Below are 115,343 nucleotides of genomic sequence, written 5' to 3' on the forward strand. Positions count from 1 at the left end.
CCCACATGGGCGGCGTACCTGTTACCAGTACGCTAGTTCCTTTTCACTCACTCTCATGGTTTTACCCAGTGGGAGTGATTGGTTCGCCACTGGAACCTCATACCATGACGTACACAGGAACAAACCCACTACCAGTGGGATGAGCACCGCTCGTACGTTCGATTATACAGCAAATTGGTTGCCCTTACCATCCCCAAAAGGGGATGCCGAGCAACGCCGCCTTTCATCCCACGATTGAAACCGTGGGCTTTCATGCGACTTTTTCTGTAAAGAAAACGAGGCGGCAACACCCGCCGCCCGCTATCGCTTTTCCCTAAGGCACCCGTTATTCAATTCCCAGACCGTCCCACGGAAATGTGAGATAAACCACCGATCGTGAGAAACTGCGATCACGGCACCAGAGTAGTTTTCCAATGCCCGATCCAACTCTTCCAGCAAGTCCGGACTAAAATGGTTGGTCGGTTCATCCAACAACAACACATTGGCTTGGGAATCCATCAGCCGAGCCAATTGCAGTTTGCGATACTCTCCAGGGCTGAGCGCCTCTACTTGCTTTTCCAGCTCATCGTACCGGAAAAGCCGGAAGGACAACAAGCGAGCGATCCGTTCTTCTCGCGTGCCCGTCCGGTCCCGCGAAAAAGCGGATAAGACACTCTCCCCTCGATCGGTGTAGACTTCCTCTTGCCGCAGATATCCCAAGATTGCCCGTGGATGTCGCATCACCATACCAGAAGCGGGGGTTTTTCTCCCCGAGATGACGTCTAACAGTGTCGTCTTGCCGACCCCGTTTGCTCCCGTGATGACGTGCCGATCTCCCGGTCGCAGGATAAAATGAATCCCCTGCAACAAAGAAGTGCCGTCGGGTAGCGAATAGTGAATGTCGGACAGTGTTACCACCGCGTCCGCCTTCAGCAGCTGCGGATCAAAACGGGGACGAAACTGTAACGGGACAGGCGGTCGGGGAACCGGATCGTCCAAGATCCGGCGGAGTTCCTCTTCGGCTTGACGCACGTTACGGGCGATTGCGTTTTCCACCCTCCCGCGAAAGTAATGTTTGGCGAATTTGTCCTTATCCGGCGCTTTCCTGCCGGCGTGCCCCACCTGACGAGCCGATGTGGCGATCCGTTCCCGCAACTCGCGGATGCGCTGTTGTTGGCGGTGGTAAGACGTTTGCCACCGTTCGCGTTCCTTCTCCTTTTCCCGCCGGAACGCCTCGTAATTGCCCGGATAAGAACGCACCTGATGTGTGTGTTCATCGATTTCCCACAACCCCGGTCATGTGAGGCGATCAACACAGTTCCCCGGTATTGCTGCAAAAACACCTCCAACCAGGACAAAGTATCTGCATCCAAATGGTTGGTCGGCTCATCCATGACCAGGAGGTCTGGGGCAGCGATCAGAAGGGCAGCCAATCCAATTCTGGCCTTCTGCCCGCCAGAGAGCGTGCTGATGGGACGATTCAGGTCAAACCCGTTCATTTGCACCCCGGTCAGCACGGTTTGTATCCGCACATCCCGTTCATACCCACCCATGCGCTCAAATCGTGCTGCCAACTCCCCGTATTCCGACAGGATGCGGTCCAACTCCTCCCCCGTCGCCGATGCCATCCCCTGAGCCAACCGCTCCATGCGGATCTCAATGTCCCGCAAGAACGAACTTGCCTGCTCCAACCACTCCCCTAGGGTGTACGAGTTCGCCTCTTCCATGGTTTGGCGGAGATATCCTATCCGTACACCGGGGGCGATTTTCACACTTCCTTGATCAGGCTCCACTTTTCGAACAGCCAGTTTCAGCAGCGTCGACTTTCCCGCTCCGTTGGCACCCACTACTCCCACACGTTCCATCTCGCGGATGGCAATCTCCACATTTTTCAATACGATCCGGTCACCGTAACTTTTCTCCACACCCGAAAATGTCAGGACATGCATACACTTTCCTCCCGTTTCACCCAAATAAAAAACCACAGGTCTCACCTGTGGTCGCAGTGATCGGGATAGAACATAGCAACATCCTGTACATTGGAATAAACCCAAATAGGGTGCCAAATAACATGATTTTTCAGAATGTCGGGTAACCCTTAAAAAGGGCGCACTTCGTCCGATCACTCCGCCACAGGCGGAGACGGTTCGCTCGTATGGAGTTCATCGAGCACAACCTGATTCGGACTCCATTCTGAAAAATCTGCCTCCTCCATGAAGATGTTTCCATTATACAAGGGTAGTACGATCCAAGTAAAGAGGGACGGCCAGGTTTTCATGATCATACCACCACTGTTTCGAGTTCTGAACCGTGTTTCATTTCATCAAAAGCGTAGTATTTGATACTTCCCACGGTGAAAACCGTGGGATTCTTGTATCGTTAGCATGCTCAATCCGGTTCCGTTTGGTGTTGATTTCCGTGAATCAATCACCCGCCGGTAGTTCGATTGTCACTTTTGTCCCTTTCCCCACTTGACTTTCAATAAACAAACGGCCGTGATAGGATTGTACCAACTCGTTCACAATTGCAAGCCCCAATCCCGATCCCCCGGATTTTCGCCCACGGGATTTTTCGACCCGATAAAACCGTTCCACTACATAGGGAAGGTCTTTTTCAGGAATCCCCTTGCCAAAATCGATAATCTCAATGATCACATGTTTGTCCCGAGTCATTACATTGACGATCACCTCGCTGTTTTCCGGCGAATATTTCATCGCGTTATCCAGAACATTGATGAGAATTTGCTTGAAGTGATCAGATGCGATTTTGGCGGTTGAACGAGAATGAATATTGGTTTGTATGGTTATTTTTGGATACAACAGAACCAGCGATTCGATGACTTCTTTTATCGTTTCTGCCACTTGCGCCCTTTCATCTGGTCGGCTCGTATCCACTTCCAAGCTGGCCAGCGTGAGCAGATTGTTGGCGAGATCCCGCAATCGGGCAGATTCGTTTTGAATCACGTGAATGGCTTTGTCCAAGATCTTCGGGTCGTTTTTTCCCCATCTCGCCAATAAGTTGGCATAGCCCTGAATAGTGGTCAGTGGTGTTCGAATTTCATGAGAGGCATCCGCAACAAAACGGCTTTGTTGTTCAAATGACCGCTCCATTCGATCAAGCATATGGTTAAATGTTGTCGCCAGACGGGCAATTTCATCATTCCCTCTTGGTTTGGACAACCGTTCACTCAATCGATTCACTTGAATTCTTTCCACCAACTGAATCATTTGATTGATGGGGCGAACAGCGATGGAGGAAATGATATACCCACCCAACGAAGCCAACAGGACCGCGCCAAATGATCCGATCATCAATATGGTTAACAGCGAATCCATATATTTTGACAGCTTGGTCGTATCTTCGAGCAAGATGATATATCCGAGGATGTGTCCCGATTTCCAAATGGGTAAATAAGTCCATTGGATCGATTTGTGAAACAATACCACCCCTTTCTTTGTTCTATTTTTCATAAATGAAGATAAATTTTTCTTGATATCACGGATCGGGAATTCCCCATTGTATGCCAAAATGCGATACGATGGGCTGACCAAAATAATGGATTGCCCTCCCGTACTGTATTGACCCAGCCAAGTGTTTAGCGTTATGATTTTGCCTCTGAACTCGGATTGTTCGGAGAGATAATCCTGAGCAATCAAATGTGCCTTGTTCTCGAGATTGGACTGCGTGATATTTGCCAATCGATTGGATAAGGTAAAATAAATAAAACTGTCGAGAGCCAGTAAAATGACACACAACACAACAGCGGTCATGAGCGTGATCTTGGATTTCACCCTCATCACGCCTTTAACACATAACCCACACCGCGAACGGTTTGTATTAACGGTTTTTCAAACGGAGCGTCCACTTTATCTCTCAAGTGTTTGATATAAACATCGACGGAATTCGTTTGTACATTGTGATGATAGCCCCATATTTTGTCCAGAATGATTTCTCTGGTCAACACTCTGTTTTTGTTGCGAGCAAGTAACTCCAACAAATCAAATTCCCTCGCACTGAGTTTGATCGGTTTCCCTCCCCGAAAAACCTCCCGCGAAGCCACGTTGATTTTCAGATCGGCCACTACAATCATATCGTTCTGATGATAATTGCGACGGATCAACGCGCGGATTCTGGCGAGCAGTTCCTCTATGGCAAACGGTTTGGTAATATAATCGTCCGCACCAATATCCAATCCGGCTACACGGTCGGGAATCGATTGTTTGGCCGTCAGCATCACGATGGGGACATCACTGACGGAACGCACTCTGCGGCAAATTTCCATCCCGCTGATTTCCGGCAACATGATATCCAACAGGATCATATCCCAGTTTTCGTTTAATGCTCTGTCAAGTCCTTCCTTACCGTCATAAGCGACTTCGATGTCATACCCCTCATGTTGCAGTTCCAGAGAGACAAATTCAGCAATGGGTTCGTCATCTTCCACCAGCAAAATGCGTGGCGAGATTGTCATGGTTCTTCTCCTCCAATCTGTTTGTCTTCCTGGTTCGTTTTGATAAATTATACTGCTTTAAGGTAATTTAACCATTAAAGTTCTTTCATCTGTTTTTAATCAAATTCTCTGCTAACATTCAGCGTATTTCCATTGTGATTACAATCTCTTCAGCTATGATAAACAATCGTTGCAGTACATTCATTCAAAAGACGGAGGTTTTTTTGTTTATGTGCGGAATAGCCGTGGTCTTTTCGAAGTCGAAATTCAATCCGATTGAAGAGGGCCAGTTGCGTCATATGCTTTGTGCCATGGAACACCGCGGCCCTGATAACAAGGGGATTTTTATAGATAAAACGGTCGGCTTGGCCATGAACCGGTTGGCCATCACCGGTGTAGAAACGGGGGATCAACCGATCTGGAATGAAAATGAGACTGTCGTTCTGGTGTGTAATGGAGAAATTTACAATCATCAGGAATTGCGTGACCAATTGCAGAAAGAAGGACATTCTTTTTCAACTGATTCGGACGTTGAAGTGATCGTTCATCTGTATGAACAATACGGAATCAAATGCCTCGAATTATTAAACGGCATCTTCGCGTTCGCGCTTTGGGATCAAGAAAAACAATGCCTGTTGGTCGCACGCGATGCAATGGGGGTGAAACCTTTATATTATGTTGACACAGGAACCCATATCTTCTTTGCATCCGAAACACACCCCTTAATCCGCCATATCCAACAAGACGTTCACTTTGACGTACAAGGATATTCCGATTATCACACATTTCGATTCACACCCGGAAACCGAACGACATTACATGGGTTGAAAAAGTTGCGGCCTGCTCAATTTTTGATTTTAAAGGAAAATAAAATCAATAGAGGCTTTTATTGGGGACCTCAATCGGACAATTTCCATTCAATCCATCACCGGATGGATCCCACACGGAACCAGGTCGAGACGGTGCGAAATCTATTGATCGATGCCGTGAGAAATCAATTTGCCCCAGAAGTCAAATCGGGGATCCTCTTGAGCGGTGGATTGGATTCGTCGGCCATTTTGGCCATTCACCATCAATTTTGCCAAGAACGCCCCAATACGTTTACTGTTTCATTTGAACGTCCGGGAATTCCGATGGAGAGGGACCAGTACTCTGAAATTGATCATGCGGCACGTGTGGCAGAAGCGTTTCATTCCAACCATATTGCCGAGGTCTATTCGGCCCGTGAGGCATTGGAGGCTTTGCCTTCCATCATTGGCTCATTGAGCGAGCCGATCGCTGATCCCACGATCATCCCTCTGTGGTTTGTGTCTCGATTGGCCAGTCAAGAGGGATGTAAGGTGGTTTTCAGCGGAGAAGGATTGGACGAGCTGTTTAATGGCTATAAGGTCTATAAACAGACTTACTGGTTACGGGCGTTGCAATGGATGCCGCGATTTGCACGTCAACTCGCGCACACACTCTCTCAGCGACTGCAACTTCCTGCCCGGGGATTATTGAAGCGAACCCTTTCGCCTCCATGGGAGTGGTACCAAGGGATCGGGAGTGTATTCACTAGCGAGGAACTGAAACAAATGCTCCAGAAAGAGATATGGGAGCTCATTCAAAATGAAAATCCTCAACATCATGTGGAAAAATTGATGCAACCGGTTCGCAACGAAAGCGTGTTGAAACAAATGACGTATTTCGATGTCTTCGCATGGCTACCTGAAAATACCTTTATGAAATCCGATAATGTTACAATGGCGCATTCCCTTGAATTGCGGGTCCCTTTCGTCGATCTCCGGCTGGCAGAGTACGCATTGCAGATGAAAGACAACCTCAAACTCCGTTGGGGGACTGGGAAATGGATCGTCAAAAAGGCCATGAAAGGTCTTTTGCCCGACTGGGTTCTCAAACGGCGCAAGGCCGGGTTTCCCGTCCCCTTAACAGCATGGGTTTTTCACGAATGGAAGGATTTTATCCTTACTACGCTGTTGGACCCCAACGCGTCCACCCGTGGCTTGTACAAAAAAGAGGAGATTGTTAAGCTCTATGAAGCTTCTGATCAAAATCGGGGGCGAGTGGCTCGGCTGATCTGGACCCTTCTCACTTTTGAGCTTTGGTGTCAAGCGAAGAAAGCCGACAATGAAATGCCGTTTTATAAAGAGCGAGCGGGAAAACCCAGCCCTTCAGGGTTGGGATAAAAGCGAGCGAAAACTCGTGAAACGAAAATCATCCAGGCTTGGACAAAACCATCTTGGATGGATGTGGGTTGCCACGCCAAATGAAGTGAAGACCCACAGCGACCAGGGAGTGCCCTTGGTCCTTCAGCCGTGTGGGGTAGTCACCTAAAGAGAGATGTTCAAAATCCTGCCCTGTCTTAGCGATCCGTCTCTTTACTTTTACAGCCGCCTTCCGTCCTAAGATAAAAACCGCAGGCATGGTAGGCGGCTATTCTGTATACAACGTCTTTGCAGTTTTACACCAAACAAGTCAGCAACCGGCCCGGATCTTCCGTATAACGTCCCAGCGTACGCGTAAACCGGATGGCATCAGCCCCATCCAACACGCGGTGGTCAAAGGAGAGCGACACGTTCATCCGCCAGCCGACGGTCAGCTCCCCGTTTTCGACGACTGGCCGTTGCTGGACCGGATGTATCGCCAAAATTGCCACTTCCGGCGGATTGATGATCGGCGTAGCCCATCGTCCGCCCAATGATCCGGCATTGCTGATGGTAAATGTGCTGCCACGCAGATCATCCGGTGACAGCGTCCCTTCCTTGGCTCCCTTCGTCAACGCAGAGACCTCTCTCGCTAACTGCTCGATGCTTTTTTGCTCCACATGCCGGACGACGGGAACGAGCAATCCCCGCGGTGTATCCACAGCGAATCCGATCGCCACCGAAGAATACCGGCGAACGGTGCGCCGTCCCTCGTCAAAATGTGCATTGAAATCGGGATGTTGCAACAGGGTGACAGCCACCAGTTTCATCAAGACGGGTGTATAAGTCAACCGGACATCATCTGGTGTCCACTCCTGCTTTATTTTGTTAAACCATGCCACCAGTCCTTCGGCATTCAGCTCGTCAAAATGGGTGGCATGCGGTTTGTTTGTGACTGAATAGAGCAATCGGTCGGCGATCACCCGGCGCGTCGGCGACAACGGCTCCTCCATAATCGCCAGCGTTTTATCCGCACGCACGGCTTTGACAGGGATAGCGACTTCCTTCCCATATTCCCGAATCGGTACCCATTCTTCCTCATCGCTGCGCACGCCGCTGATCGTGACAGAGGATTTCCCCGCGGCGGCATGATACTGACGCACGTCCTCATCGGTGACGCGTCCGTTCGGCCCCGTTCCTTCCACCAGAGTGATATCAACTCCCAACTCGCGTGCCAGGCGGCGGGTGGAAGGAGCAGCGAGCACACGTTTTCGGTTAGGACTGACAGGTTCGTCTCGATCGGAGAAAGCGACGGCGGTGATCGACGATTCCGATGAGGTAGCCACTTCCGCGGACGTATCCGCGATCACCAGCAGCACATCCCCCACCCGCATCATGTCGCCTTCTTTCCCGTTGATTTGGACCACCCGACCGGCAACGGGTGCGGGCAGTTCCACCACTGCCTTGTCCGTCTGCACCTCCACCACTGGTTGATCGGCTTCGACGAGATCTCCCGGTTTGACCAGCCAGCGAACGATTTCCGCTTCCGCCACCCCTTCACCCACATCAGGCAACGTAAAGGTTACGCTCATCTCTCTCCCTCCTAAAACGCAATCACCTGGCGCACCGCTTCCGATACACGTTGTGCATTGGGACGGAATGCATCCTCCAACGCAAACATCGGTACTGGCACATCATAGCCGGTCACACGGGCGATTGGCGCCTCCAACCAGAGAAACGCCTGCTCCTGCAACAGTGCCGCGAGCTCTGCACCCACCCCAGAAGTACGGGGCGCTTCGTGAACGATGACGGCACGTCCCGTCTTTTTCACAGATGTAACCAGTGTTTCCTCGTCCAGCGGATATAGTGACCGAACATCGATCACCTCGCAGGAGACACCTTTTTGGGCCCATTCTTCTGCTACGGCAGTCGTCACCGGTACCATCGCCCCCCAAGCCAGCAAGGTGACATCTTCCCCTTTGCGCACGACACGCGCTTGCCCGATCGGAACCTCATACGCTTCTTCCGGCACTTCTTCCCTTACAGCACGATACAGTTTCATTGGTTCCAAAAAGAGAACCGGATCGGGATCCGAGATGGCCGCCAACAACAATCCCTTCGCATCATAAGGAGTGGACGGCACCACCACTTTCAACCCGGGCGTGTGGACAAACAGCGCTTCAGTTGAGTCGCTGTGCAGCTCGGGGGCGCGAATGCCTCCGCCATAAGGGGCACGAATCACCATCGTCGCCGGGAACATCCCTTGTGTCCGTGTCCGCAGGCGAGCGGCATGGGAGACGATCTGTTCAAAACCCGGGTAAGCAAAACCGAGAAACTGAATTTCTACGATCGGACGCAAACCGTTGACCGCCATGCCGATCGCCGTACCAACAATGCCCGCTTCCGCCAACGGGGTGTCGATGACCCGATCGTCGCCAAAACGTTCCCACAATCCTTCCGTCGCCCGGAACACACCGCCGTTTTTCCCCACGTCCTCACCAAGAATCACCACGCTCGGGTCCCGTTCCAATGCGACGCGCATGGCATCGTTGATGGCCTGGATCAAAGTGAGCTGTGCCATCGTCATTTCTCCTCCTCTTGACGCAAGAGCGGCTCACGCTGACGTACCAGAGAAGGTGGCAGATCAGCAAATACGTGCGCAAACAGATGGGAGGCTGGCGGCGCTTCCGCCGATTCCGCCGCACGGACCGCTTCCTCAATCTCCTGTTTGCAACAGGCTTCCCAATCCCGTTCCTCCGCTTCCGACCACAAGCCCTCCGCCTCCAGCAATTTACGGTAACGCGTCAGGGGGTCACGCAGTTCGACCCACTCCCGTGCCTCTTCCTGTTCGCGGTACCGTCCCGCATCGTCAGCGGTGGTGTGCGCGCCATGGCGATACGTCACCGCTTCGATCAATGTAGCGCCTTCCCCAGTGCGCGCCCGTTCGACAGCCTCATTCATCACCGTGTAGACGGCCAACACGTCGTTTCCGTCGACACGCACTCCACGAATCGCATAGGCAGCCGCCTTTTCCGCCACCGTCTCCGTCGCCGTCTGTCGGGAAAACGGCACACTGATAGCGTACTGATTGTTTTGACAGAAAAAGATCACCGGCAGGCGAAACACGCCCGCAAAGTTCAATCCCTCATGGAAATCCCCTTCCGAGGTGGCCCCGTCGCCGAAATAGGCCACAGCCACCGACGGTTCCCCCTTCAGCTTGGAGGCCCAGGCCGCTCCTGCCGCATGAGGGATCTGCGTGGCGATGGGAACGGCCGGTGGGAACAACTTGACGCCTTCCGGCGGACGGCATCCTTCGACCCGTCCCATCCAATACAACAAAATTTGTTTCAGCGGCATCCCGGCGATCATGGCAACCCCGTGTTCCCGATAACTCGGGAAAATCCAGTCCTCCCGATTCAGGGCCAAAGCGCTTCCCACCTGAGCTGCTTCTTGCCCCTGCAATGGCGCATACGTACCGATTCGCCCCTGCCGTTGCAAAATGACCGCACGTTGATCAAACAGGCGAATCTTGCGCATCCATTTATAAAACTCAATTTTGAGCGGTCGCTCGATAGGTTTCCATGCTACCTCCCCTTCCGGGGTCAACGTCCCGTCGGGCTGGAGATATTGCAGCCCGACTTTTTCCATCTGTCGCAGCATCGACGATTCCTCCCTGGATGGCCTCAACGCGTAAACCCGAGAAGGATGCGACGCAGATCGGCCACTTGCTCCAACCGTTTGACCACCAAACGGTTAGCGGCGCGATAGGTCGGGATATCCTCCTCCCGGGACAATTGGTAAATCCGCAACAACATCTGATAGATGGAGCGTGTTTTAGCCATCACGCGCTCTTCGTTGTAGCCCTTCAGCTCGTCGGCCACCTGGATTAAGCCGCCGGCGTTAACGAGGTAATCAGGGGCGTACAGAATACCCATTTGATGGAGCATGTCACCATGTCGATCCTCTGCCAGCTGGTTGTTGGCTGACCCGACAATGGCTTGGCACTGAAGTTCTGCGATCGTGCGGTCGTTGATGACACCGCCTTTGGCGCAAGGTGAGAAAATGTCGCAAGCCGTTTGATGAATCGTTTGAATATCCCCGGGCTCCACCTTGTCCGGGTACTGATCACACAGCACCTTCACGCGTGACGCATCGATATCGGCAACGACTACCCTCGCTCCTTCCTCCACCAACAATTGCACCAGACGTGTTCCTACCTTACCCGCACCCTGTACCGCAACCACGCGCCCCTGCAAGCTAGGAGAACCCCACAGATGTTCGGCGGTCGCCCGCATTCCTTGCAATACGCCAAACGCCGTTGGAATGGAAGTATCTCCGCTTCCGCCGTAACTTTTGGGCAACCCGACAAACGAATCGGATTCCCGTGCCGCATGCACAAAGTCTTCAGGGTCCGTTCCCATGTCGGTTCCGGTGAAAAAGCGTCCGTTCAAACCACCGACAAACCGGCCGAACGCCCGAAACAATTCCGGAGTTTTATCCCGACTTGGGTCGCCGATGATCACTGCTTTTCCGCCGCCGAAATCCACATCGACCACACCGCACTTGTATGTCATGCCCCTGGACAGGCGCATCACATCCTCCAGTGCTTCATCCGTTGTGGCGTACGGCGCCATCCGGCACCCTCCCAACGCCGGACCCATCGTGGTGTTGTGAATGGCGATGATCGCTTTCAGTCCGGATTGCGGATGGCGACAGAAGATCACTTGTTCGTGTCCGAATTGGTCCATCAGTTCAAAAATATCTCGCATCGTGGCTCCCTCCATGTTGGCAGCATCTTTCACCAACTGCAGGGTCTGTGCCTGTTGATTTTTCATCGGGCACCATTCCGTTTCCTCACAGATGTAAGAATTCTCATCCGCCATGCCGTTTTTCCTCATGACTAATGATATGCCTGATCAAATCCGGGTGTTCGCCCGACGGCTACGGTTCATTTTCCTTGGAACTGGGGCTTTCTCTTTTCCGCAAATGCCGTCACGCCTTCACGAAAATCCTCCGTTTTTCCCGCGATTTCCTGCATCTGCGCTTCATATTCCAGCGCTTCCTCCAATGAATGCTCCATCCCGTAAAACAGCGCCCGTTTGGTCAGGCTGTACGCCTTGGTCGGTCCCTGTGCGAGCTGTCTCGCCCATCGGAACGCCTCTTCCTCCAACTGATCGTGTGGCACAATCCGGTTAGCCAGCCCGATCTGTACGGCCTCCTGCGCCTCTACATCGCGGCCGGTCAGTGCAATCTCCATCGCCCTGCCGAAACCGACCAGGCGCGGAAGGAAATAGCTGGCGCCACTGTCAGGAGCCAAGCCGATCCGCGCAAACGCCACGATGAATTTCGCCCGGTCGGAGATGATGCGCAAATCGCAGGCCAATGCAAGGCTGCAACCCGCACCGGCTGCCACTCCGTTCACCGACGCAATTACCGGTTTTTCCATTTGTACGATGGTGCGAACGATCGGGTTGTACCGTGTCCGCACACTGTTGCCGAGAGATAGAGTTTCCAGGTTGGCATCACTGCGGTCGCGCAAATCCTGCCCAGAACAAAACGCCCTGCCCGCACCGGTCAACAACACTGCGCGCACTTCGGCATCCTTTGCGGCTTCCTTGAGTACTTGCACCAATTCGTCATTCATCTGCTGGTTAAATGCGTTGTACACTTCCGGGCGGTTGAGCGTGATAAGGCCTACGCCCGATTCTTTCGTAAATTGCACCGTTTCCGACATAAACACTCCTCCTTCAGATGTCTGATTCACTCGATTTGCCTTAGCTTTGTGATCCCTGTTCTATTTACCTTGAAACCGTGGTTTCCGTTTCTCGATAAACGCGCGCATTCCTTCTTTTTGATCTTCAGTGGAAAACAGGAAATAAAACAGCTTTTGCTCGTAATCCAGTCCGTTTTCCAACGTCGTGTCCATCGCCTTGAGTACCGCCTGCTTGGCTAACCGTACAGCGACCGGTGGTTGTTGGGCGATCTTTTTGGCGAGATTCATCGCTTCCGCTTCCAACAATTCAGGCGGAACCACCCGGTTGATCAGACCGGCCTGAAGTGCTTCCCGCGCGGTCATCGATCGGCCGGTCAATATCATTTCCATCGCCCGCACCTTCCCGACGGCACGCGTCAACCGCTGGGTGCCGCCCGCTCCCGGCATAACGCCGAGCAGGATTTCCGGTTGGCCGAACACAGCCGTCTCGGAAGCGACGATCAAATCACAAGCCATAGCTAATTCGCAACCGCCTCCCAACGCATACCCACTGACCGCCGCGATCAACGGCTTAGTCAACTTTCGGATGCGGTCCCATTCGGCGAGCTGATCCTGAATGAGCATCTCCACGGACGACGCTTCCGCCATCTCCGGGATATCCGCCCCGGCTGCGAATGCTTTCTCATTGCCTGTAATGACCATACAACGGACATTTTCGTCGCGGTCCATTTCCGTCAACACAGTCACCAGTTCCGAAACCAGCTGTGAGTTCAATGCATTCAACACTTCCGGCCGGTTCAAGCGGATCCAACCCACGTTTTCCTGAATCGAAGCAACAATGTAGCGATAATCAGGGTTTCCCACTGGCCCACCCCCTGCAACGACTCGGATTTAAAGCGCTTACATTTCCGGTTATTAAGAAAAAAACGTGTATATATAATCGTTTGTATATTCTATTCTACCAATCTCCCGGCAGATTGTCAGTGTCACGCTGTACAGCACAAAAGAGGAAATGTTTCCCCACCAAAAACAAAAAAAGAGCCCTTGCGGGCCGATCCGGTCAGGAGACGTATTTTCTCGTTTCCTCAAGACAAGTTTCGCACAAGATTTTGCCTTTGAAATACAACAGTTTTTCCATTCCGCCGCAAAACACGCAGGACGGATTGTATTTCTGCAGGACTATGCAGTCGTCATTGACAAAAATCTCCACACCGTCATGCGGTTGAATGTTCATCATGTCCCGCAACTCTTTGGGCAACACAATCCGTCCGAGATGATCTACTTTGCGCACAATGCCAATCCCGTTCATCACATTCCCCTCACTACGCAGATAGTAGTATTTTCGGGGAGGGTCGATACAATACCAGTAGCTAGGGGAGTGGGATCGGAGCGACAAAACCCATTGCCGGTAAGGACTGGGAATCGGCGGAAGAAGACGGTGCTCCCTCCGCTTGGTCGGCGTGCGCCCCTTCATCCTGATCGGTATCATTTTCGGAGTCAGCAGGCTGATTCGGTTTCGCCTGCTGATCTTTTTGATCCTGACCTCCATCACCGCCGCTGCTCTCTTGACCCCCCTGGTTATCAGCCGCACCGGTGTTGTTTTGATTTGGCGGTGACGATTCCGGGTCGCCCGCGGGAGCCGTGGTCTGCCCATTGTCCGCTGCACTGTTGGACGGGTTTTCCACATCCGAAGTCTGTGGCGAATCGGTAGCAGATCCATCCGAAGGGGGCGATTCCGTCCCCGCAGGGGCCAGATTTTCTTCCGACTGTGCGGGTGGTTCGTCGGTGTTGCCCGAATTTTGAGGAGCATGGTCACCCGGTTGTGTAGCCGGGGTCGGTTCCTGCAGCCAATCTTTCCACTGTTTCTCCGGTGGTGGATCGGTCAATACCGGTTCCACGGTTTTCAGCTGATTCATCAACTGGGAGATTGAGGCATTGGCCACGACAGTCGTCGAGATGGGAGCTCCTTCCCGTTTCGCCAACAACCAGACGGCGTATTTGCCGAGCGACAACCCGGTGCCCTCCGCTTTGTCGCGCAGTTCCTTGGGCAGCGGCAAAGTGTACACATTCAATGCAGTGGCCAGATGAGGCTGATGTCGGATCTCTCGTCGGATCTGTTCCAACAAAGGTTTCACTGATCCCTTGTCAGTGACGCCAGACAACACAATTCCCTCTTTGCCCCGGATGTATCCGCGATCACGCGCCCGTTCGATAAACGAGACCACAAACTTCCGGATATTTTGTCGTTGCCAATCCATCCCTCGCATCAACTGTCGGGCGGACTGATTGAGCGGCCGTACCATGACCACTTCCTGCCGACCATTGATGCCCAGCTCCAAGCTGGGATTCATGTCGATGTATACGTACGTTTCCGCTTTTGTGTCCGAAGGGATCATCCACGGCAACAAAAGGAATATCCCAGCAATGAGAGCCGCCATGGCAAAGGCGATGGAACCCCATCTCCAAACCGGATTCATGTGGGTGTCGGGCACGATCACTTCGTCTCCGGGTTGGGCGTGGTGATGCTGTTTGGGAACGTGCAAAAATTCGCCGTCCGACGTCATCACAACCCAATTGCACGAACCGACCTCCATTATGATTCCCTTTCGCACAGCAACAACCCCCCCTTCTTGCCGGACGACAGGCCGAGATATTCCCGCATCAAAGGCAAGTCCTCGACCAATACCACCGTCAGTGCAACCAGGTATTTGCGATGCCTTTGCAAGGTCCTTCGGTGCAACCCGATCCGGCTCGCCAGCTCTTTACCCGGCTTGACCTGCTCATAGAAATCATGCAACAGTTCTTTGTCAGCCACAATGCGGCTGGCGATCTCCAGCAAATGCTCGCGTGTATCCCGGTGTTTGGGGGAGGCTTTCACCAAATCGGACATCTTGATGCCAAACCGTTCCAGACATTGCGAAAAATGTTTCACTTCCAATCGGCGTGCCCGCGCCAACTCTTCCTCCTGATACTGCACAAAGGATCGGGACACCACTTCTGAATAATGAGGCTCATTCTCCTTGGCGTTTGGCGGCACCAACGGTACCTGATTTGCATGTTTTTTTTCATGACGATAATAATCGATGAGGCGTCGATGGATCACCATGTACGCGAAGGACAGGAACGAACTCGATTGTTCCGGTTCGTAGCGGCTGATAGCCTCGTTCAACCCGACCAACGCTATGGTGAACTCGTCATCCTGTTTGCTGATCTGCCGTTTACAAATCTTGGAGGCCACGCGAAGTATGTAGGGTTCAAGGTCTCTTAACAAATCATCGCGGGTCTCGCCGGATTTGGCAGCTTGGGCTTCCCTTACGCGTGCTTCAATCTCGGGTTTTTGCTCCAAAAGATCCCCGCTACCCGGCACTTGCAATACCGACACCTCTCCCTACTCTATGTATTCGTAAACGCATCCGTTTTTCTGTCCTTCATTATGCTTCCTAATTGTACCACGTTTTCGACCGATCGTCCGCAAAATTCAAGGATTTCATCACATAAGATAAGGAATAATAGCGAAAGATATAGAAAAAGGAGGTAAAATTGAGATGGAAAAGGAAGATAAGAGACCCCATCCTCCCCGTTTTGCTCCGGGAATGACGGATGAGCAACTGGAGGAAAACGCTACACCAGAGGAGATCGCCCGGGGCAACTCGACCAGTGTGACCCGGTTGGAACAAGATCGATATGTGGACGAATAGGGTATTCGGACAACCAAGCGGCAGAAGTATGCAGCAATAAGCTGGACTCATTGTTACAATCGAGATTGATCTACACAACAGAGAAGAGGGAACCCATTAGCGGGTTCCCCGAGACTGCTGCAAAGAGATTTAGCCATTTGATTTCGGGGAGCGGGTCCGAATTTCTCGACGAACGAATCTCATTGTTGCTACGGAGCGGAGACGGGAAATCGGAGCACACGACCTTTGTCAAATCCTGAGAGAACCGATTACGGGCTCCGCCTGCTTCAAAAGATCCCAACTTGATCACACACGGTTAGCTTCCGCCGTGCCGAGCGCTCGAATAGCCGCCACCGCATCCGGATTTTCCAGCGAAGAGAGATCTCCCGCCTCTTTTCCAAGGTAAGCGGCCCGGATCACCCGGCGCAAGATTTTCCCGTTTCGGGTTTTGGGCAGTTCCTGCACAAAATGAACGCGCTTGGGTCGCAGTGCTTTGCCCATTTTTTCCTCTACCAAACGGATCAGATCCGATTCCAGTGTTTCCCCAGGTTCATAACCGTGTGCCAATACTGCAAAACAGACGGCCTGCTCTCCTTTAGTCTCATCCGGCACGCCCACTGTTGCCGATTCAACGACAGCCGGATGATCCACGAGTACCGATTCCATCTCAGCCGGCCCCAACCGTTTCCCCGCGATTTTCAATGTATCATCGGATCTTCCCGTAATGTACCAAAATCCTTCTGCGTCCACTTCCACCCAATCACCGTGCACCCATGTTTTGGGCCATCGGCTCCAATACGTTTCTTCATAGCGTTTCGGATCGTTCCAAAATCCTTTGGTCATACCGACCCACGGTTGTCGCAGGACTAACTCGCCCACTTCTCCGCGCACAGTTAGACCGTTTTCATCCCATACATCGGCGTCCATACCCGGCATGGGACCGCTGAATGAGCATGGGGCGATCGGTTTCAACAGGTTCCCGCCCAAAATACCGCCGGAAATCTCCGTTCCGCCGGAATAGTTGAAAATAGGGACACGACCACCGCCCACCTGTTCGAACAGCCACTGCCACGGCTCCGGATTCCACGGTTCCCCCGTCGACCCAAACACGCGCAGGGAGCTGAGGTCATGCCGTTTAACCCAGGAAACGCCGTGTTTCATCAATGACCGGATGACAGTGGGAGAGATCCCCAAGTGACTCACCCCGTGCGAGGCGACGATCTTCCACAAACGGTCCGGTTCTGGATAGTCCGGTGTTCCCTCAAACAACAGCATGGCGGCACCGGTCATCAACGCACCGAACACCATCCACGGTCCCATCATCCATCCCATGTCGGTCACCCAAAACAGGATATCCCCCGGCCCCACATCCATGCCGTATCCCGCATCAAACGCCGCTTTGATCGGAAAGCCGGTATGGACGTGCACCGTTCCTTTGGGTTTGCCGGTGGTCCCCGACGTGTAGATGATCATGAACGGGTCCTCCGATGCCGTCGCCTCAGGAGAAAGCGGTTTCATTTCTGTCGCCAAATGATCCCATTCCACATCACGCTCTTCGTTCCACGGCACGTCCCGTTTCAGCCGGCGAACGACCAACACTTTTTCCACTGAAGGGGACAAGTCCACCGCTCGGTCGGCCTCTTCCTTCATGGGCACCACTTTTCCCCGCCGCAGGAACCCGTCCGCCGTAATCAGGAGTTTTGCTCCGCAATCATTTAGCCTGGAAGCGACAGCCTGCGCACCGTATCCGGAGAAACACGGCGTGAAAATGGCGCCGATGCGGGCAATCGCCAGCATGGCAATGACATTTTCCGGAATCATCGGCAAATAAATGCCGATCCGATCCCCTTTTTGGATGCCCAGCCGAATCAGTCCCCGGGCCAATCGGTTGACCTCGGACCACAAGTCCCGGTACGTGTATTTGCGGACGGCCCCGTCGTCCCCTTCCCAGACCAGCGCCAGCCGGTGGCGGGATTCATTTCGATTCACCCATCGATCCAGACAATTGTGCGAAACGTTGAAACGCCCGTCGACAAACCACCGTGTCCATTGGATCCCGTCGGAAGCGTCCATCACTTGGCGGTATGGGCGAATCCACTCCAAATCCAGATCATGAACCACCGCTTCCCAAAACCAAGCGATATTTTGGATGGACCGTTCATAAAACTGGTCATAATCGGAGATCCCAAACCGTTGCATCAACCGATACAACCGTGTTTGCCGTGCTTGTTCCTCATCGGGAAACCAGACCGCTTTTGCCATACCCACACGCCTCCTTTTCAGGACTTCATCCTTTATTGTACTGGTCGGCAGACAGATGGTCAAAAGAATACTCTGAATCATATGTTAACCAAAATCAGAATGAATTTAATTAAATTTGTTAATATATTGGAAGTCCATTTTATAGCGAAGGATGACCTGCCCTGATCGAAAGGGAACTTGTTTTTTTTTGAAAACCCGAGCAAACCGGGAAAAAATCGGGTACAATAGAAAGCACAACGTCAATTTTAAAGTGAAGTGATGACCAATGAATCCCCAATATTTGAAACGAACCATCATCAAAAAAGAGATTCGCAGCCATTATCTGGACGAAGTCAAAGAAATACAGGTGTACCTGCCTCCTCAATATGACGAAACCGTCACCTATCCGGTGTTGTATCTGCAGGACGGAGACGACTATTTTAATCTGGGTCGTATCGCCACCCAAGCCAACCAAATGATCTACGAGAAGGACATCCGACCTGTCATTATGGTGGCCATCCCCGTCGACAAAAGCAAGCGTACGGCCGAATATTCTCCGATCGGTGAACGTAACCGACTGTACATGCAATTTTTTACGGAGGAACTCTTGCCGGAGATCGAAAGCGAATTTCCGGTGGATCGAACACCTGATGGACGGGTCGTCGGTGGTTCCTCCCTGGGAGGAACCGTTTCGCTTCACTTGGCACTGGAGTACCCGGAGGATTTCCGTCAGGTGCTGTCGCAATCGGGCGCTTTCCTAGAAGCAACCATCGACCGGATTCGCCAAACGACTTCACTTGACGATCTGCTGGTGTACCAATCCATCGGAAAAGCAGAAACCGCCGTGCCCACCCATATGGGCAAATTGGATTTATTGGCCCGTAATCGGGAAGTGTACCGCCACCTGCAGGACAAACAGGCTCAGGTGCATTATGTGGAAAAAGAAGGCGACCACACGTGGGGATTGTGGCAGAAAGACATTCCCGACGCCCTGAGAACCTTTTTCGGAAGCTGAGGATAAAAAAGGGAGCCGTTCGCCGATCCACTCCGAACCAGTCGAAGTGGGGCAAAAACGGCTCCCTGTTCCAGGGTGTGTCATCTCATCGATCATACGCTTAATCCAATCTCTCCTCCAGCCAATGGCGGAAAGCTTCCACCTCGAAAAAAACGGCATCCGGTTCCGGTTGGAAGGAACAGGTCTTTTCTTCTGCAAACCAACAAACCCCCACTGTGGATACTCCGGCGGCCTTTCCGGCCATCACGTCGACAGACGTATCCCCTACATATACCGTTTCTTCCGAACGTGCCCCAAAATGACGCATCGCCAATCGGATGCCATCCGGTTCCGGTTTATAACGGTTGATTTCCGTGCCGGTCACCCACCAGTCGACCAATCCGTCCATACCCAGCAGTTCGGCCGAAATGGCTGCACTTCTGCGACCTTTTCCCGTCACCACACCGACATGAACTCCCCGTTCCTTCAACCAGCGCAGCAGTTCCAAAATGGCCTCGTCGGATCGGACAAATCGAGTATGGTGCTCCCGATACAGTTGGAAATAGGCATCGTGGGCCTGCTGCAGGCATTGGCGGGGAAGATAGCGTTCCAAAATCACTTCCTCCGGCGGCCCGAACCGCGCGGCAATTCCCGCGTCTTCCAGTTCCTCTTCACCGAATCGGCGAAATACTTCGCGAAAAGACCGATAAATCAGCGGTAGTGTATCCGCCAGTGTCCCGTCGAAATCAAACAGAACCGTCTTTAGCACGCATTCACCCCCGCCGCTTGCTTTGATGATCGTGATATCTACATCCACCGAAAATATCAGTGACTTACTCAACACGACTCAAGCACCAGAGGCCCTCCCATTGGTCGCCGTGGGCTGCTCGTTGCATCTGGTGTGGCAACTCACATCCATCCACGATAGCTTCGCCCAAGCCTATTTCTGTCTCGTTTCACGAGTTTTCGCCCGTATAGTAGTTTATGTGTCGGGCTGGTTTTTCCTGCTCACTCTATATAAAAATAATTAATCTCGGTCCTCTGATTCTCCACTCTTTTTTTCGATTGCTCGTGTCATCTGCTGCCACACGGTACCGCTCGCTTCTTCGCCTTTTTCGATACGCTCCAGCGCCATCCGCACTTGTAGACGCACCTCGAATTCGGGATCATTCTCTGCTTCACGCAAGGCCGGCAGTGCTGATTCGTCCCCCACTTCGTAGAGAAAACGGGCGGCCCGCCACCGCACTAGTTTATTGGGATCTTTGAGCGCTTCCGCCATCGGTCCGATCGCACGGGGATCACCGAGGTCGGACAAAGTATCGCCCGCGGTACGTCGAACGATGGGGGAGGGGTCTTTCAAGACTTTCAACAATAATGGCAATACATCGGCATCATCCACTTCCCCCAGATAGGCCACGGCCAACCTTCGAACGGATACATGGGGATCGGACAACGCCTTTTGCAATACGGATAATGCTTCCCGATCCGGTTGTTTCATGCGGGACAATGCGGCATATCGCGTTTCCCAATTAGGTTCGTCCAATCGGCGGGCCACTTCATCCGCATCCAATCGTTCCTCATGAACCGTTTCACCCGCCTGCAACCGGAACGCCTCCTCCACCATCCGGTTCAACCGGGTGGCATCATACGCCGCGGCGATTTCCTTCACTACTTCTTCCCCTACTCGGTTCACGTCTCCGTAACGAACCCCGCGCTCTTCCCATTTCCTTTCCATAATAATATTGGGAGAGGCCATTTTCAGCTTCATCGTCGCCTCCATGAAACGATCGGGCAGGCCGAACCGGGTTTCTTCCCCGTTTTTCACCACTTTTACCTGTATGGGGATGCCTCGGAACGTCTGAACGAACACCTGCACTTCGCCAAATCCGTCCTGTGTCGCTTCCTTCTGATCATCCGAGGTTTGAACATCCCCTTCACCGCCCAGCACTTCCCGAGCGGCAGACAGGATCGCCTGCCAATCCGCTTTGGGATGGCGTTCCAGCGCGATGAAGTCCGATACCTGAAACACACCCTTGACCCCCGGAATCTGCAACAGGCGGCGTATATACTCCGGTGCCCCCTCGACCTGTTCACGGGTGACGTTGATGCTCATCCCTTCAGGCAATCGCTCATCCATGTTTAATTTCATGGTGTTGGGACTTGGTGTGGGTTCGATCGAAATGATTTTCATCGGTTTTGTCCCCTTCCGTTCACATGATCGTCTGGACGTATTGTATCATATCCCTTTACATGCACTCCAACTGGGGAAGCCATGCAATAACGGATATATTCCCGTTCAAAGGCGTGATAAAATAAAAAAGGTTGATTCCAATACAGCAGGACAGGAGCAAACCGATTTGATCAAAGGAGTATGGACTGATGAGGAACGCACACAAGGGTGAATGGATTCGAAATACATATGAAGTGTTGCAAGTATTCCCCCTTCAACTGGGAACGCTGTTTTTCACCCGGTTCCACCCTGATCCGACAAATGCGGATGTCACCCAAACAGGTACTCGCTTTATTCTTGCCGTTCCGGCCGCTTCTCTGGCCGCACCCCTGACGGCGCTTTTGGAGCGGGACGGGTCCCGGTTCGTATCTGCGGAGGCTGTGTTTGTCGAAAAGGAGACACTGTACTGGGTGTATCGCCGCATGCCGGACACCTGGCTTGCGCATCGGCTGCTGTCCCGCCATCGTGTGCCGGAGAGAGAGATTCCCTTGCTGTTACAACAGGTGGCCCGGACGTGGATGCAGATTGAACGGAATGGAGAATGGACCTTTATCCATCCCGAGAACCTCTTCCTGGAAGACAGCGGACAGATACGCTTTCTATACGGTGGTCCCACTTGGCTGACACGCCCTCCCCTTTTCCCACCGGATGAAAGAGTTCGTCTGGGTTTGCTTGCGTATTCCCTTTTGACCGGTCGACGGATGCCATTAAACGTTCCAATGGAAACCATTCGTTCCCTGCCTGAAGATCCTGTTGTTCCAAATGTATGGCAGTCCTTTCTTCGTCGGATATGTCAAGCATCGTCAACAAATCTCCCTTCTTGGGACGAAACATTGGAACTGTTGGAGCAAACCACACGCACTCTCTCAAGGCCGGAAGCGCTGGGAAGGGAACATACCGCATCCGAACAGACCACCGGCACCGAAATTAAAGCATCCATTGTGTCTGAACGGACTGCCCCATCACCACATGTCCCAACCGCCTCCAGTCCTTGGTGGAAGCGCAGAGCCGTTCGTCTGGGTGCGGCCGCGATCGGCGGATTGATTCTACTAACCACTGCCGGATGGGGTATCACGCAAATGATCATGTCCAATACGGACTCTGCAGCACTGAGCCCGTCCCTATCCAAACAGGCGGCGATCTGGTACAACCAATCCTTGGCGGCGTATCAAGCGAAACAATACGAGCGGGCATTGGACTTGGGCAAAAAAGCATTGGCGGCCGATCCGAGCAAACAGGGATACTACCTGCATGTCGCTAAATTGTACCAAATTGAGGGAGACTTCCAAAACGGCGTGAAAGTGATGAAACAGGCGGTGAAACGCTTCCCACAAGACCCTGCCATGCAAGACGGTTTGGCCATGCAGGCGTATTATGCCAAGGATTTTATGGCTGCCAAAACCGCCAGCGACAAAGCTGTGCAAATGAACCCATCCAATCCAGCCTACTTCTATCACAACGGAAAGATTCTCGGTGCACTGGGAGATTTCGCTCATGCCTCGGAGATGTTGAAAAAAGCGATCGCCTTGGACAGTCGTCAACCTTACTATTACTATGACCTATCCGTATATCAATACCGGTTGGGACAAATCGATCCCGCCATCCAATCCGCCAAGACCGCATCCGGCATGGATGAGGATAATCCCCGTTACAAGTTGATGTTGGGCATCCTGTATCTAAAAAAGCGGGAACTTGCTAACGAAAATCCGTCGCTCTTGCCGGAAGAGAAAGAGGCGCAAAAACGAAAATGGGCACAAGAAGCGGTGAAAGTATTCGACCCTTTGATGAAGAAACAAGCACTGAATGAGGGAGGGTATTATTACGCGTCCGTCGCTTTCTACTACGCGGGGCGACTTTCCGAAGCGACAAACGCCATTCAGCAAGCATTGAAAGCGAACAGTCGAAATGCCTTGTATCACTACCATTACGGTGTCGTACTCGCCGCTTCAGGCAAGCGTAATGAAGCAATTTCCCAATTTCAACAGGCGGTCCGTTTGGAGCCGAATCATCCTTTATACAAAAAGGCACTCGACCAATTACAGAAGTGAATGACAACTTTTGACATGATTTTTAAAGTTGGGACTACCGATTTTCACTGATTATGCTAATATAGAAAAATAGGGAAGATGGGCAAAATTTGAATAAGGTGGGGAGTGGAACTGTTGCGGACGCTTATTTTGACATTGGCTCTCCTACTTGTCTCTTTCCCGGTCGCAAACGCCGCACCAGTCGACATCCATGTGGGTGTTGACCCGCAACCGATCACCGATGAAGTGAACCAGACTGCCGGCAATGTGACCGATTTGGTCCGTGACGTGGTCCCGCCGGTAGTAGAACCGCCGGTGGAAGAACCTCCGGTGGATCAACCGCCGGTGGACCAACCTCCGGTGGATCAACCGCCGGTGGATCAACCGCCGGTGGATGAACCTCCGGTGGATCAGCCACCTGTGGACCAACCTCCGGTGGATCAGCCGCCGGTGGATCAACCGCCGGTGGACCAACCTCCGGTGGATCAGCCGCCGGTGGATCAACCGCCGGTGGACCAACCTCCGGTGGATGAACAACCGGTGGATCAGCCGGGAAATGAACAGCCTGCAGAGCAACCGGCCTACCCAACACCGGTGGATCAACCGGTCAGTGGAGGGCAACATGACGGCGGACGTCAGGTGACGATGGACAAGCCTTCCTACAGCGCACCCACCGTTGTGCAACCGGAAGAAATCAAACAACAGTCGTTCTCAGGCGCTTCCGCACCGCAGCCGGAAGCCCAAGAACTGCCGAAAACGGCAACGCCGTACCCCAATCTGGCATTGGCGGGCGGATTGTTGCTCGTCTGCGGGGCAGTATTATATCGGTTCCGTCCGCAAAAAGGCTGATCGGCTTTGATGCGCAAGTTGGGGCTTCTGTTGATGGCTGTGGGTGCCTTACTGGTGTGCTGGAGCGGATACCAGTGGTGGAAGGAAAGCCGTACAGCGGTGTACGACCCGAAAACGGCGCTGGCGTATACGCCACGAACCCATCCCAACGATCCCGCGCTGTCCAGGGGGATCCCACCCTATCCTGCTCCCCGAACGGGAGAGACATTCGGGCAGTTGGTCATCCCTCGCATCGGTGCCATTTTGCCCATCGTGGAAGGGACCGATGAGGACCAGTTGGCCAAAGGAGTGGGACACCTTCGTGGCAGCGCCCTTCCGGGCGTCACCGGCAATGCGGTGCTGTCCGGGCATCGGGATACGGTTTTCCGCCGGATGGGTGAAGTGAAAAAAGGCGATTTGTTGGTGGTGAGAACCGAAGCGGGCACCTTTACCTATCGAGTGCAAAAGATGTGGGTAACCAAGCCCACGGACCTGTCGGTTCTCGCTTCTAAACCGACACCGACACTGACATTGACCACCTGCTATCCTTTCGGTTATATCGGAAGCGCACCAGATCGCTACATCGTAGAAGCAGTACTGATTCGGATCGATTCGAAAAAAAATAAAGCGGAATCCCATCTTCCCACTTTTCAAATCCGGGCCTTTGCGCCCGTTTTTTTGTGGAATTTGCCCGCGATGGGATTTCCGCGCTTTCTGCTGCTTCGCTCAAGTTGAACTAGGTCAGTAGTCGATCACTTCCACTATTACACCTCGCAATAATACACAGGCTCGTCATACAGACGCAAGGAGTCCGACCACTTTCGGCAAAGCTTTTCCCATTCATCCGAAATCACTTGTTGGGTCAACAAATGTAACGGAATGCGGAGGTTTAACAACCTACCGCTGACAACAAATCGGGTAACACCTGCCGGCATCACTTTTCCGCTCAAAACGATCTGTTCCAACTCTTCCAGCCTGCAAACTGGATAGCGAAGAACCACCTTCCCCTCACCCGGCAGTTGTCCACACCCTTGTGGCAAGCGCTGAACTATGCAATCCCTGCTGTAGGCACCCACCACCTCATGCCATAGATCGAGACGGGATAGGGCGTGAGTCCCCCCTTCCACCGGCAACAGGAAGAAACTCCGTCCATCCTGCTCCACCACTTCGGCCACGGAATTCGTCTCTTCAACCCGTTCCTCCCAACGCAGCCAAGGATGATGCCGCAAACGGTCCAACCACGAACCGACCGGCACCATATGCTCCCAGGATTCCAACATCACCTCTTCTTTTGTCACCACTTGCAACGGAATTCGGAGACACCCCAGTTTTTTCAGGGCACACGTGCGGTGTGCCCCGTAAATGATCAGGTACCGACCATCCCGCATCCGGATGCCGAGCGGCGGGTGTCGAAGAACCCCCTCACGCTTGATCCCTTCACAGATTCGGTGCAGTCGGGAAGGTTCATGGGCCTCATGCAGGCAGATTTGGTCCGTGTCAATCAACTGGAGTGTGGACAATAGATTCGCCATGTGTGGAATCACCTCCGTATGCCGCTTCGTTCCCCTTCTCTCCCAGATAGATGTGCTGCGGGTGTGGATGACTGAGAAAATCATGATGGGAAATCGCCCATCCATAAGCGCCCGCATGGGAAAAGAGAATCATATCTCCGATTCGCACGCGTGAAACGTACACGTCCCTCGCCAGTACATCCTTCGGTGTACACAGCTGCCCGACTACCGTAATGTGGGCATCGGTCAGCTCCTTTCTCGGAAACGGATAATCCCACTGCTCAACGGATAGAACGCGAAACGGGTGGTTGTGTTGCCAGGAAACAGGTAAGCGAAATTGATGTGTCCCCCCACGGACGATGACAAAATGCTTCCCATGATTTTTTTTGATATCCAGCACTTCCACCGCATAAAAACCGCAAGCGGCGGTCAAAAATCGGCCGCACTCAAAAAGGACGGTGACACCGGGCGGACAGTTGGTTGCCAACATGGAATCCAACCAGCTAACAAACAGATCCCAGTCGAATTGTTTTTCCAGCTCGGTATAATTGATCCGATCCCGCCGCCCGCATTCAGATAGGAAATGTCCAATATCACCCGTAATAGTCTGGCTTCTCCCGACTTGCTCGGCATCAGCGCCGGTGCCGGTTTGGGAGCAGTCATCCTGATTCTGCTGGCTCCGTCCTCCCCGCCGGGACTATTGCCCTTGTTCGCTTTTGCGGGTGGTCTATTAACCGCTGTGATCATCTATCTGCTGGCTTGGCAAAAAGGAGTGGAATCCACCACTGATCTTGATTGGAATTGCGGTATCCGCGGTGTGCTTGGCTGCCAGAGATGTCGTCGTATTGAAAGCTCCAGATGAACTGGATTCCGCATTGTTTTGGCTGACAGGCTCTGTTTGGGGAAAAGGATCGGAACAATTGTCGGGGGTATGGATCTGGGCCATCGCATTGCTGGGACTCGGGTGGTGGACAGCACGCCCTTTGAACGTACTGCAAATGGGGGACGAAACGGCGAAGGGACTGGGAATCCATTTGGAAAGAACCCGCCTTCTCATTACAGCCGTCGGTGTCGGATTGGCCGGTTGCGCTGTTTCGGTAGCCGGGAATATCGGGTTTGTAGGGTTGATCGCTCCTCATATGGCCCGATTGCTGGTTGGTTCCGATATGAGAAAAATATTACCCGCCTCCGCCATCCTCGGGGCTTTGTTGACGGTCGCCGCGGACACTGTGGGACGTGTATTGATCGCACCGTCAGAAATTCCGGCCAGGATCTTTACCTCCCTGATCGGATGCCCATATTTCCTCTGGCTGTTACGTCTGGAACGACGATAAGGTGTTATACTGCAAGCGTACCCTGAGCGTCTCAAATTCACATCTCCACGTCTGGCCTATCAATCGGGACGCAACGTCTCCCAGGATAGCGAATGACCAATCCATACCGAGCTTCGATTTGATAGCGCAGGCAGTCCTTCGTGGGCAATTTCCTTTTAAGCAAAGCGTACTTGCCCGCGTCCTGTGCTTCCCGGTTCGGAGCGCCTTGCTCATCCTCCCAAGAGGGCGCTGGTAGAGCGGATCCGGGAAGCGACCGGACCGACTCATCAGATACGATCGCGGCCACTTTGTCAGCAGTTTCGTGGGCACATCGTGCCCCTTCTTTTTTTCAGGGAACATTCCCCCTTGTTTTTGTGCTCAAACGTGTTAACATAGTGGGAAATCGCATATTCATCTGATTCTTTTAACAGGAGATGTCGAAAGTAATGAAACGCGTGCATCCACCTTTTACCCAGCTGATCAACCAGTTACCGGCCACAGTGCCGTTCGTCCCGCCCGAAGCGCTGGAGCGTCAAACGGGGCAACCCATCCGGTTGCGCCTCGGTGCCAACGAAAGCGACTTCGGAGTCTCACCCTTGGCGCAGGAAGCGATGCGCCGGGCGCTGGAGGAAGTATCCTGGTACGGGGATTCGGAAAACGATGCACTTCGCACAGCGTTGGCACACATCCACGGTGTTCGTAAAGAAGAGATCGTAATCGGCTCCGGCATTGATGATCTCCTTGAACTTGCGGTGCGCACCTTTGTCGAGCCGGGCGTTCCGGTCGTCACCTCGTTGGGCTCCTACCCCACCTTTCAATTCCATGTGACCGGATTCGGTGGACAGCTTCATTTCGTACCCTACCACGATTGGAAAAACGATTTGGAGGCTTTGGTGGAAAAAGCCCGCGAAGTGGATGCCCGACTGCTGTATCTGGCCAACCCGGACAATCCAACGGGCACTTGGCATTCAGCCGACGACGTGGCTCGCCTCATCGATGCACTGCCTCCGAGGTGCGTGCTGATCTTGGATGAAGCCTATATCGAATTCGCACCGCCATCTGCTCACCTGCCCATACAGGGCGATCATCCGCAAGTCATTCGTATGCGTACCTTTTCCAAAGCGTACGGTATGGCGGGGGCGCGAATCGGTTATGCCATTGCATGTGAAGAAACCATTTCCGCCTTCGACAAAGTGCGTCTGCATTTCGGCGTCAACCGAATTGCGCAAGCCGGTGCGTTGGCATCGCTCCAAGATCCCGATTTCGTCCGCGACGTTGTCAATGCCGTCAACAAAGGGAAAAAGGAGTACGAAGCAACGGCCGAAGAGCTGGGTTGGCGTGCCATTCCTTCTGCCACCAATTTCGTCGCCATCGACGTGGGGGACGCAGAACGCGCACGGTGCATCGTGGACGACTTGCTTCGAATCGGCGTATTCATCCGCACACCGGGTGTTCCCCCGCTGAATCGCTTAATCCGTATAACCGTGGGCAAGAAAGAGCATCGAGAGCAATTGTTGGAAGCGCTCAAAACAGTAGCCAACCGGGTTGACTGATCGAAAATAAACAAGCCCCGCAAGAAATCTTGCGGGGCTTGGGTGTGTATTCAATATTCGATCAGCAATACTTTTCAAAAGCAGCTTTGAGACTGGCGGCGATTTCTTCCAGGCTCCGGTTTTCGATCTGTTCCCGCGGAATCATGTGGACGATTTGGCCGTCCTTTAAAATGGCGAAGGACGGGGAAGACGGCGGATAGTCACCGAAATATTCCCGTGCCTTGGCGGTCGCTTCCCGATCTTGACCGGCAAACACGGTATACAGGTGGTCTGGCGTTTTTTCGTGCTTCAGCGCTTCGGCCACCGCAGGGCGAGCCAGTCCGGCCGCACATCCGCATACCGAGTTGACGACGACCAGCGTGGTGCCGTTTTTGGCTTCCCCTTCCAATGCTTCCACCACTTCTTCCGGCGTCCGCAATTCCCGAATGCCGAGACGGGTCAGTTCATCCCGCATCGGCTGAACCATCATTTGCAGTTGTTGAAAATAAAAATCCTGGGCCATCCTCAATCCCTCCTTATGGTTATTCTATCCCATCTTTTAACCAAACGTCCATAAACGTGACCAGCCACGGTTTTCCCCGCACATATGTGTGGTATAACGGAAATGAATCCGTTTGAAAAGGGGAAAAAGGATGGACGTACAAACGTACCTCTCCCGAATTGGGATCGTGGCAACCAGTCAACCCGACGTTTCCTTTCTGCGTCACTTGCAAAAACGCCATTTGCTCAGCGTTCCGTTTGAAAATCTGGACATCTCCCTGGGACGGCCGATTCGTCTGTTCCTTCCCGACATGTATGACAAATTGGTCAACCGGAGGCGGGGCGGCTTTTGTTACGAATTGAACGCGCTGTTCGATTGGCTCCTTCGTGAGTGCGGATATTCCACAACTTTGATCTCCGCCCGTGTTCGCAAGCCGGACGGCCGTTTCAATCCGGAGTTCGACCACTTGGCTTTGCTCGTTCATTTGGACCAGCCGTATTTAGTAGACGTGGGATTTGGGGACAGCTGCAGAGAACCGTTGCCTCTGGACGGTACGGAAGTGGAAGACATCAGCGGCAGGTACAGAGTAATAGCCGACGGGGAAAAGCCGGGAGGATATCTTTTTCAAAAAGAACTGGAAAACGAATGGTTGACCCAATATCAGTTCACGACCATCCCGCGCGAGCTGCACCAGTTTGCTTCGATGTGCGAATACCACCAAACTTCGCCGGAGTCGACGTTTACTCAAAAAACCGTGTGTACGATCGCCACGCCGACCGGTCGAATCACCCTCACAAAAGAACATTTGACCGTTACAAAAAACGGTCATCAACAGAAAGTCCCCATTGTATCCGAGGAACAATTTCATGATCAACTTCGGCGGCATTTTGACATCCACCTGTGACAATGAATCGGACGGTTTTTCCGGTTCTTTTGCCGTCATTGGCAAAAACGACAAGGTCGTGACCGGAAAATCCGTCCTTTTTCTATTGATCCCCATTGAGTGATCTTTTTATTCACTTACCGGATCATTTCCGCAACATTTTTCCCATCCGTTCAGCGGCAGCCGTGATCAGCGGAGCGAATTGCGTCATGCGATCCGGCGTCCATCGTCCCACCGGACCCGATACGGCCAAGGCTGCGACGATCCGACCCTCCCGGTTGAAGATCGGCACGGCAATTGCCGACGTACCGGCCTCTCGCTCCTCGACGCTTATGGCATAACCCGTCTTCCGAATCTCTTCTAATTGTTTCTGATATCGCTCACGATCCACTGTCGGCGGCCAATGGGGATCGGCCAACACTTCTTTCTGCACGATCGGATCGGCATAGGCGACCAACACTTTGCTGGAAGCGCCAACCGACAGCGGCATACGGGCACCGATCGGCGCTACCCGACGAATGGTCTGCCTGCTTTCCACCGCTTGTACCCGGATTCGCTCCAACCCGTCTCTTATGTACAAACTGACCGTTTCATCCACCTGGTCGCGTAACCGCTCCATCTCTGGCAAAAATAATACTGCGGGATCATCCGAGTGATCCATGTTGGCCGCCAGCTCCCACACGCGAAACCCCAATTTGTATTTTTCCGTATCGGGATTGCGGACCACAAAGCCCTTGCTCTCCAACGTGGCCAACAGACGGAATACTGTACTTTTGTTGATCGAGGTGCGATGGGCGATCTCGGTCAACCCCAGCTCCGGTTGATCCACAAAACACAACAGAATATCCAGGGCACGCTCCGCCGCACGCACCGTCATTTTTTTGTCCTCCGCCAAGGGCAAGCCCTCCGTGTTTCACGGTTTGAAAACGATTTTCCTTTTATTATACGTCGGAACTGATCACAAGAAAAGGGCGAGAGGATAAGCGATTAAGGGGTATACAATTCCGAAGCTCCATAGTATAATGATATCGAAAAAAGAAACTTGGTTTCATTAGATGAAACATAATGGCTTTTTTATTGCATATTCCATCAAAGGAGGGACTCAACATGCCCAACGACGTGTTTGGCGTGCGTTCCCAGCTCGAATCGGGCGGTAAATCGTACACATACTACCGCTTGCAAGGGCTGGAGGAACAAGGGCTGGGCAAGGTTTCCCGCCTGCCTTTCTCCATCAAAGTGTTGTTGGAAGCGGCCGTTCGTCAGTGTGACGGAAAAGCCGTGACAGAAGAGCATGTGAAACAATTGGCCCGGTGGGCGGAAGAACGTTCGGACAAAGAAGTAGCCTTCAAACCGGCCCGGATTGTGTTGCAGGACTTTACCGGCGTACCGGCCGTCGTTGACTTGGCCGCGCTTCGTTCCGCGATGAAACGGGTGGGTGGAGATCCGTCCCGAATCAATCCCTTGATCCCGGTGGATCTCGTGATCGACCACTCCGTCATGGTGGACAAATACGGCACCAAAGATGCCCTGGAATACAACATGAACGTGGAATTCGAACGGAACGAGGAACGCTACCGTCTGCTCCGCTGGGCGCAGGAAGCGTTTGACAACTTCCGTGCGGTTCCGCCGGCGACCGGGATTGTGCACCAAGTCAACCTGGAATACCTGGCAACGGTGGTGGCCACCCGCGAAGTGGATGGCCGTATTGAAGTGTTCCCGGATTCGCTTGTCGGTACCGACTCCCACACCACAATGATCAACGGTTTGGGCGTTGTCGGCTGGGGTGTTGGCGGCATCGAGGCGGAAGCGGGCATGTTGGGTCAACCGCTGTACTTCGTGACGCCTGAAGTGGTTGGCTTTAAGTTGACCGGCAAATTGCCGGAAGGCGCCACTGCGACCGACCTGGCCTTGACCGTGACCGAAATGCTGCGGAAAAAAGGCGTCGTCGGCAAATTCGTAGAATTCTACGGACCGGGACTGTCCAACATCAGCTTGGCCGACCGGGCAACCGTGGCCAACATGGCGCCGGAATACGGAGCGACGATGGGCTTCTTCCCGGTGGACGAAGAATCGCTCAACTATCTGCGCAACACCGGCCGCGACGAAAAGCTGGTCCAACTGGTGGAAGACTACTGCAAAGCGCAAGGCCTGTTCCGTACCGACGATACGCCGGACCCGATCTTCAGCGACACCATCGAACTGGATCTGTCCACAGTCGTTCCCAGCCTGGCCGGTCCGAAGCGTCCGCAAGACCGGATCGAATTGAAAGACATGAAAAAAGCCTGGAACGACACCTTGCGCAAACCGGTGGAAGAGCGCGGTTTCGGACTGTCCGAGGAGGAAATCGCCAAAAAAGCAGAAGTTACAGCGGACGGCGAATCCTTCACGTTGAAAAACGGTTCCGTCGTGATCGCTGCCATCACCAGCTGTACCAACACATCCAACCCGTCGGTGATGCTGGGTGCCGGCTTGGTGGCGAAAAAAGCGGTGGAAAAAGGATTGAAAGTGCCGGCCTATGTCAAAACCAGTCTGACGCCCGGTTCTAAGGTCGTCACCGACTACCTGAAAGAAGCGGGTCTGATCGAACCGTTGGCTCAACTCGGCTTTACCGTGGCCGGTTACGGATGCGCCACCTGTATCGGGAACAGCGGTCCGCTACCGGAAGCGGTGGCCAAAGCGATCGAAGAGAACGATCTGACCGTCGCTTCTGTTCTGAGCGGCAACCGGAACTTCGAAGGTCGGATTCACCCGCTGGTAAAAGCCAACTATCTCGCATCCCCGCCGCTGGTTATCGTCTACGCGCTTGCCGGTACAGTGGACATCGATCTGCTGAACGAACCGATCGGTTACGGCCACGACAATCAGCCGGTCTACCTGAAAGACATCTGGCCGAGCGCGCAGGAAATCCGCGACGTAATGAACCAAGCGATGAATCCGGAACAGTTCAAGAAGCAATACAGCCGTGTCTTCGACGCGAACGAACGGTGGAACAATCTAACCACGCCCAAAGGCGAACTGTACGATTGGGATCCCGAGTCCACGTACATTCAAGAACCGCCGTTCTTCGTCAACCTGTCCCCGGATGTGGAGCCGATTAAGGAAATCTGTGGCGCGCGGGCGTTGGCCGTATTGGGCGACTCTGTCACGACCGACCACATTTCTCCGGCCGGTGCGATCGCCCCGGACAGCCCGGCAGGCAAATACCTGCGTGAACACGGTGTGGAACCAAAAGACTTCAACTCGTACGGTTCCCGTCGCGGCAACGACCGCGTCATGACCCGCGGCACCTTTGCCAACATCCGCATCCGCAACCAAATGGTCCCGGGTACGGAAGGCGGTTACACCAAGTTCCTGCCGACCGGCGAAGTGATGCCCATTTACGACGCAGCTATGAAGTATAAGGAGCAAAACACGCCGCTGGTGGTTCTGGCCGGCAAGGAGTACGGCACTGGAAGCTCCCGCGACTGGGCGGCCAAAGGCACCAACCTGCTCGGTGTGAAAGCCGTCATCGCGGAAAGCTTCGAACGGATCCACCGGAGCAACTTGGTCGGCATGGGCGTGCTGCCGCTCCAGTTCGTCGAGGGTCAAAACGCCAAAACGCTGAACCTGACCGGCGAAGAAACCTTCGACATCATCGGTTTGAGCGACGACATGCAACCCAATCAAACGCTGAAAGTGCGTGCCACCAAAGCGGACGGAACCACGGTCGAATTCGACGTGATCTCCCGTCTGGACAGCGTGGTGGACATCGAATACTACCGCAACGGTGGTATTCTGCAAACGGTATTGCGTCAAATCCTGAACAACACCGAGGAAGTGAACGCCTGATTTCCTATTTCCCTGAACCCCTTTATGCGTGGTACTATGTGGTACCACGCTTTTTTGTTCAATAAAAAACTGTTCCCCTTCATCGGGGAACAGTGAGACTACAGAGAGTTCCGTTCGTATATGGTTCCGATCCGGTTTTCAGAAGAAGTTTCGTTACTTATTTTAATTTTTTATGAATGGCTTTGATTTAAATACTGAGAAAATATTTGCATCCAATCATACCACGCTTTTACCGTGCCCTGTGGCACACCGGCAGTCAGCCAGCGTTTTCGCCCATATCGCCGGCAGGAGCCCCCTTCCATCAGCAACAAATCCGATGCCCATTCGGCCAGGTCCATATCCTGGGTGGCCAACATCGTGATGCGATGTTTCGGTTGGCTTGCCAGCGCCTTCTCCAACAGCACCCTTCCCATCTCATCCAAACCGATTTCCGGTTCGTCCAGCAACCAGATCACCGGGTCGGACAACAGACTTTTCGCCAAAAAGAAACGTTTCAGTTCACCCGGCTTTAACTCATGGAGCGGGACGCGACGAACGGAACCAAGTCCCCATTGTGCGATCAGTTCCATGGCCCGCCTTTTGGGATTGGGTACCCGACGTGTTTGCGCCAGATACATCAGAGAATGTTCGACCGAAATGGTGTGATCCATTTTTCGAAGCGGCGGCACATAACCGATGCGCTGTTTCACCTGCGCCAGCATCGGATCATCTGCCATCGCCGCACCGGATTTTGACCACATGCAGAACGAGCCGTCATCGCTGCGATACGTCACGCTTCCGTCATCCGGTACCAACTGCATCGCCGTCAGGCGCAACAATGTGCTTTTGCCCGAACCTTTTGGACCCAGAACAGCGGTGATGCCGGGCCGAACGGTCGCGGAAAAATCGAGCAAACCAATCGAAGGCGTCGGTATCCGGGATGAGATACGACCTTTCTGCTTCGGCTTCATACGGAATATTTTACTGACATGGGACCACTCGATCCGCAACGGAACTCCATCCTTTCGATCCACATCTATTCCGAATGTCGTACTTTTCCGCTGGTTTTCATCATCTCGTGAATCCGTCACGCACCACAATTCGACATGTTCGCCAAAAAGTACGCGGAATCCTTTTTTCGACTACGACTTTCGTAGTAGCAAAAAGGGTGGTTCACTTGTACCTATATAGACGGAAGCCTCTTCAAGGATGTTTCACTAAACATGCAATTTTTCCTTCGTCACCGAAGAGGAGACAACCGATGTCTCGTGTGGAAACTGACGTGAGCGGTTTTGATAAACACGCATCCCCATCCAATAAAAGTAAATCGCACAGACCACCACCAACCCAATCACGGCAAATCCCCAGTGTCCGCCCAACCGCTGAACAAGCCCCCCGCCCAGAGACGGCCCCAAAAAAAATCCCAATCCCTGAAAGCCGTTGGCACCGAAGTATGTCCCCCGCAAATGATCGGGTGCCAGCCGATCGATGAACAAGCTGTTGGTGGGGAAGATCAGGATTTCCCCCACGGTCAGTATCACCATGCCGACGACAAACCAAGCCCCATGTTGCCCGACAGCGAAACAACCCATTCCGGCAGCGAACAGGAGCGTACCGATCAGCAGGCTTTGCAGAATGGGGCGTTTCTCAGTCCACCGGGTCAAGAGCATCTGTAAAATAACGACCAACCCGGCATTGATCGCCAACAGTATGGAAAACAACAATTCCCCATTTACCACGTTTTGCTTCAAGTACAACGAAAGCGTTGTTTCGATTTGGGCGTATCCGATATTGGCCAAGATCGCCCCGGCCAAAAAGAACCTCAATGCCGCATCGTTCCGCACCACCTGAAATGCGGCCCGCATCCCGACGCGTTCCCGCTTCGTATGTGCGACATGGGACGTCAAATCATGGCGGTAACGGTTCAACATCAACAACAAGAGCCACGCGTAAACGAAGTAGACGGATCCCGTGATCAGAAACGCTGTCTTTCCGGCCAGAATTCCCGTCACTGCGCCAATCAGAGGACCGATGACAGCTCCCAAGTTGATCGCCAGGTAACGAAATCCAAATACCCGGATTCTCCGTTCCGGAGGAGTGATATCTGCCATCAACGCTTGCGAAGTCGGCTCAAAGAAGGAACGGCACACACCGTTCAGCAGGTTGAGCAACATAAAAAGAACAATTTGTTCGGCAACGGCAAACCCTATGTACACCCCTGCCCATAGGAACATGGCCGTTACCATCACCGTACGCCTGCCGAACTGATCCGAAAGATTCCCGCCGATAAAGCCGCAAAGTGTCCCCGCCAAGGGTCCCAAGCCCACCGTCAGCCCCGCCAGCGCCGGATCTATCTCCGTATGTTGCGCGAGATAAATGGTCAAAAATGGCAGGCTCATAAACATAGCCGCCCGCGAAAAGATTGTTCCTCCCACCAAGACCCACACCAAGGGATGATATTGACTCCAACTCCTCCCCCAACCCCCCATGTCCATCCATCCCTCTTTCTTTCTCTCTGATCTTGATCTTCCACCCGCACCACATTTCTCCGCTTCCAAGAATTATACCTGATGAGTCTGAATTCGGGAATCCCTGTCTCGATTTCGTTTCAATCGTCTTTTCGATTTTGGGATAATCATTTTTTCCTGTGGCAGGCAATCCCATCATCTGCAAAGAATAGGATATAGGAGCTCATAGAGGGAGTGCTGGGGATGTTCGCACCGCTTGTCTTGTGCGTCTATTTTTTGATCGGTTATGCTTACTGGAGAAAGATGGAGGATGGGATCCAGGAGTGGATGTCAACCGGGGACGAGGGGACCGAATCCCTTGCCGAGGAGTATCAGCAAGTTGTCGACATGGTAGGAGAGAATAAAGCGTATTTTCTCTTTTCATTTGTCGTGACCGTCTTTTGGCTACCGTTGGAAATCACTATGCTCGTCAGAAGATGGATACGAGTCGAACATGATTGACTTCCGCATTGACCTCGTAGGTAACCTGTGTTAAGTTCAAGATAGGCAACTGCATATCAACGGGAGCTTGGAGAAGCCAGGCTGAGAGGGCGGGGAACTCTACCGCCGACCGTTTAACCTGATCTGGGTAATGCCAGCGTAGGGAACTGCATTCGATCCTTTGTTTTGAAGGGGAGAGGACTGTACGTTGGCGTATGGTCCTTTTTTTATACCCGTACGCGACGGAATCGGATGCACCTGAACCTGGGGACAGCTTGTGTTGATGTGTGGGTTGCAAAACCAACATCACAGGAGGTTCATGATGTCGAAAACTTTTACGTTCCCCAATAGCAAAAAGGTGTACATCCAAGGTTCTCGCCCGGACATTCGCGTCCCCATGCGGGAAATCACCCTTTCTCCCACGACGGGGCGGAACGGCGAAGAGGTACCAAACGAACCGGTTCGCGTCTATGACACGAGCGGGCCCTACACGGACCCGAATGTGGAAACCAACATTCGTAAAGGGCTTCCCCCCTTGCGCCGTCCCTGGATTTTAGAGCGGGGCGACGTGGAGGAGTATGAAGGCCGGGAAGTGAAACCGGTCGATGACGGCTATCGCTCCAAAGATCCGCTGGAAAACGAGGATTTGAAACGTCTGAAACGTCGCCCGCTCCGGGCGAAAAAAGGTAAAATCGTCACGCAGATGCATTATGCCAAAAAAGGCATCATCACCCCCGAGATGGAATTCGTTGCATTGCGGGAAAATGTGGACCCTGAGTTCGTCCGGCAGGAAGTGGCGGCAGGTCGGGCAATCATCCCGGCCAACATCAACCATCCAGAATCCGAGCCGATGATTATCGGGAAAAATTTTCATGTGAAGGTGAACGCCAACATCGGGAATTCGGCCGTGACCTCTTCCATCGAAGAAGAAGTGGAAAAAATGCGGTGGGCCACCCATTGGGGTGCCGATACGCTGATGGACTTGTCCACCGGGAAAAACATCCATACCACCCGTGAATGGATCATCCGCAACTGTCCGGTCCCGGTCGGAACCGTTCCGATTTATCAGGCGCTGGAAAAGGTGAACGGAAAACCGGAAGATCTCACGTGGGAGGTCTATCGCGACACCCTGATCGAACAGGCGGAACAAGGGGTGGACTACTTCACCATTCACGCCGGGGTGCTGTTGCGCTACATCCCGCTGACCGCCAACCGCGTCACCGGCATCGTCTCCCGCGGAGGATCGATCATGGCAGCCTGGTGTCTCGCCCATCACGAAGAGAACTTCCTGTACACGCATTTCCGTGAGATTTGCGAGATTCTAGCCGCGTACGACATCTCCGTCTCGCTCGGCGACGGATTGCGTCCGGGATCGATCGCCGACGCCAATGACGAAGCACAATTTGCCGAACTGAAAACCCTGGGCGAGCTGACCAAGATCGCGTGGGAATACGACGTTCAAGTGATGATCGAAGGCCCCGGTCACGTGCCGATGCACAAAATCAAAGAAAACGTGGACCTGCAGCAGAAAATCTGCCACGAGGCTCCGTTCTACACGCTAGGTCCGCTGACCACCGACATCGCGCCGGGATACGACCACATCACCTCGGCGATCGGCGCAGCCATGATCGGTTGGTTCGGCACAGCGATGTTGTGCTACGTTACACCGAAAGAGCATCTGGGCTTGCCCAACAAAGACGACGTGAAAGAAGGCGTCATCGCCTACAAGATCGCCGCCCACGCCGCCGATCTGGCCAAAGGGCATCCCGGCGCGCAGAAACGGGATGACGCCTTGTCCAAAGCGCGCTTCGAGTTCCGCTGGATTGACCAGTTCAATCTCTCGCTCGATCCGGAGCGGGCCATGGCCTTCCACGACGAAACGCTTCCGGCAGAACCGGCCAAAACGGCGCACTTCTGCTCGATGTGCGGTCCCAAGTTCTGCAGCATGCGCATCACGCAAGATATCCGCGAATACGCACAGGAAAAAGGATTGGACCTGGGAGCGGCCGCAGAAGAGGGCATGAAGGAAAAAGCGAAAGAGTTTCGTGAAACGGGTGCGGAAATCTATCGGTGATGAGCAGCTCCCGTCATATGTCATATTAGGAAGCTGTTTGGATATCGTGTCCAGAGTGAGTCACCCGCGGAAAAACGGCATAACGGAATGGCAAATGGTTAAAACACATTGTCAACAACTTGAGCTTCCGCCTCAATCTGGCGGGAGCTTTATTATATTTTCACATGTTTACAGGGATCGTTTAAGCTCTGCGTTCCAAATCGTCAGGAACTTTACGAAACTTGTTGCACTGGATCACCTGAGAGGAGAACCCAAATTGGAAAAGATCTGAAAGTCCATAGATCACCGGTGTAAACGGTTATGAATCCACCAATCAAAAAATCTACTTTTACCCTAGATAAAAAACCCATACAAGTCCTTTAGTAACCCAATAGGATAAAGAAAAAGATACAGGAGGATTACTTCGATGTTTTTCTATGACGAGGTTCCTTACCGATCACCGCCAAAAAAAAAAACGAAAATAAAAATTTGACACGTGTCAAGGTTCATGTGGATTTGAGTATCTTGGTGGAAATGTTAGAAAGACAAGAAGCTCAAATTCGTGCCTTACACGCTGAATTCAAAAGGTTACATCGTCAGAGAGAACTGTCTAGTCTATCAAAAACACTATGAGGTGATATAGTCGATTCGAATAAAGACTTAGATCTGAAAGATCAAGATTGGAAAGATCGCAGAATAAAAGATTACGATGATGACAATGACTACAGGAACAGAAATGTTAACGTTATAGACATTAATATCGATATTGATCTTGACAAAAAGCGTAATAACGAAAAATACAAATAAAGCCACAATAATGGAAACAATGACCCCAAAAACGCATTAAGATTTCTCCAACCTCCTGTATCTATTGGCCGCAATTAGCGGTCTTTTTTATTATAAGCAAAGATCAAACACTCCTAATATGAAATGGCAGGAATGTTCTTATTTCACATATTTCAAATCTGCCCAATCTACCGGATCACTTGGTTTCCAACAATCCGAAATCGGCCGTTAGGTTTTGATGATCCAATAGATATATCCGACCAACCAGACCCTAGAGGCTTATCTCGGTTTATCCCAACTAAGCTGTTGAAACAGATTGACCATGAAGAGGAGGAAAATCTTTCATCCATCTATGATAACGGCGATGTAGATTCACCCATTGAAGCAAGTCCGATTTCCATCGATTCGGAGCAGTAGGACAACCTCCTACTGCTTTTTTATCCCCATACAAACCACCCTTGGATACATCCCATATTTCTACTTTAATTTTCGTAATCCAATTCATCACTTTTCCAGTTGGGAACTCCTTTTACACAAGGGTGGATTGAAGATGTCCATTCATGGTTTAGGTATTGGGAATTTATTTATACTTTACTAATTTATTAATATAATATAGAGAAGACAATAATGATAAATCCCCCCTCCCCCGCGCCGTGTTGCCAATTAACGCTTTGCTCTTCATGATCCATCATCCAAATGTTTTCGTTCGTACGATGCGATACAATAAATAAAACAACATCAAGGAGAGGAAATCAATGGGATTGCCGTTGGTGCGCATGGCCCCCTGGATAGTTGGTGTCTTCTTCGGCTTCTGGTTGTTGTACGGATGGATGACATCGAGAGGAAATCAAAAAAGCCGTGAGTCATCGCCGGTTTTTTACCGGATTCATCTGTTGATCGTCACGTTGGCCATCACGGTCAGTGTGACACACCTTCCCGGCTGGTGGGGAGTCCGTCCGTTTTCACCCGCCAACTGGTCGTTGTGGACAGGATGGATTCTGCTGGTGTCGGGGATGATCTGGGCGGTATGGGCGCGTTTGCATCTCGGCAAACATTGGAGCTCCGCTGTTCAGTTGCGCGAATATCAGCAGATCGTGCAAACCGGGCCTTACCGCTGGGTCCGACATCCCATCTACACCGGCATCATCCTGATCTCCTTGGGATTGAACCTGATCAACCCGCAGTGGACAGGGTTTCTGGGGTGGATCCTTTTGGTCTCTTCTTATTGGGTGAAAAGTGGATTAGAAGAAAAGATGCTGGTTACACAATTCGGCGATGAATACCGGACATATCAACGGCGATCCCGTCGGCTCATTCCCTGGATTCTGTGAACCAACGGCAACGGTCGAAAAGAGAGGAGGTCAAATATGCACTCCCAAACGGACATGTCCACTTTGCATGAGGCGTTGCAAACCGTCGGTGAAATTCCTGATTCCATCGTATCCGTTCAACCGATTTCCGGGGGCAGTATCAGTCGTGCCTTTCAGGTTGAGACTTACAAGCATCTCTACTTTTTTAAATGGAAACAGGGTGCCCCCGACGGTTTTTTCCGTGCCGAACGGGACGGGCTTCGTTTGTTGGCCGATGCGGGCGCTCGTGTCCCTGAGGTGTACGCATTCCGTGATGGGCATGACGGTTGGATTTTGATGGAGTGGATTCCCGCATCGGGTGCGGGAGGCTCCTCCCGCCGCGTTGCCGAAGCATTGGGTAGAATGCTGGCCACGCTTCATTCTCATCGGAGGGAAGCGTACGGCTTGGATGCGGACAATTTCATCGGACCGCTCCCGCAAGCCAACGGTTGGATGGACAGCTGGACCAACTTTTACCGTGAGCGACGGTTGCTCCCACAGATCGAGCTGGCCGCCCGGCAACACCGCCTTCCCTCTACAAGGGCGAAACGATTAAACAGACTCTTGGATCGCCTAGAGGAATGGCTGGATGTCCCCGACATCCGTCCCGCATTGCTTCATGGTGATTTGTGGGGCGGCAACTGGATGACAGGAAAAGAAGGACTGCCTTGGCTGATCGACCCGGCGACATTTTACGGTCATCGGGAAGTGGACATGGCCATGACCGAGCTTTTCGGTGGCTTTCCATCGGCTTTTTACGAGTCCTACCAAGAGGTGTATCCACTGGAGCCGGGTTACGAGGAGCGAAAGCCACTTTACCAACTCTATTACTTGTTGGTGCATCTTAATTTGTTTGGTGAATCATACGGCCCTGATATCGACCGTATTTGCTTGCGGTACGTGGGATAATAAAAAAAGCCCTTTCGGCAGGCCATCCGGTGCCGAAAGGGAAAGTGGAAGAATTCCTTAGGAGGGGTTGACATTAGAGGCAAAGGACTCGTTCAAACCGATCAGGCAGTGAATTGCTCGGCTTCGGTCGATCCCGCCAGTGCCGTCGTCGAGGCGTTACCGCCGGAGATCACCATCGACACCTCGTCGAAGTAACCGGTCCCCACTTCACGCTGATGGCGCGTGGCCGTGTAACCGTATTTCTCGCTGGCAAACTCGGCCTGTTGCAATTCGGCGTAGGCCGTCATGCCATGGTCGCGGTATTTGCGTGCCAACTCAAACATGCTGTGGTTGAGCGTGTGGAACCCGGCCAGCGTAATGAATTGGAACTTGTAGCCCATTTCGCCCAACTCGTGTTGGAAACGGGCAATCGTGTCGTCGTCCAACTTTTTCTTCCAGTTGAACGAGGGCGAGCAGTTGTAGGCGAGCAATTTGCCCGGGAACTTCTCGTGAATCGCCTCGGCAAAGCGACGGGCTTCTTCCAGGTTAGGCTCGGACGTCTCACACCAGATCAAATCGGCGTACGGTGCATAGGCCAATCCGCGGGCGATCGCGGCGTCCAATCCGCCCTGCGTGCGGAAGAAGCCTTCCGGTGTCCGCTCGCCTGTGATAAATTCCCGATCGCGCGGATCGATATCGCTGGTGATCAATTGGGCAGCGTTGGCATCCGTCCGGGCGATCAGCACGGTGGGGACACCCATCACGTCAGCGGCGAGACGGGCGGCGACCAAATTGCGAATCGCCTGTTGCGTCGGCAGGAGCACTTTTCCGCCCAGGTGACCGCATTTCTTTTCGGAGGACAACTGATCCTCGAAGTGAACCCCTGCGGCCCCCGCTTCGATCATGCTTTTCATCAGCTCAAATACGTTGAGCGGACCGCCAAATCCCGCTTCTGCGTCGGCCACGATCGGAGCAAACCAATACGTGTCGGATTTTCCTTCCGCATGTTCGATTTGGTCAGCCCGTTGCAACGCCTGGTTGATCCGTTTCACCACATGCGGCACGCTGTTGGCCGGATACAGGCTTTGATCCGGGTACATCTGACCGGCCAGGTTGGCGTCCGCCGCCACTTGCCAGCCGCTCAGGTAGATCGCTTTTAATCCTGCCTTGACTTGTTGAACTGCTTGGTTCCCGGTCAACGCGCCTAAGGCCTTCACATGGTGCTCAGTATGGAGCAAATGCCACAGGCGTTCGGCGCCTTTGCGGGCCAACGTGTACTCGATTTGAATGGAACCACGCAGACGAAGGACGTCTTCCGGTTGATACGGACGTTCAATCCCTTTCCAACGCTCGTCGTTTTCCCATTCTTCCTTCAATTTTTTCACTTCGGCTTGATCGATCATACTGCAATCGTCCTTTCCCTATGATTTAGTCCAGATATTGATAGGCTGGCAGGGTGAGAAAATCGATTAACTCATCCTGTCGGGTCCACTCCATAAACAATTGGGCCGCCAGTTCATATCGTCCGTTTTGGAAAGTTTCTTCTCCCACTTGTTCCCGGATTTTAGCCAATTCTTCCTGTAACAACGTTTCTACCATCTCTATCGTCACCTTCCGCCCGTCATCAAGTACACCTTTGGGATGACGAATCCACTGCCATACCTGCGCTCGTGAAATTTCCGCGGTGGCGGCATCCTCCATCAGGTGGTTGATGGCCACAGCCCCATATCCTCTCAGCCATGCTTCCAGGTACTGTATCCCCACGGAAATGTTATTGCGCAAACCCTGTTCCGTGATGGCTCCTGTCGGCACTTCCAGCAAATCTTCCGCCGTCACTTTTACGTCATCACGCTGACGGTTCACTTGGTTGGCCGTCGACATCAACCGGTCAAACACTTCCATCGCCACCGGCACCAGTCCCGGGTGAGCCACCCACGTGCCGTCGTGTCCGTCGCGCGCTTCCCGCTCCTTGTCCTCGCGCACCTTTTGCAGCGCCCGCTCATTGGCTTCCGGGTCATTTTTCACCGGGATCTGCGCGGCCATCCCGCCGATCGCATGAGCCCCCCGCTTGTGGCAGGTTTTGATGGTCAGCTGGGTGTATGCCCGCATGAAAGGGACCGTCATCGTCACATCGCCCCGGTCGGGTAAAATGACTTCGGGGTGATTGCGCAGGGTTTTGATATAACTGAAAATATAGTCCCAGCGGCCACAGTTGAGACCAGCCGCGTGTTCCCGCAATTCGTATAGGATTTCATCCATCTCAAACGCGGCCAGAATCGTTTCGATCAATACCGTCGCCTTGATGGTGCCTCGCGGAATGCCCAACTGCTCCTGCGCATACACGAATACGTCGTTCCATAGCCGCGCTTCCAAATGACTCTCCATTTTGGGAAGGTAGAAATAGGGACCGGTTCCTCTCTCCATCAACGCCCGGGCATTGTGGAAAAAGTAGAGGCCGAAGTCGAATAGACTGGCCGACACCGGTTTTCCGTCCACCTTCATATGCTTTTCTACCAGATGCCAACCGCGCGGCCGTACGATCAGGGTGGCCGTTTTTTCCTTCAGTTTGTACGCTTTGCCTTCAGGCGTGACGAAATCGATCTGACGGCGGATCGCGTCCCGCAGGTGAATCTGGCCTCCCACCGTGTTTTCCCAAGTGGGCGAGTTGGCATCTTCAAAGTCGGCCATGAATACCTTCGCACCGGAATTGAGCGCGTTGATCACCATCTTACGGTCCCCTGCGGGTCCGGTGATTTCCACCCGACGATCCTGCAAATCCTCGGGCACGGGTGCGATCTTCCAGTCCCCTTTGCGGATCTCCTCCGTCTCCGGGAGAAACCCCGGCTTCTCGCCAGCATCAAACCGTTTTTGCCGCTCAGCTCGCCGCTGAAGCAGCTCGATTCGCCGCCTGCCGAATTTCCGTTCCAACCCGGCCACAAATGCCACTGCTTCCGGCGTCAGGATTTCCGCAAACGTCGGGGTAACCCGTTCCACCTCGACTCCTTCCGCATACTGTGTCGTCTGTGTCGGCACCGTTGTACCCCCTTTGCTGCATCCATCTGTATTGGTACAGATTTATGTTACGGTTGTTATTATAGTACAGTTCAATTGCGACTACAAGCCCTTTTTTGAAAAATGTCACAAAAAACTGATCACACGGTGGAAAAGAGCGTAGAAATGGGGGTTGATAAAGAGCGAGCGGGAAAACCCTGCCCTTCAGCGGTGGGATGATAGCAAGCAAAAACTCGTTAAACGAAATCCTCTCCATTGGACGAAGCCATCGTGGAGGGATGTGGGTTGCCACGCCAGAAGAAACGAGAAGGCTCTGCGATCAACGGGAGTCCCTCTGGAGCAAGTCACGCTGTTATATATCAGAAACGAAAAAAAGCTCCATCCAAAAGCCTCAAAAGAAATAGAGCCTCCCATTTTGGAAGGCTCCTTCTTGGCAGTGATCGGTTTTTGTGTTATTGCTTGATCAAGTCCAAGCTGATCGAAATTTTGGGGCTGACTTTTTTTCCTTCCAAGTACTGTTTGGCCGTTTCGATCGCTCTTTCACCCATGATGGCAGGCTTTTGGGCAATAGTGGCAGCCATTTCCCCTCTCTTGACAGCGGCGACAGCATCGGGAGTGGCATCAAATCCGACCACTTTTACGTCTTTCATCCCTGCCGCTTTTAAGGCTTCCAGGGCTCCCAAGGCCATCTCATCATTTTGGGCAAAAACGCCTTTGATGTTTTGATTACCTTGCAAAATGTTTTCCATGACGGATAACCCTTGTGCCCGGTCAAAGTTGGCCGTTTGTTTGGTTACAATATGGAGCTGGCCTTTCACCGCTTGCTCAAACCCTTGACCTCGTTCACGGGCGGCGGAAGAACCGGGAATCCCTTCCAACTCGACAACATTGGCCCCCTTGCCTACCAAGCTTAACAAATATTGTCCCGCCATTTTACCGCCAGCCACATTGTTGGACGCGATGTGGGAGACAACTTTGCCCTGATTGGCAGCACGATCAACCGTGATCACGGGGATGTTGGCGTCATTGGCCGCTTGGACAGCCGAAACGACCGCATCAGAGTCGGTGGGATTGATGATGATCAAATCGACTTGTTTTTGGATCAAATCTTCAATGTCATTCGTTTGTTTGGCAGAGCTGTTTTGCGCATCCACCGTAATCACTTTCATGCCCAACGCTTTGGCTTTTTTCTCTGCCCCTTCTTTTAAGCTGACAAAAAACGGATTGTTCAAAGTGGACAAGGACAAACCGATGGTATAAGGTCCGGATTTTTTTCCGGTTTCGTGACCAGCAGAACCAGGTGATTGCAGGGAACAACCGACCAAGCCAACCATACTGACCAACAGAACGATGAGCCAACGTTTCATCTTTTTCATGAGAAAAACTCCTTTCCATTCTTTTAAGAAGGAATATTGACACCGGCGAGCCTCCGATGTGAACACCGCGTTGATGGGTTCAGTGGACCGGGAAGCTTTGCCGCCTTCAGTAGCGGGTCGCTCACGAAGTGGATTTGCGGTCAAGCAAAATCGCAATTAATATGACAAGACCTTTGACAACCAACTGGTAGAAAGAGGATACCCCTAATAGGTTCAACCCATTATTCAGTGTGCCAATGATTAAAGCCCCAATCATTGTCCCGACAATGGAACCTTTGCCACCAGACAGGCTGGTCCCTCCTAACACGACGGCGGCAATCGCATCCAGCTCGTAGGAAGTGCCTGCCGTCGGTTCTGCGGAATGGAGGCGGGAAGTGAGGATCACTCCGGCCAGTGCAGAAAGTAAGCCAGCCAAGGTGTAAACGAACCATTTAACGCGACTGACGCGGATTCCCGCCAGAATAGCCGCTTCCTCATTTCCCCCGATGGCATAGGTTTTGCGCCCCAAGGTGGTTTTTTTCAAGAGGAAATAAAGAAGAATGAAGGTGATTAACATCGTGATGACGGGAACCGGAATACCGAAGAAATAGCCCCGACCGAACATCTGAAAGGCTAAGTCGTCTCCCATGTTGGTGATGGGCCTTCCGTCGGTATACACCAAGGTAAGCCCGCGATAGACGGTCATCGTCGCCAAGGTGACAATGAATGGCGCCACCTTGCCTTGGGTTATCACCAGTCCGTTAAACAATCCCAACAGTGCCCCGACCAAAAGACCGATGAACAGTGCGGGGATAAAGCTCATACCGCTTGCCAGGAGTTGGGCAACAATCGCGCTGGAGAGAGCCAATATGGAACCGACGGACAAATCGATGCCACCAGTCAAAATGACGAACGTCATCCCAAACGCGATCAATGCATTAATGGATACTTGCCTGAGGACATTCAACAAGTTGGAGAGGGATAAAAAACTAGGGCTTAAAATGGACAAGACCAGAATGATAGCCAGCAAACCGAATAAAGCCCCGAATCTCTCCAGGAAACGAACCGATTGCTTTCGTGTAGTAGTCACCATCATTTTCCTCCAGTTGCCAGATTCATGATCGTTTCTTGCGTCGCTTCTTCACGATCCAGAAAACCGCTGATCCTGCCTTCATGAATCACCATGATGCGGTTGCACATGCTAAGCAGTTCAGGGAGTTCCGACGAGACCATGATGATCGCCACGCCACGTTCGGCCAATTGCTGAATCAAGAAATAAATCTCTTTTTTAGCTCCGATGTCCACGCCGCGGGTTGGTTCATCCAGGATCAATAGTTTGGGTTCAATTCCCAACCATTTGGCGAGCACCACTTTTTGCTGGTTTCCGCCACTTAAGGATTTGACTGGTTGCGAGATTCCGGTTGTTTTCACACTTAACTTTTGCACCAACTCTTCCACAAACGTCTTTTCCTCTTGTTCGGAAATCCAGCCGTAGGAGCTGAAGCGCTTCAGGTTGGGAAGAGCGATGTTCTCACGGATAGAAAAATGGAGGATCAGCCCTTCTGATTTGCGGTCTTCTGTTACGAACCCGATTTCATGACGGATGGCATCGTGCGGATTTTTGATGCGAACCCGCTTGCCTTGAATGAAGATTTCCCCTTTGTCAGCTGGGGAGAAACCGAAGATCGCCTTCATGATTTCGGTTCGTCCGGCTCCCATCAGGCCGGCCACGCCGAGAATTTCCCCTTGCCGAACATGGAAAGAAATATTTTCAAATACCCCGCGTTTGGTCAATTGTTTCACTTCCAAAAAGACGTCCTTGGCCTGATGGGTCAACTGAGGAAAACGTTCCCCAAGGGTTCTTCCCACCATGAATCGCACCACTTCATCCATGGAGGTTTCCTTGATCGGTTTGGTGGCGATATATTGCCCATCACGCAAAATCGTGATCCGGTCACATAGATGGAAGATTTCCTCCATCCGGTGGGAGATATAGATGAAGGAGACACCCTGTTTCTTCAGTTTTTGAATCACCTTGAACAAGGTATCGATTTCGCGATCGGTCAAAGCCGATGTTGGCTCGTCCATGATGATCACTTCAGCATTGGTCATGAGTGCTTTGGCGATTTCAATCATTTGTTGCTGACCAACAGATAGGTTTCCGGCCAAGGTGGTAGCCTTGATCTCCATACCCAAATGGGCCAGTCTCTCTTCCGCCAACCGGTTCATTTCCTTGTTTTTGAGGATACCTGTTTTTCCGTATTGATGTTCCCGGCCCAAAAAGAGATTTTCGGCCACGGTCAGGTTGGGCCAAATGTTCAGCTCCTGATGAATAAAAGCGATGCCGGCTTCTTCGGCCTGTTTGGGATTTCTGAAAACAGTTTCCTTACCGTTGATAAAAATGGTTCCGGCATCCTTTTCGTAGACACCGGTCAAAATTTTCACCAACGTGGACTTACCAGCCCCGTTCTCGCCCATCAGTGCGTGAACTTCCCCGGGGAGGATCGAAAGCTGCACATTCTTCAGTACGGGAACGCCGTTAAACGATTTGGAGATATTTTTCATCTCGATTTGCATAAGTTCCCACCTTTCCAATCGCTAGAAGATGACGCCGGCATGAAGGATAACATTGGCGTAAGGTGAGTTCTCCCCGGTACGGATCACGGCTTTGGCCCTTTGCATCAGGGCTTTGAATTGCTCGTGCGGCACGAATTCTTTTGCTTCAGGGGCAAACAATCGCTCCACTTCCCGCAAGAGGTCAGGATTGTACTGTTTGATCTCCGAGGCGAGGGTGATCTTTTCGATCACCATATCATCTCTGATCGCTTCGGCCACTTCCAAAAAAGTAGGTTTTCCCAGCCGAATGGCCAAATCGATCCGGTGAACATGATCCGGGATCGGCAACCCACAATCGGCGATGACAATGGTGTCGGTATGCCCCATTTTCGCCAGCACACCGGCAATTTCGCTGTTCAAGATCCCCAGTTTTTTCAATGCTCATCCCCCACATGTTTAAGGATTTCCTCCATGGTGGGCATGCCCCCCTGTGCTCCCAGCTTGGTCACGGATAGGCTCGCCGCTACGCATCCATAGCGAATCGCTTGTTTGAGGGGAAGCCCTTGGGCCAGAGCCACGGCAAACACGCCGTTAAATGTATCTCCCGCCCCGGTTGTATCAACCACGTCTACCGACAAGGCTGGAACACGAACAAATTGGTCGCCGTCAAAATATCGGGCACCTTGGCTCCCTTCCGACATAATGATTTTGTTGGGATACCGTTTCAAAATCTCTTCAACATCTACGCAGTCCTTAAAAATGGCCCGGCATTCATGCTCATTGGGCGTCAGGTAGGTCACTTTTTCAATCAAGTCGGGAGGCAAAATTGTAGCAGGTGCCGGATTCAAAATAACCGGAACGTTCCATTTTTTGCAGAGATCAGCAACATACATCACAGTATCCAAAGGAATTTCCAACTGTAAAAGAACGACTGAGGCGGCTTTGATCGCCTCTTTCGCCCGATCCACAAGCCCCCGATCGACTTCGCTGTTGGCGCCGGGAACGACCACAATACTGTTATCCTCTTCAGCAATGACGATATGGGCGATACCGGTGCTTTTATGTGTAACCGGTTTCATGTATGTCGTAGAAACGCCTTGTTTTTGAAAATTGTCCAGCACCATGTCGCCGAATTGGTCGTTCCCCACGGCTCCGACCATCTCCACTTCGGCGCCCGCCCTGGCCGCCGCCACAGCCTGATTCGCGCCTTTTCCACCGGGAACGATATGAAACGTTTCACCGATGACAGTTTCGCCCGCGATGGGGCGTTTGGGTGAGGTAACCACCAAGTCGATACTGGAACTGCCTACAACGACAATCTTGCCCATCTTATCCCATCCTTTTTGTAGTCTCTCGTTCGGCCAGTTTGACAGGAAAACAATGGGTTTTAGCTGCAATGTTCTTTTTCGTAATCAATTGAATGAGAAGCTCCGTCGCCCATTTGCCCATTTCATAAATCGGCTGGACGATGGTGGTGATCGCAGGATAAAAACATGCGCTTAGGGGAATCCCGTCAAATCCGACCACCTGCAACTCTTCGGGAATGGAGATCCCTCTTTTTAATGCCACTTTTACAGCGGCCACAGCGATCAAATCGTTTCCAGCAAAGATTCCGTCGATTTGGGGATAAGTGTCCAGCAGTTCGCTGACTGTTTGTTCGCTGATGGGGATGTCAAACTGACTTTCCACAATGTGATAAGCGATACCGGCTTGTTCGGCCGCATTGACAAACCCCCGACAGCGCTCATCGGCCGGGCCGAGTTGGCTGGGACCGCGCACATGGGCGATGAAAGTACAGCCGCGCTGAATGAGCAATTCTGTTGCCATTTTTCCGCCGCCATAGTGGTCAGCACGAACCTCGGGAATGGATTCATGAAGGGTCCGGTCTAAGGCAACCACTGGAATATCCAGATCAATATAATTCATATTATTTTGACGGTTGGTGGTCACAATCAGTCCGTCTGCGTGATTTTGTGTTAAAACGTCGAGATAATTTTTTTCCTTTTCCAGGTCTCCGTCTGAATTGCACAAAACCACGGTATAACCATATTGGTGAGCGACGTCCTCTACGGCGCGGGCTAATTCTGGAAAAAAGGGATTGGTGATGTCCGGCAGAATCAGCCCGATCAAACGGGAGCTCTTTTTATACAAAGAACGGGCAACATAGTTGGGCTTGTAATTCAATTCTTTGATGGCCTTTATGACTGCGGCTTTGGTGTCTGCGTGAACATAGCCCGTTTCGTTAAGCACGCGGGAAACGGTTGCGACAGACACCCCGGCTCTTTTAGCCACATCACGGATCGTTGCCACTTTTTTGCACTCACTCCACTTCAAAATGTAACCGGTTACAATCTAATAATATCAAGCATGACTCGATTTCGTCAATGAAATTCAGCATGTATCATAATGATGGAAATTACATTGGGTGTTCGGATCCACTTCCGAAATCGCGAGTGGTTCGCCCATTTTGTCAAGAGTGAGTAATTACAGAAACTGCCGCCTAAAAGCCCACGGTTTTAATCGTTGGCTTTGCTCGGAATCCCCCTTGTGGGGATGGCAAGAGCAACCTGTCTATAGTAAATCGAACATATGAGCGGTGCTTATCCCACTGGTAGCGGGTTCCGTTCCTTGAAAACGTTATGGTATGGGGTTCCAGCGGCGAACCAGTTCTCTCCCGCTGGGTAAAACCATGAGAGTGAAAAAAGGAACTAGGACACTGGTAACAGGTGTCCCGCCCATGTGGGTACATGCAGCCCAGCTGTAGAACTGCATGGTATGGGCTGATGAGACAGCCCTGAACTTGGGAGTTGTCCGAAACAGAAATGGTCTGAGGACGTGTACTACCCAAGAATCCCACGGCCTCAGCCGTGTAGAGTCTCAACAGGCCGCTATTTGTCCGTCCGTACGTGGTTCTGTCCCCCCGACAAGAACACCATTTTCCGTTCTCCATATGATCTGACCGCGTCCGAAGCTGCCCGATCCCATTGCCCATTTGACATCATGCCCTAGACGTGCAAGGGCTTCTGCAATATGTGCCGGAGTGGTATGCTCCAACTCTACCGTTTTTCCTTCGATCCACTGCCACCTTGGAGCATCTAACGCCGCTTGCGGATTGAGATGAAAGTCGACTGTGTTCATCACAACCTGCACATGCCCTTGAGGCTGCATAAAACCGCCCATAACCCCAAACGGACCCACTGGTTTTCCACTTTTCGTCATAAAGCCAGGTATAATGGTGTGATATGGTTTTTTTCCGGGTTCGAGACAATTGTCATGAGCAGGATCCAACGTAAAGTTATGACCTCGGTTGTGCAAAGCAATACCCGTGCCCGGTACCACCAGCCCGGATCCAAAACCCATGTAGTTACTCTGGATGAAGGACACCATATTTCCTTCACTGTCTGCGGTACACAAATAGACCGTCCCCCCTTGGGGAGGCTGACCCGGTTCCGGTTGTAGCGCTTCTTTTCCGATTAGCCGGCGGCGTTCTTCCGCGTACGCATCAGACAGCAAATCCTCTACCCGTACTGACATTTTGCGAGGATCTGCAATATATTTTTTTCCGTCCACATAAGCCAACTTCATCGCTTCAATCTGTTTATGGTACGTATCGACCGTGTCGCGTTCTGAGAAATCAAACCCCTTCAAGATATTCAAGGCCATCAGAGCCACTAACCCGTGGCCGTTTGGCGGGAGTTCCCATACATCGTAACCGCGATAATTTACACGGATGGGATCCACCCATTCCGGTTGATATGCGACTAGGTCCTCCAATCTGAGATAGCCTCCATATTGTCTCGAAAACTGATCCATCTTCTCGGCTAATTCGCCGCGATAGAACGATTCCGCTTTCGTTTCGGCGATCAACTGCAACGTTTTGGCATGATCGGGTGAACGCCATATCTCACCAATCTCGGGAGCCCTACCTTCCGGAGCGAATGTATCGAACCATGATTGAAATTCACTTCCTTTCAAATTACGGCTATAAATGCGAAACGCTCTGGCCCAATAAGTTCCAAGCACCGGCGTAATCGGGTATCCATTCTCCGCATATTCAATAGCGGGTTTGAGCACTTCTGTGAAAGGGAGTTTACCAAAACTAGAAGACAGTTCTGCCCAAGCAGCCGGTGCTCCGGGGACAGTCACAGGAATAAAACCATATTTGGGGATTTGTTCAACTCCGGCTCTATTTAACGCGTCGATGGACAGATTCCGCGGGGCAGGACCGCTGGCGTTCAATCCATAGAGCTTTCCTTTTGTCCAGATCAGTGCAAAAGCGTCTCCGCCAATTCCGTTTGACGTAGGTTCCGCTACAGTCAGCGTAGCCGCTGTCGCAACAGCCGCATCGATCGCGTTTCCGCCCTTCTTCAGGATGTCTATTCCTGCTTGAGCGGCAAGCGGTTGCGAGGTGGCAACCATCCCGTTTTTGGCGTATATCACGGTTCGACGTGATGGGTATGGATAATAGACTGGATCGTATTTCAATTGCGCTCCTCCTTTCAGGCTACTATTTGATGAGACAATACCAAGCTCCCATACACGAAGGCAGCAACGATCACCAGTGCAGGGTGAATGCGCCCTTTGGTCATCGCCCAGAGTGAGACAGCCGAAATCCCTAAAGATTGCCAAATTCCGATTGAGGCTACAGAAACTTCTCCCATCTCCCAAGTCAAACCGACCATCAGGACCGCGATCAAAGGTTGTACCAACAAGGTCATTCCTTTCACGACGGAAGATTGCCGAAAACGGTTGACGATTTGTAAAAGAAAAATTAAAGCAATCGCCGAGGGGACCACAGTGGCGACTGTAGTAATCACAAATCCCCACCATCCGGCCTCTTGATAACCCACAAACGCGGCAATTTTTGTTGCGATGGGACCTGGCAAGGCATTTCCCACTGCCAGTACATCCGCAAATTGTTCATTGCTCAACCAGCCGTAATGCTTTACGATCTCCTCTTGCATCAAAGGGATGGAGGAAGGACCTCCACCATAACCAAGCACATTGGCGACGAAAAAACCCCAGAACAGCTTCAACCAATCCATCATCATGTTCCTTTCTCTTCCTGTTTCTGTTTGAATCGCTCCATGATTTTCAGATGGAAGGATCCGTAAATCAAGAATATGGCAACGACGATTCCAGGATGGATATCCAACACATGGAGTAAAAAAAACGCAACAAATCCAAATCCGATTGCAAACCCTTTACCGAGTCCTTTCCACGCTTTTGCCGCAAATTCGTAAGCCATCATTCCGAGCATGACAAAAATAACAGGCCGGACAGCCGCGATCATCCCCGCCACCATCCTGGAATGTCGCAACGCGTACAGAATGCCGAGGAGGGCGATCATCGCAACACTCGTGGGCAGAATATGAGCGAGAACTGCTATCACGGCTCCTATTGCCCCTTTTTGTCTGTATCCGAGATAGGCTGCCATCTTCGTGGCAATCGGCCCTGGAAGCGTGTTAGCCAGAGCTAGAATCTCTCCGAACTCCTCATCATCCACCCAACGATATCTGGTGACCGCCTCATATCGAATGAGTGGAATGACCGAGGGTCCTCCTCCATAGCCCAAGATCCCTGTACGCCCCATGGCGATGATGAGTTCTTTGTAAACTCCAATTTCTTTTGTCAACGAGCTCAGTTGCATACCCATTCTGCTCTTATCCACCTCAAATAAATCCGACCTTTTTCTTATTTTATATATTATCAGAATATTATATAGTCGGGATGAGGACAACCCGATTTCGATTAAGGAGGATCACACTCATGATCCGTTATTATCGATGGATTGCATGGATCACACTGTTCGGAGTACTGCTGTGGGCCGTCCAGCTACCCGTTTCTTCGACCAGTCGGGCGGCCGGTTCCACCGAACCTCGTTGGGAACCCTACGATCGCCCAGCCCAATTCCGCGTGGTGGTGGACAAAGACATCGCTATCCCCATGCGCGACGGCATCGTGCTGACAGCGGACGTTTACCGTCCTGATGCTCCCGGTCGTTTTCCCGTCATTCTCACGCAAACTCCCTACAACAAAAACGGAGCATTGGGACAGGGCAACCGTTATCTGGTAGAACGAGGTTATGTGCATGTCGTGGTGGACGCCCGCGGCACGGGTGGCTCCCAAGGAACTTGGGAGGCCTTCGGCCCAGCTGAACAACAGGACGGCTACGATCTGGTCCGCTGGGCTTCGAGCCAACCGTGGAGCAACGGCAAAGTGGGATTGTGGGGCGCCTCCTATATGGCAATCAACCAGTTTTTTACCGCCGCCCTACACCCACCCGGTTTAAAAGCGATGTTTCCCATCGTCCCCATGGGAGATGCGTACCGGGACATCATGATGTCAGGCGGACAAGCCAACACGGGATTTATTCCCCTGTGGATGGGCTTGGTCACTTCCGGCGGATTGTTGCCGCCCACCTACACGTGGAATGATCCCCTGCGTACCGGCGGGGTCGTTATTGGTCACGCAGGTGCCACCACCAATTTCCCCCTGAATTCCATTACCTCGGTGTACGGTGGTGGGGACCTGGCATATGACGGACCGTTCTACAGGATGCGTTCGCCTTTGGAAGTGGTGGACCGGGTGGAGGTCCCTGTGTTTATTACCGGCGGTCTGCACGATATTTTCCAACGCGGCGAACCGTTGTTGTACGAACGCTTGAAGCGAAGGGTGCCGACAAAGTTGCTCATCGGCAATTGGACCCACGGCGATTTTGGTACGGGATTGCCAGCGGATGGCGTACCAACCCTGGACCAGATCGCGCTCCGCTGGTTTGACCGGTATCTCAAAGGGATCGAAACCCATGTGGAACGCATCCCCGCCGTCACCCAGTACGTACTGGGAAGCGGACATTTTGAGACACAACGTGATTGGCCTGGCCCCGGCTTACGGGTGGAGCGATGGTATCTGCGCGAGAAGAGCGGATTGAGCCGTACCCCTGCGGAAAGGGAGACAGCGGATGTCATGGTGCAACAACCGATCAACGGCATCTGTTCCGGCAGTACCAATCAATGGACGGCCGGTGCGATCCAAGCCACACCATGCGCCAAAGACAATCGATTGACGGAAGCGACGGAAGTCACTTACACCAGTCCACCATTGGATCGGGATTTGAAAGTATCTGGCCCCATCGGCGCACAGGTGGACCTCGTCACGACGGCGCGAGAAGCCGTAATCTCCGTCCGCATCACGGACGTAGCCCCGGACGGCACGTCCACCGAATGGACGGCAGGCTGGTTGGCCGCTTCCCTGCGGAAGACTGACCGGGCCAAAAGCCGCGTGGTGGACGGCGAACTGCTACAACCGTGGCATCCGTACACCCGTGACTCTGTTCTGCCGGTGACGCCGGGTGAGCCCATAAGGTTGTACGTGGAGATTTTCCCCACCAACGCTGTACTCAAAAAAGGGCACCGCCTTCGGGTGGCCATTGGGCCAAGTGACTTTCCCCATTCCATCTCTCCTCTGCCGCAGGCCGCCCATCAACTAGGTGGAATCGTCCATATCCTTCACGGGCCACATCATCAGTCGCACGTCACACTGCCGGTATTCGGGACACGTCCTTGACGAGGGCGTGTCTATCCATGCACGCCAATCCAGGTAAGCCGGTTTTCGCTCGCACCTGCCACCACACGCACAAAGTCTGCACCTGGAAACAAACCATCTTTCTGTTGGACAGCAAATGACCGAAAACACCTCTTCAGCGATTTTAACAACCGTCCCTTTTAATGGACGTCGGCGAGAAACAGTGTTACTTTTCAGATGTAACCAGTTATTCGATGACCTATAATTGATCCAACCGGTTCAAAAATTGTTATCTATAAGGAGTGATCCGTTTGAAAAAGCTCGTGATCGTAGGGGGCGGGTTTGCCGGAGTGTGGAGTGCCCTCGGGGCGGCTTGGAAATTGCACGAAAAAAAAGCGGATCACATCGAAATCGTACTGATCAGTCCCCACCCGGATCTGCACATTCGTCCCCGATTGTATGAGCAAGATCTCAGCGATGTTCGCGTTCCGCTGGATTCCGTGTTGCAGCCGGTCGGAATACGAAACATCCAAGGCATGGTACGTCTCGTTCATCCTATGGAGAAACAGATTGTCCTCGACGGGGAACGGACTCTGTCTTACGACCGTCTGGTACTGGCTGCCGGAAGCCGTCTTCACCGACCGGATATCCCCGGACTTGACGAATGGACATTTGACGTGGACACGTATGAAGGTGCCGTGAAATTGGATCGCCATCTTCGCAGTCTCCCGCATCATCCGGTTCCGGGGCGTGAAGTGGTTGTGGTTGTCGGGGGTGGGTTTACCGGAGTGGAAATCGCAGCAGAAATGGTGGATCGTCTCCAAAACATCGGCCTCAACGATGGAAACATCGTGATCATAGAGAAAGGGCCGGTACTGGGGGCGGATTGGGGCCCTCACCTGCGTGCGGTAGTGCAAGAAGCCCTGGATGATCTCGGGATTGAAACCAGACTGTCCACCTCGATCCGATCTGTCACTCGTACCGGAGTCGAATTGGATACGGGGGAACGGATCACTGCCGCTACAGTTATCTGGGCCGCAGGTATGCGCGCCAATCCCCTGACCCGGACGATCCCTGCCGAGAAAGACGAACTCGGCAGACTTCTGGTGGATGAGTTTCTCCGCGTCAACGGCCATCCCCATATCTTTGCAGCGGGAGATACCGCCAAAGCCAAAACGGACGACACACATCACGCCCTCATGTCTTGCCAACATGCGATTCCGCAAGGGAAAATCGCCGGGCATAACGCCGCCGCCGATCTCCTCGGCGAGCCCATGAAACCATACCGGCAGGAACGATACGTCACCTGTCTGGATCTGGGTCCTTGGGGAGCAGTGTTTACGGAAGGATGGGATCGCGCGGTGAAAGCGACAAAGAAAGAAGCGAAGAAAATCAAGCAAACCATCAATCGCGTGTGGATTTATCCCCCTGTCGGTAATGCCGCAGACATTTTGGCCGTAGCAGCTCCCGACGCTTCCCACAGGAGAAACTATTAATGCCCGCGGTGGCGGGCTTTTGCTTTGTGAATCTCAATTTCTCTTTATTTCTCTGTCAAGGCCTCGTTTTCTTTTTTGCTATGACTCTACCATGTTCCTATCAAACGCAAATTCACAAAACTCGTTCAGCAAACTATCTCTCCCCACCTTGATCATCCCACCGGAACGGTAACACCGCCATCGGTTCATACATCGGTACACGTCCCCACATCGTTCGGTACAACACCAGATCCTTGACCATCCACTCAGCCCCTCTTTCCGCAGTTGAGACAACGATTTCGTTCACCTGTTCGGCGTCAAAATCGTTCCGTTTGTATTGTCTGGCCAAGGTAATATGCGGACGGAACGGACGATCCTCCCGATGAAAACCGAGCGGCGTCAACGCTTGTACCACTTTTTCCTGCAATGCGTTCAAAGTCGGAACATCTCCGTCCACCCCGGCCCATAAGATACGCGGTCTGCGAGGAATACCGAAGACTCCGATTCCGTTCAACTTCAGGGTGAACGGTGTCTGTTTTCCCGCTACGCGAGTCAATTGCTGCTGGAGATACGGCACTTGTTCCGGTTTACACGCCCCCAGGAAAAAGAGCGTGACATGATAGTCTTCCGGGTGCACCCATTTGCCAAAAGTATCCCACCCGGTGCTTCGGATCTGTTCACACCACTGAGTCAGCAGTTGCCGACACGGTCGGTCTAACCGGACGGCAACAAACAACCGCCAATCTGAAATGAGAACCACTTCCTTTCTGTGGACATGCTTGTTAAAGATCGCCCCACCGTTTTCCCGGCTCACTCCACCTGCTCTCTGAAAGGACAATTCAAAGCTATGTAGTGTAATTTTCTGGCATCAATTCCCGTGCTAACCATATCCTTTTTATACCAAACTATATCTGAACTTCCAAACTCAGCGATTCACCTGCAGTAGCTTGAAAGTTACGAATTTCAGGTTACAACAACAGTTGCTCAAGCTAGCATATATGCTCTTTTCATGAAGAAAGACTTTTTTTCCACTTGATGTCCTCTCTTGATTAGATCTTACCACGCCACGAAAGTTGAAGGGAGTTCCCTTTAACATTCCGCCCTTCATTGGACTTTGGTAAGGAGCGAGTCAAGATTTATCTATTTACAGACGGGTACGGTCTTCCTTTAAAAGACGTTTATTCAATATGAACTGACTGCTTCGGTTCCAACATCTCCAGTACCACATTCTGTTGCCGGGCCGATTCCGTCAGGCGATCCACTAGATCGGGTGTTTCATTGTATATCGGCGGGTTGTGGAAGGCTCCGTAATGGATGGGAACCAATTTTTTGGCCCGTAAAACCACCGCTGCGGACACGGCCTGCTCGGGGGGCATACACCCTTGAGTAGTTAATGACAAAACTATAACCGTAATATTGACTTTCTGTGGACACCTATTTTTTTGATGAATATATCACATTCGTATTTTCTGATAACACTTACGTTAATTTTGTCCTTAAAGTTGACTTTCTGTGAACGACCTATTTTTGTGAAATCGATCACACTTACTTTCTCCAATTCGGTTTATGCTAAGTGAGTGTGAGACGTTTGAAAACGGGAGAGCCAAATTGTTTGGAGTGACCAATTGGGTCTTGGTTGACGGAGGTGAGGGGTTATGAAGAGACCCTTATCTCAAACAATCTATTTATGTATTTTGGTAGTAGGGATGATCGCATTATTTACAGTAGTTTCCATTTTCAAGATTAATTCTATACAAGCTCACACGGTAAACGCTCACCATCAGGTCAAGGTAAGCCAACACCTCAAGGAATCGGTTAAAGCGAACAGGAAGCAACTCCCCTGGATGATCTCAAAGCCAGCCGGAAAAGCGCTGGAGGGCTATGCTTCTGATATTTCCGTAACTCCGGGTCAAACGATCAAATTATTTATTAACAGTACAAAAGCCTACTCAGCGGACATTTATCGTATGGGCTATTACAACGGAATCGGCGCTAAATTAATGAAACAATTGCCGGTTCATCCACCTGTGAAACAAACGGCAAACGTTAACCCGGAAACAATGGACGCCAATTGGAAGCCCGTCCAAACGCTTAAAATCCCTACAGACTGGCCAAGTGGATTTTATTTAATTAAACTTATCGCCACTAACGGAATGGCCAGTTATATTCCTTTTGTCATCCATGAGAAAAACCCCTCTGCCGATTTTGCCGTAATGTTGGCGACCAATACTTATGAAGCTTATAACGGATGGGGTGGGAAAAGCCTTTACACCTACAATAGCTCAAACCACAAAATCTCCTACATGGTTTCTTTTAACCGCCCCTTTGATGACGGATACGGCAGCGGACAATTTTTTAAGTTCGAATATAATTTGGTGCGTTGGTTGGAAAAAAACAACTATAACATTACTTACATTACAGACACGGATATTGATGAAGGAATTCTTAACCGGTCGCATATCAAAGCATTGATCATTGCCGGACACTCGGAATATTGGTCTTCGGAAGAGCGCCGGGAAATACAGACTCACACCGAAAAAAACCTTAATCTCGCAACCTTTGGCGCAAATGTAGGCTATTGGAAAGTCCGCTTTAATGAGGACAATAACGGAAATCCAAACAGAATCATGATTTGCTATAAATACGCGACAAAAAAAGATCCTTTCTTTAAAAAACATCCTTCGATGAGTACGGGACAGTTTATCGATCCACCCTTTAGAGAGCCGGAAGAAGAGGTCATCGGTAACAGTTACAATGGGATACCAGATGATTTTCACACCGCCCCCCTCGTCGTTTCAATGCCGGATCACTGGATCTACAACGGAACGGGATTAAAAAAAGGGGATAAAATCAACGGAGTCATTGGGGGAGAAATCAATCAATATAAAGGTCGAATTCATGCGAAAGTAGATGTTATCGCACATTCCCCCGTTCAGGTCCATAAACAGAAACGCTACTCTGATGTCGTTTGGGGAGTGAGACCTTCGGGGACGAAGTTTTTTGCAACCGGAACTTTTTTGTGGAGCTGGTTTTTAGATCCATTTGGTCACGAAAAAATAGCGAAATATAACCCCAATTTCGCCCATGCCGACCCCCGCATTCAACAAATGACAAAAAACGTTCTCAATCATTTAAGATAATGGAGTGCAGAAATCAAAATTAGCGTCAGCCTAACGGCTGGCGTTTTTTGGTGAAGGAAATGGAAAGATTGGGATCCTTCATAAGAGATTGAGCCATTTCCACTTTCCGCTCATCCATCACCCGTGGCCGTACGCCCGATTTCCCTCTTGCACGAGCCGCAGCCAGACCAACCTGCATTCTCTCCCGGATTATCTCCCGTTCAAACTCGGCAAGCGTTCCAAATAGTTTCCCGCCGCTGCTTGTGGTATCCATGTTTTCCTGAAGACTACGGAAGCCTATGCCCCTTCATGAAGTTCGTTCACCATTTCAATCAGGTGTTTCAGGGATCGACCCAGACGATCCAACTTCCAATCAACGAGAGTTTCCCCTGGCCTCACGTAACCCAGGGCCTCGTCCCAATAACATAGGTGGACCAGGACATCGACCTACTCGTTTAAGAGAAGTACCTGCTTTCCTGAAACGGCGAGATTTTAAAGGAGTATCTTCGCAATTTGTATGTCATAGGCCCTCATGACACCATATAGGTAGATGTGTACGACTGGTGGTTAGCTTGTACGTGAATTTTCCGTTGAACGAAGTCTGTGGGCCATGCACCAATAGGTGGAAATGGCATAGGTATTATGTATGCGGATATCCCCTCGACATGAACGCATAGTGAGAAATTGCGTTCAACAAGCTGTATCCCTCAGAAAGTGAATCCCTCAGCTAACCCGGTTATGTAGATTGATCCCCAAACCGGGTTTCTTTAAAAAGACCCTCATAGAGCGTATCTAAGGTCATGGATGTTTGGATCAGGAACCGGACTGGGTGATACATAATTTGCGTGTCCGAATATTTATTAGGCTTGAAAACAGAAGGGTGTTAACGGGGGGATTGTCCACGGACTGGGCTGTAAGAAACAAAGAAATCCCCATGTCCCTAGCAAATGGCCCCTTTACGCTAGGACGACAGCCACTTTTGAAAAAGCCAAAGACACAAAAAACCACTCTCTTCTAGGAGTGGTTTATAATTCCGCTTTTTGGTTACCTACATTTGTGTGTTTACTCGTATCACACGGTCGTTGACAAGCATAATGTGTCACAAGGATCGATTTTCATCCTGCCCTCACCGGTTAACTTGTCCCCCTGTGTCATACAAACTCATTGACGAGCTTTCCCACCGGGAAAAACTGGATGATTCACGATAAGGATAGTAGCCATCACAGTGGCATTCCCTCATTAACTTTTTCAGCTTTCTGGTGGTTTTTTTGCTTAGACGATAGGCTTTGTACAGTCTGTGGTAATCCACCATACAGTAATGTCTATGCATCGGGTAATACATCATCGGGTAGTCCATCATCGGGTATTGCATATAAGGTTGGCGTTCCATTCAAACACTCACTCCCTGTTTTTGTTTTCCTGTCATGGTATCGTATGCCCCCATCTATCCGCAGCGTCACCGGTTCAAAAGCCTGTTTTTTGTAGAGCACTGAACCCTTTAACTCCCTTTCTGACGATCCGATATATGTCATTTTCTTCCTCCATACAAAAAAAGGTTCCGACATGCGTCGGAACCTTCCCTTTAGCCGGGGTGGGATTCGAACCCAAGGAGGGCGCAAGGGTTTCCCCTTCCCAACACCCCTAGATGGAATGGAGCCATTTCACATTTTCAGTATATAAAAGGATCACAAAAGAGTTTGTGATTAATTACACAAAATAAGTGACGATATTATGACAGTTATTGTCTTATATCGTGCTTTTATTCAAATCTTATCTTCTACAACCTATAAATAATATGTGATATGTTTCACAAAAACAGCGTGTATGACACGATCCGCAGCATTTACCCGAGCGCCGAAATCCATGACATCCCCCGGGCGGATCTGACCAAACCGGCCGGGATTTGAGCCGGAGGACACTTTCTCCTGAAAGACGGCCGTCTCGGCGGAGTACGGGAGGAGAGAAAAATGAATGGTGTTTCTGAGAGAAACAAGTTACGAGAAAATATCCGGGTTGATCCACGGTCTTTCAAGGGGTTTCGTCATTTATGAACTGCCCTATCAACTACTCCATAAATTACCCCATCAACTATCCTATCAACTGCCCTATTATAGGATGGTGTTGTTCTTTCTCTTCTCCGGATAAAAAAAGTGTATTTCTTGATATTCTTTTCCTCTGAAAAAATGCTCTCGGAGATACTCCCAGTACCGTTTCAGGTTGTTTCTTTTCCATGGGGAGCGACCCAAATGACTTTTCCATCCAGTTCTACATGTTTCAAGGTGGATACTTATTTCGTGCATCCGTTGCTCTAACGCGATACGACGGAGAGTTGAGCGAAAGCTTGATCATCTTTTCCGTATCTGGGGCAGCCGCATTGATCTGCCGCATCCATCCGTATTCTAATTCAAATCAACGCTCGAAAAATCAATGTTGAATTCATGAGCGAGCTAACCAATAAACCAATATCCACTCAAATTGCTAATGATCAGCTCAGGAGCGGGTTTTCATTAGGAAGCGTATGGGGGCATTGTAGAAATAATACACTGAAATTAGAGTAACGATGAGAAGGAGATATCGACCATGGAGAACAATCAAATGATTAATCGTAAAGGCATCAATTACGACGTAGGCACGTTTACCAGGGGTAAAGAATCATCATCTCGTGATAAATTCGATCCTGCTATCGTTAAACGTGAAATGGAAATTATAAAAAATGATTTGCATTGCAATGCCGTAAGGATTTCCGGTCAGGAAATTTCAAGACTTGTCATGGCGTCTGAATTTGCGATTCAACAGGGGTTGGAAGTCTGGTTTTCTCCAGCTTATATTGATGCGGATGAACAAGAAACGCTGAGTTATTTTGGCGAATGCGCCAAGGCGGCTGAAAAATTACGGACGCAGTCTCCGGTTGTTGTTTTTGTAGCCGGATGTGAGCTTACGTTTTTTATGAAGGGGCTCGTTGATGGAGATACAGCATTTGACCGGATCAACACTTTTATGAAACGCTGGCGCTTGCTGAAAAGCACGATTCGAAAAGGTTATTTCAACAAACGTTTAAATGCATTTTTGTCAAAAGCTGTGACTGTGATTAGAGAACATTTTCATGGCCAGCTCACGTATGCATCAGGCCCTTGGGAAAATGTGAAATGGGACCTGTTTGATTTCGTCTCTATTGATTACTACCGCGATGCAAGTAATAAGAACTCTTACCGTGAGAAGTTAAGAGCTTACTATAAACACGGTAAACCGGTAGTCATTACTGAGTTCGGTTGCTGCACCTACAAAGGGGCCGAAGATAAGGGAGGCTACGGTTGGGCAATTGTGGATTGGAGCAAAACACCCAAACAGCTTAAAGGTAACTTTATCCGGGATGAAAGCGTACAGGCCAATTATCTTATTGAGTTGCTGGACATTTTTAATGAAGAAAAAGTGAATGGAGCATTTGTATTTACTTTTGTAATGCCAAGCTATCCGTTTAACGAAAATGCGTTATACGATTTGGATATGGCCAGTTATAGTGTGGTCAAAACCTATACTGATCGAAATGGAACAACCTATAACGACATGCCATGGGAGCCAAAGAAGTCCTTTGCTGCTTTAGCTGAATATTACGCGAAGCATTAACCCCCTTCTTGAGTGGCTATGTATAGCCTCAAGTCATCTTTCCATTTATTAGGAAAACAGTGGCTACCCCTAAGAAAGATAAAATGGCTTGAAAAGTAAAATGAGAGGATTAGATTGGGAGGATTTCGGTCAATAGAACCCCCATGAAACAAACACCGGCTCCCTTAACGTAAATTAGGTTAGAAACATCATAAAGAGCTTTTCCCTCCGCCGCCCACGCCCAAAGACGGAATTAAAAAGAAAAAAGCGCGGTGTCCGCGCCAAACCTAATTTGGAGATGGTAGTGGAAAGCAAGAGAGGGTGGAAAGCAAGAGGTGGACAAAACAGAGAAAGAGGGTTTCATCTCTTTCCAACACCCCTAGATCAACCGAGTGGACTCTTGACATTTTCAGTATATAAAAGGCTTGCAAAAGAATTTGTGATAAATTGCACAAAATAAGTGACGATATTATGACAGTGATTTTCTTATATCACGATATCACGCTGTTACTCAAATCTTATTTTTACCAATAAATAATCGGATGGGTTTGCCGAATCACTAACAGCACGACGTACCATGAGCTGACCTAAAGTTAAGACACATTATTTATATTGTATTGTGCGACAAAATAGTAGGAAGTGCGAATTCAGCGGCGAATCCTTGCTCGGACTCCGTTTAGTTCTAAGTCTGGATAGTCAAGCGCGTGATATCCCTTTTCTCTTGTATATGCAAGCCGAGTTACCATCCATTCCGGCTGCTCCATTGATTCAGAGTAAATGTATAGCTCCATGATGCTACCAGTTTGCAATTCGATGCCCAAACATTGGTAGCGACCGTTCTCATTCAGTCGAAGATAACCTTCGGCTACCACGTCACATGTCAAATACTCTGCATGTGTTACAATGTCATCCATTAAAGAACCAAGATAACGGTATTCTTTAACTAGAAGACGTTCTTCGTCATCATTCCCGAAACCTGATGAGGGTAGGTCCTCAATAATTTTGGACAATTGCTTCAGCTTAGGTAGAATGGAGTCCAGGTCCTTTTTTATTTTGTTGAGCTTATCAGTCACTCCTCTGTCACCCCACTCACGTGCCAAACATTCTGCATATGTCACCATGTCATCCAATAGAGAGCCAAGATAGCGGTATTCTTTAACCATGAAACGCTTTTCGTCATCATCCCCGAAACCTGATGAGGACAAGAGTTCTTCAATTGTTTGGGCTAATTTCTTCAACTTGGGGAGAATAGAGTCTAGTTCCTTTTTTATTTCATTGAGCTTATCAGTCATTTCTTATCAGTCATTTCATCACCCCACAATAGTTACAGCTATTTTATCTAGATTGTTTTAGGATGAATAGATGTAATAGTTGGTAACCATAAACCAGTATGGACTGAGGTTCCACTGGTTCCATTTATACCCTCTTCTTTCATTTTAATAGTCATAAAATTTATATAGAACTAACAATGGGGAAGTAACTAAGGTAGAAGAGCCCGAGCCGGCCTCGGGCTCGGGCTTAGGAGGAGCCAAACGGGTGGTCGAGACGGTGCCACGGGCGGCCGTTGACTGGATAAGGGTAGGAAATAAAAAAGTAGGGGTTTTAAGTCCCTTTGATGACGCCTTATCACTTTTACGCCTTTTATTCTCTCACTTCAGTAATGCTTTGCAACAAAAATATTTTCATCTTCTTTCTGACTCGCATAACCAGCAGTTGTTCAAAAGGGAGAACATCGACGACGTATCCGGTATATTGTTCCTTGCCTTTCTTTGTTTGATATGTAATGGTGATCGCTTTCTGTTGTAAATATGATTTTCTGATCAGTCGAAGTAACAAAACAAATTTCCTCCCATTAAAGGTCCTTAATACAGGTTTCCTGTAGTAAATGGCCTTGATGGGAAATAATCCGCACTCGTCGTAGTGTAAGAAAATATGTTTCGGTCTTCCCCAATAGATTATCCCGTTAAGATACGCTCATGTCTTTTACACATACTTAGCAAGGCCTCCATGGCGTATCGCCGTGCTTTTTGTTCCGATGTAATCCCTTGAGTGATCTTCACGATATCACCAATCACTTTTTTGCCTTCTCTGAACACACAAATTTGAAAAAGAGACCAAGTTGTGCCTTCGCGCTGTATCAAAATAATAGGACTGTTTAAGTGGCTTCCTTCATAAAGCCATATGTAATAGGAATTCTTACCTGATTTTGATTCTTTAAAAAGCGCAGGCAGTAATCTTTTTTGGCTTCGCATTATTGGTGTCCCCCCCTAGAATGATGCTTTCTCTGGTTCTTGGTCCTTCCTCTCTATCACCCCATCAGGGAAACAGGAAATATTTGTTAAATGCATAGTCCTTCATACCTAGTATAATGGTACTTTTGTAGTGTTTGTTTCGATAAAGAGATATGTCAGAGGTTACGAAATTTTTTTGAGACGAGCAAAACCCGCGTCAACCGAAAACGCCACCTTTTTATGGTTTATTAATGTAGGAATAGTCAGTAAAAACCTGAGCCTATTTGGCGGCAACACAAGGGGCTTTGTCGGAGAGTCTCAAAAACATTCATTTTTGAAAAGAGAAACCACTCCTTTGAAGAGTGTCCCCAGTGCAGTCAGGTATAGCGAGGAAAATCCCAATTGGGTAAACCCATACAAATGATCTAACAAAAACCGCACTATTCCAAAGTGAAAATAAAAAAACGCCACTTTTGTGGCGTCACACAAATCCTTATCACTCCCCCAAACGGAAAAATCCCCGCACTCCCAAACAATAATGGCGGAATACAAACTCGCTTGTATCTTCACGGAATATGGTTCGCCATCTTCACTAACCACATATTTTTTGTACAAATCCATTTTTCTGTGATATCGTGAACCCGCCGCAAAATGTGGAATGAAAGGGGATGGCGGATGGAAGAGGAACGTCCCGTCTGGCGGCGTTATGTGGAAGCCGTTCTTCGAGCCATCGTATTCTGTTTAGCCCTGCCAATCTATTTGATTGTGACTTTTCCCCGTTGGTGCTGGCATCATTTTCTGTATCCATTTTTCCGGTGGATCAGTCGCTCTTTGAGTGCAATCGGACGATGGTGTTGGCGATGGTGCATTGTCATACCTATTCGCTGCGCATGGAATCATCTCATCACCGCCCCGGTGAAATGGGTGTGGAAGCATATCGTGATCCCCATTTCACATTGGTTCTCCCAAGTGATGATCTGGACGTGGCATCATCTGATCGTTTCTCCGCTGACGCGATTCTTTCGCATCATTGCGGTGCCAGTCTGTTGGCTATTGTTGGTGCTGGTGTCGATTGCAAAGGGGTTGTGGCGGTTCGGATTGGTTGTCCCGCTGTCATGGATTTGGCACAGGTGCATCGTTCTCCCGATTCGTTGGCTGTTTGACGTTGCCTTTCACGCGCTGTATCTTCTGTGGCGTACTTGCATCCTCCTCCCTATCCGGTGGATATGGCAGTATGTCATTTTTCCACCATTGCGGTGGGTTTGGCGGAGCCATCAAACTGCCGTTTCTGTGGATTTGGCGGGGAATCCTTATCTGGGTCCCCCGGATCTGGCGCTTTGCTATCCGACTTCCGATCAGCTGGATCTGGCGAACATGCCAACGTTTGATTATCGAACTGTCACATATGGCCAAACAAATCTGGAGCCTGATCGCCGGGGCCGGGAGATGGGTGCTCAATCACCTGCTCATTCCTTTTTTCCGTTGGCTATGGTTATATGTGATACGCCCCCCTCTCTCGTGGGCTTGGTTCGTCACCTTGTGGATTTATCGGGGATTGAAATGGATACTGGTTTATGGAATCTACCGACCGCTCCGATGGATTGTGATTCATGCCATTGTCCACCCGGGTCGATTGATCTGGCATTTTACCCGCAAAACAATCAAACAGTTCCGTCAATGGTGGAAAGAGATTTTCAACACTTTAAAGGAAATGTTGATGGGTTGCCGTTGACCAATCGTCATGAACTCAAACCATTGATGTAAGCACAAAAATATATGCTTTTTACGAATAAAACAATGTAAGACATTCTTTATACCAGAAAGGAGAAAAATGATGAAAAAGCTATTTCACTTGTCCCTATCTGTCGCTTTCGTAATGTTTATGATTCCACATTCGGTCTTTGCTGCACCAGAAGATGAATTAGATGGGAAAATCCTTTATACCCATACGGTTTTCGGCCCTTATAATCCAGAGGTAGACGACACACCGCCATCCGGAACCTTCTTGAATCGTATGAAACCGGATGGGAGTCAGGATGAGGAATTAGAAAAGCTCTCTTTCAGAATCACCGATGTATCTCCAGATGGAACAAAAGTATTGGCTACTCAATATAACTCAACTACAGGGAAACCGGAGATCGTAGTCTCTAAGCTAGACGGAAGCAATAGAGTTGTACTTACTGAAGGAGACGGGGCGAAATGGTCCGGAGATGGAAAAAAGATCGCTTTCGTACGAGATTCAATGACGGGTGGTTATCATGATATTTTTGTGATGGATGCTGATGGAAGTAACATCACTCAAGTTACCGAAACACCAGCAGATGAGTCGGCTGTAGACATTAACTATGATGGAAGCCAGTTGGTGTTTCAATCCGATGAGACCGGACGTTACCACTTGTACTTGATGAACGCAGACGGAACCAACAAGAGACAAGTAACGGGAGATGCAAGCAACGAGACCGCTGAGTATGACCCTACGTATTCTCCAGATGGAAAAATGATTGCATATGGTCGCTATATCTATGATGAAGCCGATGTTTATACCATGGATGCAGATGGAAACAACCAAATAAACCGTACGGGTAACATTACTGATCATGTCCAACATCCAGTTTGGTCTCCAGATGGCAAAAAACTGGTCCTACAACAGTTGCCAAATACCCAGGATCCGAACAAAATGTACACCATGAACGTAGATGGAACGAATCTACATGTGATTGAAAACGGAAAGATTTTAAATACCCCAGTGGGTTGGATTGAATAAAAAAGTTGGATTCGTTGTTTAAAAAAGGGGAAGAGTGATTCTTCTCCTTTTCTTTTTTAGGACTCAGGAAACGTACGCTAGGAGCCATTTTTGATCAAAAAGCCTATTTACGGGGTTCGACCAAGATACATGTAAAATCTACGGTTTCAGATGGGGTAAAAAGTAAAGCCATTTTGCATCATGGGTTTTCAGATATCTGGTAACATACATTAACGGAGATCTCTGTGAACCTTTAACACCGACCGCCAACTCTCGGCATTCGATCCTCAAATGACTCAAGTATGGCATCCCAAAGCGAGGACTAGGAAGAATATAATCCAGTGATCCATAGTTTCTGGGATTGTTATACTTATAAAAAGGGAGGGTTCGATGGATGAACGCCTTATAGGTCTAAGTTTGGGGTTTACGGAGCAATTCATCATGTTTCAATTTCCTGTTTTTAGTGCGAATAGGAATAGATTATTTCATTGCAGGAGAATGGAGGATACGCTGAAGGGAGTTTTTAAAAAGAAAGAATTGAATCACTTCGCTATGAAATCAATCACTGTTGGTAGGCAGAGGGGTATAGCAATGATGCCTGCTTTTTTGAGTCACTCGCAGAAGAAGTTCCAACGATATAACCAGACTGACAAACGAAAGGTGGGATGTTCGGCGTGCGGATTTTAGCATTGTACGGGAGCACCCGGAAGGGAGGAAACTCGGAACTGCTAGCGGATATCATCGTGGACGGGTTGCATTGCACAAAGATTCACTTGATGGACCAGACGATCCAGCCAATCCGGGATCAACGGCATGACCCCAAAGGGTTCATGCCGGTCCACGATGACCATCCCCGATTGGTCCGGGAGATGCTCTCCCACGACATCGTTTGCAACACCGATTTACTGGTACGGAATGTCGGGGATCATGAAAAACTTTATCGACCGCTGGTCTATGTACTACGCGGACCTCACCTTTAAAGAACGGATGAGTGAAAAAGAGGCGATCGTTGTCATCACTGGGGGCGACAATCCCCTTGTGAAAGGATTTCCGCTGATTCAGCAATTTTACTGGATTTTTGACTTTATGGGAATGCGTTTCATCAATTATGTTATCGGGCAAGGCAACGAACCGAATGATGTCCTGAAGGATTACAACGCCCTGACCAAAGCGGAACAGATCAACCATTCCTTAAAAATGAGAAGCTCGATTACTTCAAACCAATTCGAATAGTCCAGGGTTTCCCTCCAGAAAAAAGGGAAAGTGATTGGCCAGCCAAAAACAGAGGGCTCTTACTTTCCCTTTTTTGCCCTCTAAACCGATCTTTCAAGGCTTCGATCCATTTCTGTTGTTCTTTGACCAGCCGTTGGGGCGAAAGACGTAGGCAAAGTACACTGCACTAGGGCGTGTCTACAATAGGGGGGGGATCCTGGAAAGCCAATTTGATCTATTGATTGCCAGACACGCATTGGAGAGGAAATTGCCCGCGAGGGAAAATCTCATCACACCAATATCATCAGCCCCCGGCATTGCTGCACGGGGGCTGTACTCAAAATCCTCAACCTTTATTGCAGGGCTTTCTTGGCCGCTCCAATTGCCGCTTCGTAGTTGGGATGTTGGGCGATTTCCGGTACGTATTCGGCATAGACCACCTTGTCGTTTTGGTCGATGACGAATACCGCACGCGCCAACAAACGCAGTTCTTTGATCACAACGCCGTAAGCCGTGCCGAAGGAGAGATCGCGGTGATCCGACAGTGTCTGCACTTTGTCGATCCCCGCGGCGCCGCACCAGCGTTTCTGAGCGAACGGCAGATCCACGCTGATCGTCAAAATGTGCACGCCTTCCAATTTTGCCGCTTCTTCGTTGAACCGACGGGTTTGCGCATCGCAAACACCCGTATCCAGCGACGGTACCACACTGATGATACGTACGCTGCCCTTGGTATCGTCCAATGTCACTTCGGAGAGATCATTGGCCAACACCTTGAAGTTGGGGGCAACATCACCGACTTTGATTTCCGGTCCGATCAAGGTCACCGGATTGCCTTTGAAGGTGACCACACCTGTACGTTCTTGAGACACGATGTCTACCTCCTCACCATTGTCCAGCGATTCTATCATATCATGAAGAGAGAGAACAGGAAATTCCCATTGGTAGAATCGAGGGATCAAATGCAGGAGAAGGATCGATTGCTCAGAAACATCCCCATCTTTTCGGGCGTACCCAAAGACGAATGGCTCCATTTGTTTCCCAGTTGAAATTTCGGACGCTAAACAAACGTGAGATTGTATTTACGGAAGGAAGTCCGCGAACATACGTTTATTTCATTCACAGCGGCTGTGTGAAAACGTACAAAACGGATGCCGACGGAAACAGATTACCCAAAGGGGGAGTGATTTCCTCACAACGGCTTATTCGGACAACGCCCCTATTCGGCCACAGCAGAAGCCATCCAACGGACGGAGCTGTCGGCTCTGCCGGTTCGCGCCTTTGAAGAATGGCTGATCCACCGACCCGAACAGATGATGGAACTTTTGCGCACCTTGGGAGACAAGATTCAGTCACTAACAGAAAAGATGTTAATTCTCAGCCTGCATGAAACAGAACAACGCCTAATCTCCGTCCTGATTCAACTAGCCCAAACACACGGCGACATGAGAGAGTCGGGATGGCGCATCACCCTCCCGCTTACCCACCGTGAGTTGGCCCATTCCGTCGGTACCTCCAGAGAGACAATCAACCGTTTGATGCGCAAACTCCAAAAAGAGGATATCGTCACCATGAACCAAAAGGAGTGTATCATTTTGGATCCTGCTCGGCTGTTGAAACGACGAAACAGTTTCGATCATGTCAAAGGTCTCGGTTGACCCCGCCTTCCCATCCTTATGTCGATTTCCCGGGGAATTTCGAAATACGTCAACCGTTAACCACTTCTCCTCCGTTGGGGTGCAATACCTGCCCCGACATGTACGACGCATCATCCGATGCGAGAAACACATAGCATGGTGCCACCTCGCTCGGTTGACCCGGCCGCTGCATCGGTGCGTTGGAGCCGAAGGTGGCTGTCTGTTCCGCGGTAAATGTCGAGGGGATCAGCGGTGTCCAAATCGGCCCCGGCGCTACCGCGTTGACCCGGATGCCTTTCTGAATCAATGCCTGGGACAACGACCGGGTAAATGAAACGATCGCTCCTTTGGTTGATGAATAATCAAGCAAAATGGCATTCCCCCGGTAGGCGGTGATCGATGTGGTGTTGATAATGGCACTCCCTTCGCGAAGATGGGGCAACGCCGCCTGGGTGAAGTAGAAACAGGAGAACACATTGGTCTGAAATGTCCGCTCCAGTTGCTCCGGTGTGATTTGGGCGATGTCAAGCTGAGGATGCTGTTCGGCGGCATTGTTCACCAAAATATCCAACCGCCCCAATCGGCGAACCGTTTCTTCCACGGCGGATCGGCAAAACGACGGATACCGGATATCCCCTGAGATCAACACACACCGCCTGCCATGCGCCTCCACCCGTCGTTTTGTTTCCTCCGCGTCGACATGCTCATCCAGATAAACAATCGCCACATCCGCCCCTTCTTTGGCGTACGCGATCGCCACTGCCCGTCCAATACCGCTGTCACCACCGGTAATCAAGGCCGCTTTACCCTGCAATTTGCCGCTTCCGCGATAAGCAGGGTCCTCCGCTTTCGGCATCGGTACCATCTCCGCCTCGATCCCCGGTTGCCGGGACTGATGTTGGGGAGGTTGTAACACTTTTTTGGGTTGGTTGCGTTCACCCATCCTGATCACGCTCCTGTGGCTTGGCGTTTTCCTCCTTTCCCAGCCTTCCCGAACCGAACCGCCCACAAACCATGAAAAACCCCGTGATGACAAATCCTTACACAGTGGAATTTTGAAGGCACTCAGTGGAAACACCTCTAGATGGGAAACGAAAAATGTCACTCGTCCTTGGACAAACGGTGAACTGTGATGGCCGCCACTGTGACCCCTCCCGATACGAGATACAGTGTAGACAGAAGGACACCCAAAACCTGCTGCTGGGGAGGGAAAACCAATGTCAGGCACCCAAACTACGACCCTATTTGAACGATTGGGAGGGGAAGAGGGAATCATCGCCATCGTACGCACGTTTTATGACCGTGTGCTGAACGATCCGTTATTGCAACCATTTTTTCGTCATACGGACATGAAACACCAACGTCGTCACCAGACACAATTTCTCATCTACGCGACCGGTGGAGCTCCACGGTACACCGGCGTCACTATGAAAAAGGCCCATGAAAGCATTTCGACGCCGTCGTCGGTCACTTGGCGGAAGCACTGCGCCATCATCATGTGGAAGAGGAGGTCATCACAGAACTCTCATAACGATTGGAGCCTTTGCGAGGGGAAGTGGTGGAGGAGGGGTGATGTCGGATTCTTCCGACTAGAGCATGCTTGGTGAATACTGTTCGATTGCTTTCCCGGCTCATTCCACCTGCGCCCTGCAAGGAAGCAGGCCATGGCCGCTCCGACCTGGAGCGCAGGGTGCGGGCAAAGTACGCTTCGCTGAGAGGAGGTTGCCCTCAATTTCATTCCTGTGCTTTCCGGGTCTTCGCTCACTTTACGGACTAACCAGACACGCCCTAGCGATTGGAGTGTAGGAGAGTCACTCAGTGAAAGGAAACCGGATTTCCCGCCAGACGACAATCGCCAACCGCTACGATGCGCAGGCGGGAAACGGTAGGGGGTGGAGGGGTGTTATACTGATCAGCATCTCACAACCTCCTCCCACATCCAGAAGTGAACCATCACGGTTCCCTATTTTCGTTTATTAACGATAGCGCAAAAGGGGCTCAATCTCCACTACACAGGTTTTTGATACAATTCATTTGGTTTCGGGAAACACACCTTTCCCCAAGGAGGGGGTCCCTTTGGCGAAAACACTGGAGACACTCACCCAGCTGACAGTCAAGTTGGCGGAAAATGAGGAGGAACGGCAACAAGTCTACCGATTGCGCTATCGGGTGTTTGTCGAGGAAAAGAACAACCGTTTGTTGGCGAACCCCCAAAAGGAAGAATACGACAGCTATGACACTTATTGCGACCATTTGATCGTCGTGGACCATGCCGTTGGGGAAGTGATTGGGACGTATCGTTTGTTGCCGGGTGATCGGGTACAGCGGCACTGCGGCTTTTATTCCGAATCGTTATTTGATCTTTCCGCGTTTCGGACATGGTCTTCGATGACGTTGGAGTTGGGAAGGAGTTGTGTCGCACCGGAGTACCGCGACGGGAAAACGATACAGTATTTGTGGGCGGGTATCGCGGATTATTTGCAACAACACCGTTTTCGCTACCTGATCGGTTGTGCGAGTCTACCGCTATCGGAGCTAGAAGAGCTGAACTGCATCTACAGTCTCATGCACCGGAATGGGGTGCTGACCGACCAATTTGGTATTCGGCCCATTCCCAGTCGAAAAGTTGAAGGGTTGAAGCTTGTCGATATAGAAGGGCGGGAGAAAGACATCATGAGCAAACTGCCGCCACTTCTCAAAGGATATTGTCGATTGGGGGCCAAACTGGCGATCGAACCCGCTTATGATCCGGTCTTTTCCAACTTCGTTTGGCTGGTGGTCTTGGAAACCTCCCAAGTGATACGCCGGTATCGACGTCGCTTTTTGGATGGAAGGTGAACATTGTACGAATGGATTACCAGATGATTGAAGGATACAAACGGTCTCGCGGTTGTTGCGGCGAATGCCGCGTCTTTTCGTTGAAGGGCGATGTCAACTGCTAGCTTGTGGTTGTAAGCAGGGGCTGTTTCGGTTAGGTTCTCCGTATCCTCACCGGATCCATGGAGACAGGGTAATGTGTATGGGTATGATCACCTTTCCTCTCTCCCCCTTGCTTTCCAGACCTCTTCCTCAAGAAGCCGGGGATTACTTACTGCCATCCAGCCGTACCTTATACCCCGACAAAAAAGACAAGAGCACATGTGCCGCCGTTTTGACAGAGAGCATGCCAACGTCCCGGAACGGGTCCAGACAAACCAGATCCAACGCACGTACCTTCTCTTCTTTTCCCAGCCGATACACCGCTTCAAACAGCTCCCACGAAACCATACCGCCAGGAGATGGTCCGGGAGAACCAGGTAAAAAGGCCAGATCCAACACATCGATATCCACCGTTACGTAAATCAGGTCAACCGACCGGTTGAGCATATGCAGAACTTCCGACAGAATGCGGCCCAACCCTTCCTTTCTTACTTGGTGCATCGTATAGAAGTTGATGCCTTGTTCTTTTACATAGTCCCGATACGCCAATGCATTGGCGAAACTATGAATCCCGATCTGAAACACGTGACCGCCTTCGACCGCCCTCGATTCCAACAAACCGCGGATGGGCGTCCCATTGCTGGGACCACCGTCCTCCAGATTACGCACGTCGAAATGGGTGTCGAATTGGATCAATCCAATCGTTTTGCCAGCATGATGACGGGCGAAGGCCTGTACGGACGGACAGGTGATCGAGTGGTCTCCACCCACGATCAACGGGAGAAAACAGGGAAACGCAGCCGTCCGTTCGTACAGCTCGCTCATTCCCCGTAATATGTTTTGATGGCAGCGGGAAATGTCTGTTGTGTGCATCCGGATGTTGCCCACATCCCTCACCTTCATCAGGGACAAATCCACGTCGTGATCAGCATCATAAGGGGTAAACGAACGCCAACAGGTACGGATCGCGTCAGGTGCTTCGCTGGCCGCCGAAGGGCTGATCGATGAGCGCGAAAGGGGAACGCCCACAATCCCTGCCTCCACCTCTTCCTTTCCGTCCCAGGGTGCGATCCACTGACTCACCTTCCAATCCATCCGATCCGCCCCTCCGCGACAATCGATCAAACGTGGCGGCTCAATATATTGAAACGACATCCGTCATCATCCTTTCTACCGACTCATTCGACAAAAAAAACCACCGCTTTCTAGAAAAGCGATGGGGCAGAGTATCTCTCGTCATATCTCGTGGAACGATTCTCCTTCTTCCACCGGCGGTTCAAACCCTGCCGCTGCTTCTTCCAGGGCGGCCGACGCTGTTTCCCATGCTTCCCATTCCACCTGATTGGGCACCTGAAACGCTTCCACCGTGGCCAGATTTCGCGCCCGACGCGCTTCCCGTTCCAAACGAGATGCCAGTTGATGAAACCGTGCCCGCACACGCTGTTCAAAGCGCTCCTGTCCTTGTTCCTTGCAATAGGTTAAGCAGTTGGGACACATCATCCATTTCGGCGTCCCATCCACATACAGATCACCAAACATCGCCCCGGCATAGAAACGGTCCTCGATCCCGCAAAAGTCGCAATGCAATTCCTTTTTTCCGGTCATAAATCCCAGCTTCAGACTTACCTGCCGTTGATCCCGCTCCACATGAATTTCATTGCTCTTCTTTTTCTCCACCACTTTAAAGAATTGTTGGATCAGGTCTTTGACATTCTCTTTGGAAATCGGGGACTTCAAACGAGCAAACTGCCTTTTCAACCGTGCGAACGGATTGCTGTTTTCCGCAGGCTCTTCCTCTGTCTCCTCTTCTTTCTCGTGGTCATGGACAATGACGAGAAATTGGGACAACTCCTCAGTCTCATTGTTTTCCCGCTCATCGATAACTTCCAATTCCGGCACCTGTTTTTCCATCGGTTCCATCGCGATTCCCCCTCTGAGCGATCCTTGTTAATCCTAAAGCTACTCGGTGCTGGTTCTGATTCCCTGCCGGTCTCCGAAACTAGACAAAAAGAGGTGGAAACCGCTTTGTTGCGACACGAATATCCCGTCATAGGGCGACACAACCCTCCGAGTGCCGCATGTTTTTGACCCGTCTTCATCACTGCCGGACAAGCTGCCCATTTTTCACCACTGCTCGACCTTTTTTGATGACCGTGTCGATCAGGTTGATACCGAAATGATACTGTAAAAACGCGTAATGAGGGGCATCGAGCAGAACCAGATCCGCCTGTTTTCCTTCTTCCAGACTGCCAATCTTCCGTCCCCGCCCGATAGCGTGTGCCGCGTTGATCGTTGCCGCCGAAATCGCTTCAGCCGGTGTCATTTTCATGTGCAAACAGGCAAGGTTAAGAATCATCGGCATCGACATGGTCGGTGATGAACCGGGGTTGCAATCCGTCGATAAGGCCACCGCCACTCCGGCCTCGATCATGTCGCGCGCCCGGGCAAACGGGGCCATCAGATAAAAAGCGGTGCCTGGCAACAGGACAGCGATCACGCCGGTATCCGCCAATCGGCGAATACCGCGATCCGATACCCTCAGCAAATGATCGGCCGAGATGGCCCCCAACTCCGCGGCCAATTCGGCACCACCCATCGATTCCATCTCATCGGCGTGAATTTTGGGCATCAGTCCGTGCCTTTTGCCCGCCTCCAGTACGCGTCGAGACTGCTCAAGCGAAAAAACGCCTTTCTCGCAAAACACATCACAAAACTCGGCCAGTCCCTTGTCCGCCACTTGCGGAATTATCTCATCCACCACAATGTCCACATATCGGTCGGGATTGTTTCGATACTCCTCTGGAACCGCATGCATCCCCATAAAAGTGGACACCACGTCGACCGGATGGGTTTCATGCAGTCGACGAGCCACCCGCAACTGTTTCCACTCATGTTTCCAGTCCAATCCGTAACCGCTTTTGGCTTCTACTGTGGTCACCCCATATTGCAAAAATCGATCCAGCCGGCTGGATGCTTGCCGGAGCAATTCTTCCTCGGTCGCCTGTCGCGTTTGCCGCGTTGTAGCCAGAATGCCGCCCCCCGCCTGCAAAATCTCCAGATAGGTGGCGCCTTGCAACCGCATTTCCAGCTCGTACTCCCGCGTGCCGGCAAAAACGAGATGGGTGTGTGGGTCCACCATCCCCGGCATGACCACTCGACCACCGGCATCGATCACATCCACTTCGGCTTCCACTTCGACTTCCACTTCGACTGAGAGTCGCTCCCCCCAACGTTGGCGAATCCGGTTCCACACTTCTTGTTCCGTACCGACGGCCGCGATGGTTTCCCCTTCGATCGCCACACACCCGTTTTCGATGATGCCTAAGTCGGATAGAGCCGATCCCGTTTTCGGCCGGTCACTGGCACCGCACAAGGTCAACAGTTGCCCGATATTGTGAATAATGAGTCGGTTCAATGGCGATCGCCTCTCAACATCGGGATCTTCACTCCGTGATGCCGCGCCATTTCCACAGCCCGTTCATATCCCGCATCGACATGGCGAGCGATACCCATTCCCGGATCGCTCGTCAGGACGCGTTCCAACCGCCGACCCGCCTCCGGCGTTCCGTCGGCCACGACTACCATCCCGGCATGCAGGGAATATCCCATGCCGACACCACCGCCATGATGAACGGACACCCAACTGGCTCCGTTGACGGCATTGATCAGGGCGTTCAGAATCGGCCAATCGGCGATGGCATCGCTCCCGTCCTTCATTCCCTCTGTCTCTCGGTTGGGAGAGGCAACTGAACCGCAATCCAGATGATCCCTGCCGATGACGATGGGAGCGGAAAGTTCCCCTTTGGCCACCATCTCGTTGATGATCCGACCGAATCGGGCGCGCTCCCCGTATCCCAGCCAACAGATGCGGGCAGGCAATCCCTGGAACTGCACGTGTTGTTGGGCCATGTCAATCCATCTCACCAACCGGTGATTGCTGGCAAATTCCCGCAGGATTACTTCGTCCGTTTTGCGAATATCCTCAGGATCGCCAGAGAGCGCCACCCAGCGGAACGGCCCCTTGCCCTCACAAAAAAGCGGACGGATGAATGCCGGAACGAATCCGGGGAAATCAAATGCATCCTTTATCCCTTCTTCCCATGCCATCTGCCGGATGTTATTGCCGTAGTCGAACACGACCGCCCCCCGTTTTTGCATGTCCAGCATCGCCCGAACGTGTTTGGCCATACTCTCCTTCGCCCGCTTGACGTATCCTTGAGGGTCCTGTTTGCGCAGATCAGCCGCTTCATCCAGTGTCATACCTTCCGGTAGATATCCGTGGAGGGGATCGTGAGCGGAGGTTTGATCGGTGACCAGATCCGGGATTTCTCCTCGCCGGACCAGTTCGGGCAACACCTGGGCCGCATTGCCCAACAAACCGATAGACAGCGGTTTTCTCTCTGCTACAGCTTGTTTGGCCATCTCCAGGGCTTTCTCCAGCGAGTCGGTCCGAACGTTCAAATACCGGGTCTGAATACGGCGCTCGATCCGGGCCGGATCGCACTCGACGACGATGACCACCCCTTCGTTCATCGTCACCGCCAATGGCTGGGCGCCTCCCATCCCGCCCAAACCAGCGGTGACGGTCCATGTCCCCTTCAATGTGCCACCGAAATGCTGTCGGGCCGCTTCCGCAAACGTCTCATATGTTCCCTGCAGAATCCCTTGCGTGCCAATGTAGATCCAGCTTCCCGCCGTCATCTGCCCGAACATGATCAATCCCTTTTGCTCCAATTCCCGAAACGTCTCCCAATTGGCCCAGGCGGGCACCAGATTGGAGTTGGCCAACAACACTCGCGGCGCATCGGGATGGGAGCGGAACACCGCCACCGGTTTGCCCGACTGTACCAAGAGCGTCTCGTCATTCTCCAACTCCTGCAACGAAGTCGTGATGGCATTGAAACATTCCCAGTTGCGCGCAGCCTTGCCGATCCCACCGTATACGACCAATTCAACGGGGTTCTCCGCCACTTCGGGGTCCAGATTGTTCATCAGCATTCGAAGCGCTGCTTCTTGCACCCACCCCTTGGCTGTCAGACTGTTCCCCCGCGGCGCGCGGATCACCCGGTCCGGCTTCACCTGCATGCGATCCCCTTCCTTCACCTTTATTGAGAACAGAATGAATTATCATTCTATTCTAAGCGTAAAGGTGGCAGCACCTGGTAAGCAAGTGAGCGCATTAGCATACAAATGTGGTAGCGAAATAAAGTGAAAACTTCTTTCCGAAAGGAAGGAGATACAGTCGATGCAGAACGACCGAAAAGACGAAGAACAGGCTGTCAAATATTTTTAAAGGGAAGGTTTTTGCAGTGGCAGGAGCCAATATTGCATTCAAAATATTTGATCATCTATGGTCAGGAACAGGAGGTTCATGAATGTTTGTCAAACTGACTCAGCTATTCGTTCGTTTCGCCCAACGCTTTATGCCTGACCCATATCTGTACGCCGTTCTGCTGACGATCATCGTGGCGGCTGGCGCTTGGTTGGCCGTGCCCGGAGTGGGGGCGGGCAAATGGATTGAAGTATGGTATGAAGGCGTATGGGGGACGCAAAACATTTTCACGTTCGCCCTGCAAATGACCTTGATCCTCATCTGCGGGTACACGCTGGCACAAGCACCATTGGTCGAACGGGCGCTACGACGGTTGGCCTCTGTGCCGAACAACCAATCCCAAGCAGCCGTCCTGGTGTTCCTTACCGGATCCATCACTTCGTTTTTTAACTGGGGATTGGGATTAGTAGTGGGGACATTGCTCGCCAAAGAAGTATCCAAACGAATAGAAGCGGATTTCGCCTATCTCGTGGCGGCTGCCTATATGGGGTTCATCACCTGGGCATCCGGCTTTTCCAGTTCCATCGTATTGGCCAATGCCGATCCCACTTCTTCGCTCAACTGGATTCATAAATTAACCGGACAAACCATTCCCGTCTCCGAAACATTGGGTGCGGCTTACAATTTGGTTCCCGTCGTAGTCACGGTCGTCGTCATTGCTGTTCTGCTGAAATGGATGCAACCCCAACAAATCCAGCCGGTAGACCGTGCCCGGCTGTCCCAAATGGATGCCAAACAAGAAATGGCTGTCGCGAGTGAATCCACGTTCGCATTCCGGTTGGAGCGGGCTTGGATCTTCAACCTCCTCGTGGCGACTGCGGGATTGTATTACTTCTTCATTATCGCCGGTGCCACTCTCAAAATCGATACGATGATCATGCTGTTCACTGTAGCCGGATTGCTGTTTCACGGCACGCCGATCCGGTTTATTCAAGCATTCAAGGAAGCAGCCAAAGCTTCGGGTTCCTTACTGTTGCAATACCCTTTTTACGGCGGGATCATGGCGCTGATCACTTTTTCGCCTGATCCGGCTCACACGCCGTCACTGGCCGTCGTGCTCGCCCGCTCGCTCGTGGAAGGGGCTACAGAAGCTACTCTTCCCTTTTTTAACTTTCTCGCCTCCCTCATCATCACGATGTTCATTCCGTCTGGGGGCGGCCACTGGGCTGTTCAGGCACCGGTATCGATCGAAACGGCCCGCCTGTTGGGAGAGACAAGCGTACAGTATTTAGGGAAAATCTCCATGTCGGTCGCATTCGGCGAGCAGGTGGGCAACATGATCCAACCATTTTGGGCATTACCGGTATTGGCCATCGCCGGACTCGGCATACGTGATATCATGGGCTATTGTATGATGGCCCTTTTGATCGGCATCGTCATTTTCGGAGGAGCACTGTTGGTGTTCTAGAAACAAAGCAACCCGGCGGTTCTCCGCCGGGTTGTGAGGCCACTGACAAAGTGGGCCGAAGTTGCATCTAATGAGTCGGTCCGCTTCGCGTTCCCGGCTCGCTCCACCTGCGCCATGAAAGGACAGGGCTTGGTCAGTCGCTCGTCTGGGAAACGTTGCGTCCCGATCGATTTGCCGACACGAAAACGGGAATAAGGAGCTTGGACTTTGTTAACAACCTGCCTCTCAAATCATTTATTCGTTAGCATCATCGCTGGTATCCGGCACAGGTGCATCCGGATCCGTTTCCGCCTGAGACACACTGGCGGTATCCGGCTGCAACCCCAGGCAACGTACCAGCCCGTACGTGATGGCATCGGCCAAACCGTCCAAAAAGCTGTCGCTTTTGAGCAGGGCCGCGTCCTTCGTGTTGCTGACGAACAAATTCTCCAGCAGCACGGCTGGCATGTGGGTTTCACGCAGGACATGAAAATCGGCCCGTTTTTTACCGCGATCAGGTACGCTGTACCCCTTCAGATACTTGACCACTTCGGCGTGGATGATCGCTTGGGCGTCGTAGGTGAACTGCGAAACGGGACCATTCCAGATGTACGATTCGAACCCACGCGCATCCGGATCGCTGAAGGTGTTGTGATGCAGCGATATAAAGTAGTCCGCTCCCTGACTGTTCGCCCAGTTCGTTCGTTCGTCCAGACTTTTGTACACATCATCCGCACGGGTCATCGTCACCGCACACTGATACGGCTTCAGCTTCACATTCAACAATTGACCGATTTTCAACGTCAGGTTCTTCTCATACAAACCGTTTCCCACCGCTCCCGAATCCACGCCACCGTGTCCTGGGTCCACCGCAATCAATTTCATTTCTGTGTGCCTCCTTCACGGGTGATCAACACACCGGAAGTGATTACTTGTTTCATAATTATAACATAATAAAAAATAATCAGCGCTGGAACGGCGCTGAAACTGATGCTCGATAGCCAATTTGATGGAAACGGAAGAGCGTGTCTGTTGAATACTGTCCAATTGCTTTCCCGGCTCGCCCTTTTAACTAAGAACCGACGGCGATCCGTTTCATTTTGACCATCCACTCAGTATGCTCAGATCCGATTTTTAGATAATATCGTCCCGTTATGTTCAACTTTATCGTGGCTACATGATAACCCCAACCCATTTCATCCGAATCAAACGGAACCGTCGCCACATCGTTCCCCGATTCGTCCACCAAAGACAGATGAAAACGGTACGGCCAAACGGTTTGCCCACACGGTTTCGTCGTCCACATAATCGTGTATTCTCCGTTCCCCAACCACATCGGTCTGGTTTGGTAGAACCCGTGTTTTCCTGTCCATATCATGCACATTTCCCCTTCGCGTTCCATTCATACGCTCCAACCCGACAGGGGTCCCTAACATAAAATTTCATCTTTCATGTATGATTTGATGCTGTTCTATACATACATTCGAATGATCTGAATTTTATGCCATATGGTTGTCACTTCTTGTTTCATCCTCCATTTGTTATAGTGGTGACAAGAGAAAAAAACGGAGTGAAATGGTTCATGGACATTCGGATCAGTCCTTTGGCCGTCGCCCGATTGAAGGCGATTTTGTCACAGGAGGAAGACGGGGAACGTCTGGCTGTACGCGTGGTACCGCTGACATCGGGATGCGGATCTCCATCCTTTGCCATCGAATTGACCGAAGTGCGTCCTGGCTACCTCACCGAGAAAAAAGAGGGGATACTGTTTACCTGTCCTCCGGATGAACAGGAATGGATGGACGGGATTCACATCGATCTCAACAGGGAAAACGGCAAATTCTCGATCACGCATTCCAGGCCGCCGAGCGGATGGGGTTGCAACATGGGGCGGTCCGATGTTTGATCAACCGGGCGAACTGAAAGCGGAGGCCGGCGGGAGTCAACTTTTGCAGGACCAGTCGGGTAGTCACGATTGAGATGGAGGAGAGGAATGCCGCTGAAAATCGCAGGATTGTTGGGAATGGTATTGTTTGTCATCACTGGTTTGTCTGTATTGATCTACTGGTGGCCGTCCGTTTCCCGGTACGATACGTCCCCCATGCCTGAAGGTCAGAAACAGGCCGCTCTCGTGTTGGGAGCGGCCTTGTGGGATGATCGGCCCAGTCCGGCATTGATGGAGCGATTGGAGATGGCCGTGAAGTTGTTCGAACAGAAAAAAGTCCAATATATCGTGTTGTCTGGTGGACCGGAGGGCAATGGTGTGACAGAAGCGCAAGCGATGAAAGATTATCTCATCTCCCACGGTGTGCCGGCAGCGTCGCTGATATTGGAAGACCGATCGCGCAATACCGAAGAAAATCTCCGTTTTTGCAAACGGATCTTGGATGAACATCATTGGGATGAGGTGTATTTGGTGACGCACGACTACCATCAATATCGTGCTTTGCAATATGCCGCACGTGCCGGCATTCGCGCCGTTCCCGCTCCGGTTCATTCGCAAATGTTATGGACGCCATACCATAAAGCACGGGAATGTCTGGCGCTAGTCAAATTGGCCTTGTTCAGCCGTTAACCCGTTCGACCAATCGTCCCCGGGCCCGTCAATGACGATCCGCTCACCCCGGTGGTCAAACTCGATGTTTTCCTGAAAAGGCAAAAACGAAGCATACACCGTTCCGTGCAACCGGTTGGTCAGTCCCGCCAGCCGGTTTTCTATCTGAAGCACGCGTTGTTTGATGGACATCCAATCATCGCGACCTTCTCCCTTGGACAAGTCGTGAAGGGCGTTGCGGACGCGTTCCGTCTGTTCCGATACCCGCAACAACATGGGAGCCCAGTCGTTCTCGTCCGACACGGGTTGAAAGCCTGTCAAACGTTGGTTGATGGGAGCAGCTTCCACCTGATCCCAATGCGTGGGATTCCAACTGCTATGGCTCAAGGGAGTGAGCCGGTCTTCCAGTTCCTTCACAGATTGCGTCCAATCTCCCAAAGCGTTCCACAAGGTTTGACGTTCTTCTGTCCTATCGTGGCCCGACGATATCTCCTCCATGAGTTGTTCTATCTCCCGCCGTATACCCGCCAAAGCATGCAACCATCTGGAGACTGGCATCAATTGGGGCACCTCCCACCGTTATTTCCCTTATCATGTGAGAAACCGGCACCCATTTATTCGTCTTTCCCCTCGTCTTCGTGGGCGATTTTTTTTCGGTACAGGTATCCTTCCCAGGGATGATGCCAATGTGTGATCGACTCTTCCCCCACCTGCCAGCAGAGCAACACTTCCTGACCTTCGATGAGAGACGGGAAGTCGACCAGTCCCATTTCGATATCTTTGAGCTGCGCCCCCGTTCCATTGATCCAATTGATCAAACCCCGAGCCTGAATGTTGAGAAATTCCAACTCTGCTTCCCGTTCAAAAAACGGATCCTCTCCCGTCTTTCCCCCTTTCCCTTGACCGGCTTTCAACATCTGCAATTCCCGATATTTGGTATCAAACTCTCTTTTCAACCGCTGCAACTGCAACACATTTTTCCGGATGACGGGTAACAACCGGTTCGCCTCGTCTAAGGTGAAGTACCGTTTGCTCACACGATCACCCCTTATCTTCGTGCACTAACCGCTTCAATATGGGATCCAGAATCTCAATAGTGAGGTCGTAATAGGGAATCGACTGTCGAGCACGATCCTGCAGCTTATCCAGATACGCTTCCACATCCTGTTTCAGTTTGGCGACGTCAATACCCATGAATACATCCGGGTAACAGACCAACTTGTTTAACGCCGCCGTCATCAATTTGACAGCGCCACCTTTATTTTGGTTCCGGTAATGATGCAAACCGACGGCCGTTTGCAATAATCCCTGATAAAACAAATCCCGCCCCTCTTCCAACCACAGTTCTTCCATCACATCGTGACAAGTATAGTAATCTCGGTCCAAGTTGAACAAGCGCAAAAAGCGGACATACAGCTCGGGGTATTCTCCCCCTTGATTTTTATGCGACACGGCCGTTCGCCTCCTGCTTGAACAATCGCGGCCCGTTTTCAACGGTGGGATTTGGTTTGGTCTTTCGGTACAATGGTAAAAACGGCAAACAACAACACCGAAGGAGGATTCACGATGAATTTGGAAACCCCCAGTCAGGAAAATTTGGTTCACTTGATCAATGAAATCAAGGCCCGCTTGAAACTGGTCAACACCGCACTCATCGACCCTCAGGAATTTCGTTTGGAGGACTATGAGGAAATCTTGTCTCTCTATCACATGATCCGTCGAAAAAACGACCGGCTCACCATGATGGAAATCGAAGGTGTGTTGGAAGAACTGGGCCGATTGCGCTGTCCCCGTGGATAGAACAAAAACCGCCGGTTACTGACGGCGGGTATGATGGCAAATCCATGGACAGTGTTCTCCTGTCCCTGCTGCTTATCTTGGATTTTTACTGGATTATCGGGATTCCCGGAAATACGCAGCCAATTTTTCGGGAAGCGGAACGCTTTTCCGCTCCTCCAAATCGATGGTGACGCTGGTCACCAGAGCGTCAGCGACGCGTTCCCCTTTCTCGTTGTCGATAACTTGTTCCAGCACGAAACTGGAGCGCCCCCGTCGCACAGGACGCGTGGTGATGGTCAGTTTTTCACCTAATGTAGCTTCTTTGCGATAGTTGATTTCAATCCGGACGGTGACGGTCCCGATCCCCATCCGGGTAAACTCTTCAAACGGCAATTGGGCGCGATTGTACCATTCTTCACGTCCCCATTCCAAATACTCCAGATACTTGGCATTATTGACATGGCCCATCACGTCGATTTCCGTCGAACGGACTTCGATTTGAATTGAGACTTCCATCCACTCACCCCTCTTTTGCTATACCCGTTTTTTCGACAAAGTCTGTCGATTTCCTTCGTTGAAATAAGAAAAACCCGGACACCGGTTGATTGCTGACAATCTACCGGTGTCCGGGACGTTCCAGACGCAACCTTTTTCGTTTGAATACCGAACATCACTTGTTGACCATGTGAATCGCATGACCCAACACGCCTTCTGCCGCTTCCATGAGCGCTTCAGGCAAGGTCGGGTGAGCATGGATGGTCAGGCTCAGATCCTCTGCATTGGCTCCCATCTCGATGGCCAGCACCGCTTCGGCAATCAGGCTGGAAGCTTCCGGACCCACGATCTGCACACCCAGAAGCTGCTTGGTCTCTTTGTCGGCGATGACTTGGATGAATCCATCCGCTTTATCCATCGACAGCGCCCGTCCGTTGGCCTGGAAGGCGAACCGGCTGACGACCGGATCGTAACCTTGTTCTTTGGCCTCTTTCTCGCTCAAACCGGTGTAGGCGATTTCCGGATCGCTGAAGATGACGAACGGCATCGCCACATAATCCACTTCGCTCGGTTGACCGGCGATGACCTCGGCTGCCACTTTTCCTTCGTAGCTGGCTTTGTGCGCCAGAAGTGCGCCGCCTGCCACGTCACCGATGGCAAAGATGTTGGGATTGGAAGTGCGCAGTTGTTTGTCCACTTTGATAAACCCGCGCTCATCCAGTTCCACACCGGCTTGATCCAAACCGAGCTCGTCGGTGTTGGGTTTGCGGCCCACGGCCACCAGTACGTAGTCGGCGGTGAAGGTTTTTTCTTCGCCGCCCACTTCGGCGGTGACGATGACTTCGTCGCCTTCTCTTTTACCGGAGGTAACTTTCGCTTTGGTGTGGACTGTGACACCAAGCTTCTTCAGATTGCGGGACACCATCCGCACCATGGCCTGATCCACACCGGGCAGGATGTTGTCGGCACCTTCCAGGATGGTGACTTCGCTGCCCAATTTTCTGTAGGCCGTTCCCAGCTCCAGACCGATATAGCCGCCGCCGATCACCAGAAGGCGCTTCGGCACTTCCTGCAGGTTGAGCGCTTCAGTCGAGGAGAGGATGCGCTCACCGTCAAATTTGAGGAACGGCAGCTCGGCCGGACGGGAACCGGTTGCCACAATACAGGCTTTGAACTCATAGGTTTGGCTGGCATTTTCCGTCGCGATTTTGACGGAGTTTTTGCCGCTGAAATAGGCTTCCCCTTTGATCACTTCCACCTTGTTGCCTTTGAGCAACGTGGAAACGCCGCCGGTCAGCTTCTTCACGACGCCGTTTTTCCACTCCATCAGGCGGGAGAGATCCACGGAGACACCTTCGACATCGACCCCCATTTTCTTGGCATCCTTGATCATCGTCAGATGCTCCGCCGCGCTGATGATCGCCTTGGACGGAATGCATCCGCGATTGAGGCAGACACCGCCCAATTCCGCCTTATCGACCAACGTTACTTTACGTCCCAGCTGAGCGGCCCGGATGGCGGCCACATAGCCGCCGGGACCGCCGCCGATGACCAACACGTCGACTTCGTTCGCGAAATCTCCTACTACCATCTTATCTCATCTCCATCATCAAGAGATTCGGGTTTTCCAGCAACTCTTTCACCCGGTTCATGAAGCGCGCCGCCACGTCGCCGTCGATCAAACGATGGTCAATGCTGAGCGAGATCGCCATCATCGGACGGATGACCACTTCGCCATTACGCGCCACCGGTTTTTCAGTGATGGTTCCTACGCCCAAAATGGCCACTTCCGGATAGTTGATGATCGGTGTAAAGAACTGGCCACCGAAGGAACCAATATTGGTGATGGTGAATGTGCTGCCTTTCAGCTCGTCCGGCGCCGCTTTGCGCGAACGGGTCCGTTCCACCAGCTCGGCGATTTCCTTCGCCAACTCGAAGATCGATTTTTGGTCTGCGTTTTTGACCACCGGCACGATGAGACCGTCGTCGGTTGCGGTTGCAATGCCCATGTGGTAATAGTGCTTGATGACGATCTCTTCTTTCTCCATATCGATCGACGCGTTCAACGTCGGGAATTCGCGCAGGGCCGCGATCAAGGCTTTGATGATGAAAGGCAGGTAGGTCAGCTTGATGCCGCGCTCTGCCGCTGCCTGTTTGGCCCATTTGCGCAGTTCCACCAGCTCGCCAGCGTCGATTTCGTTCATAATCGTTACATGCGGGGCAGTAAACTTGCTTTCCACCATCCGCTTGGCGATGGTTTTGCGCAAACCGCGCAACGGGATACGTTCTTCCGTACCCACCACCGGAGCCGCTTGCACCGGAGCTGCCGCTTGTTTTCCTTCTGCCGCCGGTTGCGCTTCGGCCTGCGGACCTTCCGCTGCTTTGCGCACATCTTCGGCAGTGATCCGTCCATTCGGACCGGTTCCGTTCACTTGGGTGATGTCCACACCCAATTCACGGGCCAATTTGCGGACGGACGGCATAGCCAACACACGTTTTTTCGGACCGGCTTGCTGCGGTTCCTGTTTGGCCGGAGCCGCTTGCGGTTGCTCCTGTTTGGGCTGTTCTTCGGCTTTTTCTTCCTTGGCCTCTTCTTGCTGCGCACCTTCGCCGCCTTCGGTTTCAAACACGGCGATCACCGTGCCAACCACGGCGATTTCTCCTTCTTTGACGCGCAGTTCCTTCACCGTCCCGGTTACCGGGGACGGGATTTCCACCACCGCTTTGTCGGTTTGCACTTCGGCGAACACGTCATCTTCCTTGACCTGATCGCCTTCCTTGACGTACAGTTTGACGATCTCACCTTCGTGGATGCCTTCACCCACGTCCGGCAGTTTAAATTCGTAGGCCACGGGCCTCGTTCCTCCCTTCTCAGATTAGAAATCCAAAACTTTGTCGATTGCCGTGCGAATCCGCGCCACCGAGGGCAACCATTCGTCTTCGAGCGAAGAGATCGGATACGGCGTGTCGAATCCGGTCACCCGCAACACAGGCGCTTCGAGGCTGAGGATCGCTTCTTCGTTGATCCGGGCGATGATTTCCGCACCAACGCCGGCCGTACCCACCGCTTCATGCACGACAACGACGCGTCCCGTTTTTTCCACCGAAGAGAGGATGGTCTCCATATCCATCGGAGCCAAGGTGCGAAGATCGATCACTTCGGCGGAGATACCCCGTTCCTGTTCCGCTTGCTCGGCCGCTTTCTGGGCCATCGGCACCATCGCACCCCAAGAGATCAGGGTGACATCGTTGCCTTCTTTCACCACATTGGCTTTGCCGATCGGTACGGTGTACTCGCCTTCCGGCACTTCCTGCTTCACCGAGCGATACAGGCGCATCGGCTCGAAGAACAGCACCGGATCAGGATCACGCATCGCCGAGATCAGGAGACCTTTGGCATCATACGGCGTGCTCGGGATGACCACTTTCAATCCCGGTTGATGCACGAACAACGCTTCCAAGCTGTCAGAGTGCATTTCCGGCGTTTTTACGCCCCCACCGTACGGAGAACGGATCACGAGCGGAACCTTGAAGCGCCCGCCGGAGCGGAAACGAAGCCGGGCCGCTTGCGAACAGATTTGGTCCATCGTTTCATAGACGAAACCGGAGAATTGGATTTCCGCCACCGGACGGAACCCGGTCGCTGCCAACGCCACAGCCGTTCCGATAATACCGGATTCGGCCAGCGGCGTGTCAAACACCCGGTTTTCGCCAAATTGCTGGTACAAACCTTCCGTCGCGCGGAAAACACCGCCGTTGACCCCGACGTCTTCCCCCATCACCAATACGCGCTCGTCCCGCTCCATCTCCACGCGCATGGCATCATTGATCGCTTTGATCATCGTCATCGTGGCCATTACTTCGTCTCCTCCTTCCAGCGCAGGTACGCCTCTTTCTGTTTCTTCAGATCCGGCGTCATGTCAGTGTAGACATACTCAAACAGGTCTGTAATCTGACCTTTGTCCATTTTCTCCACTTTCTTGATCGTTTCCGCGATCTGATCCAGCATTTCTTGTTCGATTTGTTTTTCCCATTCTTCGCTCCACAAACCTTTGTTTTGGAGATATTTGCGGAAGCGACGAATCGGTTCGCGTTTTTCCCAATCGGTTTCTTCTTCTTTTTTCCGATAACGAGCCGGATCGTCCCCTGCCATGGTGTGCGGTCCGAGACGGTACGTCACCGCTTCGATCAGAGTCGGGCCTTCCCCGTTGCGCCCACGGTCAGCTGCTTCTTTCACAGCTTTGTACACAGCGAGGATGTCGTTACCGTCGATGCGCACGCCATGAATGTCATAAGCCACCGCTTTTTGCGCGATGGTTTTGGATTTCATTTGTTTCTCCAGCGGCACACTGATGGCATAGTGGTTGTTTTGCACGAAGAAAATCGCCGGGGCGTTGTACACAGCCGCGAAGTTAAGCCCTTCGTGGAAGTCCCCTTGCGAGGTCGCACCGTCACCGAACAGCGCGATGGCCACTTTTTTCTCGCCTTTCAGGTTGAAGCCCCAAGCCGCACCGGCCGCGTGCAACACATGTGCCGCGATAATGATTTGCGGCGGGAACATGTTCACACCTTCCGGGATTTGGCCACTGCCTTTTTGTCCGCGAGAATAGAGGAACACTTGCTCCATCGGCAGACCGTGATACATGGCCGCCCCCATGTCACGATAGCTGGGGAAGAAAAAGTCGTCTTTGTTCAGCGCGGCCACGGAACCGATTTGGCAAGCCTCCTGTCCGGCCATGGGAGCATAGAAGCCCAGGCGGCCTTGCCGATTCAACTTGATGGCGCGTTGGTCAAACACGCGAAGACCGTACATCCAGCGGTACAGATCTTTCAATTCTTCATCGGACAATTCCGGCGGCTCTTGTCCTTCATTGATCTCGCCGTCCGGATTCAGGATCTGAAGCGTTTCAAATTCCTGCTTCAGTTCTGCCACGATCATTCACCTCGCTCCATTGGTTGCCCCCTGTTTTCAGGGATGATGATGCTTATGGACAGTTCAACGTATAGCGTTCCAATTTCTACCGAAACGCATTCCCTATCGAACGCATCAGGTATGAATCAGAACGCGCAGGTTGAAAGGAAATCAGACAATCCATCCGTCAGGATCACAAATTATTTCATCGATATCCTCGATGTGTTCCATCTAATATCCTAACACTTCGACATAAAAAATGCCAGTAATATAACTGGCATTTTGGCGAAAGAAATTATTCCCACAAACTACTGTATCACTAACTGTAACTATACTGTTATATATTATGAAGACGATTTGGTGGGTGTTGTATCACAAAGTGAGACCGTTTTCATTTTCGGCATTTGCACACGACTCACTGTACCGGACAGGAGAAGCTTGCACAACATCCCTCATCCCAATGGATCTTTCAACAAGCGCTCCAATTCCTCTTTATGTTTCGTCTCATCGGCGATCATGTCTTCCAACTGGATTTTCAAGCCGATCTCGCCCACTTTCTCCGCTTGGGAGATCCGTTCCGTATATCGGGAAATGGTCGCCTTCTCGGCATCCAATGCATGCTGGATCATTTCCCGCACACCTTGCATCCGTTTCACCTCTTTAGGTTCCACGACAGGCGTGCCACCCAACGCCACAATTTTTTCGGCCAAATAGCTGGCGTGTCCCAGTTCATCCTGCGCTTCCGATTCGAAGAACGGTTTCAGCACCGGACGGCTCAGACCGGATACCGCCGCTGCATTGTGCGTGTACTGGATCACCGCAGCATATTCATAAGCCAAATCTTCGTTTAATCCATCAATTAAATCTTGCATATCCTTGTCCATCATCGGAACTCCTTTTTCCCATCAAGATATTTCTTATGGTACCAATGTACCCATTTCATGAAAAATAAAACATGGCTCCATTGTTACAATTCACGATGGGAACCATGGATGTTCGATCAAGCACACACAAATGTTGTATAATAGTGGGCAGACGTCAGGGCGAATTTGTTCATCGTTTCATGAGAAGGATGACCAATGGAAAAAGGTGCCCTGAACAAGTGGAGATGATCACAATGAAAACGATACAACCCGAAGAAACCCCACTGATGTGGGGGGACAAACGATATAACAGCTGGAACTATCATCTGCGCCAAACCTTTGGTGAAAAGGTATTCAAAGTGCCACTCGACGGCGGTTTTACCTGTCCCAACCGGGACGGCACTGTGGCGATAGGCGGATGTACGTTTTGTAGCGCTCGCGGTTCCGGTGATTTCGCCGGCAATCGGCGAGACAGCCTCGTGCAACAATTTGAAGAAGTCAAGGAACGCATGCACCGGAAATGGCCACAAGCCAAATACCTGGCCTATTTCCAGGCCTTCAGCAACACGTATGCCCCGGTCGACGTGTTGCGGCAGATGTACGAGACGGCATTGGAACAGGAAGGTGTGGTGGGTTTAGCCATCGCCACACGGCCCGATTGTTTGCCGGGCGATGTGGTGGAGCTGTTGGCCGAGCTGAATGAACGTACGTATCTTTGGGTGGAGCTGGGCCTGCAAACCATCCACGAAGAGACCTCGCGACTGGTCAACAGAGGGCACGATTTCCAATGTTTCCTGGACGGTGTGGAAAAATTGCGCCGTCACAATATCCGCACATGCGCCCACATCATTTACGGCCTTCCCGGCGAAACGGAAGACATGATGATGGAGACGGCCAAAGCATGTGCGGAAATGGACATTCAGGGCATCAAGATCCATCTGTTGCACTTGCTCAAAAACACGCCGATGGTGAAACAGTATGAAGCCGGTCTGCTTCGCTTCCTGGACAAGGAAACATACGTGAAATTGGTGGTGGACACACTGGAAATCCTTCCACCGGACATGATTATCCACCGGTTGACGGGAGACGGACCGCCCGACCTGTTGATCGGACCGTTGTGGAGCTTGAAGAAGTGGGAAGTGCTCAACGCCATCGATGATGAACTAAAACGTCGAAATTCCTGGCAAGGGAAGCGGTGGTCATCCTCACGCTCGGAGCTGATGCGAAGCGGGGGAAGGAGATGATTGTCCCCGGTGTCCTCTCTTTTTCCCATGCATTGGTCCGACAAGCGGTTGATGAAGGTGGGATCGCCATCGACGCCACTGCCGGCAACGGACACGATACGCAATTTTTGGCGGAATGCGTCGGTCCAGCAGGGAAAGTGTACGCGTTCGACATCCAGCAGGAGGCGCTCGCACGCACGAAGCAGCGCCTGAATGAACAGGGCATCGCCAATCGCGTCGCGCTGATTCATGCTGGACACCATGAGATGGATCGGCATTTACCCGAAGAGATTCGTGGAAAGCTGCAAGCCGTGATGTTCAACCTAGGATATCTGCCGCACGGCGATCCTACCATCATCACCCGACCAGAAACCACGCTTCCCGCTTTAAAGACGTCCGCCGTCTGGTTGGCCCCGGGGGGCGTTCTTTCCGTCGTTTTGTACACCGGACACCCCGGCGGACAAGAGGAAGCGGAACACGTGTTGCAATGGGCCCAGTCTCTCTCTTCGCAGACGTTTCAAGTGATGCATTATCGACTGCTCAATCGAAAACAGGCACCTTCGCTGGTTCTGGTGGAAAAACGAAAATCGGCCGCCTGACAAGGCGGCCTTTTTACATACCACGATCAATCGTCACCGAAATCATCGCCGATGTCGTCCAAGAAATTTTCCGCATCATCGACCCAATCTTTCACTTGATCCTCCACTTGATTCACCCAATCAGCAATGCCGCCGTCATTGTCAGTGATGCTCTCCACCGCGTCATCCAACAATTCGCCGGCAATCATCCCACCAAGCATACCTGCGGCAAATCCACCGATTCCGCCGCTGAAATGTCCATGGTGTCCGTGACCGTGCCATCCGTGGGATGGATGTCCGTAGGTACCGTGTCCATGCCATCCGTGTCCGGATGGGATCCCGTGACCGTGCGTGTAGTGTCCCGTGTGATGACCAGCAACACCGGTTGCCGCCATTTCTTCTAATGTATGACGCAATTGCTCGGTCAAAAGGGTCGGTTGATCCAACACCTCGTTGGTTACATACCATTCCCGTCGAATCTCCCTCTCGTGACCGTAGCTGTGACATTCCATTTCCAACCACAATCGAATGCCGTGATCATCAATGGCTGCCGTAAATTCGACTTCCTTGACCCGATCATGCAAAAACGCGGTCGGGAAGAACTCGAACTCCTGTACATACCCGTTGAACGAACGGGAACCGTGTTTTTCGCGGAACCCCAGCTCAGCAAACGCTTGGAGCAATCGAGCCAACCGGGCGGGAGGCACCACTTGGATGGGGTCGCTATCCAATGAGTCCGCTCCTTGCGCAATGTCCAAAGTGGTGTGAAACACGTAGGAAACCCCGTGACCGGACAAAGGGAGGTTATACGGCAGGCGGAACGTGAACGGATACTCTTTCACCTCGCGGGCACCGATCACAAATGATGTGGGGAACGGAATCCGGGTCACCCGACGGGTATGTTGACGCTGATGCGCCCACAAGTGTAATACGAGATCCACATGGATGCCGTTGATTTTCTGCTCTACCTCTCCTCCGTGGATGATCAACCGCCCACGCACCTCATCACCAAGCGCATAACAGTCTTTTTCCAACACCAGATCGACACGGGCGGAACCGTGCCCCAGCTTGGCCAGCAAATGTTTCCACATCGCGAACCAACCTCCCATATGTTTCTTTCTCGATTGTACAACAATTTATGCTGGACGTTCCTCCGAAACAAGTGAGAGTATTTCAAGATCACTCTTCCCATCTTCCCATCCGAATCCAATGTCTTTCCATTTGGTTGAGAGATACTCCCTCCACTTTTCGTTTTCAGCATTTCATGCAGATGCAATAACTTTTTCGAGCGTTCCAACCCACCAAATCCCAGCGATGCAAGCAGATGCGTATCCCCATTCTCTTTTCCCGCCGGCCATTTTTCATACACCCTCCATTCACTACGCGATGCTAGCGGCATTGTCTCCAGGTGAAACGATGTACAAACCACCCCGTTTGCCGGTCAAAGCGCTTTCATCCTCACGAAAATGGTAAGCATTTCCATGCGACATCATAAAAAAACATCTCCCGTATGGGAAGATGTTTTTGTCTGAAAACGTATCGCTTGTTTCAGCGACCTCTTTTTTGTTTAGCGGCCAAAGCACTGAGTCGTTCCTCACTGCTTTTGAGCCACTTTTTCATCATGTCTTCAAAATCTGTGGGGCCATTGCGACGTCCGGAGCTGCGCCGATCGCCACGGTTGGGACGGTCATCGCTGAGCGCTTTAATCGAAAGGGAGATTTTCCCGGACGGATCGACGGAAAGCACTTTGGCTTTGACCGTATCGCCCACCTGCAATTCGTCCTCTACTTTTTCCACGTATTTCGTGGAGATTTGCGAAATGTGTACCAGACCCGTCTCTCCAGACTCCAATTTGACGAATGCCCCGAAAGGTTTAATTGCGACTACTTCTCCGCTGACGACGGATCCTTCCGTTACCTGGCTCATTCAAACACTCCCGAAATGATATTCATTCTGTACGAAAATACCATTTATTTGTGCGTAAGTCAATGGTTAATCCACCCAATGGCGCTGGTTACTTTCCCACACTCCGTTCCCATACATTCATTCCTTTGTTAATAAGGATAACATGTTTTCCGTTTCCCTGCAATTTCATTCACCTTTTTACGGTTAATATGCTATACTTTTTTAACGAGCCATCGTGTAACCAGAACAGATTATTCAGGAAGGAAGGATTTATGACGATGCAAACCGGAGTCCAAGAGGGGATAATATTGAATCTGAACGGAACCGTTCACCGTCAATTGCCGGTGGCGGCTTTAATTGAGCAAGCGATCGTGCGAAAAGAAGCCTTATTGGCCGCAAACGGTGCTCTGCTGGCAACAACGGGCAAATACACCGGTCGATCGCCCAAAGATAAATACATTGTAGATGAGCCAACCGTCTCTGATCGCATCGACTGGGGGCCCGTCAACCAACCGATGAAACGAGAAGTGTTTGAACGCCTGTATAAACGTGTGCGGGAATACCTGCGCAACAGGGAAGTGTTTGTGTTTGATGGTTATGCGGGAGCCGACCCCTCCCACCGCCTTGCCATTCGCGTCATCACAGAATATGCATGGCATAACCTTTTTGCCCATCAGTTGTTCGTTCGTCCTGCAGAAAAGGAATTATCCAATCACACACCTTCATTCACCGTCATATCGGTGCCTGGGTTCCAAGCGGTTCCCGAACGAGATGGAACGCGATCGGAGACATTTATCATCATCAGTTTTGAACATCGGGTCGTGTTGATCGGCGGCACCCGGTATGCCGGGGAAATGAAAAAATCCATCTTCAGCGTCATGAATTACCTGTTGCCGGAAAAAGGTGTCCTCCCTATGCACTGCTCCGCCAACGTGGGGCATCACGGGGACGTCGCCCTTTTCTTTGGACTCTCGGGCACGGGGAAGACCACATTGTCCGCCGATCCGGAGCGTCGCCTGATCGGAGATGATGAGCACGGCTGGTCGGATACGGGCATCTTTAATATCGAAGGCGGTTGTTACGCCAAATGTATCGGACTGTCTCAGGAAAAAGAACCGCAAATCTGGAACGCGATCCGATTCGGTTCCGTGTTGGAAAACGTAGTGTTGGACGACAACCGGCGACCGGATTATGATGATGGTTCGTTGACAGAAAACACCCGTGCCGCCTACCCGGTCGATCATATCCCGAACGCGGTGATTCCCGGCATCGCCGGTCATCCGAATGTGATACTGTTTTTGACGGCGGATGCGTTCGGTGTGTTGCCACCCATCTCTCGGTTAACTACAGAACAAGCGATGTATCATTTCCTGTCAGGTTACACCAGCAAACTGGCCGGCACTGAACGCGGCGTCACGGAACCGGAAGCGACCTTCTCCGCGTGTTTCGGCGCGCCTTTCCTCCCACGTCCCGCACGGGAGTACGCGGAAATGTTGGGAGAAAAAATTGCCCGGCATCAAGTTCGCGTCTATCTGGTCAACACCGGCTGGACCGGCGGTCCGTATGGCGTGGGTAAACGAATGAACCTCGCCTACACGCGGTCCATGGTACGGGCGGCCATCGACGGGCGCCTGGAGGAGAGCACTTTCAGTATCGACCCTATCTTCAAAGTGGCGGTGCCGGACACGTGTCCGGACGTTCCGAGCGACATCCTGAAGCCACGCAGCACTTGGTCTGACCCCGAAGCCTATGATCGGCAAGCCCGCGAGCTGGTGCGGCGGTTTCAGGAGAATTTCAGCCGGTTCAAGGATGTTCCCGAGTCGATCCGCATTGCAGGGCCGACCATGGAGTGAAAACAGGACCGCCCTTCTTCCGGGCGGTCCTGTTCACCTCATGACGCCAATGCGTCAAGGATCTGTTCCTTAGTCTCGGCCTGCATCAATCGATCCCGAACCTCGGCATGCATCAGTTTTCGCGATAACGCTGCCAGAATCTGCAGATGTTCGTTGCCCGCCTGCTCTTGAGGGACGGCGATCAGAAAGACGAGTCGCACCGTATCCGCTTGATCGGCATTCCAGTAAATTGACTCGGACAACCGGGCAAATGCCACCGCCGGCTGTGTAACGGATGCGGATTTAGCGTGGGGAATGGCAACATCGAATCCGATCGCCGTAGAGCCCATCTTCTCCCGCTCTTCCACATCCTGCAGGTAACCCTCGACGTCGGTGATCACACCCTGTTGTTTCAGACGATCGGACAATTGCTGGATTACCTCTTCCCGTGTAGACGCTTCCAAAGACAACATCATGCTATCGGGTTTGATCACTGTTTTGAGATCCATTTTCGTTTCCTCCTTGCTCTGTCGGCTTGCGCTTCAACCATGTCACCAGCAACGCCGTCACCACTGTTCCGATGGCAATGGCCAACACATAATAGCCCAATCGCTCCACCGCGTGCGGGATGGCCAACACGAACACGCCACCATGCGGTGCGCGAAGTGCGCATCCCCACACCATCGACAACGCCCCTGTCACAGCGGAACCGATCATCAACGAAGGGATCACGCGAATCGGGTCAGCTGCCGCAAAAGGGATGGCACCTTCGGTGATAAAGGAAAGGCCCAGGATTCCGGCTGCTTTACCCGCTTCCCGCTCTTCTTCACTAAACTTGCTTTTGGCTATCAATGTTGCCAACCACAAGCCCAACGGGGGCACCATACCCGCGGCCATCGTTGCCGCCATCGGTCCGTACACCTGCGATCCCAGCAGGCCGACGCTGAACGTATAAGCGGCCTTGTTGACGGGACCACCCATATCAAACGCCATCATCGCTCCGAGCACGAGACCCAACCAAACGGCATTGGCAGTGCCCAGCGATTGCAGCCATGCGGTCATGGCCGTCATGATGTTTTTGATTGGCGCACCGATCACGTAGATCATCAGCAACCCCACGATCAAGGATGAGAGAAACGGAATGATCACAATGGGCTTCAACCGTTCCAGTGCCTTGGGCAGAGGCAACCAGGTTTTGATCCCCTGTGCCACATATCCCGCTAAAAACCCGGCCACGATCCCGCCGAGAAAACCGGCTCCCAGTTTGGACGCCAGCATCCCGCCGATCAATCCCGGCGCCAGACCCGCCTTGTCGGCGATCGAGTACGCGATGTAACCAGACAACACCGGTACCATTAGGGCAAAGGCGGTGCCTCCGCCAATGTCCATCAGCGCTGCTGCCAACGTACCCTTTTGTTCAAACGCTTTGATTCCGAACACGAACGACAGTGCGATCATCAACCCGCCTGCCACCACCAGCGGAATCATGAACGACACGCCGTTCATCAGGTGGCGGTATGGCCCCGACCGTTGGGCTTCCTTGCTCTCTTCCTTTTTTGGAGTGGGACGGGCTTCCGCTTCCCTCGGGGATTGGGCCAACGCCCGCTCGATCACGTCATTCGCCTTTTTGATCGCTTCACCGAGCGGCACGCGCACCACCGGTTTCCCCGCGAAGCGTTCCTCCTCCACATCCACATCCGCCGAAATGATCACGGCGTGAGCTTCCTGAATCTCTTCCTCGGTCAGCCGGTTTTCCACTCCCGTCGCACCGCGCGTTTCCACTTTGAGCGAAACGCCGTGTTGCTTGGCCGCCTGTTGCAACGCCTCCGCAGCCATAAACGTATGTGCAATCCCGGTGGGACATCCGGTGACGGCAACCAATCGTTTCATTACCTGTTCTCCTCCTCTCATCCGCTGCACGATACCCGCTCCAGATGAATCTGTCGACTCATAGCGACGGTTTCCTCCCAACTGCACAACTCGGTTCCGGCGTGAGCGGCGGTAACCGTGCCGGCCGCCGTCGCTAACCGCGCCACTTCTTCTTCACTTTTTCCTTGCAGCCATCCCCAGACCAGAGCCGCCATCATCGAATCACCCGATCCTACAGGGCTTTTGGCTTCAATACGCGGAGGAATGGTACGAATCGTTTTCGTTTCCGTCATCAGCCATGCCCCATTGGCACCATCAGACACCTCTACCCAACGAATCCCGATGTCCAGCAAACGACGACCCGCTTCCAACACTTTCTCCTCTGTGTCCAACAGGGCCCCGACATACCCTTCCAACTCGCGACGATTGGGTTTCACCGCAAAGGGTACCGCGTCCACCCCCAGTTTGAACGGCACACCCTCCGCATCCAGGAAAGCCTTTACATTTTTGCGCTTTGCCATTTTGATGCAATCGCGATACAACTCGTTCGGAGCACCGGTCGGCAAACTTCCTGACAACACCACCACCTTTGCTCGATCCAGCAGACGATCAAACAACTGGATGAAAGCGCCTACATCTTTGGCATCAACTTGGAAACCCGGCGCGTTCAGATCCGTCATCCGTTGTGGCTTCGTCTCGGCAATTTTGCAATTGATACGAGTGACGGCATCTACCGGGACAAACTGATGCAAAATCCCCATACGATCCAGGGCATTGACAACAAAATCGCCATTGGCTGTCCCAATCCACCCAGTCGCCATCACATCTGTTTGCCATCCCTTGAGCACACGCGCCACATTGATTCCTTTACCTCCCGGATCCATCCTGACCTTTTGCCCTCTGTTCACCTCACCGGGCCGCAACACATCCACTTCGACTGTCTGATCAATCGCCGGGTTGCAGGTTACGGTTAGCACTTCGTACATAACAACGGCTCCTTTGGCAATGTTGGATTGTCTGATCACACCGTGATCACACGCACGCCTTTTTCCCGTATCCGTTCAACCAACACCTCCGGCACTCCCGTGTCCGTGATCCACACATCCACCGCTTCTACAGGGGCAAATTGGGCGAACGTCACTTTCCCCGCCTTATCGGAATCACTCAGTAATACCACCTGCTTTGCCGAACGGATCATCGCTTTTTTCACCTGGGCTTCCAACAGATGAGGTGTGGTCAATCCTGCATCCGGGTCCACCCCGTTGGTACCGATGAACGCTTTGTCCACCCGGATCGTTTCCAACGTCTGCTCCGCGACGGGGCCGACCATGGACTGGGTCGTGCCACGAACTATCCCGCCCACGCAGAGAAGTTCGATAGAGGAGAGGCCGGACAGCTCGCGTATCACGAACACTGAATTCGTCACAACCGTCAATTGATGAAATTGGGTCAACTCCCTTGCAAGCGCCCAAGTGGTCGTTCCGGCATCCAACAGCACCGTTTCTCCTTCGCGAATCATGCTCGCGGCTCTAATGGCGATGCGCCGTTTTTCCTCGCGGTATTGATCCTCCTTTTCCTGAAAGGAGGGTTCAAATCCCACGCGTTCCAGTGAAATGGCACCGCCGTGGGTGCGTTTGAGCAGACCAGCGTCTTCCAGCTCCTTCAGATCGCGCCGGATTGTTGCCGGGGAAACGCCGAAGCGCTTACATAGTTCGGAAACGGATGCGCGCTTGTGCTTATGCAAATAGGAAAGGATTTGCATTTGTCGTTCTTCTGTAAACATGATGACCCTCATTTACGATCGATCATTTGCGATCGTTTGTGATCAATAGTGATTATATATGATTTTATTCCCTTTTTTCAATCAAAATTTTTTCTGGTAATTCGGCCCATGCCATCGGTCTTTGGCTGCCTCCATCTTGAAAAATGGGACGTAACCTGCTATCATCAGCGGAGGTTTGTGTGTTGCGGAATATGGATCAAGGAAGGGTATGCGAATATGAAGCGACCTGTTGTCATCGGAGTGGCCGGTGGGAGCGGTTCCGGCAAAACGACGATCGCGCGCAAACTGTACGAGCAATTTGCCGATTCGGTCGTCATGATCGAACAGGATGCATATTATCGGGATCAGTCTCATCTTCCCCTAGAAGAACGGATCAAAACCAACTACGACCATCCGCTCGCGTTTGACAACGATTTGTTGATCGAGCATCTGAACAAGCTACTGAACTACGAACCCATTCACAAGCCTGTCTACGACTACAAATTACACACCCGTTCCGACGAAACCGTGTACCTTGAGCCCAAGGACGTCATTATTTTGGAAGGGATTTTGATTTTGGAGGATGAACGGTTACGCGAACTGATGGATATCAAGGTGTTTGTTGACACCGACGCCGATGTTCGGATTCTCCGCCGAATGGAACGGGACATCAAAGAGCGCGGGCGCACGTTGGAATCCGTCATCCATCAATACCTCACCGTTGTACGTCCGATGCATCTGCAATTCATCGAGCCCAGCAAACGGTACGCCGACCTGATCATCCCCGAAGGCGGATACAACCAAGTCGCCATTAATCTGCTGGTGAACCAGATCCGTACCTATTTGCAGGAACAATAAACAATGAGACGACCACTAAACAAACCCGGCCCATTGAGGGGTCGGGTTTGTTTGTTTGTTGTGAAAAGTGGATTGCTCCATCGGGACCAGTATTACGGATTATCACTGTGCCTTGGTTATTGATCAGTTATCCAGATGGCGAGATCATGTATGGGTATTCATTTTTCAGTATAACGACCAATCAAAGATGATAGACCCAGCGATCCATTTCTTAGGTTTCTTTGTGAGTAGCATCGAATCCACTTTTTTTCTGCTGTCTTCGAGAACAGGGGTCGGAATAATCTGATAGCGAATGCAATTCCCATGGGTAACAGGGATCAAATCATCCAAGTAGCCCAGAATCTTAATAAATCAGGTACTAATTCACTGGAGTAGGCTCTTAAGACCTCATTAGTTCGCTCCGTCGATGGCCTGCTATTCTCTTTAGGAGCATTGTTGAACTGTTTGATTGATGAAAAGTCTCAATGGCAAGATATCTTAAGCACAAGCGGTTCATGCAAATTATGATTGATAAATTGATGGTTTGGATATAACTTTTAGCAAAAACATACACACCTTTTTCACTGTTTAGCAAATCTGTCTGATGTTAAAGGAGAGATCTTTCATTGGAATCTGGATTAAAAGATATTAATCCATGGCGTAGAATTGCCATCGTAACAGTTATCCTTGTTGTGTTATCAATTATCTTTGACCTGGCCCACGATATCTCTGTAACGAATTTTGTTCCTGTACAGTATCGTCCATTTGTAAAATGGGGGATCGTTATTTTATGGTTTATCATTGGGGTATGGTTATTGAAACATCTGAATTATATTCTGATGAACACCCCTTTGAGTAGACATGTTGATCCTCGTACTTCAAGGCTGATAAGTCGCTTCGTGACCGCAATCGGTTATATATTTATTGTCATTGTGGGTTTGAGCCTGCTCCACATCAACCTCAGCAACATCTTAGTGGGAGGTGCTGTGACGGGTGTCATTGTAGGGATTGCAGCTCAGTCTACGTTATCAAATCTTTTTGCGGGAATTGTTCTGTTAACCGTTCGTCCATTTTCCGTGGGTCAGTTTATTACTTTGCGAACCTACCTATTTGGTGGTATTGAATACCGAGGGACTGTGATTGACGTAAATTGGTATTATACCGTGTTAATCGACAAGGATCAGAAACGAATCCTACCCAATTCTTCTGTAATTGTTTCAGCAATTACCCTTAACCCACAGGAAAGAAAACAAGTCTATATTGTTCCCATTCCCTATTCCGTCTCACAAAAAGAAGTAAAAGAAGCTTTATCTGCCGATACGGATGGCCGAGCCATGATAAACATACGGGAGTTCATGACAGATGCCTACAACCTCGAAATCCATCTCCCGAGTGACATGGATCCGGACCTTATTCGAAAAACCTTGGCCAAATATAGACAGAAGCATAGTCTTTAATAGACTGCTTCTATTTTACGCACACACGGCTGAATCCGTGGGTTTCTTGAGTTGGTTCGTCCCAGTCCGTTTCCGTTTCGGACAACGCCCAAACTCAGGGGGTCATCAACCCAACCCATGCATTCTACAGCTCTTACCGTAAAACCTAAATGATTAGATATTTAAAAAGGGTTCAGCAACAGTAGCTGAACCCTTTTTCTTAAGTCGCTCTCTTGCCGCCCCCCCATGATGCCTCAATTCATGGCGAAACTTGCTCTCCATGTGTGACAGACGACTCCTCAGCTGATCTCGGAAGCGGGATCTCGTCTCTTCTCGTCTTGGTCAGGTAGATTACTAAGCTCAAGATCGTTACGAGGAAGATCGCGCTGGTTCCCACTGTACCCAGACCAAGGCCGCCCTCATCGCGTGGCTGTGACAGGTAGTCGCCTAGAGAAGCGCCAAGAGGGCGAGTCAAGATGTAGACAATCCAGAAGGCAAGCACTGCATTCAGCTTGAAGCGATAGTAGGCGATGGTCACCACCCCAATCAGTGCGGCGAACATGAGCGCCGACTTCCAGTAACCCAAGTTGAGACTCTCTGCTGTGAGGTCACCGGCTGAAGTTCCCAAGGCGAAGGTGAACAGGATCGCCGACCAGTAGAACGCTTCCCGCTTGGTTGTGTAAATAGAATGGATGGACAGTGTCTTCTCACTCGCGTACCAAGCCACAAAGGTCACCAGCAGCACGAGGGTGAAGGTGATGGTAGTCGTCTCCAGAGTGACCCCGAAGTTGTCCACGAGGTTGTCGCTGACCAGCGTACCGACAACGCTAATCAGCACGACCGCCAGCCAGTAGATCCCTGGCACGTACTTCCTCGACCTGAACTGGAGGAACAGCGTGATGAGCAATAGGCCACACATGACAAAGGTCGTGTTGGTCAAGCCCAAGTTCAGCTTAAAGTTAAGGAAGTCTGCAGCCGTCTCGCCCACCGTGGTTGACAAGATCTTGATGATCCAGAAGAAGATCGTAACTTCTGGAACCTTGTTCAACATCTGCCGACCTCCTGGTGATGCTCCCGCGGCTTCATCAGAAAAGTATGAATAATTTTCCATATCCAGCAACACCCCTCAAATTTTATCAACTACAAATTCAAACTTACACTATTTACATGAAAGTCCAATGAATGTCCAATGAAAATCTAATAAGACAAGACGTCGTCAGCGTAAAGAGTGTAAAGCAGCGAAGCGAAAATTTGTAGTGGTGTTAGGTGAGAAGCTTAAGCTTTTCCTTGATTTGCCCCTGACTCACCTGGGTATAGGAGCGGTCGTCTGAATTGCCGACATTCCTTGCTTTGTGATGTGAAACCACTTAATCGTCGAGGGGCGTTGATGGTCATCCTGTATGAGTTGGGGATGGCCCTCCCTATATTTCGGGTTCAGTAAGCCTAATTCGTGAATTGTGGCCCCTGACTTCGCTTTTAGTTGCTATACGCTTGTTATTGACCAGCCGGATGCTCAAGAGAACCAACCCCTAGTGGGCCCCGCTACTAGTCCAGCCCTGGTTCGGCAGAGTACTGTACTTCAGGACCATTCCTCCAATTGCAGAACCGCTCCCAATCCCCAAATAAAGAAACGTCGCGTTCAATGCCAGCACTACTCGGGGAGGGGAGACGTTCATCAACACAAAAACAGGACGATAACCGAGATTACCCGGGTCATCGTCCTTTCCAAGAAATCGATGTGTTCCCTATTGAGCAGAGGACTATATTTCGCATTGTTCTTCTTTCATACAGCTCTTGTTCCACTCACCGTGTAAGCGTTTTTTCCCCGGTCGGCTTCGTATGCTTTGACGTGACTGTACACAGTTTTCAACAACGGCAGATCCAAATCGGCAGGTGCGTTCCGAATCAGGTAACCGTGCAGATGGTCCGTCTCGGTGGGCAACCCCTTTTCGATATCCCTTGACAACGAGGACTTCATCTCCGGTCCCTGAGCCTCCATCACCCGCCAGATTTTCTCCTCCATCTCCTCTGGCAATGACGGTTCGATCGACCGGGCCACTGTGACCACTTCATTCAACAGCCGGCGGAACAACTCTTTTCCGAACGGCGACGCCATCACTCCCCCCAGCGTGGTACGCATAAGTGCTGTCATCCCGCTGAAGGTGGCGATAAACACATATTTGTTCCACATCTCCTGTACGATATGATCGCTTGCCCGTGCCTGCATATTGGCGCCTTCCATTTCATGAATCAACGTTTTCACGCGCTCCGACATGCGCCCGTCCCATTCCCCGAACACCATATCGTGACGCGAACTGTATTGCTCCACTTCCCCGTGATCGTTCAATGTGGATTCGATGAAACAAAGCCCGCCCAATACCCGTTCTCGTCCGAAACGCTCAAACAATACCTCGACATGGGCGATTCCGTTGAGCAAAGGCAGGATGGTCGTCCGTTCGTCTACATACGGCGTGATCGAATCCAACACCGTGTCCAAATGATACGCTTTGACCGAAAGCACGATACAATCAAATGGCTCCGCCTTCTCGCCTGCGGTGATCACTTTTGGCTTGGTATTAAAATCCCCATGTATACTTCGAATGGATAATCCACGTTCTTGTAATTGACACTTTCTTCTTTCCCGTACCAAAAAGGTGACATCGGCACCTTTCTCCAACAGTCGTCCGCCGAAATATCCGCCGACGGCACCCGCACCGACAAACAAAAAACGCATGGTACGCCCCTCCCTTGGATAAAAGGTAGTTCGTTTTTTCTCAAACGTCATTCTACCACAAGTTGTCCGAAAAGAGTGACGACATATCCGAGCCGGCAGAGCGAAGACTCGAAAAGCGCAGGAATGAAATCGCGGGAACTTCCTGTCAGCGAAGCGTTTTTTGACCGCGTCCTGTGCTCCAGGACAGAGCGGTTATGATCTGCTTCTGCAGGGATGGGTAGATCGAGCCGGGAAATCAATTGGACAGTATTCACCAGACACGCTCGATAAACCGGTGTATCGGCCACCTTTTCAGCGGACGAGGGTTGAACAGCAATCTTTGAAAGGTTGTGACACGATGTTGCTCCGTCCACTCAGCGATATTCCCCTTACGGATGTAGTGAATCTCTGGAATGAAGCGTTTCAGGATTATGCCATTCCCATGCAACAGAGCGTAGATCGTTTGTTTGCGCGTATGGCACGGGAAGGGCTTTCCCCGTCCTTGTCTGTTATCGCAACCATTGATGACCGGCCGGTCGGTCTGGTGCTGAACGGGATCCGTACCATCCGTGGTATGCGCATCGCCTGGAACGGAGGGACAGGGGTCATCCCCTCCTTCCGCAGATCCGGTGTAGGAAAGGCCATGATTCGGTATTGCCTGGATCTCTATCGCAAGGAAGGCGCACATATCACCACATTGGAAGCCCTCGCCGACAACCAGAAAGCGATTGATCTGTATCGCCAATGCGGTTATGAAGTGATCAACCGGATCGGCGTTTTCCTCCAACAATCCCCCGCAAACCCCGACCGGGAAACACTCCGGACCAACTGGCACATACAGCGGGTTCCAACCATTGATGTCTCGTCACTTCCCTTTTACCAAATACAAGCACCGTGGCAAACCCATTGGGAGAACCTGCCGGCTGGCGAATCGCTGATCGCATGTGACGAGAACGGAAACCCCGTCGGATACGCATTGTTTCAGCGCGTATACACAGAGGACGGGCAATGCCGGGAAATCGTGATGGTTCAATGTGAAACCAATCCAGATCATCCGCTTCGGGACGAGATAACGGTCGCGTTGGCTCACCATGTATTCCAACCCGATTTGCCCAACATCAAACGAAAAGCGATCCATGTGCCACTGTCCCGGTCTACGCTGTGCGATTGGCTGAAGAAAAACGGATTCCGATCCATTGTGGAACAGGTACAGATGAAAAAGGAGCTCCGGTAGGGTGTGTGTCCGGTCAATCCATAAAGGAGCAAATGGTTTTCCAGTGAGCGAGTTACCAAGCCCGGTTGAGCGAAAACCCGGAAAGCGCAGAATTGGAATCGCGGGCAATTTCTTCTCAGTGCATCGTACGTTGCCCGCGTCCTGCACTCCGAGGCGGAGCAGCTATGCTCTGCTTCCTTACAGGGCGCAGGTGGTCGAGCCGGTAAACAATTGGACAGTATTCACCAGACACGATCGAATATAGAAAGGGGGATTTCATTGCTCGTTACGCTGATCCATAGTCCACTGGTCGGCCCTTACTCTTGGATGCCGGTGGCGGAAAGGTTGAGAAAAAGAGGGTGGCAGACGACCGTTCTCCACTTGCACAACCAAAAACCGAATCATTGCCGCTTTTTTTGGGAGCACCATGTCAAGTCAGTGGTGCAACACCTCTCTGCCGCTCCCCCTTCTCCTGTTGTCCTGGTAACCCACAGCGGAGCGGGCGTACTGCTTCCCATCATCGGTCAGGCGTTAGGTGATCGGGTTACAGTTACATTTGGGTGGATGCCATGATCCCTGAGAAAGGAAAAAGTCGACTGGATCTTTGAGACTTTGGATGAAGTAAAAGCCTTTCGCGAAGCGGCGACAGATGGTTTGATTCCTCCATGGACAGAAGACGATTTGCAGGAGAAGTGATCCCGGACCCCACCGTCCGTCACACACTTGTGGCAGAATTGCAACCGACTCCATTGGCCGTTTATGCCGGTACCTCCGTCCTGGCCTGACGCACCGTCTGCCTATCTTCGCTTCAGCGAGACCTATCGAAGCATGGCAGCCCGGGCGGAGCAATGAGGTTGGTCATGCTATTATCTTGATGGGAATCATTTTCATCTGTTAATGAATGCGGATAAAACAGCGGAACAGATCGAGGCTTTCATCACCGGATTGGTAGGGAGATGAAAGCGTGCGGCAGCTGCGGATGATCACTACAGTTTCCTTTCTGATGGCATCGGTTGAGCGGAATGGTCTTCTTCAGTGTACAAATTGCAGGGCGTGTCAGGTCATTGGCAGATATAAAGAAGGTGACCTTTTTCCGACAGACGCCTTAGGACTAAACGAAACAAGAGCAAAAGGGAAAAGGGCCACCCGAATCGATGTTCAGACGAATTCCTTACAAAGAATCCCCTATTTCTTGTGTTCTTGCCAAGGTTGATTCACATCAAAAATCATTTTCTTCAAATCGCTTTTGCGCACGCGCCACATATTGGAAACTTTGACTCCGGGAAGTTTTCCCGTTCTGAGCCAGTAGCGGATCGTTACGGGAGAAACGTTCAGAATTTCCGCTGCTTCTTTCGGTTTTAGCAATTTTTCGTCTTCCATATGACCATCACCCTTCAATCAGCACTTCCACCTGGATTCTGTTTTAAATAAATATAGGAAAAAAGTATTATACCTACTGAAAAAATCATATAAAAGACTCCATCCCTCGTCAATCATCTTTCCAATGTTTAACCGAAATGGTTACATACCAAATGAAATCCTGTACAATACTGATTGCCATACCATCCGAACAAGGCGGTGGATATCTCGATGCATGACGGCAGAGAATTTCTTCTGCAGGAACTGGCTCACATTGAAAAATGGGAACAGGAACAGAAAGATCTCTGGTTTTGGGAGAAAATCGGCAGAATCCCTTTCGCCTTGTTGGACAAAATCACACCACGGATCGTTCACGACAAAATCGAACAAGCGTTGAACGAATTGGGCAGCTATTTGATGACCGGCGGCCGCTATCTTATTCTGGAACAGCGCGTCTACCAAAAGTGTGCACAAAAATGGCCACAGCTCCGCCCCCCTTATACACCCGCGCAAATGGCAGATGCCCCGATGAACATCATGGACGCGTTGGCTGATGACATGATCGAAACCCATGTCGGTGTCGCCACCGTACAAGGGGCGACCACGGGATTCGGTGGCGTATTCACACTGGCACTGGACATCCCGGCCGTATTGGGCCTGTCGCTCAAAATCTTACAGGAAATCGCCATCGTGTATGGATATGATCCCAAAGAACAGCGAGAACGAGCGTTCATCGTCAAATGCATGCAATTTGCCTCCTCCGACTACGTAGGCAAACAAGCGATCATCGAACAGTTGGCCGTTTACCATCAACACGACCCTCAGCGGGAGCGACATGTGATCTCCGAACTGCAGGGTTGGCGCGAAGTGTTCGAAAGCTACCGCGACACCTGGGGATGGAAAAAGTTATTCCAACTCGTACCGGTCATCGGCGTCTTTTTCGGCGCAATCTTGAACCGGGCCATGTTGCGCGACGTGGCGGAGGCCGGAAAACAGTTTTACCGCAAACGCAGGATTCACGAAAAGTTGAAACAAACCCTCCCATCTAGTCATTCGTAAGCAAGACAAAATTTCATGCACTCATGCACGTTTCACTGCAAACAAAAAACCCTGCCGAGTGATCGGCAGGGTTACTCGTCGCTTATTTATTTTCGGCACGTTGCTGCTGGAAACGGATCAAGCGGCGGCTGAGCACACGGAGCCTGTTTTTCAATTGTTCTTCCCATTCTTCGTCTTCGAGCGCCTTGGCTACACGTGACAGATCCAACGCCATGTCGATCTGTTCCCGCAACACCGTTTCTGGATTATCCTCTTCAAAGCTAGTGCAGTGTTCTTTCCACTCCTGCACCTTTTGAGGATCCAGATATTCGTTGAGATTCACTTCGTGCGCCCCGTCTTCCAGAGCGTATTCCACCAGCAGTTCAAACTCGTCGCGGACCGCGTGATGCACCTCAACCTGGTGACAGACCGGACAATAAAACAGCGGTACGTTATGAACCCGCGTCGGTCCCTGACGCAATGATCCGATTGTTCCGATCATCGAAGCGCCACAGCAAAAACCCATGGCTCCTCCGCCTCCTTCGATCCTGTCTCTTTCTGTCAAAAAAAGTAGCACGGCCGCTTTTCAAAATGCGTTTGTTCTGTTATTGTTAATATTGTACCACACGAGGAGAACAGCCAAACCTGATGAAAATAAAACCGCATAGCGAGCACAATTGCTATGCGGCTTTCACGGGATCAGCACCATCCCATATCACAACTCTGCGTATAATGTTCATCAGGGAACTGATTGCCCACGGCATAGATGGAGTTCTCCTCCACCTCAAACCCATCTACTACTTCCATACCCATGTTGCGCAAGTCGATCCTTCCGATCGGCTTCTTGTTGTAATACAACACCATTTCGCCGTCACCCATCCGCCCGGTCACTTTCCGTGTGATGTTGATGCGGTATTTGGCATTTGAAGACATCTCGGTCATCCCTCCTTCAAGCATACGTAGCGTGAGGGGATGCGGAAGGTCCAACCAGCAAACCTTCACCGAGGACCTTCACGCATCGATTATTATATATTATACCGCATTTTATCAGAATGTTTAATCTTCATTCACCAATTCCTCATATTTTTCCGCACTCAACAGTTTGTCAAGATCGGATGGATCAGACATTTCCACTACAATCATCCATCCATCTCCGTATGGGGATTCGTTTACTTTTTCCGGCGCATCTTCCAAGTCACCGTTCACTTCCACGACTTTACCGCTGACCGGTGCATACAACTCCGACACCGTTTTGACGGATTCCACACTGCCGAATGGCTCACCAGCCGTCACTTCGGTACCTACTTCGGGCAGTTCCACAAATACGATATCACCCAATTCCGATTGGGCGAAATCAGTGATCCCCACGCGCACCTTGTTGTCGCCTTCTTCTTTTACCCACTCGTGTTCTTCGCTGTACCGCAATTCTTTCGGCAGATTCATCCTAATCCCTCCGCATTATTCTTCGCCCAAAATGCGATTCAACGGGTTTTGCAACAGGTTGAGCGCTTTTTCACCGGCCGAGCGGTGACGCAATACGCCTTCTTGATCGAACAGGTAGAACGCCGGTACAAATTCGTTTTCAAATGCGTCCACCACGTTATGTTGATTGTCGATCGCTTGGGGATGTTTCAATTCGTATTTTTCGATCGTCTCTTTGACCGGGCCGATTTCTGTGTCCTTTTCGGATCGCGGCATGTGGACACCGATCACTTGCAGTCCTTTGTCTTTGTATTTTTCCCGAATCTCATTCACTTGCGGCAGACTGGCTTTGCACATGCCGCAACTGATAGACCAAAAGTGAACGAGCACCGATTTGCCTTGAAGATCTTCCTTGGAGACTTCGCCGTTCACCCACTCAGTGACCCCTTTGAGTTCGGGCATAGGCGTCCTTAGACGCATGGCCATCGCACATCAAACCTCCTTCTCCAACATTGGATGGAAGAAAGGACCTAACGGCAGATGCGTTAGGCCCTTGTCCGCATGTATTCATTAAGCTTCCAGGGTTTTTTGGCCCGGTTTCCAGTCGGAGGGGCACAACCCGCCAGTTTGCAGGGCTTGCAGCACCCGCAGCGTTTCATCCACACTGCGGCCGATGTTCAAGTCGTGCACCACTTGATAACGCACGATGCCTTCCGGATCGATGATGAACAGACCGCGCAGGGCCACACCTTCTTCTTCGATCAAGACGCCGTAGTCGCGAGCCACTTTTTTGGTGAAGTCCGAGGCCAGCGGGAACTTGATGTCGCCCAGACCGTTTTCTTCACGCGGCGTTTTGATCCAAGCACGGTGAGAGTATTTGCTGTCCGTGCTGACACCCAGCACTTCAGCCCCAAGGTCTTGGAATTCTTCGTAACGGTCGCTCATCGCAGTGATTTCCGTCGGGCAAACGAAGGTGAAGTCCAGCGGATAGAAGAACAGCACCAGCCATTTGCCTTTATAATCGGAGAGCTTCACTTTTTCGTCCAGCGTCTCCAGGTTTTTGGTGCTTTCCATTTCAAAATCCGGAGCCGGCAGTCCCACAAGACGAGTTGCCATTCGTCCCTTCCTCCTTTTTGTATTTGAGATAAATTGAGGGTGTTGTTCAAGAGCCATGTTTAATTTACCCAACGCTTATCGTATGTAAACATGGCTCGTGAACCCCCGACGCTTATTAACATACCACGACCCTTATTTAAAGTCAATACTAATTTGTATTAAATACAATTTGGGAATGGTTATCAAAAGATGAAGGGTTTTTTGCGATGATTGTCCAAACCTTTACGTTGGATTGACCAGGTATTCATCTCCATTTGATACCTACCATCCACATCGGTAACGACAGATCACAAAGAGAGGGGATCCATTCATGGAAAAACGAGGCTTCCGTGTGCAGCGATGGACCAAGTCACTCTTGGCCTGTGCCGTACTCACATGTGCACCGCTGCTGACGGCAGCGGATCTGTCACCGGCGGCACATCCCCAGCCGTTTATGAACGTGCAATTGTTGGGGATCAATGATTTTCACGGCCAACTCGACGTGACGCGCAACGTGAACGGCAAACCTGTGGGACGCGGGGACGTGTTGGCCGCTTATTTGCGCGAACGGGAGGCGCAAAACCCGAATACCCTGCTGGTTCATGCGGGCGACATGGCCGGAGCGAGTGCGCCCGTCTCAGCTTTGATGCAGGACGAGCCAACGATCGAAATGTTGAACAAGCTGAAATTTGATGTCGGAACAGTAGGCAATCACGAGTTCGATGAAGGCGTCAACGAGATGATGCGGTTAATTTACGGGGGATACCACGAGAAGACGGGTTACTTTGAGGGAGCCGATTTCCCTTATATCTGTGCCAATGTTGTCGATGAAAAAACCAAGCGACCCATTCTCCCTCCCTCGCTCATCAAACGGGTGAACGGCATACCGATCGGGTTTATCGGCGTAGTGACAAAGACGACCCCGACCATTGTGACGCCCTCCGGTGTGAAAGGCGTTTTGTTCACCGATGAAGCGGAAGCGATCAACCGGGAGGCTGCCAAGCTGAAAAAGAGGGGTGTTCATGCCATCGTGGTGTTGGCGCATGAAGGCGGAGTACAAGACGCCAAAACCGGTCAAATTACCGGCCCCATCGCCGATATCGCCAACAAAGTGGATGACGATGTGGATGTGATTTTCGCTGGGCACAGCCACAGCTATCTCAACGGCACGGTTGATGGCAAGCTGATCGTGCAGGCCTATAGCTACGGAACGGCGTTTTCCGATGTGGATATCGTGATCGACAAGCGGACCAAGGACATCGTAGCGAAAAAAGGGGAAATCATCACCACCAATCAGGCCAATGTACAACCCGATCCGGAAATCCGGGATTTGATCCAGTACTATGAAGAAAAAGTGGCGCCCATCGTCAACCAGAAAATTGGAACAGCCGCACAGACGTTGAGCAATGAAGAGAACACCGCCGGCGAGTCCGCCTTGGGCAACCTCATCGCCGATGCACAACGCTGGAAAATGGGGACTGATTTCGCGCTGATGAATCCAGGCGGCATCCGAGCCGATATCGACGCGGGCGATGTCACCTGGGGTGAGTTGTACAACGTACAGCCGTTCAGCAACGACTTGGTCAAAATGACCATGACCGGCGATCAGCTGAAACGAGTGTTGGAGCAGCAATGGCAGGGAGACCGCGCCAAGATCCTGCAAATCTCCGGCTTTACCTACACATGGGATCCCTCCCGCCCCGTCGGCGACCGAATCACGAACCTGAAAAAGGCGGACGGCACGCCGATCACACCTGACGGCCGTTACACCGTTACCGCCAACAGCTTTTTGGCCGGCGGCGGAGACGGATTCACCGTCTTCCAGGAACCGACCGACAAAGTAGTCGGACCAGTCGATCTGGACGCATTGATCGAGTATATCAAACAATTGCCGCAACCCTTCTCCGCCCAAATCGAGGGGCGCATTCAGCTCGCGGGGCAGTGAAGCACCCAGCTCATATCAGGATCCAGTTTATTCAAAGATAACAAACCCACCGACAAGAAAGTCGGTGGGTTTTCTACGTGAGATTGGGGGACAACTGATCCACATTGCCTTCACTGCTTTCCTGGAACGCTCCACCTGTGCCCTGAAAAGGAAGCAGAGCAAAACCGCTCCGAACCGGGGAGCGCAGGACGGGCAATGTGCTTCACTTAGAGAAAATTGCCCGTTCTTCCTCCCGCACACCTGAATCGATAACTCTGACTTAGGTCTTCGATCGCCTAGACATGCCCTAGTCTACCTCGGGTGTACCGGCATTCGTTATCACCATTTCCTAATCAACCTATCATCTTCTTCTTTTAGTTCCACCACTTGGGACAGAAAGCCGACTTGCCATTTATATTGATCCTCTTCGAGGTTCTTGAGGGTCACCATGATCGAATCCGAACCACCTTCCCATCAATAATATAAAAATACACTATAAATAATAAATGAACACTGACAAATAGCTAAATATAGTCAAATTTGAGAATATTTATTGAAAATAACCCCTATC

106 protein-coding genes, 5 pseudogenes and 1 riboswitch are annotated in these 115,343 nt (G+C 51.4%); of the genes and pseudogenes, 41 read left to right on the forward strand and 70 right to left on the reverse strand.

Features of this window, described 5'->3' with window-relative positions; genetic code table 11:
* Nucleotides 1-300: 300 nt before the first annotated feature.
* From NWF35_RS08500 to NWF35_RS08515, 5 genes and pseudogenes are all read right to left on the reverse strand, one after another.
* Complete coding sequence (locus NWF35_RS08500; protein WP_301238630.1) at nt 301-978, reverse strand: ATP-binding cassette domain-containing protein; 678 nt, start codon at nt 976-978, stop codon at nt 301-303.
* 189 nt (nt 979-1,167) lie between these two features.
* Nucleotides 1,168-1,239, reverse strand: a pseudogene (locus NWF35_RS16855) (hypothetical protein); the annotation flags it as partial.
* A 128-nt stretch (nt 1,240-1,367) separates the two neighbouring features.
* Nucleotides 1,368-1,928, reverse strand: a pseudogene (locus tag NWF35_RS16860) (ATP-binding cassette domain-containing protein); the annotation flags it as partial.
* 474 nt (nt 1,929-2,402) lie between these two features.
* Nucleotides 2,403-3,770 carry a sensor histidine kinase gene (locus NWF35_RS08510; protein WP_301238632.1) on the reverse strand — a complete coding sequence of 456 codons (1,368 nt, stop codon included), beginning with the start codon at nt 3,768-3,770 and terminating at the stop codon, nt 2,403-2,405.
* 5 nt (nt 3,771-3,775) lie between these two features.
* Nucleotides 3,776-4,450: a response regulator gene (locus NWF35_RS08515; RefSeq protein ID WP_301238633.1), complete on the reverse strand. Its 675-nt coding sequence runs from the start codon at nt 4,448-4,450 to the stop codon at nt 3,776-3,778.
* A 209-nt stretch (nt 4,451-4,659) separates the two neighbouring features.
* On the opposite strand from NWF35_RS08515, the gene asnB reads away from it, so the two are divergent.
* Entirely contained in the window at nt 4,660-6,615 is a 1,956-nt protein-coding gene (asnB, locus tag NWF35_RS08520) for an asparagine synthase (glutamine-hydrolyzing) (protein WP_301238634.1), read from the forward strand.
* Between the two features lie 275 nt (nt 6,616-6,890).
* Here asnB and NWF35_RS08525 read toward each other — a convergent pair whose 3' ends face one another.
* The 9 genes from NWF35_RS08525 to sigI all read right to left on the reverse strand — a co-directional run bounded on the left by NWF35_RS08525 (nt 6,891) and on the right by sigI (nt 15,668).
* Nucleotides 6,891-8,165: a dihydrolipoamide acetyltransferase family protein gene (locus tag NWF35_RS08525; RefSeq protein ID WP_301238635.1), complete on the reverse strand. Its 1,275-nt coding sequence runs from the start codon at nt 8,163-8,165 to the stop codon at nt 6,891-6,893.
* Between the two features lie 11 nt (nt 8,166-8,176).
* The gene (locus NWF35_RS08530) at nt 8,177-9,154 is read right to left on the reverse strand and encodes an alpha-ketoacid dehydrogenase subunit beta (RefSeq protein ID WP_301238636.1); all 978 of its coding nucleotides are present in this window, start codon (nt 9,152-9,154) and stop codon (nt 8,177-8,179) included.
* Between the two features lie 2 nt (nt 9,155-9,156).
* Nucleotides 9,157-10,233 carry a pyruvate dehydrogenase (acetyl-transferring) E1 component subunit alpha gene (pdhA, locus tag NWF35_RS08535; protein WP_301238637.1) on the reverse strand — a complete coding sequence of 359 codons (1,077 nt, stop codon included), beginning with the start codon at nt 10,231-10,233 and terminating at the stop codon, nt 9,157-9,159.
* 23 nt (nt 10,234-10,256) lie between these two features.
* Nucleotides 10,257-11,357: a Leu/Phe/Val dehydrogenase gene (locus NWF35_RS08540; RefSeq protein ID WP_301238739.1), complete on the reverse strand. Its 1,101-nt coding sequence runs from the start codon at nt 11,355-11,357 to the stop codon at nt 10,257-10,259.
* Between the two features lie 164 nt (nt 11,358-11,521).
* Nucleotides 11,522-12,307, reverse strand: coding sequence for an enoyl-CoA hydratase-related protein (locus tag NWF35_RS08545; RefSeq protein ID WP_301238638.1), 786 nt, complete (start codon nt 12,305-12,307; stop codon nt 11,522-11,524).
* Nucleotides 12,308-12,367: 60 nt separating this feature from the next.
* Nucleotides 12,368-13,150 carry an enoyl-CoA hydratase-related protein gene (locus NWF35_RS08550; RefSeq protein ID WP_301238639.1) on the reverse strand — a complete coding sequence of 261 codons (783 nt, stop codon included), beginning with the start codon at nt 13,148-13,150 and terminating at the stop codon, nt 12,368-12,370.
* A gap of 196 nt (nt 13,151-13,346) precedes the next feature.
* The gene (locus NWF35_RS08555) at nt 13,347-13,598 is read right to left on the reverse strand and encodes an AbrB/MazE/SpoVT family DNA-binding domain-containing protein (RefSeq protein WP_301238640.1); all 252 of its coding nucleotides are present in this window, start codon (nt 13,596-13,598) and stop codon (nt 13,347-13,349) included.
* A gap of 58 nt (nt 13,599-13,656) precedes the next feature.
* On the reverse strand, nt 13,657-14,898 hold the full coding sequence (locus tag NWF35_RS08560) for an anti-sigma factor domain-containing protein (RefSeq protein WP_301238641.1): 1,242 nt from the start codon (nt 14,896-14,898) through the stop codon (nt 13,657-13,659).
* Complete coding sequence (sigI, locus tag NWF35_RS08565) at nt 14,880-15,668, reverse strand: RNA polymerase sigma-I factor (protein ID WP_301238642.1); 789 nt, start codon at nt 15,666-15,668, stop codon at nt 14,880-14,882. The genes NWF35_RS08560 and sigI overlap by 19 nt, the downstream gene beginning before the upstream one ends.
* A gap of 163 nt (nt 15,669-15,831) precedes the next feature.
* Here sigI and NWF35_RS08570 point away from each other — a divergent pair, with 163 nt between their 5' ends.
* Nucleotides 15,832-15,984, forward strand: coding sequence for a hypothetical protein (locus NWF35_RS08570; RefSeq protein WP_301238643.1), 153 nt, complete (start codon nt 15,832-15,834; stop codon nt 15,982-15,984).
* A gap of 285 nt (nt 15,985-16,269) precedes the next feature.
* Here the strand turns inward: NWF35_RS08570 and NWF35_RS08575 are convergent, their stop codons facing one another.
* Nucleotides 16,270-18,225, reverse strand: a complete 1,956-nt coding sequence (locus NWF35_RS08575) for an AMP-binding protein (RefSeq protein ID WP_301238644.1) — start codon at nt 18,223-18,225, stop codon at nt 16,270-16,272.
* A gap of 265 nt (nt 18,226-18,490) precedes the next feature.
* Here NWF35_RS08575 and NWF35_RS08580 point away from each other — a divergent pair, with 265 nt between their 5' ends.
* Nucleotides 18,491-19,219, forward strand: coding sequence for an alpha/beta hydrolase (locus NWF35_RS08580; protein ID WP_301238645.1), 729 nt, complete (start codon nt 18,491-18,493; stop codon nt 19,217-19,219).
* Nucleotides 19,220-19,319: 100 nt separating this feature from the next.
* On the opposite strand, the gene NWF35_RS08585 is transcribed toward NWF35_RS08580, so the two are convergent.
* Nucleotides 19,320-19,967: an HAD family hydrolase gene (locus tag NWF35_RS08585; RefSeq protein ID WP_301238646.1), complete on the reverse strand. Its 648-nt coding sequence runs from the start codon at nt 19,965-19,967 to the stop codon at nt 19,320-19,322.
* Between the two features lie 258 nt (nt 19,968-20,225).
* Nucleotides 20,226-21,389 (reverse strand): conserved virulence factor C family protein, encoded by a 1,164-nt coding sequence (locus NWF35_RS08590; RefSeq protein ID WP_301238647.1) that lies wholly within the window; start codon nt 21,387-21,389, stop codon nt 20,226-20,228.
* Nucleotides 21,390-21,577: 188 nt separating this feature from the next.
* On the opposite strand from NWF35_RS08590, the gene NWF35_RS08595 reads away from it, so the two are divergent.
* The 3 genes from NWF35_RS08595 (at nt 21,578) to srtD (ending at nt 25,018) form a co-directional block, all read left to right on the forward strand.
* Entirely contained in the window at nt 21,578-23,476 is a 1,899-nt protein-coding gene (locus tag NWF35_RS08595) for a tetratricopeptide repeat protein (RefSeq protein ID WP_301238648.1), read from the forward strand.
* A gap of 114 nt (nt 23,477-23,590) precedes the next feature.
* Nucleotides 23,591-24,304, forward strand: coding sequence for a hypothetical protein (locus NWF35_RS08600; protein WP_301238649.1), 714 nt, complete (start codon nt 23,591-23,593; stop codon nt 24,302-24,304).
* Nucleotides 24,305-24,313: 9 nt separating this feature from the next.
* Nucleotides 24,314-25,018, forward strand: a complete 705-nt coding sequence (gene srtD, locus NWF35_RS08605) for a class D sortase, LPxTATN-specific (protein ID WP_301238740.1) — start codon at nt 24,314-24,316, stop codon at nt 25,016-25,018.
* 29 nt (nt 25,019-25,047) lie between these two features.
* Here the strand turns inward: srtD and NWF35_RS08610 are convergent, their stop codons facing one another.
* Nucleotides 25,048-25,815, reverse strand: coding sequence for a ParB N-terminal domain-containing protein (locus NWF35_RS08610; protein WP_301238650.1), 768 nt, complete (start codon nt 25,813-25,815; stop codon nt 25,048-25,050).
* Nucleotides 25,781-26,284: a type III PLP-dependent enzyme domain-containing protein gene (locus NWF35_RS08615; protein WP_301238651.1), complete on the reverse strand. Its 504-nt coding sequence runs from the start codon at nt 26,282-26,284 to the stop codon at nt 25,781-25,783. Before NWF35_RS08615 ends, NWF35_RS08610 begins: the two co-directional genes overlap by 35 nt.
* A 93-nt stretch (nt 26,285-26,377) precedes the next feature.
* Between NWF35_RS08615 and NWF35_RS16865 the strand changes: the two genes are divergently transcribed.
* From NWF35_RS16865 to NWF35_RS08625, 3 genes are all read left to right on the forward strand, one after another.
* On the forward strand, nt 26,378-26,656 hold the full coding sequence (locus NWF35_RS16865; RefSeq protein WP_363321583.1) for an iron chelate uptake ABC transporter family permease subunit: 279 nt from the start codon (nt 26,378-26,380) through the stop codon (nt 26,654-26,656).
* Nucleotides 26,610-27,128 carry a FecCD family ABC transporter permease gene (locus NWF35_RS08620; RefSeq protein ID WP_363321584.1) on the forward strand — a complete coding sequence of 173 codons (519 nt, stop codon included), beginning with the start codon at nt 26,610-26,612 and terminating at the stop codon, nt 27,126-27,128. The genes NWF35_RS16865 and NWF35_RS08620 overlap by 47 nt, the downstream gene beginning before the upstream one ends.
* 425 nt (nt 27,129-27,553) lie before the next feature.
* Nucleotides 27,554-28,660, forward strand: coding sequence for an aminotransferase class I/II-fold pyridoxal phosphate-dependent enzyme (locus tag NWF35_RS08625; RefSeq protein ID WP_301238652.1), 1,107 nt, complete (start codon nt 27,554-27,556; stop codon nt 28,658-28,660).
* Between the two features lie 61 nt (nt 28,661-28,721).
* Here NWF35_RS08625 and NWF35_RS08630 read toward each other — a convergent pair whose 3' ends face one another.
* The gene (locus NWF35_RS08630) at nt 28,722-29,162 is read right to left on the reverse strand and encodes a BrxA/BrxB family bacilliredoxin (protein WP_301238653.1); all 441 of its coding nucleotides are present in this window, start codon (nt 29,160-29,162) and stop codon (nt 28,722-28,724) included.
* 130 nt (nt 29,163-29,292) lie between these two features.
* Here NWF35_RS08630 and NWF35_RS08635 point away from each other — a divergent pair, with 130 nt between their 5' ends.
* Nucleotides 29,293-30,045, forward strand: coding sequence for an arylamine N-acetyltransferase family protein (locus NWF35_RS08635; protein WP_301238654.1), 753 nt, complete (start codon nt 29,293-29,295; stop codon nt 30,043-30,045).
* Nucleotides 30,046-30,169: 124 nt separating this feature from the next.
* On the opposite strand, the gene NWF35_RS08640 is transcribed toward NWF35_RS08635, so the two are convergent.
* Nucleotides 30,170-30,901 carry an IclR family transcriptional regulator gene (locus NWF35_RS08640; protein WP_435873869.1) on the reverse strand — a complete coding sequence of 244 codons (732 nt, stop codon included), beginning with the start codon at nt 30,899-30,901 and terminating at the stop codon, nt 30,170-30,172.
* A 230-nt stretch (nt 30,902-31,131) separates the two neighbouring features.
* On the opposite strand from NWF35_RS08640, the gene acnA reads away from it, so the two are divergent.
* Entirely contained in the window at nt 31,132-33,852 is a 2,721-nt protein-coding gene (acnA, locus tag NWF35_RS08645) for an aconitate hydratase AcnA (protein WP_301238656.1), read from the forward strand.
* A 170-nt stretch (nt 33,853-34,022) separates the two neighbouring features.
* Here acnA and NWF35_RS08650 read toward each other — a convergent pair whose 3' ends face one another.
* Both NWF35_RS08650 and NWF35_RS08655 read right to left on the reverse strand, forming a co-directional pair.
* A complete protein-coding gene (locus tag NWF35_RS08650; protein ID WP_301238657.1) occupies nt 34,023-34,841 on the reverse strand; it encodes an ABC transporter ATP-binding protein in 819 nt (272 codons plus the stop codon).
* A 207-nt stretch (nt 34,842-35,048) separates the two neighbouring features.
* Nucleotides 35,049-36,326, reverse strand: a complete 1,278-nt coding sequence (locus NWF35_RS08655; protein WP_363321585.1) for an MDR family MFS transporter — start codon at nt 36,324-36,326, stop codon at nt 35,049-35,051.
* Nucleotides 36,327-36,542: 216 nt separating this feature from the next.
* On the opposite strand from NWF35_RS08655, the gene NWF35_RS08660 reads away from it, so the two are divergent.
* The 4 genes from NWF35_RS08660 (at nt 36,543) to NWF35_RS08675 (ending at nt 41,876) form a co-directional block, all read left to right on the forward strand.
* Complete coding sequence (locus NWF35_RS08660; RefSeq protein ID WP_301238658.1) at nt 36,543-36,800, forward strand: hypothetical protein; 258 nt, start codon at nt 36,543-36,545, stop codon at nt 36,798-36,800.
* Between the two features lie 51 nt (nt 36,801-36,851).
* A riboswitch (TPP riboswitch) is annotated at nt 36,852-36,962 on the forward strand.
* Nucleotides 36,963-37,101: 139 nt separating this feature from the next.
* Nucleotides 37,102-38,853 carry a phosphomethylpyrimidine synthase ThiC gene (gene thiC / locus NWF35_RS08665; protein ID WP_435873866.1) on the forward strand — a complete coding sequence of 584 codons (1,752 nt, stop codon included), beginning with the start codon at nt 37,102-37,104 and terminating at the stop codon, nt 38,851-38,853.
* A gap of 1,520 nt (nt 38,854-40,373) precedes the next feature.
* Nucleotides 40,374-40,949, forward strand: a complete 576-nt coding sequence (locus tag NWF35_RS08670) for a methyltransferase family protein (protein WP_301238660.1) — start codon at nt 40,374-40,376, stop codon at nt 40,947-40,949.
* A gap of 36 nt (nt 40,950-40,985) precedes the next feature.
* A complete protein-coding gene (locus tag NWF35_RS08675) occupies nt 40,986-41,876 on the forward strand; it encodes a fructosamine kinase family protein (protein ID WP_301238661.1) in 891 nt (296 codons plus the stop codon).
* Nucleotides 41,877-41,977: 101 nt separating this feature from the next.
* Here NWF35_RS08675 and aceA read toward each other — a convergent pair whose 3' ends face one another.
* From aceA to chrB, 11 genes and pseudogenes are all read right to left on the reverse strand, one after another.
* Nucleotides 41,978-43,258 carry an isocitrate lyase gene (gene aceA / locus NWF35_RS08680; RefSeq protein ID WP_301238662.1) on the reverse strand — a complete coding sequence of 427 codons (1,281 nt, stop codon included), beginning with the start codon at nt 43,256-43,258 and terminating at the stop codon, nt 41,978-41,980.
* Between the two features lie 25 nt (nt 43,259-43,283).
* Nucleotides 43,284-44,888: a malate synthase A gene (aceB, locus tag NWF35_RS08685; protein WP_301238663.1), complete on the reverse strand. Its 1,605-nt coding sequence runs from the start codon at nt 44,886-44,888 to the stop codon at nt 43,284-43,286.
* A gap of 431 nt (nt 44,889-45,319) precedes the next feature.
* The gene (gene rbsB, locus NWF35_RS08690) at nt 45,320-46,234 is read right to left on the reverse strand and encodes a ribose ABC transporter substrate-binding protein RbsB (protein ID WP_301238742.1); all 915 of its coding nucleotides are present in this window, start codon (nt 46,232-46,234) and stop codon (nt 45,320-45,322) included.
* A 130-nt stretch (nt 46,235-46,364) separates the two neighbouring features.
* A pseudogene (locus NWF35_RS08695) lies at nt 46,365-47,231 on the reverse strand (ABC transporter permease subunit); the annotation flags it as partial.
* Between the two features lie 83 nt (nt 47,232-47,314).
* Complete coding sequence (locus NWF35_RS08700; RefSeq protein ID WP_301238665.1) at nt 47,315-48,799, reverse strand: sugar ABC transporter ATP-binding protein; 1,485 nt, start codon at nt 48,797-48,799, stop codon at nt 47,315-47,317.
* Nucleotides 48,800-48,820: 21 nt separating this feature from the next.
* The gene (gene rbsD, locus NWF35_RS08705) at nt 48,821-49,216 is read right to left on the reverse strand and encodes a D-ribose pyranase (protein WP_301238666.1); all 396 of its coding nucleotides are present in this window, start codon (nt 49,214-49,216) and stop codon (nt 48,821-48,823) included.
* On the reverse strand, nt 49,213-50,106 hold the full coding sequence (rbsK, locus tag NWF35_RS08710; protein ID WP_301238667.1) for a ribokinase: 894 nt from the start codon (nt 50,104-50,106) through the stop codon (nt 49,213-49,215). The genes rbsD and rbsK overlap by 4 nt, the downstream gene beginning before the upstream one ends.
* 1 nt (nt 50,107) lies before the next feature.
* Nucleotides 50,108-51,088, reverse strand: a complete 981-nt coding sequence (locus NWF35_RS08715; protein WP_301238668.1) for a LacI family DNA-binding transcriptional regulator — start codon at nt 51,086-51,088, stop codon at nt 50,108-50,110.
* A gap of 567 nt (nt 51,089-51,655) precedes the next feature.
* A complete protein-coding gene (locus tag NWF35_RS08720) occupies nt 51,656-53,197 on the reverse strand; it encodes a gamma-glutamyltransferase family protein (protein ID WP_301238743.1) in 1,542 nt (513 codons plus the stop codon).
* A gap of 80 nt (nt 53,198-53,277) precedes the next feature.
* Nucleotides 53,278-53,826, reverse strand: coding sequence for a chromate efflux transporter ChrA (gene chrA / locus NWF35_RS08725; protein WP_301238744.1), 549 nt, complete (start codon nt 53,824-53,826; stop codon nt 53,278-53,280).
* Nucleotides 53,826-54,434 (reverse strand): chromate efflux transporter ChrB, encoded by a 609-nt coding sequence (gene chrB / locus NWF35_RS08730; RefSeq protein WP_301238669.1) that lies wholly within the window; start codon nt 54,432-54,434, stop codon nt 53,826-53,828. Before chrB ends, chrA begins: the two co-directional genes overlap by 1 nt.
* A gap of 113 nt (nt 54,435-54,547) precedes the next feature.
* Between chrB and NWF35_RS08735 the strand changes: the two genes are divergently transcribed.
* The gene (locus NWF35_RS08735) at nt 54,548-56,347 is read left to right on the forward strand and encodes a CocE/NonD family hydrolase (RefSeq protein ID WP_301238670.1); all 1,800 of its coding nucleotides are present in this window, start codon (nt 54,548-54,550) and stop codon (nt 56,345-56,347) included.
* A gap of 269 nt (nt 56,348-56,616) precedes the next feature.
* The gene (locus NWF35_RS08740) at nt 56,617-57,801 is read left to right on the forward strand and encodes an NAD(P)/FAD-dependent oxidoreductase (RefSeq protein WP_301238671.1); all 1,185 of its coding nucleotides are present in this window, start codon (nt 56,617-56,619) and stop codon (nt 57,799-57,801) included.
* A gap of 133 nt (nt 57,802-57,934) precedes the next feature.
* Here the strand turns inward: NWF35_RS08740 and thpR are convergent, their stop codons facing one another.
* Entirely contained in the window at nt 57,935-58,594 is a 660-nt protein-coding gene (gene thpR / locus NWF35_RS08745; protein ID WP_301238672.1) for an RNA 2',3'-cyclic phosphodiesterase, read from the reverse strand.
* 364 nt (nt 58,595-58,958) lie between these two features.
* Nucleotides 58,959-59,156, reverse strand: a complete 198-nt coding sequence (locus NWF35_RS08750) for an MBL fold metallo-hydrolase (protein ID WP_301238673.1) — start codon at nt 59,154-59,156, stop codon at nt 58,959-58,961.
* 279 nt (nt 59,157-59,435) lie between these two features.
* Between NWF35_RS08750 and NWF35_RS08755 the strand changes: the two genes are divergently transcribed.
* Entirely contained in the window at nt 59,436-60,920 is a 1,485-nt protein-coding gene (locus NWF35_RS08755) for a N,N-dimethylformamidase beta subunit family domain-containing protein (protein WP_301238674.1), read from the forward strand.
* Nucleotides 60,921-60,945: 25 nt separating this feature from the next.
* On the opposite strand, the pseudogene NWF35_RS08760 reads toward NWF35_RS08755, so the two are convergent.
* Nucleotides 60,946-61,298 (reverse strand): annotated as a pseudogene (locus NWF35_RS08760) (recombinase family protein).
* Between the two features lie 2,181 nt (nt 61,299-63,479).
* On the opposite strand from NWF35_RS08760, the gene NWF35_RS08765 reads away from it, so the two are divergent.
* Complete coding sequence (locus NWF35_RS08765) at nt 63,480-64,523, forward strand: glycoside hydrolase family 113 protein (RefSeq protein ID WP_301238675.1); 1,044 nt, start codon at nt 63,480-63,482, stop codon at nt 64,521-64,523.
* A gap of 626 nt (nt 64,524-65,149) precedes the next feature.
* On the opposite strand, the gene NWF35_RS08770 is transcribed toward NWF35_RS08765, so the two are convergent.
* Nucleotides 65,150-65,794, reverse strand: coding sequence for a hypothetical protein (locus NWF35_RS08770; RefSeq protein ID WP_301238676.1), 645 nt, complete (start codon nt 65,792-65,794; stop codon nt 65,150-65,152).
* A 244-nt stretch (nt 65,795-66,038) separates the two neighbouring features.
* Between NWF35_RS08770 and NWF35_RS08775 the strand changes: the two genes are divergently transcribed.
* Nucleotides 66,039-66,308: a hypothetical protein gene (locus NWF35_RS08775; RefSeq protein WP_301238677.1), complete on the forward strand. Its 270-nt coding sequence runs from the start codon at nt 66,039-66,041 to the stop codon at nt 66,306-66,308.
* A 149-nt stretch (nt 66,309-66,457) separates the two neighbouring features.
* Here NWF35_RS08775 and NWF35_RS08780 read toward each other — a convergent pair whose 3' ends face one another.
* Nucleotides 66,458-66,754 carry a hypothetical protein gene (locus tag NWF35_RS08780; protein ID WP_301238678.1) on the reverse strand — a complete coding sequence of 99 codons (297 nt, stop codon included), beginning with the start codon at nt 66,752-66,754 and terminating at the stop codon, nt 66,458-66,460.
* Nucleotides 66,755-67,401: 647 nt separating this feature from the next.
* Between NWF35_RS08780 and NWF35_RS08785 the strand changes: the two genes are divergently transcribed.
* The 4 genes and pseudogenes from NWF35_RS08785 to NWF35_RS08800 all read left to right on the forward strand — a co-directional run bounded on the left by NWF35_RS08785 (nt 67,402) and on the right by NWF35_RS08800 (nt 70,709).
* Complete coding sequence (locus NWF35_RS08785; RefSeq protein ID WP_301238679.1) at nt 67,402-67,896, forward strand: hypothetical protein; 495 nt, start codon at nt 67,402-67,404, stop codon at nt 67,894-67,896.
* A 71-nt stretch (nt 67,897-67,967) separates the two neighbouring features.
* Nucleotides 67,968-68,465 carry a hypothetical protein gene (locus NWF35_RS08790; protein WP_301238680.1) on the forward strand — a complete coding sequence of 166 codons (498 nt, stop codon included), beginning with the start codon at nt 67,968-67,970 and terminating at the stop codon, nt 68,463-68,465.
* A 102-nt stretch (nt 68,466-68,567) separates the two neighbouring features.
* The gene (locus NWF35_RS08795) at nt 68,568-69,497 is read left to right on the forward strand and encodes a TolB family protein (RefSeq protein ID WP_301238681.1); all 930 of its coding nucleotides are present in this window, start codon (nt 68,568-68,570) and stop codon (nt 69,495-69,497) included.
* Nucleotides 69,498-70,156: 659 nt separating this feature from the next.
* Nucleotides 70,157-70,709, forward strand: a pseudogene (locus NWF35_RS08800) (flavodoxin family protein).
* Nucleotides 70,710-71,041: 332 nt separating this feature from the next.
* Here the strand turns inward: NWF35_RS08800 and tpx are convergent.
* Nucleotides 71,042-71,560, reverse strand: a complete 519-nt coding sequence (tpx, locus tag NWF35_RS08805; protein ID WP_435873868.1) for a thiol peroxidase — start codon at nt 71,558-71,560, stop codon at nt 71,042-71,044.
* A gap of 152 nt (nt 71,561-71,712) precedes the next feature.
* Here tpx and NWF35_RS16870 point away from each other — a divergent pair, with 152 nt between their 5' ends.
* Both NWF35_RS16870 and NWF35_RS08810 read left to right on the forward strand, forming a co-directional pair.
* Nucleotides 71,713-71,973: a cyclic nucleotide-binding domain-containing protein gene (locus tag NWF35_RS16870; RefSeq protein ID WP_363321587.1), complete on the forward strand. Its 261-nt coding sequence runs from the start codon at nt 71,713-71,715 to the stop codon at nt 71,971-71,973.
* A 40-nt stretch (nt 71,974-72,013) separates the two neighbouring features.
* The gene (locus tag NWF35_RS08810) at nt 72,014-72,346 is read left to right on the forward strand and encodes a Crp/Fnr family transcriptional regulator (protein ID WP_301238682.1); all 333 of its coding nucleotides are present in this window, start codon (nt 72,014-72,016) and stop codon (nt 72,344-72,346) included.
* A gap of 49 nt (nt 72,347-72,395) precedes the next feature.
* On the opposite strand, the gene NWF35_RS08815 is transcribed toward NWF35_RS08810, so the two are convergent.
* Entirely contained in the window at nt 72,396-73,268 is an 873-nt protein-coding gene (locus NWF35_RS08815; RefSeq protein WP_301238683.1) for an SDR family oxidoreductase, read from the reverse strand.
* Nucleotides 73,269-73,542: 274 nt separating this feature from the next.
* Here NWF35_RS08815 and NWF35_RS08820 point away from each other — a divergent pair, with 274 nt between their 5' ends.
* Together NWF35_RS08820 and NWF35_RS08825 are read left to right on the forward strand one after the other, a co-directional pair.
* Nucleotides 73,543-73,932 carry a group I truncated hemoglobin gene (locus tag NWF35_RS08820; RefSeq protein ID WP_301238684.1) on the forward strand — a complete coding sequence of 130 codons (390 nt, stop codon included), beginning with the start codon at nt 73,543-73,545 and terminating at the stop codon, nt 73,930-73,932.
* Nucleotides 73,933-74,401: 469 nt separating this feature from the next.
* A complete protein-coding gene (locus NWF35_RS08825; RefSeq protein WP_301238685.1) occupies nt 74,402-75,163 on the forward strand; it encodes a GNAT family N-acetyltransferase in 762 nt (253 codons plus the stop codon).
* A 246-nt stretch (nt 75,164-75,409) separates the two neighbouring features.
* On the opposite strand, the gene NWF35_RS08830 is transcribed toward NWF35_RS08825, so the two are convergent.
* The 4 genes from NWF35_RS08830 to hutU form a co-directional block, all read right to left on the reverse strand.
* Nucleotides 75,410-76,399, reverse strand: coding sequence for an agmatinase family protein (locus NWF35_RS08830; RefSeq protein ID WP_301238686.1), 990 nt, complete (start codon nt 76,397-76,399; stop codon nt 75,410-75,412).
* A gap of 81 nt (nt 76,400-76,480) precedes the next feature.
* On the reverse strand, nt 76,481-77,164 hold the full coding sequence (locus NWF35_RS08835; protein WP_301238687.1) for a hypothetical protein: 684 nt from the start codon (nt 77,162-77,164) through the stop codon (nt 76,481-76,483).
* A 178-nt stretch (nt 77,165-77,342) separates the two neighbouring features.
* Nucleotides 77,343-78,659 carry an imidazolonepropionase gene (hutI, locus tag NWF35_RS08840; RefSeq protein ID WP_301238688.1) on the reverse strand — a complete coding sequence of 439 codons (1,317 nt, stop codon included), beginning with the start codon at nt 78,657-78,659 and terminating at the stop codon, nt 77,343-77,345.
* Entirely contained in the window at nt 78,656-80,329 is a 1,674-nt protein-coding gene (gene hutU / locus NWF35_RS08845) for a urocanate hydratase (protein WP_301238689.1), read from the reverse strand. The genes hutI and hutU overlap by 4 nt, the downstream gene beginning before the upstream one ends.
* A gap of 290 nt (nt 80,330-80,619) precedes the next feature.
* Between hutU and NWF35_RS08850 the strand changes: the two genes are divergently transcribed.
* On the forward strand, nt 80,620-81,984 hold the full coding sequence (locus NWF35_RS08850) for a TIGR00366 family protein (protein WP_301238690.1): 1,365 nt from the start codon (nt 80,620-80,622) through the stop codon (nt 81,982-81,984).
* Nucleotides 81,985-82,218: 234 nt separating this feature from the next.
* Here the strand turns inward: NWF35_RS08850 and NWF35_RS08855 are convergent, their stop codons facing one another.
* Both NWF35_RS08855 and NWF35_RS08860 read right to left on the reverse strand, forming a co-directional pair.
* Nucleotides 82,219-82,848 (reverse strand): N-acetylmuramoyl-L-alanine amidase family protein, encoded by a 630-nt coding sequence (locus NWF35_RS08855; RefSeq protein ID WP_301238691.1) that lies wholly within the window; start codon nt 82,846-82,848, stop codon nt 82,219-82,221.
* 187 nt (nt 82,849-83,035) lie between these two features.
* On the reverse strand, nt 83,036-83,341 hold the full coding sequence (locus tag NWF35_RS08860) for a hypothetical protein (RefSeq protein WP_301238692.1): 306 nt from the start codon (nt 83,339-83,341) through the stop codon (nt 83,036-83,038).
* A gap of 204 nt (nt 83,342-83,545) precedes the next feature.
* Here NWF35_RS08860 and NWF35_RS08865 point away from each other — a divergent pair, with 204 nt between their 5' ends.
* Nucleotides 83,546-83,869, forward strand: coding sequence for a hypothetical protein (locus tag NWF35_RS08865; RefSeq protein WP_301238693.1), 324 nt, complete (start codon nt 83,546-83,548; stop codon nt 83,867-83,869).
* 87 nt (nt 83,870-83,956) lie between these two features.
* Nucleotides 83,957-84,538 (forward strand): YdcF family protein, encoded by a 582-nt coding sequence (locus NWF35_RS08870; protein ID WP_301238694.1) that lies wholly within the window; start codon nt 83,957-83,959, stop codon nt 84,536-84,538.
* On the opposite strand, the gene NWF35_RS08875 is transcribed toward NWF35_RS08870, so the two are convergent.
* From NWF35_RS08875 to NWF35_RS08885, 3 genes are read right to left on the reverse strand one after another with little or no spacing between them, the layout of a single operon-like run.
* On the reverse strand, nt 84,509-85,075 hold the full coding sequence (locus NWF35_RS08875; protein WP_301238695.1) for a hypothetical protein: 567 nt from the start codon (nt 85,073-85,075) through the stop codon (nt 84,509-84,511). The genes NWF35_RS08870 and NWF35_RS08875 overlap by 30 nt on opposite strands.
* Before the next feature lie 56 nt (nt 85,076-85,131).
* Complete coding sequence (locus NWF35_RS08880) at nt 85,132-85,554, reverse strand: DUF2203 domain-containing protein (RefSeq protein ID WP_301238696.1); 423 nt, start codon at nt 85,552-85,554, stop codon at nt 85,132-85,134.
* Nucleotides 85,555-85,558: 4 nt separating this feature from the next.
* Complete coding sequence (locus tag NWF35_RS08885) at nt 85,559-85,969, reverse strand: DUF309 domain-containing protein (RefSeq protein WP_301238697.1); 411 nt, start codon at nt 85,967-85,969, stop codon at nt 85,559-85,561.
* 114 nt (nt 85,970-86,083) lie between these two features.
* Between NWF35_RS08885 and NWF35_RS08890 the strand changes: the two genes are divergently transcribed.
* Complete coding sequence (locus tag NWF35_RS08890) at nt 86,084-86,317, forward strand: DUF1128 domain-containing protein (protein WP_301238698.1); 234 nt, start codon at nt 86,084-86,086, stop codon at nt 86,315-86,317.
* 93 nt (nt 86,318-86,410) lie between these two features.
* Here NWF35_RS08890 and NWF35_RS08895 read toward each other — a convergent pair whose 3' ends face one another.
* The 6 genes from NWF35_RS08895 to NWF35_RS08920 all read right to left on the reverse strand — a co-directional run bounded on the left by NWF35_RS08895 (nt 86,411) and on the right by NWF35_RS08920 (nt 92,587).
* Nucleotides 86,411-86,812 carry an acyl-CoA thioesterase gene (locus NWF35_RS08895; RefSeq protein ID WP_301238699.1) on the reverse strand — a complete coding sequence of 134 codons (402 nt, stop codon included), beginning with the start codon at nt 86,810-86,812 and terminating at the stop codon, nt 86,411-86,413.
* A gap of 154 nt (nt 86,813-86,966) precedes the next feature.
* Complete coding sequence (gene lpdA, locus NWF35_RS08900) at nt 86,967-88,382, reverse strand: dihydrolipoyl dehydrogenase (RefSeq protein WP_301238700.1); 1,416 nt, start codon at nt 88,380-88,382, stop codon at nt 86,967-86,969.
* Between the two features lies 1 nt (nt 88,383).
* Nucleotides 88,384-89,643 (reverse strand): dihydrolipoamide acetyltransferase family protein, encoded by a 1,260-nt coding sequence (locus NWF35_RS08905; RefSeq protein ID WP_301238701.1) that lies wholly within the window; start codon nt 89,641-89,643, stop codon nt 88,384-88,386.
* A 24-nt stretch (nt 89,644-89,667) separates the two neighbouring features.
* On the reverse strand, nt 89,668-90,648 hold the full coding sequence (locus NWF35_RS08910; RefSeq protein WP_301238702.1) for an alpha-ketoacid dehydrogenase subunit beta: 981 nt from the start codon (nt 90,646-90,648) through the stop codon (nt 89,668-89,670).
* Entirely contained in the window at nt 90,648-91,730 is a 1,083-nt protein-coding gene (pdhA, locus tag NWF35_RS08915) for a pyruvate dehydrogenase (acetyl-transferring) E1 component subunit alpha (RefSeq protein ID WP_301238703.1), read from the reverse strand. Before pdhA (NWF35_RS08915) ends, NWF35_RS08910 begins: the two co-directional genes overlap by 1 nt.
* Nucleotides 91,731-92,155: 425 nt before the next feature.
* Complete coding sequence (locus NWF35_RS08920; protein ID WP_301238704.1) at nt 92,156-92,587, reverse strand: ferritin-like domain-containing protein; 432 nt, start codon at nt 92,585-92,587, stop codon at nt 92,156-92,158.
* 233 nt (nt 92,588-92,820) lie between these two features.
* Between NWF35_RS08920 and mnmL the strand changes: the two genes are divergently transcribed.
* Together mnmL and mnmM are read left to right on the forward strand one after the other, a co-directional pair.
* On the forward strand, nt 92,821-93,810 hold the full coding sequence (gene mnmL / locus NWF35_RS08925; protein ID WP_301238705.1) for a tRNA modification radical SAM protein MnmL/YtqA: 990 nt from the start codon (nt 92,821-92,823) through the stop codon (nt 93,808-93,810).
* Nucleotides 93,807-94,388: a tRNA 5-(aminomethyl)-2-thiouridylate-methyltransferase MnmM gene (gene mnmM / locus NWF35_RS08930; protein WP_301238706.1), complete on the forward strand. Its 582-nt coding sequence runs from the start codon at nt 93,807-93,809 to the stop codon at nt 94,386-94,388. Before mnmL ends, mnmM begins: the two co-directional genes overlap by 4 nt.
* Before the next feature lie 26 nt (nt 94,389-94,414).
* Here mnmM and NWF35_RS08935 read toward each other — a convergent pair whose 3' ends face one another.
* Together NWF35_RS08935 and NWF35_RS08940 are read right to left on the reverse strand one after the other, a co-directional pair.
* The gene (locus NWF35_RS08935) at nt 94,415-95,458 is read right to left on the reverse strand and encodes a sporulation protein (protein WP_301238707.1); all 1,044 of its coding nucleotides are present in this window, start codon (nt 95,456-95,458) and stop codon (nt 94,415-94,417) included.
* Nucleotides 95,459-95,915: 457 nt separating this feature from the next.
* Entirely contained in the window at nt 95,916-96,293 is a 378-nt protein-coding gene (locus NWF35_RS08940) for a S1 RNA-binding domain-containing protein (protein ID WP_301238708.1), read from the reverse strand.
* A gap of 251 nt (nt 96,294-96,544) precedes the next feature.
* On the opposite strand from NWF35_RS08940, the gene pckA reads away from it, so the two are divergent.
* A complete protein-coding gene (gene pckA, locus NWF35_RS08945; protein ID WP_301238709.1) occupies nt 96,545-98,125 on the forward strand; it encodes a phosphoenolpyruvate carboxykinase (ATP) in 1,581 nt (526 codons plus the stop codon).
* A 38-nt stretch (nt 98,126-98,163) separates the two neighbouring features.
* On the opposite strand, the gene NWF35_RS08950 is transcribed toward pckA, so the two are convergent.
* The 4 genes from NWF35_RS08950 to NWF35_RS08965 are packed head-to-tail and all read right to left on the reverse strand — an operon-like array spanning nt 98,164 to nt 101,756.
* Complete coding sequence (locus NWF35_RS08950) at nt 98,164-98,613, reverse strand: PTS sugar transporter subunit IIA (protein WP_301238710.1); 450 nt, start codon at nt 98,611-98,613, stop codon at nt 98,164-98,166.
* A complete protein-coding gene (locus tag NWF35_RS08955) occupies nt 98,582-99,994 on the reverse strand; it encodes a fructose-specific PTS transporter subunit EIIC (protein ID WP_301238711.1) in 1,413 nt (470 codons plus the stop codon). The genes NWF35_RS08950 and NWF35_RS08955 overlap by 32 nt, the downstream gene beginning before the upstream one ends.
* A gap of 17 nt (nt 99,995-100,011) precedes the next feature.
* Nucleotides 100,012-100,959, reverse strand: a complete 948-nt coding sequence (pfkB, locus tag NWF35_RS08960; protein ID WP_301238712.1) for a 1-phosphofructokinase — start codon at nt 100,957-100,959, stop codon at nt 100,012-100,014.
* A 35-nt stretch (nt 100,960-100,994) separates the two neighbouring features.
* On the reverse strand, nt 100,995-101,756 hold the full coding sequence (locus NWF35_RS08965) for a DeoR/GlpR family DNA-binding transcription regulator (RefSeq protein ID WP_301238713.1): 762 nt from the start codon (nt 101,754-101,756) through the stop codon (nt 100,995-100,997).
* Between the two features lie 108 nt (nt 101,757-101,864).
* Between NWF35_RS08965 and udk the strand changes: the two genes are divergently transcribed.
* On the forward strand, nt 101,865-102,593 hold the full coding sequence (gene udk, locus NWF35_RS08970) for a uridine kinase (RefSeq protein WP_363321590.1): 729 nt from the start codon (nt 101,865-101,867) through the stop codon (nt 102,591-102,593).
* 605 nt (nt 102,594-103,198) lie between these two features.
* Nucleotides 103,199-104,029, forward strand: coding sequence for a mechanosensitive ion channel family protein (locus NWF35_RS08975; protein ID WP_301238715.1), 831 nt, complete (start codon nt 103,199-103,201; stop codon nt 104,027-104,029).
* A gap of 238 nt (nt 104,030-104,267) precedes the next feature.
* On the opposite strand, the gene NWF35_RS08980 is transcribed toward NWF35_RS08975, so the two are convergent.
* Together NWF35_RS08980 and NWF35_RS08985 are read right to left on the reverse strand one after the other, a co-directional pair.
* Nucleotides 104,268-105,119 (reverse strand): COG4705 family protein, encoded by an 852-nt coding sequence (locus NWF35_RS08980; RefSeq protein WP_301238716.1) that lies wholly within the window; start codon nt 105,117-105,119, stop codon nt 104,268-104,270.
* 672 nt (nt 105,120-105,791) lie between these two features.
* Nucleotides 105,792-106,742: a ketopantoate reductase family protein gene (locus NWF35_RS08985; protein ID WP_301238717.1), complete on the reverse strand. Its 951-nt coding sequence runs from the start codon at nt 106,740-106,742 to the stop codon at nt 105,792-105,794.
* 337 nt (nt 106,743-107,079) lie between these two features.
* On the opposite strand from NWF35_RS08985, the gene NWF35_RS08990 reads away from it, so the two are divergent.
* Together NWF35_RS08990 and NWF35_RS08995 are read left to right on the forward strand one after the other, a co-directional pair.
* Nucleotides 107,080-107,955 carry a GNAT family N-acetyltransferase gene (locus tag NWF35_RS08990; RefSeq protein ID WP_301238718.1) on the forward strand — a complete coding sequence of 292 codons (876 nt, stop codon included), beginning with the start codon at nt 107,080-107,082 and terminating at the stop codon, nt 107,953-107,955.
* A gap of 258 nt (nt 107,956-108,213) precedes the next feature.
* A complete protein-coding gene (locus NWF35_RS08995; RefSeq protein ID WP_301238719.1) occupies nt 108,214-108,507 on the forward strand; it encodes an alpha/beta fold hydrolase in 294 nt (97 codons plus the stop codon).
* A 612-nt stretch (nt 108,508-109,119) separates the two neighbouring features.
* Here the strand turns inward: NWF35_RS08995 and NWF35_RS09000 are convergent.
* Nucleotides 109,120-109,314 (reverse strand): helix-turn-helix domain-containing protein, encoded by a 195-nt coding sequence (locus NWF35_RS09000; RefSeq protein ID WP_301238720.1) that lies wholly within the window; start codon nt 109,312-109,314, stop codon nt 109,120-109,122.
* Nucleotides 109,315-109,524: 210 nt separating this feature from the next.
* On the opposite strand from NWF35_RS09000, the gene NWF35_RS09005 reads away from it, so the two are divergent.
* Nucleotides 109,525-110,352: an EcsC family protein gene (locus tag NWF35_RS09005; RefSeq protein WP_301238721.1), complete on the forward strand. Its 828-nt coding sequence runs from the start codon at nt 109,525-109,527 to the stop codon at nt 110,350-110,352.
* A gap of 82 nt (nt 110,353-110,434) precedes the next feature.
* Here the strand turns inward: NWF35_RS09005 and NWF35_RS09010 are convergent, their stop codons facing one another.
* The 5 genes from NWF35_RS09010 to NWF35_RS09030 all read right to left on the reverse strand — a co-directional run bounded on the left by NWF35_RS09010 (nt 110,435) and on the right by NWF35_RS09030 (nt 112,869).
* Nucleotides 110,435-110,857 carry a hypothetical protein gene (locus tag NWF35_RS09010; protein WP_301238722.1) on the reverse strand — a complete coding sequence of 141 codons (423 nt, stop codon included), beginning with the start codon at nt 110,855-110,857 and terminating at the stop codon, nt 110,435-110,437.
* A 173-nt stretch (nt 110,858-111,030) separates the two neighbouring features.
* A complete protein-coding gene (locus NWF35_RS09015; protein WP_301238723.1) occupies nt 111,031-111,264 on the reverse strand; it encodes a DUF2553 family protein in 234 nt (77 codons plus the stop codon).
* Between the two features lie 123 nt (nt 111,265-111,387).
* Nucleotides 111,388-111,774, reverse strand: coding sequence for a glycine cleavage system protein GcvH (gene gcvH / locus NWF35_RS09020; RefSeq protein ID WP_301238724.1), 387 nt, complete (start codon nt 111,772-111,774; stop codon nt 111,388-111,390).
* A gap of 15 nt (nt 111,775-111,789) precedes the next feature.
* Entirely contained in the window at nt 111,790-112,233 is a 444-nt protein-coding gene (locus NWF35_RS09025) for a redoxin domain-containing protein (protein WP_301238746.1), read from the reverse strand.
* 90 nt (nt 112,234-112,323) lie between these two features.
* On the reverse strand, nt 112,324-112,869 hold the full coding sequence (locus NWF35_RS09030; RefSeq protein ID WP_301238725.1) for a peroxiredoxin: 546 nt from the start codon (nt 112,867-112,869) through the stop codon (nt 112,324-112,326).
* Between the two features lie 310 nt (nt 112,870-113,179).
* On the opposite strand from NWF35_RS09030, the gene NWF35_RS09035 reads away from it, so the two are divergent.
* Nucleotides 113,180-114,793, forward strand: coding sequence for a bifunctional metallophosphatase/5'-nucleotidase (locus NWF35_RS09035; RefSeq protein ID WP_301238726.1), 1,614 nt, complete (start codon nt 113,180-113,182; stop codon nt 114,791-114,793).
* The last annotated feature ends 550 nt before the right edge of the window (nt 114,794-115,343 follow it).

Source organism: Polycladomyces subterraneus, from assembly GCF_030433435.1.
In the GTDB taxonomy this organism is placed as follows: domain Bacteria; phylum Bacillota; class Bacilli; order Thermoactinomycetales; family JIR-001; genus Polycladomyces; species Polycladomyces subterraneus.

Coding starts and splice junctions, on each gene's coding strand:
- NWF35_RS08865 (WP_301238693.1), top strand. CDS start 83,546: ATGGACATTCGGATCAGTCCTTTGGCCGTCGCCCGATTGAAGGCGATT.
- mnmM (WP_301238706.1), top strand. CDS start 93,807: ATGATTGTCCCCGGTGTCCTCTCTTTTTCCCATGCATTGGTCCGACAA.
- NWF35_RS08860 (WP_301238692.1), bottom strand. CDS start 83,341: ATGATATGGACAGGAAAACACGGGTTCTACCAAACCAGACCGATGTGG.
- NWF35_RS08610 (WP_301238650.1), bottom strand. CDS start 25,815: ATGGCGAATCTATTGTCCACACTCCAGTTGATTGACACGGACCAAATC.
- NWF35_RS08820 (WP_301238684.1), top strand. CDS start 73,543: ATGTCAGGCACCCAAACTACGACCCTATTTGAACGATTGGGAGGGGAA.
- NWF35_RS08870 (WP_301238694.1), top strand. CDS start 83,957: ATGCCGCTGAAAATCGCAGGATTGTTGGGAATGGTATTGTTTGTCATC.
- NWF35_RS08785 (WP_301238679.1), top strand. CDS start 67,402: ATGGCGGATGGAAGAGGAACGTCCCGTCTGGCGGCGTTATGTGGAAGC.
- acnA (WP_301238656.1), top strand. CDS start 31,132: ATGCCCAACGACGTGTTTGGCGTGCGTTCCCAGCTCGAATCGGGCGGT.
- NWF35_RS09000 (WP_301238720.1), bottom strand. CDS start 109,314: ATGGAAGACGAAAAATTGCTAAAACCGAAAGAAGCAGCGGAAATTCTG.
- NWF35_RS08625 (WP_301238652.1), top strand. CDS start 27,554: ATGAAACGCGTGCATCCACCTTTTACCCAGCTGATCAACCAGTTACCG.
- udk (WP_363321590.1), top strand. CDS start 101,865: ATGCCATCGGTCTTTGGCTGCCTCCATCTTGAAAAATGGGACGTAACC.
- NWF35_RS08835 (WP_301238687.1), bottom strand. CDS start 77,164: ATGGAACCGATGGAAAAACAGGTGCCGGAATTGGAAGTTATCGATGAG.
- NWF35_RS08965 (WP_301238713.1), bottom strand. CDS start 101,756: ATGTTTACAGAAGAACGACAAATGCAAATCCTTTCCTATTTGCATAAG.
- NWF35_RS08935 (WP_301238707.1), bottom strand. CDS start 95,458: ATGTGGAAACATTTGCTGGCCAAGCTGGGGCACGGTTCCGCCCGTGTC.
- NWF35_RS08890 (WP_301238698.1), top strand. CDS start 86,084: ATGAATTTGGAAACCCCCAGTCAGGAAAATTTGGTTCACTTGATCAAT.
- NWF35_RS08670 (WP_301238660.1), top strand. CDS start 40,374: ATGGGATTGCCGTTGGTGCGCATGGCCCCCTGGATAGTTGGTGTCTTC.
- NWF35_RS16870 (WP_363321587.1), top strand. CDS start 71,713: ATGGCTCCATTTGTTTCCCAGTTGAAATTTCGGACGCTAAACAAACGT.
- NWF35_RS16865 (WP_363321583.1), top strand. CDS start 26,378: ATGTCCAATATCACCCGTAATAGTCTGGCTTCTCCCGACTTGCTCGGC.
- NWF35_RS08590 (WP_301238647.1), bottom strand. CDS start 21,389: ATGAAAATCATTTCGATCGAACCCACACCAAGTCCCAACACCATGAAA.
- NWF35_RS08940 (WP_301238708.1), bottom strand. CDS start 96,293: ATGAGCCAGGTAACGGAAGGATCCGTCGTCAGCGGAGAAGTAGTCGCA.
- NWF35_RS08675 (WP_301238661.1), top strand. CDS start 40,986: ATGCACTCCCAAACGGACATGTCCACTTTGCATGAGGCGTTGCAAACC.
- NWF35_RS08765 (WP_301238675.1), top strand. CDS start 63,480: ATGGAGAACAATCAAATGATTAATCGTAAAGGCATCAATTACGACGTA.
- mnmL (WP_301238705.1), top strand. CDS start 92,821: ATGAAAACGATACAACCCGAAGAAACCCCACTGATGTGGGGGGACAAA.
- NWF35_RS08850 (WP_301238690.1), top strand. CDS start 80,620: ATGTTTGTCAAACTGACTCAGCTATTCGTTCGTTTCGCCCAACGCTTT.
- NWF35_RS08780 (WP_301238678.1), bottom strand. CDS start 66,754: ATGCGAAGCCAAAAAAGATTACTGCCTGCGCTTTTTAAAGAATCAAAA.
- NWF35_RS09005 (WP_301238721.1), top strand. CDS start 109,525: ATGCATGACGGCAGAGAATTTCTTCTGCAGGAACTGGCTCACATTGAA.
- asnB (WP_301238634.1), top strand. CDS start 4,660: ATGTGCGGAATAGCCGTGGTCTTTTCGAAGTCGAAATTCAATCCGATT.
- NWF35_RS08540 (WP_301238739.1), bottom strand. CDS start 11,357: ATGGAGGGAGCCACGATGCGAGATATTTTTGAACTGATGGACCAATTC.
- NWF35_RS08615 (WP_301238651.1), bottom strand. CDS start 26,284: ATGTTGGCAACCAACTGTCCGCCCGGTGTCACCGTCCTTTTTGAGTGC.
- NWF35_RS08950 (WP_301238710.1), bottom strand. CDS start 98,613: ATGGATCTCAAAACAGTGATCAAACCCGATAGCATGATGTTGTCTTTG.
- NWF35_RS08515 (WP_301238633.1), bottom strand. CDS start 4,450: ATGACAATCTCGCCACGCATTTTGCTGGTGGAAGATGACGAACCCATT.
- NWF35_RS08580 (WP_301238645.1), top strand. CDS start 18,491: ATGAATCCCCAATATTTGAAACGAACCATCATCAAAAAAGAGATTCGC.
- NWF35_RS08770 (WP_301238676.1), bottom strand. CDS start 65,794: ATGACTGATAAGCTCAATGAAATAAAAAAGGAACTAGACTCTATTCTC.
- NWF35_RS08630 (WP_301238653.1), bottom strand. CDS start 29,162: ATGGCCCAGGATTTTTATTTTCAACAACTGCAAATGATGGTTCAGCCG.
- NWF35_RS08910 (WP_301238702.1), bottom strand. CDS start 90,648: ATGGCCACGATGACGATGATCAAAGCGATCAATGATGCCATGCGCGTG.
- NWF35_RS08545 (WP_301238638.1), bottom strand. CDS start 12,307: ATGTCGGAAACGGTGCAATTTACGAAAGAATCGGGCGTAGGCCTTATC.
- pckA (WP_301238709.1), top strand. CDS start 96,545: ATGACGATGCAAACCGGAGTCCAAGAGGGGATAATATTGAATCTGAAC.
- NWF35_RS08830 (WP_301238686.1), bottom strand. CDS start 76,399: ATGTCGTTTCAATATATTGAGCCGCCACGTTTGATCGATTGTCGCGGA.
- chrA (WP_301238744.1), bottom strand. CDS start 53,826: ATGATGGATTGGTTGAAGCTGTTCTGGGGTTTTTTCGTCGCCAATGTG.
- NWF35_RS08980 (WP_301238716.1), bottom strand. CDS start 105,119: ATGGAAAATTATTCATACTTTTCTGATGAAGCCGCGGGAGCATCACCA.
- srtD (WP_301238740.1), top strand. CDS start 24,314: ATGCGCAAGTTGGGGCTTCTGTTGATGGCTGTGGGTGCCTTACTGGTG.
- NWF35_RS09030 (WP_301238725.1), bottom strand. CDS start 112,869: ATGGCAACTCGTCTTGTGGGACTGCCGGCTCCGGATTTTGAAATGGAA.
- NWF35_RS09010 (WP_301238722.1), bottom strand. CDS start 110,857: ATGGGTTTTTGCTGTGGCGCTTCGATGATCGGAACAATCGGATCATTG.
- NWF35_RS08735 (WP_301238670.1), top strand. CDS start 54,548: ATGATCCGTTATTATCGATGGATTGCATGGATCACACTGTTCGGAGTA.
- NWF35_RS08955 (WP_301238711.1), bottom strand. CDS start 99,994: ATGAAACGATTGGTTGCCGTCACCGGATGTCCCACCGGGATTGCACAT.
- rbsK (WP_301238667.1), bottom strand. CDS start 50,106: ATGGGCAAGATTGTCGTTGTAGGCAGTTCCAGTATCGACTTGGTGGTT.
- NWF35_RS08700 (WP_301238665.1), bottom strand. CDS start 48,799: ATGCAAATCGAGATGAAAAATATCTCCAAATCGTTTAACGGCGTTCCC.
- rbsB (WP_301238742.1), bottom strand. CDS start 46,234: ATGAAACGTTGGCTCATCGTTCTGTTGGTCAGTATGGTTGGCTTGGTC.
- NWF35_RS08660 (WP_301238658.1), top strand. CDS start 36,543: ATGTTCGCACCGCTTGTCTTGTGCGTCTATTTTTTGATCGGTTATGCT.
- NWF35_RS09015 (WP_301238723.1), bottom strand. CDS start 111,264: ATGTCTTCAAATGCCAAATACCGCATCAACATCACACGGAAAGTGACC.
- pdhA (WP_301238637.1), bottom strand. CDS start 10,233: ATGCTGCGACAGATGGAAAAAGTCGGGCTGCAATATCTCCAGCCCGAC.
- NWF35_RS08920 (WP_301238704.1), bottom strand. CDS start 92,587: ATGGACAAGGATATGCAAGATTTAATTGATGGATTAAACGAAGATTTG.
- NWF35_RS08985 (WP_301238717.1), bottom strand. CDS start 106,742: ATGCGTTTTTTGTTTGTCGGTGCGGGTGCCGTCGGCGGATATTTCGGC.
- NWF35_RS08855 (WP_301238691.1), bottom strand. CDS start 82,848: ATGAAATTGATTGCGGTGGACCCAGGACACGGTGGCGTGGATTCGGGA.
- aceA (WP_301238662.1), bottom strand. CDS start 43,258: ATGATCGATCAAGCCGAAGTGAAAAAATTGAAGGAAGAATGGGAAAAC.
- thiC (WP_435873866.1), top strand. CDS start 37,102: ATGTCGAAAACTTTTACGTTCCCCAATAGCAAAAAGGTGTACATCCAA.
- lpdA (WP_301238700.1), bottom strand. CDS start 88,382: ATGGTAGTAGGAGATTTCGCGAACGAAGTCGACGTGTTGGTCATCGGC.
- NWF35_RS08895 (WP_301238699.1), bottom strand. CDS start 86,812: ATGGAAGTCTCAATTCAAATCGAAGTCCGTTCGACGGAAATCGACGTG.
- gcvH (WP_301238724.1), bottom strand. CDS start 111,774: ATGAATCTGCCGAAAGAATTGCGGTACAGCGAAGAACACGAGTGGGTA.
- NWF35_RS08875 (WP_301238695.1), bottom strand. CDS start 85,075: ATGCCAGTCTCCAGATGGTTGCATGCTTTGGCGGGTATACGGCGGGAG.
- chrB (WP_301238669.1), bottom strand. CDS start 54,434: ATGGGTATGCAACTGAGCTCGTTGACAAAAGAAATTGGAGTTTACAAA.
- pfkB (WP_301238712.1), bottom strand. CDS start 100,959: ATGTACGAAGTGCTAACCGTAACCTGCAACCCGGCGATTGATCAGACA.
- NWF35_RS09025 (WP_301238746.1), bottom strand. CDS start 112,233: ATGCGTCTAAGGACGCCTATGCCCGAACTCAAAGGGGTCACTGAGTGG.
- NWF35_RS08570 (WP_301238643.1), top strand. CDS start 15,832: ATGGAAAAGGAAGATAAGAGACCCCATCCTCCCCGTTTTGCTCCGGGA.
- NWF35_RS08720 (WP_301238743.1), bottom strand. CDS start 53,197: ATGGTTGCCACCTCGCAACCGCTTGCCGCTCAAGCAGGAATAGACATC.
- NWF35_RS08795 (WP_301238681.1), top strand. CDS start 68,568: ATGAAAAAGCTATTTCACTTGTCCCTATCTGTCGCTTTCGTAATGTTT.
- NWF35_RS08755 (WP_301238674.1), top strand. CDS start 59,436: ATGAAGAGACCCTTATCTCAAACAATCTATTTATGTATTTTGGTAGTA.
- NWF35_RS08635 (WP_301238654.1), top strand. CDS start 29,293: ATGGACGTACAAACGTACCTCTCCCGAATTGGGATCGTGGCAACCAGT.
- NWF35_RS08575 (WP_301238644.1), bottom strand. CDS start 18,225: ATGGCAAAAGCGGTCTGGTTTCCCGATGAGGAACAAGCACGGCAAACA.
- NWF35_RS08640 (WP_435873869.1), bottom strand. CDS start 30,901: ATGACGGTGCGTGCGGCGGAGCGTGCCCTGGATATTCTGTTGTGTTTT.
- NWF35_RS08990 (WP_301238718.1), top strand. CDS start 107,080: ATGTTGCTCCGTCCACTCAGCGATATTCCCCTTACGGATGTAGTGAAT.
- NWF35_RS08595 (WP_301238648.1), top strand. CDS start 21,578: ATGAGGAACGCACACAAGGGTGAATGGATTCGAAATACATATGAAGTG.
- NWF35_RS08530 (WP_301238636.1), bottom strand. CDS start 9,154: ATGGCACAGCTCACTTTGATCCAGGCCATCAACGATGCCATGCGCGTC.
- NWF35_RS08655 (WP_363321585.1), bottom strand. CDS start 36,326: ATGGACATGGGGGGTTGGGGGAGGAGTTGGAGTCAATATCATCCCTTG.
- NWF35_RS08750 (WP_301238673.1), bottom strand. CDS start 59,156: ATGCCCCCCGAGCAGGCCGTGTCCGCAGCGGTGGTTTTACGGGCCAAA.
- NWF35_RS08790 (WP_301238680.1), top strand. CDS start 67,968: ATGTCATTTTTCCACCATTGCGGTGGGTTTGGCGGAGCCATCAAACTG.
- NWF35_RS08525 (WP_301238635.1), bottom strand. CDS start 8,165: ATGAGCGTAACCTTTACGTTGCCTGATGTGGGTGAAGGGGTGGCGGAA.
- hutU (WP_301238689.1), bottom strand. CDS start 80,329: ATGCAGGTGAAGCCGGACCGGGTGATCCGCGCGCCGCGGGGGAACAGT.
- NWF35_RS09035 (WP_301238726.1), top strand. CDS start 113,180: ATGGAAAAACGAGGCTTCCGTGTGCAGCGATGGACCAAGTCACTCTTG.
- NWF35_RS08815 (WP_301238683.1), bottom strand. CDS start 73,268: ATGGGTGAACGCAACCAACCCAAAAAAGTGTTACAACCTCCCCAACAT.
- pdhA (WP_301238703.1), bottom strand. CDS start 91,730: ATGATCGTGGCAGAACTGAAGCAGGAATTTGAAACGCTTCAGATCCTG.